General features: G+C 52.3%; 97 protein-coding genes, 1 tRNA gene and 2 pseudogenes (2 of these 100 running past the window's edge). 42 read left to right on the forward strand and 58 right to left on the reverse strand.

The window, feature by feature from the left end:
• The 16 genes from IE054_RS08975 to gmk form a co-directional block, all read right to left on the reverse strand.
• On the reverse strand, window positions 1-917 hold the 5' portion of the coding sequence (locus tag IE054_RS08975) for a diguanylate cyclase (RefSeq protein ID WP_189405506.1). The gene continues 61 nt to the left of window position 1, outside the view; 917 of the gene's 978 nt are visible here — the first part of the coding sequence; it begins with the start codon at window positions 915-917; the stop codon falls past the left edge of the window.
• A 47-nt stretch (window positions 918-964) separates the two neighbouring features.
• Window positions 965-3103, reverse strand: coding sequence for a two-component system response regulator (locus IE054_RS08980; RefSeq protein WP_189405509.1), 2139 nt, complete (start codon window positions 3101-3103; stop codon window positions 965-967).
• Between the two features lie 334 nt (window positions 3104-3437).
• Complete coding sequence (locus IE054_RS08985; protein WP_189405798.1) at window positions 3438-4619, reverse strand: BaiN/RdsA family NAD(P)/FAD-dependent oxidoreductase; 1182 nt, start codon at window positions 4617-4619, stop codon at window positions 3438-3440.
• Window positions 4620-4734: 115 nt separating this feature from the next.
• On the reverse strand, window positions 4735-5748 hold the full coding sequence (locus tag IE054_RS08990; RefSeq protein WP_189405510.1) for an ABC transporter ATP-binding protein: 1014 nt from the start codon (window positions 5746-5748) through the stop codon (window positions 4735-4737).
• Entirely contained in the window at window positions 5748-7268 is a 1521-nt protein-coding gene (locus IE054_RS08995) for an ABC transporter permease (protein WP_189405512.1), read from the reverse strand. The genes IE054_RS08990 and IE054_RS08995 overlap by 1 nt, the downstream gene beginning before the upstream one ends.
• Window positions 7265-8299, reverse strand: coding sequence for a substrate-binding domain-containing protein (locus IE054_RS09000; RefSeq protein ID WP_189405515.1), 1035 nt, complete (start codon window positions 8297-8299; stop codon window positions 7265-7267). Before IE054_RS09000 ends, IE054_RS08995 begins: the two co-directional genes overlap by 4 nt.
• Before the next feature lie 9 nt (window positions 8300-8308).
• Window positions 8309-9121 (reverse strand): hypothetical protein, encoded by an 813-nt coding sequence (locus IE054_RS09005; protein ID WP_189405516.1) that lies wholly within the window; start codon window positions 9119-9121, stop codon window positions 8309-8311.
• A gap of 376 nt (window positions 9122-9497) precedes the next feature.
• The gene (locus tag IE054_RS09010; RefSeq protein ID WP_189405518.1) at window positions 9498-9971 is read right to left on the reverse strand and encodes a peroxiredoxin; all 474 of its coding nucleotides are present in this window, start codon (window positions 9969-9971) and stop codon (window positions 9498-9500) included.
• 9 nt (window positions 9972-9980) lie between these two features.
• A complete protein-coding gene (locus tag IE054_RS09015; RefSeq protein ID WP_189405800.1) occupies window positions 9981-10733 on the reverse strand; it encodes a class I SAM-dependent methyltransferase in 753 nt (250 codons plus the stop codon).
• Window positions 10726-12795: an ATP-dependent DNA helicase RecG gene (gene recG, locus IE054_RS09020; RefSeq protein ID WP_189405520.1), complete on the reverse strand. Its 2070-nt coding sequence runs from the start codon at window positions 12793-12795 to the stop codon at window positions 10726-10728. The genes IE054_RS09015 and recG overlap by 8 nt, the downstream gene beginning before the upstream one ends.
• 115 nt (window positions 12796-12910) lie before the next feature.
• Window positions 12911-13552 carry a peroxiredoxin-like family protein gene (locus IE054_RS09025; protein WP_229805050.1) on the reverse strand — a complete coding sequence of 214 codons (642 nt, stop codon included), beginning with the start codon at window positions 13550-13552 and terminating at the stop codon, window positions 12911-12913.
• An 80-nt stretch (window positions 13553-13632) separates the two neighbouring features.
• Window positions 13633-14352, reverse strand: a complete 720-nt coding sequence (trmH, locus tag IE054_RS09030; RefSeq protein ID WP_189405524.1) for a tRNA (guanosine(18)-2'-O)-methyltransferase TrmH — start codon at window positions 14350-14352, stop codon at window positions 13633-13635.
• Between the two features lie 3 nt (window positions 14353-14355).
• A complete protein-coding gene (ridA, locus tag IE054_RS09035; protein ID WP_189405526.1) occupies window positions 14356-14742 on the reverse strand; it encodes a deaminase RidA in 387 nt (128 codons plus the stop codon).
• A gap of 23 nt (window positions 14743-14765) precedes the next feature.
• Window positions 14766-16874, reverse strand: coding sequence for a bifunctional GTP diphosphokinase/guanosine-3',5'-bis pyrophosphate 3'-pyrophosphohydrolase (gene spoT, locus IE054_RS09040; RefSeq protein ID WP_189405803.1), 2109 nt, complete (start codon window positions 16872-16874; stop codon window positions 14766-14768).
• Window positions 16875-16996: 122 nt separating this feature from the next.
• Window positions 16997-17269: a DNA-directed RNA polymerase subunit omega gene (gene rpoZ, locus IE054_RS09045; RefSeq protein ID WP_189405528.1), complete on the reverse strand. Its 273-nt coding sequence runs from the start codon at window positions 17267-17269 to the stop codon at window positions 16997-16999.
• A gap of 104 nt (window positions 17270-17373) precedes the next feature.
• Window positions 17374-18015, reverse strand: a complete 642-nt coding sequence (gene gmk / locus IE054_RS09050) for a guanylate kinase (RefSeq protein ID WP_189405531.1) — start codon at window positions 18013-18015, stop codon at window positions 17374-17376.
• A gap of 201 nt (window positions 18016-18216) precedes the next feature.
• Between gmk and IE054_RS09055 the strand changes: the two genes are divergently transcribed.
• The 7 genes from IE054_RS09055 to IE054_RS09085 all read left to right on the forward strand — a co-directional run bounded on the left by IE054_RS09055 (window position 18217) and on the right by IE054_RS09085 (window position 27442).
• Window positions 18217-18888, forward strand: coding sequence for an alpha/beta hydrolase (locus IE054_RS09055; RefSeq protein WP_189405532.1), 672 nt, complete (start codon window positions 18217-18219; stop codon window positions 18886-18888).
• A 13-nt stretch (window positions 18889-18901) separates the two neighbouring features.
• Window positions 18902-19840 carry a hydroxymethylbilane synthase gene (gene hemC / locus IE054_RS09060; protein WP_189405534.1) on the forward strand — a complete coding sequence of 313 codons (939 nt, stop codon included), beginning with the start codon at window positions 18902-18904 and terminating at the stop codon, window positions 19838-19840.
• Window positions 19841-19873: 33 nt separating this feature from the next.
• A complete protein-coding gene (locus IE054_RS09065; protein ID WP_189405537.1) occupies window positions 19874-20575 on the forward strand; it encodes a uroporphyrinogen-III synthase in 702 nt (233 codons plus the stop codon).
• 4 nt (window positions 20576-20579) lie between these two features.
• The gene (locus IE054_RS09070; protein WP_189405538.1) at window positions 20580-21773 is read left to right on the forward strand and encodes a uroporphyrinogen-III C-methyltransferase; all 1194 of its coding nucleotides are present in this window, start codon (window positions 20580-20582) and stop codon (window positions 21771-21773) included.
• Window positions 21770-22942, forward strand: coding sequence for a heme biosynthesis protein HemY (locus tag IE054_RS09075; protein WP_189405539.1), 1173 nt, complete (start codon window positions 21770-21772; stop codon window positions 22940-22942). Before IE054_RS09070 ends, IE054_RS09075 begins: the two co-directional genes overlap by 4 nt.
• 342 nt (window positions 22943-23284) lie before the next feature.
• A complete protein-coding gene (locus IE054_RS09080) occupies window positions 23285-24511 on the forward strand; it encodes a threonine/serine exporter family protein (protein WP_189405542.1) in 1227 nt (408 codons plus the stop codon).
• A gap of 249 nt (window positions 24512-24760) precedes the next feature.
• Window positions 24761-27442, forward strand: coding sequence for a M1 family metallopeptidase (locus tag IE054_RS09085; protein WP_189405543.1), 2682 nt, complete (start codon window positions 24761-24763; stop codon window positions 27440-27442).
• Window positions 27443-28139: 697 nt separating this feature from the next.
• On the opposite strand, the gene IE054_RS09090 is transcribed toward IE054_RS09085, so the two are convergent.
• Window positions 28140-29030 (reverse strand): YcjF family protein, encoded by an 891-nt coding sequence (locus IE054_RS09090; RefSeq protein ID WP_189405545.1) that lies wholly within the window; start codon window positions 29028-29030, stop codon window positions 28140-28142.
• 9 nt (window positions 29031-29039) lie between these two features.
• On the reverse strand, window positions 29040-30416 hold the full coding sequence (locus tag IE054_RS09095) for a YcjX family protein (protein WP_189405547.1): 1377 nt from the start codon (window positions 30414-30416) through the stop codon (window positions 29040-29042).
• 157 nt (window positions 30417-30573) lie between these two features.
• Between IE054_RS09095 and IE054_RS09100 the strand changes: the two genes are divergently transcribed.
• The gene (locus IE054_RS09100; protein WP_189405549.1) at window positions 30574-30927 is read left to right on the forward strand and encodes a carboxymuconolactone decarboxylase family protein; all 354 of its coding nucleotides are present in this window, start codon (window positions 30574-30576) and stop codon (window positions 30925-30927) included.
• 118 nt (window positions 30928-31045) lie between these two features.
• Here the strand turns inward: IE054_RS09100 and IE054_RS09105 are convergent, their stop codons facing one another.
• Together IE054_RS09105 and IE054_RS09110 are read right to left on the reverse strand one after the other, a co-directional pair.
• Complete coding sequence (locus IE054_RS09105; protein ID WP_189405550.1) at window positions 31046-31804, reverse strand: MBL fold metallo-hydrolase; 759 nt, start codon at window positions 31802-31804, stop codon at window positions 31046-31048.
• Between the two features lie 201 nt (window positions 31805-32005).
• Window positions 32006-32737 carry a substrate-binding periplasmic protein gene (locus tag IE054_RS09110; protein WP_189405552.1) on the reverse strand — a complete coding sequence of 244 codons (732 nt, stop codon included), beginning with the start codon at window positions 32735-32737 and terminating at the stop codon, window positions 32006-32008.
• Window positions 32738-32941: 204 nt separating this feature from the next.
• Between IE054_RS09110 and IE054_RS09115 the strand changes: the two genes are divergently transcribed.
• Window positions 32942-35047: a TonB-dependent receptor gene (locus IE054_RS09115; RefSeq protein WP_189405555.1), complete on the forward strand. Its 2106-nt coding sequence runs from the start codon at window positions 32942-32944 to the stop codon at window positions 35045-35047.
• 30 nt (window positions 35048-35077) lie between these two features.
• Here the strand turns inward: IE054_RS09115 and IE054_RS09120 are convergent, their stop codons facing one another.
• The 8 genes from IE054_RS09120 to IE054_RS09155 form a co-directional block, all read right to left on the reverse strand.
• Window positions 35078-35644: a manganese efflux pump MntP gene (locus IE054_RS09120; protein ID WP_189405557.1), complete on the reverse strand. Its 567-nt coding sequence runs from the start codon at window positions 35642-35644 to the stop codon at window positions 35078-35080.
• Between the two features lie 242 nt (window positions 35645-35886).
• Window positions 35887-38997, reverse strand: a complete 3111-nt coding sequence (locus IE054_RS09125; protein ID WP_189405559.1) for an efflux RND transporter permease subunit — start codon at window positions 38995-38997, stop codon at window positions 35887-35889.
• A complete protein-coding gene (locus IE054_RS09130) occupies window positions 38990-40534 on the reverse strand; it encodes an efflux RND transporter periplasmic adaptor subunit (protein ID WP_189405561.1) in 1545 nt (514 codons plus the stop codon). Before IE054_RS09130 ends, IE054_RS09125 begins: the two co-directional genes overlap by 8 nt.
• Window position 40535: 1 nt before the next feature.
• Window positions 40536-41831 carry a TolC family protein gene (locus IE054_RS09135; protein ID WP_189405563.1) on the reverse strand — a complete coding sequence of 432 codons (1296 nt, stop codon included), beginning with the start codon at window positions 41829-41831 and terminating at the stop codon, window positions 40536-40538.
• A 68-nt stretch (window positions 41832-41899) separates the two neighbouring features.
• Entirely contained in the window at window positions 41900-42259 is a 360-nt protein-coding gene (locus tag IE054_RS09140) for a hypothetical protein (RefSeq protein ID WP_189405565.1), read from the reverse strand.
• A gap of 147 nt (window positions 42260-42406) precedes the next feature.
• Window positions 42407-42856, reverse strand: a complete 450-nt coding sequence (azu, locus tag IE054_RS09145; protein WP_189405567.1) for an azurin — start codon at window positions 42854-42856, stop codon at window positions 42407-42409.
• Window positions 42857-42940: 84 nt separating this feature from the next.
• On the reverse strand, window positions 42941-43162 hold the full coding sequence (locus IE054_RS09150) for a hypothetical protein (protein WP_189405569.1): 222 nt from the start codon (window positions 43160-43162) through the stop codon (window positions 42941-42943).
• A gap of 14 nt (window positions 43163-43176) precedes the next feature.
• On the reverse strand, window positions 43177-43998 hold the full coding sequence (locus IE054_RS09155) for an SDR family oxidoreductase (RefSeq protein WP_189405571.1): 822 nt from the start codon (window positions 43996-43998) through the stop codon (window positions 43177-43179).
• Window positions 43999-44123: 125 nt separating this feature from the next.
• Here IE054_RS09155 and IE054_RS09160 point away from each other — a divergent pair, with 125 nt between their 5' ends.
• The gene (locus IE054_RS09160; RefSeq protein WP_189405573.1) at window positions 44124-44906 is read left to right on the forward strand and encodes an SDR family oxidoreductase; all 783 of its coding nucleotides are present in this window, start codon (window positions 44124-44126) and stop codon (window positions 44904-44906) included.
• Between the two features lie 177 nt (window positions 44907-45083).
• Here the strand turns inward: IE054_RS09160 and IE054_RS09165 are convergent, their stop codons facing one another.
• The 11 genes from IE054_RS09165 to IE054_RS09215 form a co-directional block, all read right to left on the reverse strand.
• Window positions 45084-45635 carry a YkvA family protein gene (locus IE054_RS09165; RefSeq protein WP_189405575.1) on the reverse strand — a complete coding sequence of 184 codons (552 nt, stop codon included), beginning with the start codon at window positions 45633-45635 and terminating at the stop codon, window positions 45084-45086.
• A 300-nt stretch (window positions 45636-45935) separates the two neighbouring features.
• Window positions 45936-48143 carry a GH92 family glycosyl hydrolase gene (locus tag IE054_RS09170; protein ID WP_229805051.1) on the reverse strand — a complete coding sequence of 736 codons (2208 nt, stop codon included), beginning with the start codon at window positions 48141-48143 and terminating at the stop codon, window positions 45936-45938.
• A 1-nt stretch (window position 48144) separates the two neighbouring features.
• Entirely contained in the window at window positions 48145-49935 is a 1791-nt protein-coding gene (locus IE054_RS09175; RefSeq protein ID WP_189405579.1) for a sodium:solute symporter family protein, read from the reverse strand.
• A 2-nt stretch (window positions 49936-49937) separates the two neighbouring features.
• Complete coding sequence (locus IE054_RS09180; RefSeq protein ID WP_189405581.1) at window positions 49938-52466, reverse strand: beta-mannosidase; 2529 nt, start codon at window positions 52464-52466, stop codon at window positions 49938-49940.
• A 21-nt stretch (window positions 52467-52487) separates the two neighbouring features.
• On the reverse strand, window positions 52488-53219 hold the full coding sequence (locus tag IE054_RS09185; protein WP_189405583.1) for a copper homeostasis protein CutC: 732 nt from the start codon (window positions 53217-53219) through the stop codon (window positions 52488-52490).
• Window positions 53219-54919: an endo-beta-N-acetylglucosaminidase gene (locus IE054_RS09190; RefSeq protein ID WP_189405585.1), complete on the reverse strand. Its 1701-nt coding sequence runs from the start codon at window positions 54917-54919 to the stop codon at window positions 53219-53221. Before IE054_RS09190 ends, IE054_RS09185 begins: the two co-directional genes overlap by 1 nt.
• Window positions 54919-55884, reverse strand: a complete 966-nt coding sequence (locus IE054_RS09195; protein WP_189405587.1) for a glycosylasparaginase — start codon at window positions 55882-55884, stop codon at window positions 54919-54921. The genes IE054_RS09190 and IE054_RS09195 overlap by 1 nt, the downstream gene beginning before the upstream one ends.
• A 1-nt stretch (window position 55885) precedes the next feature.
• Window positions 55886-56788, reverse strand: coding sequence for a glucosamine kinase nucleotide-binding domain-containing protein (locus IE054_RS09200; protein ID WP_189405588.1), 903 nt, complete (start codon window positions 56786-56788; stop codon window positions 55886-55888).
• A 69-nt stretch (window positions 56789-56857) separates the two neighbouring features.
• Window positions 56858-59653: a discoidin domain-containing protein gene (locus IE054_RS09205; protein WP_189405590.1), complete on the reverse strand. Its 2796-nt coding sequence runs from the start codon at window positions 59651-59653 to the stop codon at window positions 56858-56860.
• Between the two features lie 48 nt (window positions 59654-59701).
• Window positions 59702-62611: a TonB-dependent receptor gene (locus IE054_RS09210; protein ID WP_189405592.1), complete on the reverse strand. Its 2910-nt coding sequence runs from the start codon at window positions 62609-62611 to the stop codon at window positions 59702-59704.
• A gap of 310 nt (window positions 62612-62921) precedes the next feature.
• A complete protein-coding gene (locus IE054_RS09215) occupies window positions 62922-63932 on the reverse strand; it encodes a LacI family DNA-binding transcriptional regulator (RefSeq protein ID WP_189405595.1) in 1011 nt (336 codons plus the stop codon).
• Window positions 63933-64482: 550 nt separating this feature from the next.
• On the opposite strand from IE054_RS09215, the gene IE054_RS09220 reads away from it, so the two are divergent.
• The 9 genes and pseudogenes from IE054_RS09220 to IE054_RS17965 all read left to right on the forward strand — a co-directional run.
• Window positions 64483-66825 (forward strand): GH92 family glycosyl hydrolase, encoded by a 2343-nt coding sequence (locus IE054_RS09220; RefSeq protein WP_229805052.1) that lies wholly within the window; start codon window positions 64483-64485, stop codon window positions 66823-66825.
• Between the two features lie 45 nt (window positions 66826-66870).
• On the forward strand, window positions 66871-68118 hold the full coding sequence (locus tag IE054_RS09225) for a sugar MFS transporter (RefSeq protein WP_189405596.1): 1248 nt from the start codon (window positions 66871-66873) through the stop codon (window positions 68116-68118).
• Window positions 68115-69125 carry a carbohydrate kinase family protein gene (locus IE054_RS09230; RefSeq protein ID WP_189405598.1) on the forward strand — a complete coding sequence of 337 codons (1011 nt, stop codon included), beginning with the start codon at window positions 68115-68117 and terminating at the stop codon, window positions 69123-69125. The genes IE054_RS09225 and IE054_RS09230 overlap by 4 nt, the downstream gene beginning before the upstream one ends.
• The gene (locus IE054_RS09235) at window positions 69122-70303 is read left to right on the forward strand and encodes an AGE family epimerase/isomerase (RefSeq protein ID WP_189405600.1); all 1182 of its coding nucleotides are present in this window, start codon (window positions 69122-69124) and stop codon (window positions 70301-70303) included. Before IE054_RS09230 ends, IE054_RS09235 begins: the two co-directional genes overlap by 4 nt.
• Window positions 70242-72533 (forward strand): GH92 family glycosyl hydrolase, encoded by a 2292-nt coding sequence (locus tag IE054_RS09240; RefSeq protein WP_308428276.1) that lies wholly within the window; start codon window positions 70242-70244, stop codon window positions 72531-72533. Before IE054_RS09235 ends, IE054_RS09240 begins: the two co-directional genes overlap by 62 nt.
• Window positions 72530-74779 carry a GH92 family glycosyl hydrolase gene (locus tag IE054_RS09245; RefSeq protein ID WP_229805053.1) on the forward strand — a complete coding sequence of 750 codons (2250 nt, stop codon included), beginning with the start codon at window positions 72530-72532 and terminating at the stop codon, window positions 74777-74779. Before IE054_RS09240 ends, IE054_RS09245 begins: the two co-directional genes overlap by 4 nt.
• 153 nt (window positions 74780-74932) lie before the next feature.
• Window positions 74933-75739, forward strand: coding sequence for a ferredoxin--NADP reductase (locus IE054_RS09250; RefSeq protein WP_189405605.1), 807 nt, complete (start codon window positions 74933-74935; stop codon window positions 75737-75739).
• A 340-nt stretch (window positions 75740-76079) separates the two neighbouring features.
• Window positions 76080-76796, forward strand: a pseudogene (locus tag IE054_RS17960) (PAS domain-containing protein); the annotation flags it as partial.
• Between the two features lie 153 nt (window positions 76797-76949).
• A pseudogene (locus IE054_RS17965) lies at window positions 76950-77336 on the forward strand (methyl-accepting chemotaxis protein); the annotation flags it as partial.
• 113 nt (window positions 77337-77449) lie between these two features.
• Here IE054_RS17965 and IE054_RS09260 read toward each other — a convergent pair.
• On the reverse strand, window positions 77450-78196 hold the full coding sequence (locus IE054_RS09260) for a 4'-phosphopantetheinyl transferase family protein (RefSeq protein ID WP_189405610.1): 747 nt from the start codon (window positions 78194-78196) through the stop codon (window positions 77450-77452).
• A 159-nt stretch (window positions 78197-78355) separates the two neighbouring features.
• Here IE054_RS09260 and IE054_RS09265 point away from each other — a divergent pair, with 159 nt between their 5' ends.
• Genes IE054_RS09265 through IE054_RS09305 form a run of 9 tightly spaced genes read left to right on the forward strand, consistent with a single transcriptional unit; the run spans window position 78356 to window position 86364 of the window.
• A complete protein-coding gene (locus IE054_RS09265) occupies window positions 78356-79534 on the forward strand; it encodes a beta-ketoacyl-ACP synthase (RefSeq protein ID WP_189405612.1) in 1179 nt (392 codons plus the stop codon).
• A gap of 1 nt (window position 79535) precedes the next feature.
• A complete protein-coding gene (locus IE054_RS09270; RefSeq protein WP_189405614.1) occupies window positions 79536-80366 on the forward strand; it encodes a beta-ketoacyl synthase chain length factor in 831 nt (276 codons plus the stop codon).
• Window positions 80367-80374: 8 nt separating this feature from the next.
• Complete coding sequence (locus IE054_RS09275; protein WP_189405616.1) at window positions 80375-81946, forward strand: NAD(P)/FAD-dependent oxidoreductase; 1572 nt, start codon at window positions 80375-80377, stop codon at window positions 81944-81946.
• 2 nt (window positions 81947-81948) lie between these two features.
• Window positions 81949-82536, forward strand: coding sequence for a COG4648 family protein (locus IE054_RS09280; RefSeq protein WP_189405618.1), 588 nt, complete (start codon window positions 81949-81951; stop codon window positions 82534-82536).
• The gene (locus IE054_RS09285; RefSeq protein WP_189405620.1) at window positions 82529-82915 is read left to right on the forward strand and encodes an ApeI family dehydratase; all 387 of its coding nucleotides are present in this window, start codon (window positions 82529-82531) and stop codon (window positions 82913-82915) included. Before IE054_RS09280 ends, IE054_RS09285 begins: the two co-directional genes overlap by 8 nt.
• On the forward strand, window positions 82912-83658 hold the full coding sequence (locus IE054_RS09290) for a glycosyltransferase family 2 protein (protein WP_229805054.1): 747 nt from the start codon (window positions 82912-82914) through the stop codon (window positions 83656-83658). Before IE054_RS09285 ends, IE054_RS09290 begins: the two co-directional genes overlap by 4 nt.
• 2 nt (window positions 83659-83660) lie before the next feature.
• Window positions 83661-84668, forward strand: coding sequence for a lysophospholipid acyltransferase family protein (locus tag IE054_RS09295; protein WP_189405622.1), 1008 nt, complete (start codon window positions 83661-83663; stop codon window positions 84666-84668).
• Window positions 84661-85125 carry a hotdog family protein gene (locus tag IE054_RS09300; protein WP_189405624.1) on the forward strand — a complete coding sequence of 155 codons (465 nt, stop codon included), beginning with the start codon at window positions 84661-84663 and terminating at the stop codon, window positions 85123-85125. Before IE054_RS09295 ends, IE054_RS09300 begins: the two co-directional genes overlap by 8 nt.
• A 3-nt stretch (window positions 85126-85128) precedes the next feature.
• Entirely contained in the window at window positions 85129-86364 is a 1236-nt protein-coding gene (locus IE054_RS09305; RefSeq protein ID WP_189405626.1) for a beta-ketoacyl-ACP synthase, read from the forward strand.
• 47 nt (window positions 86365-86411) lie between these two features.
• Here IE054_RS09305 and IE054_RS09310 read toward each other — a convergent pair whose 3' ends face one another.
• From IE054_RS09310 to IE054_RS09345, 8 genes are all read right to left on the reverse strand, one after another.
• Window positions 86412-87224 (reverse strand): hypothetical protein, encoded by an 813-nt coding sequence (locus IE054_RS09310; RefSeq protein ID WP_189405628.1) that lies wholly within the window; start codon window positions 87222-87224, stop codon window positions 86412-86414.
• Window positions 87225-87348: 124 nt separating this feature from the next.
• Window positions 87349-88080, reverse strand: a complete 732-nt coding sequence (gene fabG / locus IE054_RS09315) for a 3-oxoacyl-ACP reductase FabG (protein WP_189405630.1) — start codon at window positions 88078-88080, stop codon at window positions 87349-87351.
• Between the two features lies 1 nt (window position 88081).
• Window positions 88082-90433, reverse strand: a complete 2352-nt coding sequence (locus IE054_RS09320; RefSeq protein ID WP_189405632.1) for an MMPL family transporter — start codon at window positions 90431-90433, stop codon at window positions 88082-88084.
• Between the two features lie 3 nt (window positions 90434-90436).
• Window positions 90437-91156 (reverse strand): outer membrane lipoprotein carrier protein LolA, encoded by a 720-nt coding sequence (locus tag IE054_RS09325; RefSeq protein WP_189405634.1) that lies wholly within the window; start codon window positions 91154-91156, stop codon window positions 90437-90439.
• Window positions 91146-91565, reverse strand: coding sequence for an acyl-CoA thioesterase (locus IE054_RS09330; RefSeq protein WP_189405636.1), 420 nt, complete (start codon window positions 91563-91565; stop codon window positions 91146-91148). The genes IE054_RS09325 and IE054_RS09330 overlap by 11 nt, the downstream gene beginning before the upstream one ends.
• Before the next feature lie 6 nt (window positions 91566-91571).
• A complete protein-coding gene (locus tag IE054_RS09335) occupies window positions 91572-91826 on the reverse strand; it encodes an acyl carrier protein (RefSeq protein WP_189405638.1) in 255 nt (84 codons plus the stop codon).
• Between the two features lie 50 nt (window positions 91827-91876).
• Window positions 91877-92644: a lysophospholipid acyltransferase family protein gene (locus IE054_RS09340; protein WP_189405640.1), complete on the reverse strand. Its 768-nt coding sequence runs from the start codon at window positions 92642-92644 to the stop codon at window positions 91877-91879.
• A gap of 48 nt (window positions 92645-92692) precedes the next feature.
• Window positions 92693-93631: a chorismate transformation FkbO/Hyg5 family protein gene (locus tag IE054_RS09345; protein ID WP_189405641.1), complete on the reverse strand. Its 939-nt coding sequence runs from the start codon at window positions 93629-93631 to the stop codon at window positions 92693-92695.
• A gap of 216 nt (window positions 93632-93847) precedes the next feature.
• Between IE054_RS09345 and IE054_RS09350 the strand changes: the two genes are divergently transcribed.
• The 8 genes from IE054_RS09350 (at window position 93848) to IE054_RS09385 (ending at window position 102049) form a co-directional block, all read left to right on the forward strand.
• A complete protein-coding gene (locus IE054_RS09350) occupies window positions 93848-94111 on the forward strand; it encodes a phosphopantetheine-binding protein (protein ID WP_189405643.1) in 264 nt (87 codons plus the stop codon).
• Window positions 94112-94123: 12 nt separating this feature from the next.
• Window positions 94124-95503, forward strand: coding sequence for an AMP-binding protein (locus IE054_RS09355; RefSeq protein WP_189405645.1), 1380 nt, complete (start codon window positions 94124-94126; stop codon window positions 95501-95503).
• A gap of 174 nt (window positions 95504-95677) precedes the next feature.
• Window positions 95678-96226, forward strand: coding sequence for a hypothetical protein (locus IE054_RS09360; protein ID WP_189405647.1), 549 nt, complete (start codon window positions 95678-95680; stop codon window positions 96224-96226).
• A 288-nt stretch (window positions 96227-96514) separates the two neighbouring features.
• Window positions 96515-96781 (forward strand): XRE family transcriptional regulator, encoded by a 267-nt coding sequence (locus IE054_RS09365; RefSeq protein WP_189405650.1) that lies wholly within the window; start codon window positions 96515-96517, stop codon window positions 96779-96781.
• A complete protein-coding gene (locus IE054_RS09370; RefSeq protein ID WP_189405652.1) occupies window positions 96781-98103 on the forward strand; it encodes a type II toxin-antitoxin system HipA family toxin in 1323 nt (440 codons plus the stop codon). Before IE054_RS09365 ends, IE054_RS09370 begins: the two co-directional genes overlap by 1 nt.
• Window positions 98104-98857: 754 nt before the next feature.
• Complete coding sequence (dcm, locus tag IE054_RS09375; protein ID WP_308428278.1) at window positions 98858-100261, forward strand: DNA (cytosine-5-)-methyltransferase; 1404 nt, start codon at window positions 98858-98860, stop codon at window positions 100259-100261.
• 7 nt (window positions 100262-100268) lie between these two features.
• Window positions 100269-100742: a very short patch repair endonuclease gene (locus IE054_RS17970; protein ID WP_189405655.1), complete on the forward strand. Its 474-nt coding sequence runs from the start codon at window positions 100269-100271 to the stop codon at window positions 100740-100742.
• A gap of 98 nt (window positions 100743-100840) precedes the next feature.
• A complete protein-coding gene (locus tag IE054_RS09385) occupies window positions 100841-102049 on the forward strand; it encodes a type II restriction endonuclease (protein WP_189405657.1) in 1209 nt (402 codons plus the stop codon).
• On the opposite strand, the gene IE054_RS09390 is transcribed toward IE054_RS09385, so the two are convergent.
• Window positions 102046-102702, reverse strand: coding sequence for a hypothetical protein (locus IE054_RS09390; RefSeq protein WP_189405659.1), 657 nt, complete (start codon window positions 102700-102702; stop codon window positions 102046-102048). The genes IE054_RS09385 and IE054_RS09390 overlap by 4 nt on opposite strands.
• Before the next feature lie 251 nt (window positions 102703-102953).
• Here IE054_RS09390 and IE054_RS09395 point away from each other — a divergent pair, with 251 nt between their 5' ends.
• Window positions 102954-103121, forward strand: a complete 168-nt coding sequence (locus IE054_RS09395) for a hypothetical protein (protein ID WP_229805055.1) — start codon at window positions 102954-102956, stop codon at window positions 103119-103121.
• Window positions 103122-103327: 206 nt separating this feature from the next.
• Complete coding sequence (locus IE054_RS17860) at window positions 103328-103534, forward strand: hypothetical protein (RefSeq protein WP_229805056.1); 207 nt, start codon at window positions 103328-103330, stop codon at window positions 103532-103534.
• A 91-nt stretch (window positions 103535-103625) separates the two neighbouring features.
• Here IE054_RS17860 and IE054_RS09405 read toward each other — a convergent pair whose 3' ends face one another.
• The 3 genes from IE054_RS09405 to IE054_RS09415 all read right to left on the reverse strand — a co-directional run bounded on the left by IE054_RS09405 (window position 103626) and on the right by IE054_RS09415 (window position 106228).
• The gene (locus tag IE054_RS09405; RefSeq protein WP_189405662.1) at window positions 103626-104450 is read right to left on the reverse strand and encodes a TIR domain-containing protein; all 825 of its coding nucleotides are present in this window, start codon (window positions 104448-104450) and stop codon (window positions 103626-103628) included.
• Window positions 104451-104544: 94 nt separating this feature from the next.
• On the reverse strand, window positions 104545-105867 hold the full coding sequence (locus IE054_RS09410) for a hypothetical protein (protein WP_189405664.1): 1323 nt from the start codon (window positions 105865-105867) through the stop codon (window positions 104545-104547).
• 284 nt (window positions 105868-106151) lie between these two features.
• Window positions 106152-106228: transfer RNA gene (locus IE054_RS09415), tRNA-Arg, on the reverse strand.
• A 280-nt stretch (window positions 106229-106508) separates the two neighbouring features.
• Here IE054_RS09415 and IE054_RS09420 point away from each other — a divergent pair.
• Window positions 106509-106916: a c-type cytochrome gene (locus tag IE054_RS09420; RefSeq protein ID WP_189405666.1), complete on the forward strand. Its 408-nt coding sequence runs from the start codon at window positions 106509-106511 to the stop codon at window positions 106914-106916.
• Between the two features lie 96 nt (window positions 106917-107012).
• Entirely contained in the window at window positions 107013-109613 is a 2601-nt protein-coding gene (locus tag IE054_RS09425) for a bifunctional diguanylate cyclase/phosphodiesterase (RefSeq protein ID WP_189405669.1), read from the forward strand.
• 5 nt (window positions 109614-109618) lie between these two features.
• Here IE054_RS09425 and rep read toward each other — a convergent pair whose 3' ends face one another.
• Window positions 109619-111634: a DNA helicase Rep gene (gene rep, locus IE054_RS09430; protein WP_189405672.1), complete on the reverse strand. Its 2016-nt coding sequence runs from the start codon at window positions 111632-111634 to the stop codon at window positions 109619-109621.
• Window positions 111635-111738: 104 nt separating this feature from the next.
• On the opposite strand from rep, the gene ubiK reads away from it, so the two are divergent.
• Complete coding sequence (gene ubiK / locus IE054_RS09435) at window positions 111739-111990, forward strand: ubiquinone biosynthesis accessory factor UbiK (RefSeq protein WP_189405684.1); 252 nt, start codon at window positions 111739-111741, stop codon at window positions 111988-111990.
• Here the strand turns inward: ubiK and ubiA are convergent, their stop codons facing one another.
• Both ubiA and IE054_RS09445 read right to left on the reverse strand, forming a co-directional pair.
• A complete protein-coding gene (gene ubiA, locus IE054_RS09440) occupies window positions 111991-112863 on the reverse strand; it encodes a 4-hydroxybenzoate octaprenyltransferase (protein ID WP_189405686.1) in 873 nt (290 codons plus the stop codon).
• Window positions 112864-112868: 5 nt separating this feature from the next.
• Window positions 112869-113405, reverse strand: coding sequence for a chorismate--pyruvate lyase family protein (locus IE054_RS09445; protein ID WP_189405688.1), 537 nt, complete (start codon window positions 113403-113405; stop codon window positions 112869-112871).
• 181 nt (window positions 113406-113586) lie between these two features.
• On the opposite strand from IE054_RS09445, the gene IE054_RS09450 reads away from it, so the two are divergent.
• Entirely contained in the window at window positions 113587-114003 is a 417-nt protein-coding gene (locus IE054_RS09450; RefSeq protein WP_189405690.1) for a flagellar basal body-associated protein FliL, read from the forward strand.
• On the opposite strand, the gene glpG is transcribed toward IE054_RS09450, so the two are convergent.
• The 3 genes in view from glpG to tdh are tightly spaced (each overlapping or abutting the next) and all read right to left on the reverse strand, a layout consistent with a single transcriptional unit that may run on beyond the window.
• The gene (gene glpG, locus IE054_RS09455; RefSeq protein WP_189405692.1) at window positions 114004-114867 is read right to left on the reverse strand and encodes a rhomboid family intramembrane serine protease GlpG; all 864 of its coding nucleotides are present in this window, start codon (window positions 114865-114867) and stop codon (window positions 114004-114006) included. It lies immediately after the preceding gene.
• Window positions 114864-115181, reverse strand: coding sequence for a thiosulfate sulfurtransferase GlpE (glpE, locus tag IE054_RS09460; protein ID WP_189405695.1), 318 nt, complete (start codon window positions 115179-115181; stop codon window positions 114864-114866). The genes glpG and glpE overlap by 4 nt, the downstream gene beginning before the upstream one ends.
• A protein-coding gene (gene tdh / locus IE054_RS09465; protein ID WP_189405696.1) for an L-threonine 3-dehydrogenase crosses the window boundary here: on the reverse strand, window positions 115181-115343 show its 3' end. 863 nt of this gene lie beyond the right edge of the window; the window shows 163 of its 1026 coding nt (coding positions 864-1026); the start codon falls outside the window, past its right edge; it ends in the stop codon at window positions 115181-115183. The genes glpE and tdh overlap by 1 nt, the downstream gene beginning before the upstream one ends.

The raw sequence follows: 115343 nt of genomic DNA on the forward strand, positions 1-115343 counted from the left end.
TCGTAAAGCCCTTCGTCGGCATTGCTTATGAGATCATCCAGGGCTGTGTTCTCATCTGCTGGCGCGGCATAGATACCTGCACTCACCGTTACAATTCCATGGGGACTTAAAGCATGTTCAATCTGAAGTTGTGATACGGCTTGTAATACTTTTTCGACGACCCGTTGCCCCCCAGACGCCCCGGTGTAGGGGAGAAACAGTACAAACTCCTCACCTCCAAAACGGATTGCGCTATCCGTTGGTCTGCGTAGCGCTTTTTGAATAGCTTGCGATACCCCGGAAATAACCTCATCACCGGCTACATGACCATAGGTGTCGTTATATTTCTTGAATAAGTCAATATCCAGCATCACCGCGCAGACGTTCCCTTTGTCTCTCACGACTTGCCTGAGCAAGCGCGGAAGCTCATTATTAAAGTAATATCGGTTGTAAATTCCCGTTAACTGGTCTTTGTAAATGAGTGACTGCAGTAACTCAATGCGCCGTTTGTTCAGAAGATGATTACTCACACGGTGTAATAATGTTGACAATACAACAGGCTTTAGCAGAAAGTCTGTTGCACCCGCTTCCCAGCATTGATTTTGCGTTTCTATCTCATCTGAACCTGTGACAAAAATTACCGGAATACTGCGGGTCCTGGCGCGTTTTTTCAGAGACGTACATACATCAACCCCATTCATACCAGGCATGTGCATGTCTAAAAGCACTAAATCGATATGCGTATCTTCACATATCGCCACGGCTTCCTGTCCGCTCGATGCCAGTATGCATTGATAATCAGTCGAGAGCATATTCTTCAAAATTGTCGCATTAATGAGCTCATCATCAACGATTAAGATAACTGACCCATGCTCAGAACCCTTCTCTAAAAACGACTCGATTTCTGCGCTCTTACCGACTATCCCATTCACTGCCATAGGAGTATCGTGCCTTCTCTTCAATTAATTATAGTGGGGCAAAATTACTACCCTGTCATAGAACAGACCGTATCACTCGCGTTAAGCGAGTTTCTAACTAAATAGTCATTAAAATCATCAACTGGTAATGGTTTACTGTACAAATACCCTTGTGCGTCTGCGCACCCCAGCTTTATTAACAATGCCTCGTGCTCACAGCTCTCAACCCCTTCACAGACAAGGTGTAAGTTCAGAGATTTTGCCAGCCCAATAATGGCTTTGACGATACAGGCCGCTTGCGGGTCGCATGTCACATCTTTAACGAACGATTTATCAATTTTTATTACATCCAGCTTAAAAGATCGTAAATAAGACAAACTGGAATACCCTGTCCCAAAATCATCCAGAGCCACTGAAATCCCAGAGCGTTTTAATGCTTCCAGTGTTAAATTGGCGCTGTTAAAGTCTTCAACAAGCGCCGACTCAGTAATTTCCAGTTCAAGATATTGAGAAGGCAGGTTGTATTTTTTCATCGTCGCGACGACGGTTTCACTGAAGCGGTGATCATTAAACTGTTGCGCAGCAACATTCACTGCGACTTTGCAGGCTGTGCCTTGGTCCAGCCATTGTCTGGCCTGAGCGCAACTCTTTTCGAGTACCAGCTTACCTAAGCTTGAAATTAAACCGATCTCTTCGGCAATAGGAATAAATTCGTCAGGCGGTATAAAACGTCCATCCTCACCGGTTAATCTTGCCAGCGCCTCTGCGCCCGTCAGCTTTCCAGTGACCATATTAATTTGGGGCTGGAAATAAACCTGCAGACGCCCCTCTTTTAAGGCTGCGTGTAAGGCACGTTCAATACTCACTCTTTTGGTCAGTTGCGCTGTAAGGTCTTGCGAGTAGTAGGCGTAGTTGTTTTTGCCATTCCCTTTAACGTTATACATGGCATTATCAGCATGGCGCATTAGTTGGTCTGCGTCTTTTGCATCATAGGGAAACAGGCTGATCCCAATACTTAACGAAATACGCACATATTGGTTGTTTATCAGAACCTGTTCTTCGGCCATGCTTAAAATGTGAGACGCAATTTTATTTAAATGGGTAAGGTGCTGTATATCTCTAAGCAAAATAACAAATTCATCGCCTCCAACCCTTGAAATAGTCACGCTTTCAGGCACAACTTCCTCGAGCTTTTGGGCGACATATTTTATGACAGCATCGCCACCATTGTGCCCCAGTGTGTCATTCATTAATTTAAAGTTGTCAATATCCACTAACAGGAAAGCCAGCTTATTATTATTTAACGACGCTTCTTTGATTAACATCGCCAGACGATCATTGAGCAATAGTCGATTTGGCAGGCCAGTCAGGTGGTCGTGATGAGCGAGGTGGGACATCTTTGTCGCCATTGCTATAGCTTCAGTAATATCCTGAAAGACAATCACACCACCAATAAGCTCTCCATTTTGGTCAACAACTGGCGATGCGGAGTCTTTGATTCTGAACTCACCACTTACTTTGTTCACTACTTTAGAACTATGCATTACTCCCGCAGCCCGGTTTTCACGTAGTGCGGTATACAGCGGGTTTATCGCTTTTTTATCACTACTGACATCACGTAAATCCATCACTTCATCAATTGCTAACCCTACGGCCGCATTAGACTTCCATCCCGTTATTCGTTCGGCAGCCGGGTTCATAAACGTCACCAGCATATGTTGATTAGTCGTGATGACGGCGTCACCAATAGAAGCAAGCGTCGCATGGAGATGCTTTTTCTCTGAGTAAAGCTGACGATTTACTTTTTCGAGCGCGCTGGTCTGATGAATGAGTTTAAGCTGATTTGAGATCCGTAACGCTACCGTCTGTGTCTGTAAAGGTTTAGGCAGAATGTCGCTGGCCCCTGCTGCAAGCGCCTTGCCTTCAATTTCAGAACTGTAATGTGAGGTGGTAAAAATGATTGAAATGTAAGACGTGGCAGGATTTGCTTTTAACAGCCTTGCGGCGTCGAGTCCATTCTCTTGTGACAATTCAATATCAAGAATGACAACCAACGGTTTTAATTCGATACATGTTGCCAGGACGTTCTCAGGGTTGTCTGGCGACATTATTGTATAAGTTGCGCTGAGTGCCGATGCGAATGTTGATAGTGAACTGCTGTCATCATTAAAAATAACGACCTGAGTAGATTTCTCTAACTGGCACATGACAACTCCTTTTAGCCAGGTTAGTAACAGAGCCTTAGCGCCTTACTAACAGAAAAATAGTCAATTAAGGTTAGGCAGCGCTTCTGACCTCTGCAAGTAGACTTAAGTATACTTTTGGGTTGTTTTACACGTCATCTGACAACAGGGCTGATCCACGGGAACGTCCTGTTCACCTGCAGCAAAGATAAAAAATGAGTTAAGTTTACTGTGAAGTGCAAGGGAAGGAATGTATTGTCATCTTATTGGCAAGCGGTATAGGGCTCATAGTTCTCCAACATGTTTTTCTGGACGTGCGCGCTGGAAATCGTGGCAACCTTTGTTATGCGAAAACACCTTACACCACTTGTCCGGCAGCCCAGCCACTGGACCAGGCCCACTGAAAATTGTAGCCCCCCAGCCAGCCTGTGACGTCCACCACTTCACCAATAAAATAGAGGCCGTCTACGTCTTTCGCCATCATGGTTTTCGATGACAGGTTATCCGTATCTACACCGCCCAGGGTGACTTCTGCAGTGCGGTATCCTTCTGTACCGTTCGGTTTTACCTGCCAGTCATTCAGTGCACTGGCAATGGCATCACACTCGCTATGGGAAAGCTGTTTGACCGGACAGTTTCGCCAACCGAGGTAGTTAATAAGGGTGAGTGCCATACGTTTTGGAAAGAGCTGTGCAAGGCAGGTTGCCAGCAGCGCATCCGGAGAGCGGTTACGGGCATTCTCTATAAACGCCTGTGCATCGTTCTCGGGCAGCAGGTTTATCTGCAGCGTCTCACCGGGTGTCCAGTAAGAGGAAATCTGTAGCATGGCCGGGCCACTTAAACCACGATGGGTGAAGAGCATGGCCTCTTTAAAGCTGGTATCCTGACAGCCCGCGCTTACATCGACTGACACACCGCTGAGTTCGCTAATGTGTTGTTTGTCAGCATCGTGCAGCGTAAAGGGCACCAGCGCTGCCCGGGTTGGCAATACATTCAGACCAAACTGCTCAGCCACTTTGTAGCCAAAGGGCGTAGCGCCGAGTTTCGGCATACTCAGACCGCCGGTGGCAATCACCAGTGATTCACATGCATAGTCGCCAGATGAGGTCGACAAATAATAGCCGTTATCGCTTTTTTCAACCGACACCACCTCACAACGGGTCGTAACGGAGACGCCTGCCTTGTCACATTCACTGAGCAGCAACCTGACAATATCTTTGGCGCTCTCATCACAGAACAGCTGACCTAAGGTTTTTTCGTGGTAGGCAATGCCGTAGTCGTTTACCAGCGAGATGAAATCCCACTGCGTATAGCGACTCAGTGCAGACTTACAGAAATGCAGGTTGGCGGAAAGAAAGTTTTCAGCGCTGGCGTACATGTTGGTGAAGTTACAGCGTCCGCCACCGGACATCAGGATTTTACGTCCGACTTTCTTAGCATGATCCAGCACTTCAACACGCCGCCCGCGCTTACCCGCTTCGGCTGCGCAGAACAGTCCGGCTGCACCGGCACCAATGACAATCACATCACGCTGCTGTATTCCCACCTTACCTACTCCACTGTCTGCCGGATTAGCCTGCTATTAACGGCCTTAAGGGCGTTACTGCAGGCGTGAATTATACGGCATTGGTCTGGCGCCTCAATGGATATGAACGTTATTCCCGGTTGAATGCCGCTAAGGGGTGTGTGGTGGTCAGCACCATTTCAACCCGGGTACCGGGTTGAAAGGCGGTTTCATGACTAACGCGGATCTTCAATTCGTGGCCATTATCCATGGCGACGGCGTACAACCGGCTGCCCCCTTCGTAGCGGGCCCATTCGATAATACCATTGGTGTTGCTGTTATTGGCGCTCAGTGACAAATCATCCGGCCGGATCAGTACATCCACATCACCCTGTGCACCATTAATCGGCGTGGCCGGAACATCGCCTATTTCGGTGGTGATCATGCCATCGCACAGGTTGCCCGGCATGAAGCTGGCTTCACCCAGAAAGCGCGCAACAAAACGGCTGGCAGGCTCCGCGAAGCAGGCCTCGGGCGTATCGATTTGTTCCAGCACACCATTTTTTAACACCCCGACCCGATCGCCCACCGACAGCGCTTCGTCCTGATCGTGGGTTACCCAGATCGCCGGTACGCCTGCGGTTTTCAGCGCACTGCGAATTTCCCAGCGCAGGCTGTCTTTTAATGCGGCGTCCAGATTAGACAAGGGTTCATCGAGGAGCACAAACGCCGGCTCATGCGCCAGTGTGCGGGCCAGTGCCACACGCTGCTTTTGCCCACCGGAAAGACGCGCGGGCTTGGTATCGCGGAATTTATCCATACCCAGCAGTGACAGCCAGTGATCGGCCAGCGAGGTATTTTTCAGGCGGAAGCTGACATTCTGTTCAACGGTTAAATGCGGGAACAGCGCAAAGTCCTGAAACACCATGCCCACATTGCGTTTTTCCGGTGCCAGCGGTTTGTCAGCAGTGGATGTCCATGCGCCCAGCTGAATGCTGCCCTCTGACACAGGAATAAGCCCAGCCAGAGCCTGCAGGATGGTCGTTTTGCCGCAGCCCGTCGGGCCCACCAGCATCAGTATTTCATCATCGCCGAGCGCCAGGTTAAGCTTATCGACGACGCGGGTTGCGCCATAATTGACGGATAAATCACTGACTTTCAGCATTAACGACGTTCATCCTCCGAGAGTGTAAATTCAGCGCGGCGCTCACCTGACAGCATCAGGATAAGGCCAAGACCGGATAACAGTACCAGCAACAGACCCGGCACTGCTGCCCGCCCAAAGTAGCCGGCTTCATAGACCCGCCACATATAGGTGGCCAGTGTTTCAAAGCCGGTTGGTCCCAGCATCAGGGTGGCCGGCAATTCTCGCATGGCTTCAAGAAATACCAGCGCAGCGCCCGCTACCATACCACGTAACGACAACGGCAGGGTAATACGCATAAACGCTTCCCGGGGGCTCGCCCCCAGTACCCGCGCGGCTTTCACCATACTGGCATCAAGGTTCTCCGCAGTAGTACGAATACTGCCCACCGCCAGCGGAATAAAGCGCAGCACGTACGCCACCACCAGTAAGGCCAGGGTCTGATACAAAAACGGCAGTTGCAGGCCCAGATACACCAGCGCCGTGCCCATGACTATGCCTGGCACGCCAAAGCCAAAATAGGTGATCCGCTCCATCAGTCGTCCGGCTTTGCCTGCAATTGCAGCATGTGCCACCGGTAACGCGCACACCACCGCTGCGATTGCGGCCAAAAAGGACGCATAGGCCGAATTCCAGGCATAACTGAATTCAAATCCGCCGGTACCCTCACGCACCAGCCACACCATAAATATCGCCATTGGCAATACAATGGCCATGGCCACAATCGGCAAAAAACTCATCAGCATGGTGAAGTACTGCCAGCGGGCAGGCCATAACGTGAGATGTCGACCCGGGCGCTCTGTGGCACCGCCTACCCGTGATTCAAGAAACAGAACCAGCGCTACAATCACCATTAGTTGCAGTGACAGCATAGCTGCCTGACTGAGGCCAAAGGCGTTGTATTCCACAAAAATAACCCGGGTAAAGGTATCCAGCCCCATGATTGCCGGTGTGCCGAAATCGGATAAGGCATACAAGGCGGCCAGCAGTGCGCCTGCGGCGATACTATTACTGGCGCGCGGCAACACTACCCGCCATAAACTTCGCCACAGCGACAGACCTAAAAGTCGTGATGCATTGACCAGGCTGGCATCCTGACTGAGTAAGGAAGCACGGGTGGTCATCATGACAAACGGGTAGGTATACAGTGACATAATCAGCGCCGTTCCCCACAAGCCGCTGACAGCAGGCGTAGGCACGCCGGTGAGGGACTCAATTTCACCGCCGCGACCAAATGAGAAATACATGGCAAAAGCGCCTATGTAGCTGGGGAGTGCCAGCGGCGCGGCCAGCAAAACCAGCCATAATTTTTTTAACGGGCCCTGCACGTAAGCGGTAAACAAGGCCAGCGGTACACCCATTATGACAGAGCCAACGATGGTCAGTACCACCAGTGCCAGGGTATTGCCCAGCACGCGCAGATTATGGGTATCAAATAGCTGGGCACTGTCTGATGCCAGCGACACAAGCACGCCAACCGGTAAAATAGCCAGTAGCGCAATTAACAGTGCCAGCGGATAGGGCTTTGGCCATTTGCTCACAATACGCCAATATCCCGCATCATATTCAGGGTCGGACGTAAGTCGGCCAGTTTGCGCAGGTCCAGATCCGGCGGTGTCACTGTGTCAAGATTAGGTAACCCCTGGGGCATGGCGACATTGTTCACCAGGGGAATTTCATAGGCTTCAGAGGCGAGGTACGACTGCACCTCTTCGGTCAGCAGGTAGCGAATAAAGTTCACCGGTAAATCGCCGTCTTCCAGCGCCATTATGCCTGAGGCATTGACCAGACAGCCTGCATCATTATTGGTAAACGCCAGATCCACGTTGGCATCCGGCTTACCGGCTTTTAACCGCAGTGTGTAGTAATGATTGGCAAAACCTATGTCGACCTCACCACGCTCGACACCCATCACGACACCCAGTTCACCGGCATATTTTTTGGCATTGCGTTCAACACCCCGTAACCAGTCCCGGGTCGCCTTCTCGCCTTCCAGAATACGCATCGCCGTTACAAAGGACTGGAAAGAGGCATAGGCAGGCGCCCAGCCAATCGCCAGATCGCTGTCAGCCAGCGCCATAATGCTGTCAGGAATTTGCGCCGGGCTTACACGTTCGGTGTTATACGGCAAAGTACGAATACGCCCGGTCACTGGCGAAAAGCGCGGATACTGAAAACCCGGTTTAAGCTGAGTGATAATATCCTCAGGCAGTGTTTTAGCGAGGCCCTGATCGGTTACCATGCCGACCGACCCCGTATCTACTGCCCAGAACAAATCTGCACGGCGTACCCCGGCTTTCGCTTCGGCGACAATGGTATTGGCCAGCGCCGCGGTACCGCCCCGTCGAATTTGCAGGTTCAGCCCCGGATTACGGTCTTTAATGGCATCCAGAACATTTTCATACAGGCCGCCTTCCCCGCGCCCGAGGTACAGGGTCAGGTCACCTTCCAGTTTCGGTAACTGCTTCACCGAGCGCGGATTGCCGGCGGCGAAACTCAGCGTGCTGCTTAATGGCAGGGCCCCTAGAAGCCCGGCTGCGGCAAGCCCGCGTAACAATGTTCTGCGTTGCATACTACTACCTTAAAAGACCGATTTGCGGTTTTCTTCTGCCTCGACCAGCAGGCCCCGCGCTTTATCCAGTTTCTTCTGCATCGTTTCGACGACATCACGCACCGAATCGACACCTGCGTCCTTATCGATGGCTTGTGGCAGCGTCACGTTGAAGTCTTTTTCCAGTGACTCCACCAGCGCCGCGTCCTGTTCAATCAGGGCACCTTCAATACCTTCAAAACGCTGCATATAGGTTTCATGTACCAGTGTAGTGGCGACCTCGTGCAGTTGCTCTGCGTACTTTGCCACCACGCGATGCAAACGCTGTTTAATATCATCAATCACATCGGGACCTGAGGTTGGCTCTGACTGTGTAGTCTGAATTTTTTCAACCAGTCCGCGCTGCTGGTACTGGGCGGCAAGTTTAACCGCGCCCAGCGCCTGCCACAAGGCCTGTTGTAATCTGGCTTCTTCAGAGCGGACTTTGGCGACATCTGCCCCCTCATCAATGGCCTGCTTTACACCATAAATACCTTGCCAGATTGAGGCATAAATCGGCACATACTGGGTTTCTATGGCAGAGTGAAAATTCACTTCCTCCCAAAACTCGATCAACTGGTGAGTATCGACTTTACCTTTACCCTTCTCTTCATAGGCATCAACAACACCACCAAACTTTTCCTGTAGCCAGTGCACCTCTTCATTGTATTCATCGATGTGATCACTTAAGTGGTTCACCTGATCGGTAATTTCACCATTGGCCAGCGCCACATGACTGAACAACGGTGCACTCAGCGCCGCCAAAAGCGCAACAATGCGCGCATGTTTACTAACTGTTGCCATAACCTGTCCTGTCTGTTTAGTTTGTCTGAAAATGATACTTATTATCATTCGAAGAGTAAAGTAAGCTCGTCCGAGTTATACCGCCTGTCAGCGATACGGAAATGAAACGGCTAAAGTTTAGGGGGAAGGGAATAAAGGACGTTTCTTAACAAGGGCGATGGCCATTGCGTGCGAAGCCTGCCTTGCAACTACGCACTTCAGGACTCGCTGAGTGATGACAGACTTGTTCGCATTTTGTTTAACCGGGCTGCAATCGCAGCCCCGGTGGTTTAGGCAAGGGCTTTTAGCTCAGGGCCGACGTCCATTGCCTGCGACCCTGCCCCGCACTTCACTTGTCAGGATCCGCTGAGTGACGACAGACTTGTTCGCACCTGGCCTAGAGGCTGTCCAGCATGCTTTGCGCATCGCTGACTTCAAAACGACCTGGATCTTCGATATTCAGTTTTTTAACCACCCCGTCTTCGACCAGCATGGAATAACGAACCGAACGGGTGCCACCAAAATTACTGGTAGACATATCCAGACCAATTTGCTTGGCAAAATAACCATTACCATCGGCCAGCATAATAATCTCGTCGGCATTGTTCGCTTTGCCCCAGGCATCCATAACAAACGCGTCATTAACGGACAGACAGATAATGCTGTCGATGCCTTTCGCCTTTAATTTATCCGCCAGCGCCACATAGCCGGGCAGGTGTGCCTGTGAACAGGTCGGGGTGAATGCACCGGGCACGGCGAACATGACGACGCGTTTATCATTGAACAGGTCGCCCGTTTTTGGATTTACAAGCTCACCATCTTTGATCATGCTGAAGTCCACTTCAGGCAAGGTGCTGCCAACTTGAATCATTCTGCTCTCCTAAGCGTTGTGACAAATATACACATCGAAGCGATGCTTTTTGCTGGTTATAGCCATGGACGGTTTATCTGCGCCTAAAGGTTCTGCAGAGTTAGGACGCTTTACTACAACCCGGTTTTTTGCAAGCTGCCGGGCAGGTGGTAACAGCGCATCTGCGTCTGGATCATCTCCCAGCAATTGCTGAAACAGGCGCATTTCCTTTTTTACCATGGCCGATTTTTTACGGTGTGGGAACATGGGGTCCAGATACACCGCATCGACATCAGATTGATCCCAGTATTGCATCACTTCGGCGCTATTGCCATGTAATAACGTTAAACGCGCCGCAAGCAACGGGTCACTATCCTTGAGCCTGCGCAGGCCATCCTCCAGCAGCGCCGCAACAACGCTGGAGCGCTCAATCAGGGTAACGTGACACCCTGCCGAAGCCAGCACAAAGGCGTCACGGCCGAGACCGGGTGTGGCATCAATCACCCGGTAATCATCGCTGCCCTTCATACCAATCGCTTTTACAACAGGCTCACCTCGTCCGCCCCCATGGGCCTTACGGTACTGGCTTTGAGGTGACAGAAAATTCACGCTGACAGCATGTTTCTGCTGACGATCGGCGCCGTCATACAGGCCCAGCGATCCGTCCTGCATGCGCAGATACAAGCCATCTGGCACGTCGCCTGCAACCGGAAATTGCCAGCGCCTTGCAATGTCGGCACTGATGGCATCAGAGGGTGCAGCTACAAATACAATATCATGCATGGCCATACTGCTCCTTGTTACCAATCCAGCGGTTTATAATGGCCTGAGAGTGTGACGGATACTGGCGCCACAGTGTTCCCGCAATATCCTGCACCAGCGGTATAAGTTGCGCATCGCGTACCAGGTCAGCAATTTTAAGTTCGGCCATGCCGGTCTGCCGGGTACCCATTACTTCACCGGGGCCCCGGATCTCCAGATCTCGCTGTGCGATAAAAAAACCGTCACTGGATTCGCGCAGTACACCCAGACGCTTCGTCGCCGTTTTCGATAACGGGCTCTGATACATCAGCACACACTGACTCTCTACGGCGCCGCGCCCGACCCGGCCACGTAACTGGTGAAGCTGTGCCAGTCCCAGTCGCTCAGGGTTTTCAATGATCATGATGCTGGCGTTAGGCACATCCACGCCCACTTCAATGACCGTGGTCGCAACCAGTAAATCGATGTCTCCCGCTTTGAACTGCGCCATCACGGCCTGCTTCTCGGCCGGCTTCAGGCGGCCATGCACCAGTCCGACGGTAAGCTCCGGCAGCGCAGTTTTCAGGGTAATGGCCGCGTCTTCCGCCGCCTGGCACTGCAGCACGTCAGACTCGTCAATGAGTGTACACACCCAGTAAGCCTGTCGCCCACCCTCGCTGCAGGCCTCACGGATACGCTCAATCACATCAGCGCGTCGGGTATCGGGCAGTACTACGGTGGTGACCGGGGTACGTCCCGGCGGCAGTTCATCAATCACAGAGGTGTCTAGGTCGGCGTAGGCTGTCATGGCCAGCGTGCGGGGAATCGGAGTAGCGGTCATGATCAGCTGATGGGGAAAACGTCCCTGCTGCTCGCCTTTTTCCCGCAGGGCCAGGCGCTGATGTACACCAAAACGATGCTGTTCATCCACAATCACCAGCGCCAGGTGCTGATAGGTCACCTGCTCCTGAAAAATCGCATGGGTTCCGATGAGCATCTGGATGTCACCGCTGGCAAGCCGCGCCAGCACCTCATCGCGGGCTTTGCCTTTCAGCTTGCCGGCCAGCCAGCCGACAGTAATCCCCAATGGTGCCAGCCACTCGTTGAAGTTCGCTGCATGTTGCTCTGCCAGTAATTCGGTGGGTGCCATCAGTGCGACCTGATATCCCGCCCCAATCGCAGACAACGCAGCCAGTGCGGCAACCAGGGTTTTACCTGAACCTACATCCCCCTGCACCAGGCGCATCATGGGGCGTGCATGCTCCATATCCTGCTGAATATCGGCTACCACCCGCGATTGCGCAGCGGTCGGGGTAAACGGCAGGCTGGCAATGAAGGTGTCTGTCAGGCGCTGATCGACAGGTATGGCGATGCCAGGCTGCGCATCCGACTGCTGACGTACCTTGAGCATACTTAAATGATGGGCCAGCAGCTCTTCCAAAATCAGTCGGTACTGGGCCGGGTGCTGCCCTTCCTCAAGCTGTGGCATTGACACATCCGGCGATGGCCGGTGTACCAGATGCAGCGCTTCGTGCAAACTGACCTGCCCTTCATATAAGCCATCCGGCAACAGGTCGCTCAGTCCGCCCTTATCAAGCAGGGTCAGTGCCTGCTCGCTTAAGTTGCGTAAGGTCAGCTGTTTAACGCCTTCGGTAGTGGGATACACCGGTGTAAGTGCGGGTGGCAGCGCGTCGGCTTCCTCTGTCAGAGAAAATTCCGGGTGCATCATTTCCGGGCCCCATTTCCCAGCCCTTACTTCGCCAAAGCAACGCACCTCGTTACCCGGAGAGAGCATCTTGCGCTGCAATGCACCAAAATGAAAAAAACGCAGCGTAATGGTACCGGTGCCGTCGCTTAACTTTACCAGCAGCATCCGTTTTTTGCCGTACTGAATATCGGCACTCATCACCTCACCCTGCACAGTGACATGCGTGAAAGGCCGTGCCTGTCCAATTGCAACCACGCGAGTACGATCCTCGTACCGCATCGGCAGATGAAACAACATATCCTGCACGGTGTGCAGATCGATTTTGGCTAACTTCTCGGCCACTTTAGCCCCTACCCCTTTCAATGCAGTGATAGGGAGGGTGGCAAGCGATTGCATTCTGCGCCGGCCTCGCATCTGATGATTGACTATCGGCGCAGTGTACTGGATTGATTTTACATTGGCGAGAACAGCTTACGACCAGTCTTACACGACTGGCCGCAACCGGCGCTGTTTACTGATTATCTTCGGCGATGGCGCGGGCAACAGCCAGGATCATATTGGCTGATGGTCTTGCTTTGTAATCAGGATTCACATAGCTGAACTGAATCTTTGCCCCGGTATCAAGAATAAACACGGCGGGTGCTGGCAGCACGGCTTTGCCGTTGTCATCAAGTGTCAGTGCAATACCATGCTGTTTATAGCGTTCCTGTGTTTGCGCATCTAAATAAAAGCCAATACCAAACTCACGCAGTGACGCCAGCGACGTGTCGGTGAACAACTGCGCCGCAAATTCCGTTTTCAGCGCCTGTTCATTCAGACTGTCGGTACTTTGCGGGCTGATTGCGAGGATCTGATAGCCAAGTTCGAGCAATTGTTCCTCGATATTTTTTAGCTCCGCTAACTGACGATTACAGTACGGACACCAGCCACCCCGATAAAACAACACTACTGCAGGTGCCTGCGAGGTAAGTGCGTGCAAACTGACAGGATCACCCTCAGGCGTAGTCAGTGTGCTGTTGGGGGCCTGCATACCGGCCAGCAGTGGCGTGACCTTTTCTGGCGATGAGGCCAGGGTGTCGCGCAATGCGGCCGTGGCGGCAGGTGCGGAGACGATTAGCGTTGCAAGAATGACAAAGATATATACGACTTTCACGGGCGCCCTCATTAATAAATATGGCTCTGTGACTTACCAGACCCGGAAGCATACAAAATAATTACAGCGAATGCCGGAATTTACCCGGCGATTTCATCAGCGTGCAGTGCCTGCAAAACCGCCGGTGACACCTGAAGCTGCTGCCACCAGGCCTTGCTGGCTACAATGTGCCCATGATCATCGATAGGCGGGTAAGCAATGCCTTTGCGTTTACACATTTTCTGCAGACGCGGATAGCCCGCTTCAAATAACAGTTGCTGGCACTCTTCATCCGGCAATGTTGCCTTATCGTACAGACCGGCAATCTGACGCTGACGTTGCGCTTCATACAGAATCAGTGCAGCAGCCACAGACACATTCAGCGATTGCACCATGCCCACCATGGGTATGACAATATCCTGATCAGCCAGTGCCACCGCCTCGTTGCTAACGCCATAGCGCTCCTGTCCAAACAGGATCGCCGTTGGCCGGGTATAGTCGACGTCACGAAAGTCGACAGCGGTTTGCGAAAGATTGGTAACCAGGATCTGCATATCCTGCGCTTTCAGTGCGGCGGCGGCCTCACCGATGGTATCGTGATTGGTAGTACGTACCCATTGCTGACTGCCCATAGCGGTACCGCCACGCAGTTTATGGCGCTCATCCCATACGGTGTGCACACGATGAATGCCAATGGCGTCGCAGGTACGAACGATAGCCGACACATTATGCGGTTTGTGAACATTTTCCAGACATACCGTGAGATCCAGCTGACGCTGTCTGAGTACCTCGCGAATACGCTGATGGCGCTCCGGCGACATGGTTTACTCTGGTAGCTCCATGATCCCGTCTACCTCGACCTGCGCCCCTTTCGGCAGCGCACTGATTTGTACTGCTGCACGGGACGGATAGGGCTTACCGAAATACTCAGTCATGATCTCATTGACGGTCGCAAAGTGTGACAAATCTGTCAGATAGATGGTCATTTTTACCAGATCGTTGGTCGACCCCCCGGCCGCTTCGCAAATGGCTTTGAGGTTATCGAACACCTGTGTGGTTTGCTCGGCAAAATCATCACTGACCATTTCCATGGTGTCCGGTTTCAGCGGGATCTGACCGGAAATATACACGGTGGTCCCGGCTTTTACCGCCTGGCTGTAAGTACCAATAGCCTGCGGTGCCCGATCGGTTTGAATAATGGACTTAGACATACCTGTTCCTGTTAATCGATTAATTAATGTTTGGACTGACTGTGACGAGATACTCGCTGGACTTCCGGCATTGTCCGGATCTTGCGCATGATTCTGGCAAGGTGAACCCGGTTGTGGGTTGTCAGTTCGAGATCGATAAAGTAGATGTTACTCTCTTTTTCTTCGGTTTGCAGACCAATGATGTTGGAGTCACAACCCGAAATCATATTGGTCAGTGTTGCCAGTGTGCCCTGGTGATTAACCAGTTCGATACGCAGCGACGATTTAAATTCGCCCTGTGTGGTATCGTCCCACTGCATAGGCAGCACCCGCTGCGGCTCTTCGCGGGACAGTTTACGGATATTCTTACAGCCGGTCTGGTGAATCGTCATGCCGCGTCCCGGACTCAGCACCGCGACGATTTCATCATCCGGGATAGGATGGCAGCAACGCGCATAATTCACCAGCAGGCCTTCGGTCCCGCGAATGGCAACATTGCCTTTTTTGTCTGGCAGCTCGCCCGACTCGCCCAGCAGCCGGCGGGCAACAATGGCGCTTAGCTCGTTCCCCAGACCAATATCGGTGAGCAGTTCGTTGAAGTCGGCGTGTTTGGTTTCGGCTACAACACGGTCAATATCCTGCTGTGGAATTTCGTCCAGTTTTACCGTCCCCAGGGCGTGACGCAGCAGGCGGTTGCCCATATTTACGGCTTCCTGGCTGTGCTGTTTACGCAAATACTGGCGGATACGGGTGCGCGCACGGGCACTGACCACAAAGTTCAGCCAGTTCGCGTTGGGCTTAGCTTTCGGTGACGTAATAATTTCCACGGTCTGGCCGTTTTCCAGCGGTTTACTTAAGCTGTAATTTCGTCGTTCAACCCTGACGCCGACACAGGTGTTACCAATATCGGAATGCACGGCGTAGGCAAAATCAACCGCCGTGGCACCGGTGGGCAGCTCGATAATGCGGCCATCAGGCGTAAACACGTAGATTTCGTCGGGGAACAGGTCGGTTTTGACCGATTCAATAAATTCAAAGGATGAACTGGCAGACTGCTGCAGCTCAAGCAGCGACTGCATCCACTTGCGTGCCCGTAGCTGAGCCGTGGTGCCGGTATCCCCGGGCTCTTTGTACAGCCAGTGCGCGGCTACCCCTTTATCTGCCATATGGTCCATTTCGTGGGTGCGGATCTGCACTTCCACTGGGATCCCATGCGGGCCAACTAAGGAGGTATGGAGTGACTGATAGCCATTGGTACGGGGGATGGCAATATAATCTTTAAAGCGGGTCTCAATGGGCTTGTACAGGCTATGCATGGCACCCAGTGCACGGTAGCAGTTGTCCACGGTATCCACCACAATGCGAAACGCGTAAATGTCCATCACTTCGTTGAACATCAGCTCTTTGTTGCGCATTTTACGGTAAATGGAGTAAAGGTGCTTTTCGCGGCCATGCACCGTGGATTCGATGGAATACGAGTCCAGCCGCGTCCCCAGCTCCAGACGGATATTGTCGATCAGTTCTTTTCGGTTGCCGCGCGCCTGCTTTACCGCAGATTTCAGCGCGCGATGGCGCATCGGGTACATGGCCAGAAAGCCTAAATCTTCCAGCTCATTTTTAATATCGTGAATACCCAAACGATGCGCAATAGGCGCATAAATTTCCAGCGTTTCCAGCGCAATGCGGCGGCGTTTATCAGGCCTGAGCGCGCCGAGAGTACGCATATTATGCGTGCGATCGGCCAGCTTGATCAGGATCACCCGAATATCCTGCACCATGGCCATCATCATTTTACGGAAGTTTTCTGCCTGTGCTTCCTGCTTGCTCGAAAACGCAATTTTGTCCAGCTTACTGACGCCCTCGACCAGCTCGGCCACGGTATTCCCGAAGCTCTCGGCTAAGTCCTGCTGACTAAAATGGGTGTCTTCAATCACATCGTGCAGCAGCGCTGCCATCAGGGTTTCGTGATCCAGATGCATGTCGGCCAGAATACCCGTCACCGCAACCGGATGGGTGATGTAGGGGTCGCCACTTGAACGCATTTGCCCGTCGTGCGCCTCATGCGCAAGCACAAACGCATCCTCCACCAGCTGAACCTGTTCAGCGGGCAGATAACTGGCAACTTTTTCTTTTAAGCCTTCAAAAAGATACACGTGATAGTGAGACTGCAAATAAGTGAGTATTCAAGGATACGAATATTTGTTTCGAGATCCAATCAAAAACGCCAGTACATTTGTACTGGCGCGCAATGCAAACAGCTTAGCAGCGTTTGGGCTTACTGATCGGACAGAATATTCGCAACAGAGGCGAACTCGGCGTTATCCTGCTGCTCCTGGTCGTGAATTTCATCATGCTCCAGTGTGGCAGCATCCACCAAACCACCTTCAATTTCACGCAGTGCCGTGACGGTAGGCTTGTCATTCTGTACATCAACCATGGGCTCTTTGCCTTCAGTGGCCAGTTGACGAGCACGTCGTGCAGCGATCAGGATCAGATCGAAGCGATTGCCGATCTTATCTACAGCGTCTTCTACGGTTACGCGAGCCATGTGTATCTCCGGAAAATTGAGCAACTAAATGATAAAAGGCCGCGTAGTATATACCACCGACGGCCACAGTCATAGTGTTTTGTGTAAATTTACAGCACCCGGGATCAGGCCGATCCCAGCAGTTCGTCCAACAGCGGCTGGTGTCGCAATTGTTGCTTCTGCAAACGCAACCGCCGCGCACAAACAATGGCTTCCAGTTCATGCAGGGCAATCGAAAAATCATCGTTTACCAGCACGTAATCAAATTCGCTGAAATGCGACATTTCCGCCACAGCCTGCTTCATGCGACTGGCAATCACCTCGTCGCTATCCTGTCCACGACGTGTCAGCCGTTCTTCCAGCACGGACAGGGAGGGCGGTAGAATGAAAATACCACAGGCATCGGGCAGCTGTTGTTTAACCTGCTGCGCACCCTGCCAGTCAATATCGAGAAACACATCAACACCGCGGTGCAGCGTCTGCTCAATGGTTACCCGTGAAGTGCCATAATAATTACCAAACACTTCAGCCCATTCAAAAAACACGCCCTGCTCTATCAGTGCTTCAAACTGGTCGCGGCTGACAAAGTGATAATGCTCTCCATCCACCTCACCGGGACGAGGCTTGCGGGTGGTATGTGATACCGACACTTCGACTCGCTGCGCGGATTTGTTTGCATGTTTCTCAAGCAACGCCTTTATCAGGCTGGATTTACCGGCGCCTGACGGTGCCGCAAGAATAAAAAGATTTCCAAGTAATGAAGCCATAACGCGTACCTGGTTGATGTGAAGCAGAACGCCCACCCATCTAGCGGGTTTGCCCTTACCACCTGACGGGAGACCTATTCGCATCTTCCCTAGTGTTCATTTAAGACAGCAATGGTAGCATAACAACTTAACTTGCCGTAAAACTTCGCGCTTTTTACTGCGAAGTTCTGTGAACGGATTGGAATAAGGAACCTGATAACGATGAGTGGAAACCTGCTGCCCTACGTGGAAGTTAACCCCAACACCACACCCGATGCCTGTGTCATCTGGTTACACGGACTTGGGGACTCAGGTAATGGCTTTGCGCCAATCGTCCCCGAACTGAAACTACCCGCTGATCATGCCATTCGTTTTATTTTCCCTCACGCCCCCGAGCGGCCAGTGACCATCAATGCCGGTATGCGCATGCGCGCCTGGTATGATATTAAATCACTGGATTTTAATAATCGCGCCGATGTCGAAGGGGTTACAGATTCGGCCGCCAGAGTGGAAGCCCTGATCGACGCCGAGCATAAAAAGGGCATTCCGTATGAGCGTATTGTACTGGCCGGTTTTTCGCAGGGCGGCGTGATTGCCCTGCATTTAAGTACCCGCTTCGAACACAAGCTGGCCGGCGTTCTGGCACTGTCCACTTACATGAGCGAGCCAGAGAAGCTGGCAGCTGAGGCCAGCGCGGTTAATAAGGACACCGCTATTATGATGGCGCACGGCGAGCAGGATGAGGTAGTGCCGATGTTTCTTGGCCATACTGCCTTTAAGACCCTTACCGAAAATGGCTTTAATGCGACCTGGTCGACCTACACCATGCAGCACAATGTCTGCCTGAATGAATTAAACGATATTTCAGCCTGGCTGAAATCAGTTCTGGCCTGAGCAAGAGAAGATCATGAGTTCAACATCACTACCTGATACGGTCCGCATTGCCACGCGCAAAAGTGCGCTGGCACTGTGGCAGGCCGAATATGTCAAAGCACAGCTTTTGCATCACCACCCACATATCACTGTGGAGCTGGTACCCATGAGCACGCAGGGCGATAAAATTCTGGACACGCCACTGGCCAAAATTGGCGGTAAAGGGCTGTTTATCAAAGAACTTGAGGTAGCCATGCTGGAAGGCCGCGCCGATATTGCCGTGCATTCCATGAAAGACGTCCCGGTGGCCTTTCCCGAGGAATTTGGTCTGCACGCCATTTGTGAACGAGAAAACCCGTTTGATGCGTTTGTTTCCAATACCTATGAGACGTTAGACGCGTTACCACAGGGTGCAGTGGTCGGCACCTCCAGTCTGCGCAGGCAGTGCCAGCTACGAAAACTGCGCCCGGATTTGGTCATCCGCGACCTGCGCGGCAATGTCAATACACGGCTAAGCAAACTGGATGCCGGAGACTATGATGCCATCATTTTAGCCAGTGCCGGACTCATCAGGCTGGGCTTTCAAACGCGCATCACCGAGGCACTGGACCCGTCGGTGTCGTTGCCTGCCGTGGGGCAGGGCGCGGTAGGTATCGAATGCTTAAACAGCGATACCGGCCTGATTGAACTGGTGTCCGCGCTGAACCATAAAGAAACGGCAATCCGGGTGAAGGCAGAACGTGCCATGAATACCCGGCTGGAGGGCGGCTGTCAGGTACCCATCGGCAGCTATGCCACGCTCGATGGCGATACGCTGACCCTGTCAGGTATGGTCGGTAAGCCAGATGGCTCAACGTTGCTGTTTGCCTCAACCACCGGACACGCAGACACCGCCGAAAAAATGGGTATTGATGTGGCAGACGCACTACTTGCACAGGGCGCGGGCGATATTTTGCGTGCACTGTACGACTAACCCATGTATTTGCTTACCCGCCCGCGGCCAAAATTGAACGCCAGTGTCCTGGCATTTCGCCAGGCGGGGCTTGATACTCTGGGCGTGGCTACCACGGATATTGAATCACTGCCTGAACAGGAGGCCGCGCTGAGCGAACACCTGATGCGGGGCACATTGCCTGACCTGCTGATCGTGACCAGCGTGTTTGCTGCGCGCGCCCTGAACCGGTGTATTGAGCATTGCCCAAATCGTCTTAGGGTCAGTGACCTGCCGGTTATTGCCGTGGGTATGGCTACCGCCGACTGCCTGACACCGGTTTTTAAACGCGTCACCATGCCACAGACACAAACGTCTGAGGGCATACTGGCGTTACCTGCGCTCGCCTGTGCAAATTGTCAGCATATCGTTATTATTAAAGGCGAGGGCGGCCGCGATGCGCTGCGGGCAACGCTCACAGCCAGAGATAAGCAGGTGAGTACGTTTTGTGTGTATCGCCGTACCATGCTGGAGAGGCCGGTTACCACGGCCGGGGCGCAAATAAGCGAGGTATCCGGCATTATTGCCACCAGCGAACAGCTGGCCACACAATTGCTGCAGCATTATCCGCCACACGAGCTTCGCTGCCTGCCCTGGCTGACCGTAAGTGAGCGGGTTGCCGACTCTCTGCGTACACAGGGGGTGAAGGATATCAGTGTGTGTGCTGGCGCAAGTGACAGCGCGTTGATAGAGTGGATAAAGAATAACTGGGAGTAACAACATGGCTGATAATAATAATACGGAGCACAACACGCAGGTGCGCGTGACCGATGAAACGGGTGATGAAGCTCCATCCACGTCAGCCGAACGTGAACCGCAACATAATGACGATACGCCCCCTGCGTCAGACAAAAGGAAAGGTAATGGCCTGTTATGGCTGTTCAGCGTTTTTATTTTGCTGCTAGTGCTCGCCGTTGCAGGTGCAGCTTACTGGTATGTGACCCAGCGCATGGACAACACCAGTGAACTCGCTGCAGCACAGCAAACCTATACCACCAAATTATCGGCCCTTAATCAGCAGAACAGTCAGCTACAACAGCGTCTGGCTGATCTGGAGCGTAGCCGTGAATCGCTCAACAGTGAAATGGCCGCGCTGGAATCCACGACCCGCGAACTGGGACAGCAAACCGAGGCCTTGCTGACCCGGCTGAAAAATCAGGAAGGGCGACGTCCTTCCGACTGGCTGATCGCCGAAGCCGATTACCTGGTCAAAATGGCCGGACGCAAGCTATGGCTGGAACAGGATGTCCGCACCGCATTAATGCTGCTGGAAAATGCCGACAAACGGCTGGAATCACTGGGCGACCCCTCGGTACTGCCGGTACGCTCAAAAATTGCGGCCGATATTCAGACCCTGCGCCAGCTTAACCCGGTTTCCAAAACCTCGGTGGCACTGGCACTGTCCGGCATGCTGGCACAGGTAGATAACTTGCCTTTACACGTATTCGAAAAGCCCGAATCAGACACCTCAGACAACCAGCTCTCGTCTTCGACCGCCGAATGGCGACAGAACCTTGTCAAAGTCTGGCACTCACTGGTCGATGACTTCTTTGAAGTGAAGTCGCTGTCTGAGCCTGTCGCCCCGGTGATGACACAGCAGCAGCGCTGGCTGGTCCGTGAACAGATGAAGCTGCAGCTGATGCAGGCTCAGTCTGCCGCATTAAACGGTGAGGGTAAGTTATATGAGCAATCATTAATGAACGCTGAGCGGCTACTACAGGAAAAATTTGCCCGGGATGACGCGCAGATACAGGGCTTTAGTGACGCGTTGATGAACCTGCAGAATACTGATGTCAGCCAGCCCATTCCTGCCGAATTGTCAGCGCAACAGGCGCTGGAAGCGCAACAGGCGCTGGAAGCGCTGCTGGAACGACGGGTTCAGGAAGCGTTTGGCCAGGGAGCGCGTGCATTATGAAATGGCTATTTTACTCGCTGGGGCTGCTGGCACTGCTGGTCGCAGCACTGATCGTTGCGCCCATGGTACTGGGCGATCGTGGCTATGTGCTCATCACGCTGGGTGACACCGCTATTGAAATGACCGTGGTCAGCCTGGTTATTTCGTTTGTGGTACTGGCGCTGGCCTGGTGGGTGCTCAAGCGACTCTTTTTCTGGATAATGAGCCTGTTCAAAGGTTCGCACCGCTGGTTTGGCGCGCTGGGCGAGCGTAAACGCCAGGTGGCATTTTTCCGAGGCATTCAGTGTCTGGCGGAAGGTGAAAACCATCAGTCGCTGCATTACCTGGGTAAAACCAGTAATGGTGACTTCGACGGCGTCAATTACCTGGCCGCCGCGCAGGCCGCACACGACAGTGGCGATATCGCCCATGCCCGGCGTATGCTGGAGCTGGCCGAAGACTACGACAACGCCCGTATTGCGGCGGTTTTGATGCAATCCCGCATTGACCTGAGTGAAGGTAAAACAGACAGCGCACTGGCGCGTATTGATACACTGGATGAAAAACAGCAGCACCATCCTAAAGTGATTGCGCTGAAAGCCAGGCTGATGGCCGAAAAGGGGCAGTGGCAGGCACTTGAAGATAAGTTAAGTGACTGGCGTAAGCACATCAGAAAAGACGATTATGTCAGCTGGTCCCGCCGCATTGCCAAAGGCAAATTTGCCGAGATCGCCAGCAAGCAAGGTGCTCATCAGTTAAAAGCCTACTGGGATTCGCTGCCGCGCAAGATACGCCACGATACTGCCTACCGCGCAGCCTATACAGAGCAGCTACTCGAACAGGGCATGCATAGTGAGGCGCAGGATCTGCTGCTGAAATGGCAAAAAAGTGGTCCGGACCCCGTGTTATTCCCATTGCTTAAGTCGCTTAACCTGGCCAACGCCACGCCCACCATTCAGGCGCTGGAAGGCTGGATAAAACGTGATGATGAAAACGTGGAACTGTACTCCGCGCTTGGCCATGTGGCACACAATGCCGGCGATGACGAGCTGGCCGAAAAAGTGCTGATGCGCGCCACAAAAATTGCGCCCCGCCAGGAAGACCTGTTACTGCTGGCACAAATCAGCGAGCGGCGACAGGACACCACACAGGCCCTGACGTTTATTAAGCAAGGCATGCACATTCAGTAACCCGAACAAGGCCCGCACATTGCGGGCTTTTGTTTATCCCTTACCTTTTTGGGTAGCCATGCATTAGCTTAATTATCTGTACCAGTGCAAAAAATATCAGTTGTTGATTGCCAAAGCTCACTCTACAATCCGCCGGATTTTTAATCAGAGGCTGGGGTTCTGGTGGGTAAGAGGGCGCGGCATGTGCAGGTGAAACCCTCCACAGCAGGGATGCTGTGGCGCCAGGGAAGGGTTTACCGCGTGTTGAGCCTGTACATGCCGCGCCCTTCACCCCCTGCTACGAAGCGCCGACTGCGAGGTTGCGATGTAGCACATTGTTGATGACTATTGCAGAGTAAAAACGTGGACAAGTCAGAGTTTATTCAGATTCGAAAATTTATTGTGAAGCTTGGCAAGATGCTGCACAAATACGGCACGCCAACGTTCCGGCTGGAAGCGTATTTGCTGGAAGTGGCGCAATACCTTGGCGTGCGGGCTTCGTTTATTGCCACGCCGACGTCGCTGACCGTGGTGATCTGGAGCGATAAACACGAAGATGAATACAATACGGCTGCGCGTCTGATGCCAGGTGAGCTGGATTTACACGCATTGTCACTGACCGATGAGCTGGCCAGTTCACTGCTTGAAGGTAAACTAACACTCGCAGAAGCAGACAAGCGGCTGGATGAAATAGACGTATTACCCAGCCCGTATAACAACTTTATTACCGGGCCTGCCTTTGGCCTGGCCACCGGTGCGTTTGCCATGATGATGGGCGCAAGCTGGTCCGAAATTCTGTGGTCTGCTGCGTTAGGCGTGCTGGCGTTTGTCTGGACGTTATGGGCACAGCGCTCCAAACGTGTCAGCCTGATGCTGGAACCCGCCACAGCTTTTATTGCCGGTATTCTGGCCAGTGCCATTGGCGGCTGCCTGGATCCGGGCATTAATATTCCGCTTATTGTGCTTTCATCGGTCATTGTGTTTGTGCCGGGTCTGGCGCTGACCATTGGGCTTGCCGAACTGTCCAATCGCAATATGGTATCGGGCACGGCGCGCACCATGGATGCGGTCATGCAGCTGTTCAAACTGTACTTTGGTGCCTTTCTGGGGATAACCGCGGGCTTTACGCTGTTCGGCGAAAATGTTTATAAGCCTGCTCAGTCGCTACCTTACTGGGCAACCTGGCTGGCAGTATTTTTGCTCACCATGTCACTGGTCGCCATGTTCCGAACCCGCTTAAAGCATATCCCCTGGGCTATTGCGGCGGCCTTTATTGCCTACGGCGCCACCACCTGGGGTGCTATGTATATGGATAACGGTCTGGGCGCCTTTGTCGGCGCATTTGCACTTGGGGTATTCGCTAACCTTTATACCCGTATCGCAAACCAGCCCTCCGCTATCGTTGCCATGCACGGCCTTATCGTGCTGGTCCCCGGTTCAAAGAGCTATATCGGCCTGAATTCCTTTATATCCGGGCAGGACTTTGTGCGCGCCGACAACATCGGCCAGGAGGTGTTCTTTATCTTTATGTCTCTGGTTGCCGGCCTGATCTTCGCCAACGTCGTAATGCCCACCAAAAAAGCGCTGTAGCCTGACGGACGTTTACGTTGGCCGCGAGTCTGGCGGCCGGTTTCGCCGCCGTTGCAGCAGGTGTGCGGCGTAAACCAGCTCCCCCTGCCGTTAAACACCTTTCAATTTGAAAATCAGAAATCGCAGGCTAGGCTTAGCTGTAGTTGTGTTCATCGGTACCTGATAAAAATAACGATATGTCAGTTCGGAAGAGAATAATTTAGCAACGACAAAAAGTAATAAGTGAAAAGTGAAAGGGAGATTTTGCTAATGAAGAAACGCTGTTTAACCCTCATCATGCTGCTGTGCGCAGCCTTCTTACCTGGCTGTGCACAGCACGAACGCCAGACGATGCCCATCGCGCAACAGCCAGCAACCGTTGCACCTGACGGACAGCTCAGCGACATCGCTATCCCCACGGCTTATCAGCTCGATTTTACAATAGATCCGAGCAAAGACAGGTTTTCAGGTTACACCCAGATCACTATCGATCTGAATAACATTAGCGAGTATGTATGGCTCCACGGTAAGGATCTCGACGTCTCGTCAAGTCACGCCATCACCGCAGCCGGCAAGAAGGTCGAGGCCACCTATCAGCAGGTATTGCCATCAGGTGTGGCCAGACTCGATTTTGCCGAACCTGTGCCCGCCGGTAAGGTAGAGCTGCATCTGAGTTATACCGCCGCGATAAGCGAGCAACCTAAGGCGTTATTTAAAGCCGTAAGAGGTGGTCATGCTTATACTGCAACCCAGTTTCAGACTATCTCCGCCCGTGAAGTTTTCCCTGGCTTTGATGAGCCCCGCTTTAAGCAACCTTTCACGCTTACCATCACCAGTCCCGACACGATGACAGCGATTGCGAATACCCCCGTTGTCAAACAGGTGCAGCAAGATAATAATATCGTGCATCATTTCGCTACGACTGCGCCCCTGCCGACCTATCTGGTGGCATTTGCGGTCGGCCCTTACGATTTAGCCAACGCTGACCGTTTACCTGCCAATACCATCAGAGAGAAGTCGCTGCCGCTGCGCGGCGTCGTCGCGCAGGGCCTGAAAGATAATATACGTTTTGGCCTGACTAATACCCAGCCCATCCTCGAGAGTCTTGAGCGCTATTTTGGCTCTGGCTATCCCTATCAAAAGCTGGATTTAATTGTGCCCCCGCTTAGTCTCGGCTACGCCATGGAGAATCCCGGTGCGGTGGTGTACGACGAATACCTGATGCTGATGGATAGCCAGGCGCCGCTGGAACAAAAGCGAAGCCATACCTTAGTCCATGCCCATGAGCTCGCTCATATGTGGTTTGGCAATCTGGTGACCCCGCAGTGGTGGGATGACCTTTGGCTGAACGAAAGTTTTGCTACATGGATGGCCTACAAAACAGCGAACCAGGTCTGGCCGGAGGGAGAGTTCGAGCGCTCGCTATTATCCGGCGCACTCAAGATTATGGAAAAGGACTCTCAGGATAATGCCCAAAAAATCAGAGAGCCGGTACAGGCTAACGATCAGATTGCTTACGCACTCAGTGCCATTGCTTACCACAAGGGGGCGGGTGTACTGAATATGCTTGAGAAGTTTGCCGGTGAGCAGTCGTTCAGGGACGGGGTGCAAACCCATATACGTCGCTACGCCCACCAGAATGCCGACGCGCATCAGTTTATGCAGTCTGTTTCTGATGGCAGTAATATACCTGAGCTTGTCCCTGTGTTTACGTCTTTTATCACGCAGCCGGGTGTACCCTTGCTGGACGTCAGCCTGTCGTGCAAGCCAAACCAGCCTGCGACCGTCACGCTCAACCAGTCGCGCTATGCACCGGTAGGCTCAGAAATTGATACCCGCCAACGCTGGACACTGCCGGTTTGTCTGGCCCATGATGACGAACAAACCTGCACCATTATTGATTCGCCGACCGCCACCGTTGCACTTGAGCAGCAAGGCTGTCCAGACTACGTACACCCAAATGCCAGCCAGGGCTACTACCGTTTTTCCATGGGCGAAGCGGACTGGCGGGCCTTACTAAGTCATGCGACCCAATTGCCGGCGGATCAGGCACTCATCGCTGTCGACAGTCTGACCGCCGCCTTTAAAGCCGGTACCGTTTCGGCCAGCACCTGGCTGCATGGTATGGAAGTTCTGGCAACACACAGCGCGTGGGATGTGACTGACCTGGTCGCTGAGCAGTTTGAAACCGTATCCTCGTCATTACTGGACGCCGAGACCATGTCAGCAGCATCCCAAAAAAGCCTTGCGCTGTTCAGGCCAGTCTACGCTCGCGTAAAGTCACAGGATACCGTGGCTGCCACGCTTTTAGGCAGCGACTTACAACATCACCTGCTCACCTTCAGTAAGGACCCTGCACTGCGCCAACCGCTTCAGGAACAGGCAAAATCGCTGATCGCATCAATTGATCAAAACAAAGAGCAAGACATTGATGTGTCTACACGTGCCACCGTGCTGCGTGTTGGCGTGAGCGATTTAGGAACCGCGTTTTTCAACAAATTGCTGACAGTCAGTCAAACCACCCAGGACCCGGCACTACGCGCTGATGCCATCATTGCGCTGGCGTCGACTGATGACCCAATGCTGAGCAAAACGTTGCTGGGGTTGGCGATTGACGGCACGTATAAAGGGTATGACGCGTTCGACATTATCGACAGACAGATATCCAATAAAGAAACCCGGGAGGCAACATACACCTGGTTAAAAGAGAATGTAGACGCCGTATTCAAGCTGTTTCCCAAAAGTGACAGAGGGCCAGCGTTTCCACATTTTGGCCGACACTTTTGCAGCACACAAAAGGCCGAAGACTGGCAACAGTTTGTAGAGTCCCACGCAGCGTCACTGTCTGGCTATGAGCGCTCACTGGCGAAGGCCGTTGAGAAAATAAAACAGTGCGCCGCCATGAAGCAAAAACTGGCCGCACCACTTTCCCAAGCGCTGACTGCACCATAAGCAAAGATGTCGTCACCCTTAGTCAAAGAGTTAAGCCTCTCCGCATATCCGTTGCGCCGCATTATGACGCAGCGGATATCTCACGACTGGGCGACGCACGGCAATCACCCAGCATAGAGGGAGGTATACCGCGGGCTAACACAGCGCGCCCTCTCAAGGCAGTCCGCGAGGTGAGGGGTGAAGTATGGGGAGTGCATGTGAAGCCCTCTGCAGCAGGGATGCTGCAGCGGAGCGTACAGGGACGTATTTAACGCGTGCTGAACAGGCACTCCCCATGCTTTGCCCCGATCCACGACACACGCCATTCTTTGCTCCGTTCCACGCCACACCCCAGGAGGCCCCGGCCTTCGCCGGGGTGACAGCTCTTCGGTGCCAGTTCAGTGAGCGCGTAGCAACGGCAATTACTCAGCATAGAGGGAGGTATACCGCGGGCTAACACAGCGCGCCCTCTCAAGGCAGTCCGCGAGGTGAGGGGTGAAGCATGGGGAGTGCATGTGAAGCCCTCTGCAGCAGGGATGCTGCAGCGGAGCGTACAGGGACGTATTTACCGCGTGCTGAACAGGCACTCCCCATGCTTTGCCCCGATCCACGACACACGCCATTCTTTGCTCCGATCCACGCCACACGGCAGGAAGCCCCGGCCTTCGCTGGGGTGACAACTCTTCGGTGTCAGCGCAGTGAGCGTGTAGTTAACGGCTTAGCGCAGCAGCTTTATCAGCGCTTTACCCAGTCGCACATTCAGGGCGCCTGCCGCGACCGCTTCGGCGGAGTTCTCCATAAGTTTGGCTGACAAGGTGCCACTGATTTGATTTACGACTTCATCGGTAGCCAGGTCGAACAGGCTTTGCGCAGCAATGTTCTGCACCAGCACATTCACCAGCCGCCAGTTACCGGCGGTACCGGGACGAAGTCCGTATACCTGAGCCATACGCCGAATGGTGCGCAGACTGATCCACATCACGGCCAGGGTCTGAATAAGCGCATTGGGGCTGATAAATGCCAGACTGCCCGCGGTCATGGATTCACGTTTCAGTACACTGCTGGCGCGCGCCTGAACCGGTTGCTGGACATGATGCTGGTACAAATCGACGCGCTCTTTAGCACTCTGATCATCGCGTTTCAGGGTCTGATAGTGCCGGTAACAGTGCTCGGCAAAACTGTGGCGGCCAAACTGACTGGCCTGACTGTCCAGCGCCCGGTCTACGTCGGCCACGGTTGGCAGCTCACGCAACGCACCCAAAGGCTGACGGCTGTCTATAAAACGGTTTACCCGGCGATACGCAATGAGCTCGCGAAGTATTACGATGCTGACTGACAGCACGAAGATGCCCAGCAGTGTGCCTAATACGCTGCTGGTAATGGGGTAGCGCTCAAAGTCTGCGAGCAGCCCGGAGACCGCATTGTAGACCAGCAGGGCCAGCAGGCTGGCGATGCCCGTTATCAGGGCCACTTTGCCCCACGACAGGCCGCCTGAAATGGGGCGCTCCTGCCAGTTTTCCTCGGCCATCCTGCTTGGCATTGCATGTTCCGGCTGGCTTTCTTCCAGCGTTTTCTGTGACACTTTTGAACGATAGGCTGACTCTGTCATTATGCCTCCTTAACCCAGTAAAAACTGGAGTAAACGGTCCATGCCGCGACTGTTGAGTATGCGCGGCAGAAAATCTTTCGGTACGTTAATATCAAGTACCGGGTAATGGGTATCAGATTCCATGTCTTTCAGTGTTTTGGGGAATGGCTCAAAGCTGGCCTCAACATAGTCGCCATGCTGGTTGCGGTAACGCACTGCGTTTCGGGCTTCGCCTTCGTCGGTGGCCTCAATGGCAGAGACCAGAAAATGCTCAAAATCCACCTCTTTATCACCAAATTTCGCCCGCGCTCCCTCGGTCAGTTGCGTCAGCAATGACAGCAGGGCATCGCGTTCACTGACCGGCACACTGTCAGCCTTACTGCCGACAAACGCCACCTTACTGATTTTTTCACGCCTGAGCAGCGTTCGGCTCAACCAGTTGCTCTCACCGTAAACAAAAGTTTCAGCCAGGTGACTTAACGTTTCTTTGAGCTGATACAAGTGCTCGCGGCTGTGGTTTAACCCCTCGAACACATCGATAAGAATAATTTGCTTGTCGGCTTCGCGGAACACCTTGTCTTTGAGTGGCGCAAGCCAGTCTTTTTTAAACGCCGAGAAGTTAGCAGTGAACGCTTTAAGCCAGGGGTGTGAGGGATCGCTGGTCACCGTGGACGGCAGCGGCGAAAAGCCCATAGAAGTAAGACTCAGGCTGTCGTTTTCCAGCAAGAAGCTGCCCGGCTGTAACATGGTAATACCTTCACGTTTGGCTTCGGCCAGATATGCGCGGTATTCAGAGACAACCTCGGCAATGCGCGCCTCCGTGGGCTCCTGTTCAAAGTCAAAGTCCTGAATAAATTCACGCCAGCGTGTTGAAAAACGGTGTTGCGGGCCGCCACTTTGCTGAGCCCAGGCCGAATCGGACCATTGGTTATAGGTCTTTTCAAGCAGTGGTAAGTCGGTAACCCATTCGCCGGGGTAATCAATAAATTCAAATACCACTTCCGAGTAGGGCATCAGCCAGCGTTTAAAGCGTCCCTGTTCAGTCAGCCTGACGATCAGGCGAAAGCCGTACGCAGTATCGGTGGCCTGTGGCCACTTGCCGGATTCCAAAGCGGCCAGGTGTTCGTCCACCGGAAACATCTCAAATCCCGGGAGCGGCTCCATGTACATACTGTCGACCAGGGAGGTCGGCAACCGGGTGAGCAGTGGCAGACACTCATAGCCTGCTTCCGTCCGGTACTTCAGCATGGTCATCAGACTGGTAAACAGCATTGACTTGCCACTGCGGCTAAGGCCTGTAATGGTAAACCGGTGAGTCTGTTTACCCAGCCAGCCGGCCAGCAGTTGACGTGACGCATCCGGCGCGCCTCGCATCGCGGCAACCCACTCTGACACCTTCTCGTCCATTACACCTCACTTGATTTGAAACAACATCTACCCATTATCATGGGGGTACTCTAGGTAATAAACCAATAGCATTTAATCCTTTGTTACATCTTATTCGTTACAGTCGTACAGCGATCCTGTTCACTTTTACACAACTTTCTTAATTTGGAGAGCTTCCATGAGTAAATCTTATCCCGACATTATTAATCGCATTTCTGAGAATATGAAACCACTGCGCACCGATATCTCCGAGACCATGAAAGGGTTTTCGGCTATGGCCAAAGCCGCCTCGGCCGACGGTGCTCTGGATAAAAAAACCAAGGAGTTGATAGCGCTGGCCATTGGTATTTCCACTCGCTGTGACGGCTGTATAGGCTTTCATGTTAAAGCGCTGGTGGAACTGGGTGCGACAAAAGAAGAAATTGAGGAAACCCTGGGCATGGCCGTTTACATGGGCGGAGGACCATCTTTGATGTACGCCGCCGATGCCATGCTGGCGTATGAGCAGTTCACCGACCAACAGGAAGACTAAACGCGTACGCTAGGGAAGAGTTTTCTTACCAAGGGCGGTTGCCATTGCCCGCGAAACCTGCCTTGCGACTACGCACTTCAGGACTCGCTGAGTGATGATAGACTTGTTCGCATCTTCCCTAGTGCTCAGTACTGCCAAACCCCAGCTTTTGTTTAACCCGGTTTTTGGTCGAGTGCCAGTGGTTTTTGGGCTTGTCAGGGGCCTGTGCCAGCACAGCCTCGAAGTCCACATCGTCACCATTTAATGGCGGTACGTGCGCACACAGCAGACGCGCAGGCTGCAGATCGGCAATGCGCTGCAATGAGCGGCGATACTGGTTGGGATGGCATACAGGGTAGGGCGGCACCAGGTCGCCCTTCACTTTAACGATAAGATCTGCCACGTAAACCTGCTCTGACGGTACATGCATGATCGAAAGATCATGGTCAGTATGGCCCGGCGTGTACACCACCTGCCAGTCTTCAAACAGCGGCAAAGTGGCGCCGTCTTTTACCACTTTATCGGGTCGCAGGTTTGGCGAATACCAGATATGGCGCTTTTTCTTGCCGATGCGACCGGCCACCCACCACGTCAGTAAGACATCGATCACATGCGCGGCGCGCCCGCCTGCGCCTGAATACCAGTTTCTCGCTTTGGGGTGCGTGACCAGCGTCGCACCGCTTATTTTTCGCAGCTTGTGCGCACCACCTGCATGATCAGGGTGCATATGGGTCACCACAATACAGCGCAATTCGGTGATATCCCGTCCCAGCCCGGCGATAAACTGACACACCTTATCCACATCTGCACGACTGCAGCCGTCCAGCAAAAGCAGGCCGTGCGCCTCTTCGACCAGATAGATATGTTGTATATAGCCTTGCAGGCGGTGAATTTTCATGCGTGATCAGTGTGTATTTTAATTACGTTACAATAGCAGGACGCCTCTGGTTAGACCAGCTAACGTATGCTGCAGGCGCCTTACTGTAGTGGCTTAGGGAACGAGAGTAAACACTGACGGCTGGCGAAGTCGACAGCCGTGGTTCAGGATTAGTCAGTGACAAGGCATGTCAACGTAACAAGTGGATGCTGAATGCGAGAGTTACCTTGCCGACATTGCAGCGGGCATCATCAGGTCATATTTTTTGTACAGGCTGGCCAGTTTTCCATTTTGACGTAATGTTTCCAGTGCGCGATCAAAATGGGTTTTGATGTATTTTCCTTTTGGCGTTTTAGTAAATGCCCAGTACAAATGAAAGGTACCCACATGTCGCTCACTCAGGCCCGCCGATGAAACCGTGTCTTCCTTACTGGCCAGCATCGACTCCAGCTCGACGTAATAATCAATTTTATTGTTTGTCAGTAAGCTAATAGCAAGCTCCGGCGAATCTACCGGCACGCCCGTCACCTTTTCTGGCACGATTTCATGAAAGATATCGTCTTCATAACCGCTACGGTATGCGCCTACCAGGTTCTTCAGCAACGCGCTTGAACGCATATCTAAAGGCGTATTGTTCCGGGTAAGTGCTAGGATGCGTTCACTCAAAACCGGGGTGGCCGAGAGGTAATAGTCGTCGGTTTCATGCAGTGCGCCGGTCATATCAATATGCTGATGCCTGAGGTTCCACGATACTCGCTTCCAGGCAAGATATTCAATTTCTACGTCGAACTCCTGCGATGGAAAGATCAGCGCAATCAGCTCCTGATAAAAGCCTGTGCCATCCGGCTCGGTGTAACCTTCCCAGACATCCGTACCCCATATTACCTGTACCCTGGCATTTAGCGGTAATGTCAGGGTTATCAGTAACAGACAACTTAAAACCCGGCGTATCAACCTAGCGTTTCCTTTTGCTTTTATTTCCGCTTGTCAGTATGGCGCGAAGTGTAAGCGCTGACAACGGTTGACGTCTGACCAGGGGGAATTTTCACGACATCTTAATTATTTGAATAAAGACTCCTTTAACATTCACTTAAAAAACTATAGTATACATGCAAATCAAAATTCTTCTCATTTGTATTAAAGAAAGTTAGGGACCCGATGTTTAAGAAAAGCACTCTCTCAGCCTCACTGCTTCTTGCACTCAGCACGCATGCAGCCGCTCAAAATCAGGTACCGGATTCTGCCGACCTTGAACGTATCACCGTACGCGGCGCTTTTTTTGGTCAGCAGGTTGCTGACTCTGTCAAAACGCCTACCCTGTTGATTGATGTGCCCCAGTCGGTTTCGGTCATCAGCGAAGAGCAGATCAGCGAACAGGCCATGTTCGACATGTCTGATGTCATGCAATACACGCCTGGTATCAGCATTGGCTTGGGTGAAGATCATCGTGACCAGATCACGATCCGCGGACAAAACACCACTGCAGACTTTTTTGTTGATGGGATCCGCGATGATGTTCAGTACTTCCGTCCACTCTACAACCTTGAGCGGGTGGAAGTCTTACGCGGTGCCAATGCGCTGTTGTTCGGACGCGGCGGTGGCGGCGGTGTGGTAAACCGTGTGACAAAAGTCGCACAAACCGACAACAGCTTTACGCAGATGCAGGCCGGGATTGATACGTTTTCAGCAGCGTCGGTCAGCGTGGACGCGAACCATGTGATTGATGATGATCAGGCGCTGCGCGTAAACGCGGTGCTGGATAACATCGATAATCACCGGGACTTTAAAGACGGCGAGCGTTATGCAGTCAATCCAACGTACACTTACCATGTGTCCGATGACACCATATTGCGCGCCTCGTACGAGTATGTGAATGATGACCGCCTGGTAGACCGTGGCGTTCCCTCGCTGGGCAGCAAACCTTTGCCAGACAATCAGGATACCTACTTTGGTGATCCTGACTTTAACAACACCACCCTTGAAGCCCATATTGCACGGCTTCGGGTCGAGCATCGTCTGAACGCAAACTGGACCAGCAACGCCACACTGCAATACGCGGACTATGACAAGCTTTATCAGAATCTGTATCCGGCGGCCTACACCGGCGGCAGCGAGCGTGTCACGCTGGATGGCTATCAGGACACCACCACACGCGAAAACACCATTGCCCAGGTAAACCTGGTCGGTCAGTTCGACACCGGCGCTTTCTCCCATACCATGCTGATGGGCGCCGAATATGGCAGCCAGGATACCGATAATGCCCGTCGCGATGTTAACTTTGCGGCAACCAATGATGACCAGCAGGAGATTGCGTTTACCAATCCATTGCAGGTGCCAGCATATTCTTTGACGGATCCATCTCGTAACCGTGCATCCGATGTCACCTTTACTTCAGCCTTTGTGCAGGACGAAATCGGTATTGGTGAGCACTGGATTGTGGTGGCCGGTCTGCGCTATGACAATTTTGATATCGACGTTAACGATCATATAGAAATGGCGAACGGCAGCGCCGATGGTAACGATGGCTTGCTGTCGAGCTCCGATACCGAAATTTCACCGCGCGTTGGTCTGATTTACAAACCCATCGAGGCGCTGTCGCTATACGCCAGCATGAGTAAGTCCTTTTTGCCACGTTCGGGCGATCAGTTCCTGACGCTGTCACTGTCCTCAGCCGCCCTGGATGCTGAAGAATTTGAGAACCGTGAACTGGGCGTAAAATGGAATATTCACGACGCGCTGAGTGTTAATGCTGCGGTGTTCGAAATTGAACGGGAAAACGGCAGCACTCAGGATCCTAACGATCCTGAGCGCAGTATTCTTACCGGTACCGAAACCAAAGGCCTTGAAGTACAACTGGTCGGGCAGCTCAGCGATACATGGGAAATTAACGCTGGCTACAGTCACCTGGACGGTGAAGAAATGGGCCGGTTTGTGGATGGCGCATCGGCCAACCGCGATCTGGCGCAGCTTCCTGAGCATATGTTGTCGGTATGGAACCAGGTCAGCGTGTCGCCAAACTGGCAGATCGGCCTGGGTATGATTTATCAGTCAGAGCAATACGCGACGTTAAATAATGAGGTAGAACTGCCGGACTTTATGCGTATTGATGCCGCGGTCTACTACCGTCACAGCGACAAGTTGCAGGTTCAGCTGAATATTGAAAATGTGCTGGATGAGGAGTATTTCCCATCCGCGCACAATGCCAATAACATTGCCACCGGCGCGCCGCTGAATGCGCGTCTGGGGGTCAGTTACCAGTTCTAACCTTGGCTGGCCCGCAATAACTGCGGGCCATTACCCCGCCTGTAAATGGCTGTAGAGGATCCAGCACCCCACGCTGATCAACACCAGTCCGCCGATAAATTCTGCCCGGTGCCCTAGTAGCGTCCCTATCGTTCGACTTAGCAGTGCACCTATTGTCACCATAGAGAAAGTAGCCAGGCCGATAAGCAGCGCTGCCAGCACAATATTCACATCCAGAAACGCCAGACTGACACCCACTGCCATTGCATCCAGGCTGGTACCAATGGCCACCAGCACCGTGGCGAAAAGTGGCTGAGTGGTGACTTGCGTTTCATCGCCGTCATCGTCTGCGTAGGATGCCACAATACTGTGCAGGCCAATGCCTACCAGTAACGCAAAGGCCACCCAGTGATCCCAGGCCTGAATAAAGCCGGACGCAGCGCGGCCAAGTCCCCAGCCAATCAGCGGGGTCAGCCCTTCGATGCAGCCAAATATGAGCCCCATTTTTAACGCTTTAGGTAAGCGTGGCGCGGTCAGCCCGGTGCCCCGCGTCAACGACGCCGCAAAGGCGTCAGTCGACATCGCAAATGCCAGCAGAATAAGTGCCGTTATTGTCATAATCGCCGTTGTCGTTTCAAAAAATGCAGAGTGTACGGATAACAGACCGATTAATACAGCCCGTCGTACTTTTCTGCATCAACCTGCGATAACATTTCCCCCTTTTTGCGCAACTATTTAGCCATATGTTGTAAGGCAAGGTTTAGCATCTGAAATTCGGCAAGTGTTAAAGCGAACACGCCTGAAAATAGCATCGGCCCCAGCAAAGTAGCGTATGCCCGGTCAGCCGGGCATACCGGATACTATTTCAGTCGCTGTTGCTGCCACAGGTAATACACCACCGGCAGCACAATCAGGGTCAGTAGCATGGCACTGACCATGCCACCGACCATGGGCGCAGCAATACGACTCATCACCTCCGCGCCTTTACCGGTGCTGAACAGCACCGGCAACAGCCCGGCGATGATCGACACAGCAGTCATCAGGATCGGGCGCACCCGCCGTGCCGCGCCGTCGACGATGGTGTCTTTTAGATTGCGCAGGTCCGGCGCGCCATCTGCCTGCGCCGCGGCATCGCGTACCGCATGTTGCAGATAGACCAGCATGATCACACCAATCTCGACGGCCACCCCGGCCAGCGCAATAAAGCCCACGCCCACGGCAACCGACAGATTCATGTTCATGGCATACAGTAACCACAGCCCGCCGGTAATGGCGAAGGGTAAGGTGCCTAAAATAATCAGCACATCGGACACCCTGCGAAAATTCAGGTAAAGCAGAATGACAATAATGGTCAAAGTCAGCGGCACCACTAGCGACAGCCGCTCGCTCGCACGCTGCATGTACTCATACTGCCCGGCCCAGGTCACCGAATAGCTTGGCGGCAGCTCAAGACCATCACGCACCGCTTGTCTGGCATTGTCTACGTACTCGCCGATATCGCTATCATTGATATCGACCAGTACCCAGCCATTGAGCCGGGCATTTTCGCTTTTGATCCCCGCAGGTCCGCCTGTCACACGGATACTGGCTACATCGCCTAAGGTGATCTGCGCGCCGTCAGGCGTGATAAGCGGTAACTTACGTAGTGCCTCCGGTGAATCGCGGTACTGTTGCGGGTAACGGACGTTCACCGGATAGCGCTCAAGCCCCTCGATAGTCTGGGTCACATTCATGCCGCCCACCGCCGAAGACACCACCGTGTGAATATCATCAATGGCCATGCCGTAGCGCGCGGCGCGGGCGCGATCTACATCAATATCCAGATAACGCCCGCCAGCCACTCGCTCCGCGTACACCGAGGCTGTGCCCGGTAGCTCGCCGAGAATGCGCTCGATATTGCTGCCCAGTTTATCAATCACCTTGAGATCGGGGCCGGCGATTTTGATGCCCACCGGCGTTTTAATGCCGGTGGCCAGCATATCGATGCGGGTTTTAATGGGCATTACCCAGGCGTTGGTCAGCCCGGGAAATGACACCACCTCGTCCAGTTCGGCTTTCAGCTTATCCACCGTCATACCCGGTCGCCATGCACTGCGCGGCTTAAGCTGGATGAAGGTTTCAATCATAGTCAGCGGCGCCGGATCGGTCGCGGTATCAGCCCGTCCGACTTTACCGAACACGGTTTTCACCTCCGGCAAAGTGCGGATAAGCTTGTCGGTTTGCTGTAACAATTCACGTGCCTTGCCAATGGACACGCCGGGGAAGGTGGTGGGCATATACATCAAATCCCCTTCATCCATGGGTGGCATAAACTCACTGCCAAGCTTTGAGTAGGGATAAATCCCCGCCACTGTCAGTAACAGCGCCGCCAGCAGCGTTGTTTTTGGATAGGACAGACAACACGACAACACGGGTCTGAAGGCGCCGACCAGTACCCGGTTAAGCGGATTCTGCTGTTCGCTGCGTATTTTGCCGCGCACCAGGTACCCCATCAGTACCGGCACCAGCGTAATGGCAAGGCCAGCCGACACGGCCATGGCATAGGTCTTGGTAAAGGCCAGCGGCGAGAATAACCGCCCTTCCTGCGCTTCCAGCGTAAACACCGGCAAAAACGACACCGTAATAATCAGTAGCGAGAAAAACAGCGCCGGTCCGACTTCTGCGGCGGCCTGCCCGACCACCTGCCAGCGGTTTTCCCGCGTAATGGGGGTGCGCTCCATGTGCTTATGCAGGTTTTCCACCATCACAATGGCGCCGTCCACCATGGCGCCAATAGCAATGGCAATGCCGCCCAGCGACATGATGTTGGCATTGATCCCCTGCATATACATGATCAGAAACGCACCCAGTATCCCTACCGGCAGGCTGATGATCGCCACCAGAGCGGAGCGCACATGAAACAGAAACACCATGCACACCAACGCCACAATGATGATTTCTTCGAGCAGCTTGTCACTTAAATTATCAATGGCATCCTGAATCAGCCCGGAACGGTCATAGACAGTGACCAGTTCGACTCCGTCCGGCAGCCCTGCTTTGAGTTCCTCCAGTTTGGCTTTGACCCGATCAATGGTGGCCTTGGCATTCTCGCCGTAACGCATCACCACAATGCCGCCGGTTACCTCGCCCTCGCCGTTTAATTCGGCCACACCGCGCCGGGGTGCCGGGCCAATCTGAACTCTTGCAATATCGCCAATGGTCACGGCGACGCCCTTGTCGGTGGTGCCAAGGCTTATCGCGCGAATATCGTCGATACCCTCAATGTAACCTGACGCGGTAACCATGTATTCGGCTTCGGCCATCTCGATCACCGACGCCCCGCTTTCGCGGTTATTGCGCTTGAGTGCCTGACTGACGTGTTGCAGCGGAATGTTGTAGGCGCGCAGTTTATCCGGATCAGCCTCAACCTGGTACTGGCGTACCATGCCGCCTACCGAGGCGACTTCTGACACCCCTTCCAGCGCTTTAAGTTCATACTGTAAAAACCAGTCCTGCAGACTGCGCAGCTCACTCAGATCATGCTGCCCGCTTTTATCGACCAGCGCATACATGTACACCCAGCCCACCCCGGTTGCATCCGGGCCCAGTTGTGGGCGGACACTGTCCGGTAAGCTGCCCGAGACCTGATTTAAGTACTCCAGTACCCGACTACGCGCCCAGTACATGTCGGTGTCATCATCGAAAATGACATACACATAGGAATCGCCAAAGTAGGAGAACCCACGAACGGTTTGTGCGCCGGGCACTGACAGCAGTGCGGTGGTCAGCGGGTAGGTCACCTGATCCTGCACTACCTGCGGAGCCTGACCGGGGTAACTGGTTTTCACAATCACCTGCACATCGGACAGATCCGGTATGGCATCCACCGGGGTTTGCTTCAGTGAATAGACTCCGGCGGCAATCAGCACCAGTGTCGCCATCACCACTAAGAAGCGCTGACGCAGCGACCAGGCAATAACAGCTTCAATCATGCTGATGCTCCACTGCTGCGTCATTCATGGTGTGCTGGTTAAGCTCGGTGATCACAAAGCCATCCCCAACCCGGAAGGTAAAGCGCAGGTGCTGGCCGGGTTCAAGTTCGGACAGATCGATGTCTTCGGCAACATCAAAGGTCATGGTGGCGGCAGGCCGCTGCCATTTTTCAATGGCGTCGCGATGGATGGTGAGAGTCCGGGACTGGCGGTCAATCGCTTTTAGCTCGCCATTCACCGTCGCCGTATTGGTAGTATCTGAATCTTCACTGCGTTTATCATGGGTCATTGTCATGTCGTGATCGCCATGCGCCATGCCCTCTGCGCCCGACATACCCTCTCTGTGCGTCTGCATACGCATAAAATCGCTGTCTTTACTGGACTCTGAATCCAGCAAGAATTGCGCGGATACCACAACTTCATCACCGGCCTGTAACCCCTCCGTCACGGCAAAGTGACGAGTATCACTCTTACCGAGCGTCACATTCACGCTTTTAAAGCGCCCGTTTCCTTTTGCCAGCACCACACGGTTGCTGTCGGGCAGGCGGATCACCGCCGACTTCGGCACTTTCAGTACCTGTTCATCGCTGCCCACATCGATGCGGACACTCGCATACATACCGGGTTTAAGGTGCCCTTCTGTGTTTTTAATACGCAGACGCACCTGTTGCGTGCGGGTCTGTGTATTTAGTGTCGGATACACGTAATCCAGTTGCCCCTGCCAGGTCCGCCCGGCCAGTGCCGGTACGGTCATACTTACTGACTGCCCCTCTTCGATACGCGGGATATCGGTTTCAAACACGTCGGTATCCACCCATACTTCGCTGATATCAGCAATACTCATGACATTCTGGTTGGGCTCGACATAAAAGCCATCGCGTACCGGCAGTGCGGCTACAATGCCCGATTGTGGCGCACGGAAGGTAACAGCCTGACGTACCTGCTTGTCCCTTAGCAGGGCATCGCGTGCATCATCCGGCATTCCCAGCGCTTCAAGCCGGGCACGGGCACCTGCAATTAACGTCTTGTCACCTCGGTTTGACGCCGCCAGCAGTTCTTTCTGGGCATTGACCAGTTCCGGCGCATACAAGGTATATAACGGCTGGCCGGCGTCTATGCGCTCACCCTCCACACTGACGAACAGTTTCTGGATCCAGCCGGATACTCTTGGATGCAGATGAACCAGCGTATCTTCGTTGTAATCCACATAACCCACGGCATCGACTACGGGACTAAGCGTGCCGCGACTCACCGGCGCGGTACGCACGCCCAGGTTCTGCTGTACTTGTGGTGAAATGGTAACGGTACCCGCGCTGCTTTTCGACGCACCGCCTTCCTCATACACCGGTACCAGATCCATGCCCATGGGCGATTTGCCCGGGCCGTCACGCCGATAATCAGGATCCATCGGCGCCACCCAGTAAAGGGGTTCATTTTTGTCTTCTGCGACGCTGCCAGCATCACCCGCTGGCGCCATCAGGTAGCCCGCAACACCACCGGCCATTAATGCAATAACAATCAAAATAACAAAGCGCATTTTACTTCTCCGACGTGGCTTGTGTAGTCAGGTACGCCAGTGTGGCGCGCGTCTGGGCGATGTCCGACGTGATACTCAGCAGCGCAATCTCAGCCTCGAGGTGTGCCCTGCGTGCATCCAGTACGGTCTCGACATCACCTTGCGCGGCGGTATACGCATCCAGTGTGGCCTCAGCATAATCACGGCTTTGCGGCAAAATCTCACTTTCATACATGGTCTTACGTTCATAAAGGCGACGCAGTACCGCGCGTTCACTGCGCACGCGTATCATCAGATCGCGAATACGTGCACGGCGCCGGGTCTCAATGGACTCTGATTCTGCGAATGCTGCCCTGACCGCGCTGTCGTTGGCCGCCTCGTTAAACAGCGGCAGATCCAGGGACACGCCAACCGAGAAAAAATCGGCGCGCGAGGCCCCGTCGTGGTTATCCGCACGATAGCCATAACTGCCGTTTAAGGCCCATTGTGGCGCATGCTGCTGTCTGGCCAGTGCCACGGACTTGTCAGCAACGGCATGATCCACCGCCAGTACCACCACTGACGGATGCTGCGTTAGTCGTGCAGACAGCCAGGCGTCAGGAAGCGGTGATTCGGTCAGTTCCACTGACAATGGAACAGCCGGTAGTGTGGGTGGCAGCGTCAGCGTCGCCGACGGCATTGCCGTCAAGGCTGCCAGTGATGCCAGTGCCTGCTCCTCGCGCTGCAAAACCGAAGCGCGCTGCTCCTTTAACTTCACCAGCGCCAGTCTGGCATCCAGTACATCCTGCTGACGCACGCTGCCCACCCCGGACTGGTAGGCCGACGCGGTGCTCTCACGCAGTTGTTCGAACAGGTCGATATTGGCATTGATTAGCACGCCATGCTGTCTGGCCTGGGCATAAGCGATGTAATGCCGGGTAACGGTCAGCGCCACACGGGCGATGCGCTGTTGGCGTTCGACCGGGTGACGATTTGCCATTAACCGCTGTTGCTGGCGATTAAGCGCAACAGACTCGCCGCGGGGCAAGGCCTGCGAAACACCAACACGCAGCTGCGTCATTGGCTCCTGTTGAAGTGAAAAACTGTCAACAGGCAGGTTGGCTATCGTTACAGAGAGCGACGGCGAGGGACGGGAGGCCACTGCGTTCTCACGCAGTGACTGTGCCTGTTGTGCCTGCTCACTGGCCAAAAACCAGGGATCACGTTCAATAGCAAGACTGATAGCCTGGTTAAGGGGTAATTCAGTACTGCCAGGCTGGGCGAACGCCGCCCCTGCGAAAAATATCAGGGCAGCAGTTGCCCCACGTAAACACGACATAATGGTGACTCCGGAACGCCAGAAATCTTACGCACTGCCAAAACAAGACAATGCAACGGATGAGTTATTCAGCAGGGCTTAGGCGTGCCGCGGAGGACGGTAATGGGGGAAATGAGGTAACCGTACCTGCGCAGGTACGGCATAAAAACGCGCAGGCACAGGTTTAAGCGAACAGCCAGTTCGCTGTCATCAGCAATAAAGGCGCTGCTGTGCAGAAGGTGGCTGTCGCACTGACAGTCATTTTCACAACACGGCGGCTGAACAGCCATATCGTTCTCATGACAGTCACTTTGCATGTCGGCCATCACGGCCTGGTTCATATGCTCGTGATGACACACGGTATCATTCCCGGCCGCAATCACCTGCAGTGACAGCGAGAATGTCAGAATTACCAGTAAAAATGTGCGCGCCAGTTGCATAGTAACCATATGATTAATGACCAGTATTAACCTGTTAATGATATCGCTTAACCACATGTTTGCAAGAAGCAGTGCGCTGATACACCTGGTGACAGGTGCCGGCAGGCAGAAAAAGAAGCGCCCGCAGCATGGCGGGCGCAATCGAAGGGGCTGGTGCTATTTCACCATTACCGTTCCTTTCATCACCGATGAGTGACCTGGGAACGAGCAGAAAAACATGTAGGACTCGTCGGCCGACAGGCCTGACACATCTAAGCTTACCGAGGTTTGCTTACCACCACCAATCACATCGGTGTAGGCAATCACACGGTCGTCATTAGGTTTAATGTAGTTGTTGTCCAGGCCGGCGCTCACACCGTCATTAACAACACCCTGCATATCTCCTTTGGTCGACATGACCCAGTTATGGCCCATCGCCGCTTTGGGCAGCTTACCGGTATGTTTCAGTGTGACCGTAAACTCATCACATGAGGACGGAATGGTCATCTCACTGGTGTTAAATTGCATTGCGTCGTTGGCTTCAATAGTGGTTTCACACTCATTGGCCATAGCGGTACCTGATGCGCCCATCAGTACGACACCGGCTAGCAGATGTTTCAGCTTCATAACGAACTCCTAAACATAAATAAACTAACTTTCGTCCCAGTTATTTAAGAAAAATTCACCGCTAAAGATCACCGCCGGCTGCTGCTATGTCGTATTTTTAATGTTCTGAATTCGTCTGGGCATGTTGTACAGCATCCAGTCGTCGCGTCCATGGATCCTGCGTAGCCAGTGACTGCCAGCGGTTACTGTGACCAGCACAGCCGGGCTGTTTTTACCGGCGCGTTGCGAGTCGGAGAAGGAATCACTGCATGCAGTAACCAACGAGCTGACCAGCAGCAACAGCGTAAACAGTGCATGGTTTTGCATAGGGAGCATCCGTGTTAACTGTTTTCATCATCATAGAAGTAAGCGGCACTCACACCACCGTCTATTAAAAAATCACTGCCACAGATGTAGGCGCCCGACTCTCCCATCATAAACTCTGCCACCGCTGCCACTTCCTCTGCGGTACCCAGGCGTCGCGCCGCAGAACTCGCAATCATTGTTCGATAGCCATCACCACCCTGACCCTCAAGCTCCCTGCGGGCAAGCGGTGACATCGTAATTCCCGGGCTTAAAGCATTGAGCCTGGCACCGCGGCGCGCCCACTTTACCGACTCAGCCCGTACACGCAGCGCACAGCCTCGCTTGGCTAACTGGTAGGCATACATGGCATCATCGATACCCTGCAACAGTGGCAGCGACAACAAGGCATCCGCCGGCGTCAGTGCCAGCTGTCTTTCCTGTTCAGCAGACAATGGCGCTAACCGGTGCCCGGCCTGAGAAGAAATTACCAGGCCATTGCCGCCTCGCGCCATCACAGCAGCAAAGCAGTCGAGCACCAGCGCAGTGCCCAGCAGATCCACACGAAATACCAAGTCGGCGCTTGCGTTGCTTGGCGATACGCCCGCCGCGCAAATCAGACGCTCGATATTTCCCATCGACGCCGCCTTCGCAGCCAGCTCTCCGACAGAATCACGTGAACGCACGTCCACTGTGGTGTCAGTCACCTGATAGCCGGTGTCTCTGAGCGCTTCAGCCTGCGCGGCAGCGTTGTCTGCACTGACATCTGCAAGCAGAATATGACGGCTGGCACTGACCCGTCTGGCGCATGCCACGCCTATCGCGCCTGCGCCCACCAGCACAGTGATCTTCTCTTTCATTTCACAGTCCCGTTATAAGTCTGGCCTGGCAACATCTATAAACATTTCACGACTCAACATTGCCATAAAAAAGCGTACTATACTGGTTTTTCTGCACTCGCAGCGACTGCAACAACGGGGACGTTATGCGATTAAAAAACAAAACCGCACTAATCACCGGCGCCGCACGCGGTATTGGTCTGGCCACGGCGCAACGATTCACTGAGGCTGGAGCGCAGGTGTTGCTTACCGACATTGATGATGAAGCCGGTCAGGCTGCTGCCGCTGCACTGGGAAGTAAGGCCCAGTATCGACACCTGGATGTGTCGTCAGAGTCGGAGTGGAGCGCGGTAACCGGCTCACTCAGCGAGCTGGACATACTGGTTAATAATGCTGGCATTACCGGCTTTGCACAATGCAGTGGTCCCTTCGACCCCGAACATCTGGATATGGACAGCTGGCACCGTGTACATGCAGTGAATCTGGATGGTGTTGCGCTTGGCTGTAAATACGCACTGCCGCTGCTCAAGCAAAGTCGGGCGGCCAGCATTGTGAACATCTCTTCACGCTCTGGTCTTGTGGGTATCCCGGGTGCGGCGGCCTATGCTTCCAGCAAAGCCGCAGTCCGTAATCACAGCAAGAGCGTAGCGCTGTACTGCGCGGAAAAAGGCTACCCGGTGCGTTGCAATTCGGTTCACCCCGGCGCCATTCTCACTCCAATGTGGGATGCAATGCTAGGTGAAGGTCAGGCGCGTGAACAGGCCATTGAGGCAGTTGCGGCCGATATCCCGCTGGGACACATGGGTAGCCCCGACGACGTCGCCTATGCGGCTTTATATCTGGCATCCGATGAGTCTGCCTATGTCACTGGCATTGAGCTGAATATTGATGGCGGGATCCTGGCAGGCAGTGCAGCCCGGCCGGACTAGCACCTGAATAACCCAAAAAGAGGCTTTCTCAGCGGTAACGGGCCTTCAGGATACGGCGTGTCTTTTTTTGCACCCTGCCCAGCCTACGTCACATGGTCAACCTGACGGTCGTCAGTTAATTCTTTCGTACTGCTAACAAAAAAGCGCCGTAAAGGCGCTTATTTCGGTGTGGTGCACTTACATAATGCGCCCGAAAACTCTTTTTCTCGACCCTGACTGACGCTTACGACGCAGATTAGAGCGGATCTGGCTACGCTTGCCCTCAAGCCAGCTTTCCCGATCAACTTTGGCGTCAGCGCCCCGGCGGCGCTCTTCGGTAGCCCGGTAGCTGCAGAACTCACCATAGGCGTTCAAGTCCAGCGATAATTCCTGAATGACCAGCTCAATCATAATGGCGTCATCCAGATACCCCAGACCCGGAATATGGTCCGGCACCATATCCTGAGGGTCCACAAAATACGCCAGTGACGTCAGAATATTCTTTTTCTCATCATCCGGAAGCTGCCATTCTTCATCCTGTACAGCGGCCATCAGCATTTCCAGCGAGGTCAGACGTTCAGAGACAAATGCAGGTACGTTTGCTTCTTCGATTTCCTTACACGCCTGGGCAGCCTTATCTAAAATTTCTTCGTCAGAATACTTACTGGCATTATCCGCCGCCGCTTTCATGGCGTCGCGAAAATGATCGAGATCCTCATCGGATAGCTCAAAGGTAATTGATATAGACATGATTTTTTCGTTGTAGTCCCTGGGAAGTTAAAAAGTAGCCAAGCTAACGATGGGTGTCAATCATTTGCGTGTAACGAGCTGTTACGCCAAAACCGGCATGGCGCCTTTTGCGGGACTGCGCCATAGCACGCACATGACACCTCTGCCTGGTGCTGGCTGTGAAAATTTGCTGAGATAACTGTATTGACCACACTGTTCACTGAATGATTTTTGCAGTACTGGCCAACGCTACCAAAAGCAACTATAACGACACCAGTATTGAAAAAACGCAGGGGAAAGAGTTGTCTTTCCCCTACCGCCTCACCGCTTGTTACTGCCCATTTCAAACACCAGGGTTCCGCCCTTCATAATCGCGTCATACGACACGGTTTTGTCCAGTTCACGACCATTCAAGGTCACGCGCTGCACGTAGCCCTGCGTGTCCGGTGTTGCTTTAACAGTAAGCGTTTTATTTTCACCCACGTTAATCGCAACTTCCTCAAACTGAGGCGTCCCCAGTACGAATTCGCCACCAACCGGATTGAGCGGATAAAAGCCTAGTGCGCTGAACACATACCAGGCCGACATCTGTCCCACATCGTCGTTACCCGCCAACCCATCCGGCTGCGCCCGGTACATGGTTTCGCGAATTGTTTTAATGCGATCTTCGCCCTGCCAGCGTTCATCCGTATACGCATACAGATAAGCGACATGATGCACTGGCTCATTGCCGTGCGCATACTGACCAATTAACCCGGAAATATCTGGTGACACATCCCCCTGCATCTCAGAGCTGGTAGTGAACAGGGTATTGAGTTTATCAGTAAATGTTGCTGTGTCGCCGAACAACGCAATCAGGCCTTCGACGTCATGAGGTACAAAGAACGTGTATTGCCAGGCATTGGCCTCGGTATAGTCTGTCTTGCGGTGCTCAACAAAGGTAGGATTAAAGGGACTCACCCAGTCACCGCTGGCCGTTTTGCCACGCATAAATCCGGTCCCGGAATCAAACAACCTTTTATAGCTTTGTGCACGCTGTTCAAACCGTTCGGCCACCTTCTGGTTTCCTATTTTCCCAGCCAGCTGCGCTATGGCCGCATCATCAAACGCGTACTCCAGGGTTTTAGATACTGCCTCTACTTCCAGATCAGACGGGACATAACCGTATTCACTAAACAGGTCTATACCAAACCGTGGCTGCTGCGCCGAGTCCAGTGACGCATTGAGCAATGCCTCGCCACTCACGTCGGTAAGGCCTTTCAGGTATGCATCCACAATGACCGGGACGGCGTGGTAACCAATCATGACATCCGTTTCGTTAGACATCAGATCCCAGGTTGGCAGCAGCCCGGTTTCTTCATGGAACCCCATCATCGAATCAACCATATCGTCGACCTGTTCTGGGTTAGTAACGGTGAGTAGCGGATGGAGGGCACGAAATGTATCCCACAGCGAAAATAAAGAGTAGCGCTGGTAATCCTTACCCGAATGCACTGCACCGTCAGCACCGAAAAAGTCACCATTACTGTCACTCACGTGTTGCGGCGCAATGAACGCGTGGTAAAGCGCTGTAAAAAATTTGGTCTTGGCTGTTTCGTTATTATCACTTACTGCGAACTTACCAAGCTGGGTCTGCCAGGCTTGTTGTGCCTGTTGCCGGACATCACTGAAGCTGTGCGATCCCACTTCATCGTCAAGATTTGCGCGGGCATTGGCAATACTGGTGTAGGACAGACCCACATTGACCTGTAAGGGGGTGTTGTCAATATCACCAAAGTTAAGCACCACTTTGCTGTCTTTCGCTGTTAGCGTATCGCCACTTACCGCGTCTTTACCTTTGTAAAGGGTATGCGCAAATGGCTGACTAAAACGCGCCGTAAAGTACATGGGCTGAAGTTTCGCCCACCCGGTCGACACCCGGTAACCACTTAGCGTATAAGCATCGTCGATGCGAAAAAACGTCATAACAGGTTCGTCGTAGTTTTGCGCGTAACCCAAATCGAACAGCAGCTTCGCATCGTCCTCACCGTTAAAGGTATAACGATGCACACCGGCTCGGGTGGTGGCAGTCAGCTCAGCACGCACCTGTTCTGCAGGAAGGTCAAGGCGGTAATACCCAGCACGGGCGTCTTCATCGTCGTGAGAATAGTGCGTCGAGATTCGGTTTTTATCATCCCGCTCGCGCGTGTCGTAGTCACCCCGGAATGGCATGACCAGAATATCCAGCATATCACCGACACCGGTACCGGAAAGGTGGGTATGACTGAACCCCAGCAGGGTATCATCTGAATAGTGGTAACCCGACGTCCAGTCCCAGCCTTTAGACGGATTATCAGGGCTGAGCTGGACCATGCCAAACGGGACAACAGCACCGGGGAAGGTGTGGCCGTGCCCGCCAGTGCCTATCATTGGGTCAACATAGCGCAGTACATCCTGCGTCTGCGCAGGTTCTGCAGTTGTTACGTTGTCGGATGCGCAGGCCGCAAGAGACAGGCACATAACAGCCGCGCAGGTAAGAGCTCTTTTCATATTATTCATCGTTCAGTTTGTTTAACCAGTTAACTTTCAAAAACCAGGAAGTCAGCACCATCACCACCGTAGCCAGCGCAAATTCCCGCCACTGCTGTATGACCAGATAAATCGGCATAATGACCAGGGACAGTTGCCAGATGATGCCCACGGCCACATTTGTCAGATCGCGATAGGGCGTGATGGCCAGCTGTGTATTCGGCTCCTCTTTGAGAAGCGCATCCCGCACCGGTCCCCATACCCCCCAGGGCCGGACCGTACGATAAAATTGTGTCAGGGTTTGCATGTCATCCTGCGGGGTCACCAGAGATGCCACTATGCAGGCGATCACACTGACCAGCAGCAACCAGGGAAAGGCATAAAGCGGATGTGTTTCAGGCGCAATGAGCGGTATTGCCAGCGAGACAACCAGCCCCGCAATCATCCCCCAGAAATAGCCATAGGAATTAAATCGCCACCAGTGCCATTTAAGCAGATTAGCCGCGGCATAACCGCCAAACAGCGCGCCGAAAATCCACTGCATAATGCTGTTAATAGACTCCAGAAATACCCCAACAGTAACACCGCACAAGACCAGTAATGCCGATACCAGATAGCTGACTTTGACATACGTCCGGTCAGATTCATCGGGGCGGAAATAGCGTTTATAGATGTCATTAACAAAGTAGACCGGCGCGGCGTTCACTGACGCAGCCAGCGTTGACATGAATGCAGCCAGTAACCCGGCAATCAGCAGGCCGGTCAGCCCGACCGGTACGAACTGATTAATTGCGTAAGGCAGAATTTGCTCAAAATCGAAGGCGCCCTGCGCCTGAATTTCCGGTCCCATATACACCAGGGCCAGAATTGTCAGACCGGCGACCATCATGTAGCGCGGAAAGAACATCACCAGCGAAACCATACCGCTCATTTTGGCGGCGTCTTTGGCGCTGCGAGTGGCCAGTATCCGCTGCATATCATAGCTTGGGACCGGGCCGGCCATACTGGTAAGTACACCTTTAAACAGCATCAGCATAATCATCAGGCCAAACAGTTCCATGCTGTCATTGGCAATTTTGTCGTTCACACTGTCGATAACCCCCTGCCAGTTAAGATCGAGGCGCCAGCTGAACATCACCTCATCCCAGCCTTCGGGCGTTGCTGCTGCAAGTTGCTGCGGGCTGACTTCTGACATTGCGATAATACCTACCGCCACGGCAGCCACCGTCATTAATACAAACTGCAGTATTTCGGTAAACACCACCGAGTACATGCCGCCTTTAATGACGTACAGCGTGGTCACGACAAATATAATAAGTGCATAGACATCAGGCGCGATGTCCCAGGGGAAAAAGATAGCCGCAAACTTGCCAATTCCCTTGAATGCATAAGCGATAAAGCCAACCGCACTGACCAGCGCGAAGGCAATCACTACGAACTGACACAGACGCGCACCGTCACCATTGCCGAACCGGGTTTGCAGCCATTGTGCGCCTGTCATCACGCCTGAACGACGCAACCATACCGATAAGTAAATCATCAGAAATATCTGATTGAAGATGGGCCAGACCCACGGTAGCCAGGCACTTTTCAGCCCGTAAACAAAACACATCGAAACCAGCCACATGGTACCGGCAATATCAAACATACCGGAGGCATTTGATACACCCAGCGCCCACCACGGAATGCGGTTACCCGCCAGAAAATAAGTGCCCATATTGCGACCGGCCAGGCGCGAGATATATAGCCCAAGGGCCAGCGTACCCAGCAAATAGATCACAATGACGCCAATATCCAGACTACTGAGATTCACAACTACGGCTCCAACTGACAGGCATTAACAGAGGTGCTCCTGAGTGAGGCAATAACCGGTGCCGGGTTGCGGCACTCCGCCTCTGTCAGGGCAAGACGCACGACCTTAGTCTGCGCGGGCCTGAGATCAAAGAAGTTGTCGTCAAAATTCAGATTCTCTGCGTTTACCTCAAGATAAACCTGACGCAACCAGACTGTTGAGTGCAGCGTAACAATGAGTTCGTTGTCAACGATGTCAGTCTGCATGTCTAACTGATGGGGTGCCAGCGGCTGTTCAACCGGGCTGGCAAAATAGTGGACCGTTTCATCGACAAGCTCGCCTTCACTGTCGAACATCTGTGCCACCAGCGCCAGTTCAGTCTTGTCGACGGTGCGCAGAGCTTCGCTGCAGTCAATATGCTGCCAGCACTGCAATGCGTTTGGCTCAAGCGTCAGCACCGCCTCGTCACCGTGAAGGGTATCGCCACTGAGTGTACACAGACGGTATGTGCAGGTGAGCACACAGCTGCGCAGCGTGTCATTGGTGACCGTTACACTGACCGTCTCCTCATCCTGCGATAAAATCAGGTGCAGGGGGGCAAAGCTTCGTCTGGCCTGATAATGCAGTGCTTTCCACTTACCATAGTAATCAATCCCCGCCCAGGACGCGGCAGGCCAGGTGTCGTTGAGCTGCCAGTAGAGGGTGCCCATACAAAATGGCCGGGCTTCACGGTGCGCGTCAAAGGCAAGCTTCAGCCCCAGCGCCTGCTGAACCTGGCTTAGGTAAACCAAATCAGCGAAAGACTGTGGCTGCGGATACGTACCCTGCATATACTGACTAATCAGACGGTTGCCGCGCGGATGTTTTTGGTGCACCGCCAGCACCTCAGAGTCCAGGTGCTGATCCTGCGGCAACGTAAAACGGTCAAAGCTGGCTGGCATTGGAAAGCTCTGAAACCCATATTCACTCATAAACCGCGGAACCCGTCGCTGGTACTCGCTGAAGGGCTCTTCCCCGTGCCATACCCCCCAGTAATGATGATTGCCTATGTGATCTTCATCATCTTCCCAGAATCCAATTGGCGAAGAGCGCAGGTAAAAGCGACCACTGTCGTGCTCTTCTACTTTACCGGGCAAAATGTCGTCAAACAGTGTCATGTAATCTGCTTTCAGCCGCTGATACAAGGCCTCACTGTAGTCAAACTTTTCCGGCCACTGCCAGTGTTTAATGGCCATATCCACTTCATTATTGCCACACCACAAGGCGATACAGGGGTGATTACGCAAACGACGGATCACCGCGTCAGCTTCATTCATCACATTGGTAAGAAATGCATCGTCGCCCGGGTACAAAGAGCAGGCAAACATAAAGTCCTGCCAGATGAGCATGCCATACTGATCGGCCAGGTCGTAGAAATGATCATCCTGATAGAGACCGCCGCCCCAGACCCGTAACATATTCATATTGGCACTGGCGGCCGAGTGGATAAGCGCCTCCTGCCGCGCCGGGGTAACACGGTGCACAAAGCTGTCAGCGGGAATATAATTCGCGCCTTTCATAAACACATCATGGCCGTTCACTTTAAGGTAGAACGCCTGGCCGAAACTGTCCGGTTCACTCACTACTTCTACGGTTCTCAGACCAGCAGACTGACTGCAGGTATCCAGCGTGTGCCCCTGCTGCGACAGGCTGACAGAGAAATGATACAGAAACGCTTCACCCAGCCCGTTTGGCCACCAGCGTCTGGGATTAGGGATATCGAGGAACAGAGCATGTGTCTGCTCCTCTGAAGTCAGTGTGACGGTCTCTGCCGGGATCTGTACGTCGGTCTGCGCACATTCAACGCTGACAGCTACGCTCTCGCCGACTTTTCCTGCGATAGCAATATCAAGTCTTAAGCGGGCACGCTCGTCTGATAAAGCGCACTGACGAACAGCAACGTCCTGTATCCTGATGTTGTGTACACCCTGCAGATATATATCGCGAAAAATCCCGCTGGTTACGAACCGTGGCCCCCAGTCCCAGCCAAAGTGACAAGGTGCTTTACGGTTGTACACACTGAGTTTGTCCTCAGACTTATCGTTTTCCGCTGGGTAGGCAAACCCGGCCTGTTCAAAGCGTGGCCGTGTCTGCGTGATCGGTGAATGGAAATAGATTTCCAGGGTATTTTCACCCTCCACAAGCCAGGGTTTGCAACTGATGCGCTGACCAATAAACATGTTTTCGCCCGTGCCTATACGGGTGCCATTGAGTAAAATGTCACAGTAGGTATCGAGACCGTCAGCAACCAGCTGAATGTCATCATACTCAGCCAGTTCAGGGTTGAGTGAAAAAGTACGCCGGTAGATCCAGTCTTCACGTTCAACCCACTGCACACGGCTTTCATTGTCCCGATAGAAAGGATCGTCAATAACACCGTTGGCTTCCAGGTCAGTGAAATTGCAGCCAGGCACCGTGGCCGGAAGCCAGGATGTCTGGCTTGCCTGCCTGAACTGCCAGGCGCCGTTGAGTGGCTGTGAAAGTCGGATTTCCGGGTTGTAATGTAATGCCATAAATAAGTATCGTCCGGCGCGTCAATCTGCGCGTTGAGAAAATGAATGAATGTACTGGCTTAAGGTGCGGACCTTGTCGGTGCATACCTGGCCATTTTTCAGCACCGCAGAGAAACTGTGGAATGATAACCGGGGGTAACAGTGGGCCAGTGCTGAAAAAACCGGTAGCGTATCGGCTGACACGCCACCACCTACAACCAGTTCAAGATGCTTGGGAAATGTGTCTGCCAGCTGCGTTAGTCGCTGTAAGCGCGCGTCTTCCGGGCCAGTGGAACCCCATGTCTGCCCTGCGGATAAGATCCTCGCAACGCCCAGTTCCGCCAGTTGCCGGGCTGCGATAGATGCATTGCTGACTGCGTCAAAGGCGCGGTGAAACGTCAGGCTCAGGCCATGATGATGCGCCCGTGCAGTGAGATGGTGTGTGCAATCTACGTCGATCGTCCCGTTCTCACCAAGGGCAGCCGCCACTACCCCGTCTGCACCACACTCTGCGGCAGTATCGATCTGCTTAAGCATTTGTGTACGCTGCTGTGCACTGACATGAAAGTGGTCAGCATGATTTCGGATCATCACCAGTAGCAAAACCTCCTTGCCCAGCACACGCCGCGCACATTTTATGCTGTCTGCAGTTGGTGTGAGCCCGTCTTTGTCCATGGCGCGGCACAGCTCTACACGGTGTGCTCCACCATGTTTTGCAGCCAAAAGGTTATGCGTCAGATGAGGGCTGTCCGCGGCGACACATATTTCCAGCATTAGCTGCCGATCTCCCACTCACCCAGCCGCAATGAGAGCTCGCTGACATCGCTGGCTTGCAGGCCGGCGTGCGTGAATGTCTGTCCGGGTTTAAGCATCACAGGCGCACTGTACTGCGACCAGGCTTCACTGACCGGCAAAACAATTTGCTGCTCAGTACCGTCATCACGAGCCAGGTACACCGTGACCGGCGCACTGGACTGGTAAGTAATCGTCACATTCGCGTCTGGCTGCAGCTGACCGCTAAGCGCAAACAGGGGGATCCGCGCCTGCTCTGCATCACCACTCACCAGCAGTGAACTGCCGCCATTAAACGCCTTGGTAAAGTCAAAGCGCACATCCAGCTGATGCTGCCCCTGTATGGCAAATTGCCACGTGGGTAGGGCGTCTTGTCTGCCCATGTCAGTCCATTCTCCGTCCACTTTACTTCCCGCCTCAAACCAGGCCTTGCCATGACCGGTATTGAAGCTTGTTTTCAGCGGCAGCCTGATTGCTGACTTAGCCGGATAGATGGCCCCTACCCCAACAAAGCCTTCTGTGTCGCGCGTGGCCAGATTTTTATTATCACCGGAAAATAACCGGTGCTGGGCTGCATAAAACGCATTTACATTGTCCGGATTGCTGATGAAATTGCCCATTGCGGCGGTGTGCGCATTGCCCGAAAAGTTGTAGTTAAAGTTAGGCGCAAACAGTGCCAGTGAGGTAACAGGCTGCTCATGTTGCTCCAGCGCCGTTAGCCAGCTGGTTTCGCTGAATGCGCGCTGTGCATTACGGTGCGGCCATAAGTCAGCCCCCATAAATACATCATAGGGTGAGCGGCCAAGGGCAACCGCCTTATCGCGACTCGCCAGCACCATCTCCCGGTCCCACCAGTAGTTGATGAACATGGCGTCACTGACGCGGCCATCTTCCTTTAGAAACATCGCATTGGTATCGTTCAGCATGTTCTGCCAACGCACTTCGCCACTTTCAACCATAGCGTCATACCAGTGGATCTCCATGCCCGCGGGAGCATGATGCGTCAGGTAACGCACAAACGCCTTCATTTTTGCCGCTAGCTGGCGCCCACGCTCCGCGTCCTGCGCGCCTTCGATGAGTTCGTTGTTGCTGTCTTTTACCGCTGTGAGGTCAGTTTCCTGGTTGATAAGCCAGCCATCGAAACCGTAATAGCGGGCGATCGCAATAAGCTGGTCAGCGATAATAAAATTCCCTTCCGCGTCCTGTTCCAGCAATTTTTCGGCAGTATCAGCACTGCCCCCCCATTTCGCGATGCCCAGAAACACCGAACCAATCACTTTTACGCCATTTTTATGGGCTATATCGACCCAGGGGCGCGCAGGGATTTGTATATTCAGATCAGCGGTACCGGCAAACCAGTTCAGCACATCAATTTGTGACCATTGCGTAAAATTGTAAAGATTGAACGCAGACTGCGGTTCTAGGTAGTTGGCAAAATTATTCATGCCATCTGGCGCGAACAAAACACGCGCGGGCGTCATCTTGCGGGCATTGGTGTCTGGTACTGGCGCAAAGCGTCGCGCAGCCAGCGGCTCAGCTGAACGGTTTTGTTCGCTGGCTAAAGCAGAGTCAGGTTGCCAGTCTCTTGCCTGCTCAATGGTAAGCGCAAACGGGGGCTTGTCTGGCGTAACCGCAGCCTGAACAGCGTAACTAAACAGCATTAATATAAAGACAACTCGCATCAGCGTTTCTCCTTAAGTAAGCTGGCAGCATCTAATACCTCGTCCTGGCTGGCATGCCTGACAGCAAAATTAAAGCCGGGCTGAATACAGTAGGCGCCATGGTCTCCGCGACGATTTAACGCCAGAAACCCCACCTGATAGGCTGCATAGTCACCCAGTCTGGTAGCAATTCGCTCTACAGCTTGCTGACAAGCCTGTTGTGGGCTTGCGCCATGACGCATGAGTTCAACCACCAGGTGGCAACCGACCGTTTTTATCATCAGTTCCCCCATTCCCGTGGCAGTCGCCGCGCCGACCTCGTTATCCACGTAGAGACCGGCGCCGATAAGCGGAGAGTCACCGACTCTTCCCGGAAGCTTATAAGCAGCACCACTGGTCGTACAGGCGCCGGACAAGTTGCCGTGGGAGTCCAGCGCCAGCATGCCAATGGTGTCGTGATTTTCTATATTAATATGCTGTACGTCGCGTTTTTTTCGCCATTGTTGCCAGTCGGCGTGCGCCTCTGGCGTCAGCAGGTTTTCCAGTGTGAAGCCGTGTTGCAGTGCAAATTCCTGGGCACCCTCACCAACCAGCATGACATGCGGCGATTTATCCATCACCAGCCGTGCAACCGAGATAGGGTGCCTGATCTGCTTAAGACACGCCACCGAGCCGCAATTCATGTTCTCATCCATGATGCAGGCATCCAGCGTCACCTCGCCGCTGGCATCCGGATAACCGCCATAGCCAACGGTGCGTACAGCCGGGTCGCCCTCGGGTATGCGCACACCCGTCTCAACCGCATCGATGGCGCGCCCCTTCTTTTTCAGTACTTGCCATGCAGCATGATTCGCCGGCTGACCATGTTTCCAGGTCGAGACAACAACTGGCTTTCTGACAGCTGAAGCGCTGACATTCTGGCTTAACAGCATCGCGCCGGTACCCACCGTGACGCCTTGCTTAAGAAACTGTCTGCGTGTACTCATCCTACATCTCCTGCGTGTTTTGACGTGCCGCAAACTGCTGTAGCGCAAAGGCGCACGCTCCATCTTCGGGCGTCGTCAGCGGAACACATAACCGGTCACGGACTGGCGCTGGCAGCCACTGGCTGAGCATTTCGCTGACACCCCCCACCAGCGTAACCGCTGGCGCGCCCATAGCCTGAAGGCGGGCAATGACGCGTGCCAGAAACTGCGATGCCTCGTGCATGATGGCAAGCGCCACCGCATCACCCTCCTGAGCCAGTTCACTGACCAGCGGCGCATACTGCCCAAACACGTGGGGCGGTGCATTCTGTAGTTGCTGCGCCAGTTCCACTGGCGACTGATGCTGCAGAATATGTCGGGTCAGATCCGTCTCTCTGCCTATGCCCTCTGCGCCTGACAACGCAGCTTCAATGGCTTTTAATCCCAGCCATGAGCCACTGCCCGTGGCATTAAACGGGAAGCCATACCCCCCCACTGTCTGAACGCCAGATGCAGTCTGTACCGCCGCGCTGAATCCCGTACCAAGGATAATCAGACCACCATGCTGGTTGCCAAACGCTCCCTGTAAGGCGACGTGCAGATCGGAGGTGAAGTAACAGTCATGAAACGGGTGCGTCCAGTTTTCCAGGGCATTCTGCATCGACGGCAGATGAAGACCAGCAATGCCCGCACCGACGACAAGACGTGCGTAATCGCGTTCTTCCAGCCCGGCGTGTTCCATGGCCATCTGGATGGCCTGCATGATCGCACTGGTAGATTTCGTCACCCCGTGTACCGGGTTGGCGCCTGTGCTTACTCCCCGTCCCAGGATTGTTCCCTGATTATCTTTGATCAGGGCGCGGCAGCGGGTTCCCCCGCCATCGATACCAGCTATGTACTGCACCTGTTGGCGTGTTTCTGACAAGGTATGACTCCGGGAATCGTATTAAAAAAGCGGGAGACTCTGAACGCAGCAGTCCCCCGCAAACACCACCTATTGCTGCGGACCGATAAGTTCGATTTCGGCAATCTCTACCGTATCGCTATCGGTTGCCTGAGACACCGCCAGTCTGTATGTGGTGTAAGCAAAGCCATTTGCCATATCATACAGAGTGCGCTGCGTGCCATTATCCCAGGTTTCACCTGACCAGCTTTCAACCGTGTGCCAGGTCTCGCCACCATCATTTGAGCCAAGCAGTACAAAATCTGCCGGGCTGTTCGCCGCTTCACCATTGGTGATTGCGATACTGTTGACAATCTGTGACGCGGGCAGGGTGATATCCAGCCAGGTTTCTTCACCGGCCGTGGCGGACCAGCGCGTTGCGGTATCGCCGTCAATGACTGCCGCAGGGGCATCACCACTGCTGGCACTGACACTGACGCCAGCCTGCATCGACAGGTCAACGGATGAATAAACAGGACCAATCAATTCAATTTCCGCGACCTGCATCAGGGTGTCGTCGCCCCGGTTTTTGGTCACATTAAAGCGATAGAATTTGTAGCCTAAGTCGTTGCTGAAACTAAACTGACGACGTTCAAAGCGCTCGTCAAAGTTCTCACCAATCCAGCCGGACAGGGTGACCCAGTTTTCACCATCGTCAGACGCTTGCAGATTGAAATTCTGCGGATCACGGCTTGGCGCGTCGTTGGCGCTGATCAGGGCCAGTTTATTGACCGTTACCGGCGCCGGAAATGCCACTTCAGCCCATGCTGGATCTTCAGCGGTAGGTGCACCCGCCCAATCGTTATGATCCAGCCATTTGGTTTGCGGATCACCGTCAAACGCCTTCTCACCTGATTCAGCGTCACTGATTGCGTAGCGTTCAGTCACTGTGCGGCCATCGGTCAGTGAGTGATTCACGTCCGCCGTCACCGGGCCAATCAGTTCAATCTCTGCCAGTTGCATCAGTGGCGCGTCACCTTTGTTTTTGGTGATATTCAGGCGATACAGGCTGTAACTGAGTGAGTTATCAACACTGAATGTATTGCGGGTAAAGCGGTCGTCAAAGTTCTCACCAACCCACTCGCCCAGTGCCACCCAGGTTTCACCACCGTCATTACTGCCCTGCAGATTAAAGTTTTGTGGATCGCGGGCCGGTGCATCATTGGCACTGGTGATGGCCAGGGTATCCACAGCAACAGCTTCCGGGAATGTTACCTCGACCCACGACGGTTCATCGTCTGTCGGTACACCGCCGTCGTCCAGCCATTTGGTTTCCGGGTTATTGTCAAAGGCCTTGTCTTCAGCTTCCGCGTCGCTAATGCTGCTGCGGGCACTTAATGACACCGTCCCTACTGGATCGGTATGATCGACTGACGGGTAGATGGGGCCGACCAGCGCAATTTCTGCCAGCTGCATAAGCTGGTCGTCGTTGCGGTTTTTGGTAATATTCAGCCGATAATGGCTGTACTCAAGCCCGTTACTGAAACGGAAGGCCTGACGTTCAAAGCGCTCATCAAAATTTACCCCCACAAACTCTGCAAGCGTTACCCAGGTTTCACCGTCATTTGACGCCAGCAGATTAAAGTTTTGTGGATCACGGCCTGGAGCGTCATTGGCGCTGGTGATGTAGAGAGTGTTAACTGCGTGCGCTTCGGCAAACTGAATTTCAATCCACGAGGGATCCTCAACCGTTGGCGCGCCCTCATAGTCATTGTGGTCAAGCCATTTGGTGGAAGGATCGCCATCAAAAGCTTTAAACTGGTTTTCATTGTCACTGATGCTGTTTCGGGCAGTGATGGTGGCGCTGGCAATATTGTCTGCAGTTGTAACCTCGCGTACCGGGCCACTGCTGGCTTCTGGTTCGCTAAATGCCAGCGTCGGATCAATAATATCTTCCGCTGTCAGTCCCAGCGCAGCCAAAACCGGCATCGCTGCAATGTCTTCCATGAGTGCTTCCCGGAGCGGCGGCAATAACGACTCATCGCCCTCGCGCGCGGCGGTAATGGCGGTCATTACCTCATCCATCTTACCCGTCATCGTTTCGGCTTCGTCCATGTCTGCAAATGCTGCATTCAGCAGAGAAAGCTTAATAACGTCGGTACTGGCCAGTACATCTTCACAACTTGCCTGCTGACCTTCCTCAGGCTCGGAACACTGCTCGTCGACAACAAAGTTGCTGTACGATTCCGCACTAATGAGTGGCTCATTGAAAACATTGAGTTTTACCGTGCTGCCCAGCGCTTTAACCACATCGGCGGAACTGTCTGCCAGCGCCAGCTCAAATAACTGACGCACAGAGACATTGCGCCCGCCGTCGATATCCGCTTCAACCAGCCGGGTGCCCATGGTCGTCAATGCGTTGGCCTGAAATGCTGCGTCGGCGGTACCGTCGGCCGCATTGGCATAAGGTACATCGACATAGCTCATGGTAGTAAAACTGGTGCCGGATAATGGTTCGCCACTCAACATCCCGCCGGTAGTGACACCGGCACAGTTAGCGGCATCACAGACCATCGCTGACTCACTGTCGGCAGTAGCCGTAATTTTCACCATGCCATCGAGTCCAAAGCCCTCGGCCCCGGTCACGGAAAAGTCTGCGACGCCGTTGGAATTGGTGCGTGCGCCCCCGTCATCAATCGTCAGTTCCGCACCATTCATTTGTTGCACTGAGATAGCCGCATTACTGACAGTGCCTTTGACTACACTGCCGCGGACATCTGCCGAGGTATACTCAACGGTTTTCGGTATATCCTGAGGATCCGGGCTGTCTGCACCGCCGCATCCATAAAGTCCGGTCAGGGCCACAGCGACCAGGGCTGACAGTGGTTTAATAGTAAATGTATTCATGATCGTTCCTTTGCAATAGCGTTATTCTGTCAAGTCGTGGTGTCAGCGTTAAAAGCGGTACGTCGCGCCTGCATAGAAGCGGCGGCCAGCGTAGCTGTTCTGCACGAACCGGGCGTTGGTATCATCGCCCAGGTGACGGTAAGCCTCGGATTGCGTCAGGTTGATAACAGAGGCAGAGAGCACCAGGTTTTCGGTCAGGTTGTAACTTGCGTTCACATCGACCTGGTCGTAGGGCTCTTCGTAATAGTTCATTTCCCAGTCAGAGTTATAGCCCTGCACGGTTCTGCCGCGGCGGTTATATGATGCGCGGATGCTGAAGTCCTCATCCTCGTAGAACACGGAGAAATTGACCTGATATTTCGAGCTGCCGATCAGCGGCGACTCCCCTACTTTTTCACCGTTTAACTCAACATCAGCCTGGTTTGTTTCGTTATGCGTGTAATTGGCATAGACGCCAAAGCCGTTCTCGAAGAAATGCTGAATAAACACTTCCATCCCTTCAGAGCTGGCGTCGGTGCCGTTGGCGACGGTATTGAAATCACGTACCAGAATACTGTCACCTCCGGCAGTGACGACTTTGTCCCCGGCGTTCTCCAGCGTGAATTCACGGGTTGGGCTGCTCTGGTTTAAGTCAATGATCAGCGGCACAACGAAGTTGTCGACGTCCTTTTTGAACATTGCGATACCCAGGCCTGATCCCTCGCCGTAGTAATACTCCAGAGACACGTCAAACTGTGTCGACAGCAGTGGTTTGAGCTGGTTGTTACCCCCTGATCCGGTCCAGCCTTCGCCGTCGATAATCTCGTCAAAGTTTGGTTCGCCGGCACGATCGGCAGAATATTCGCTGGACGTGTAGGTGAGCGTCTGGAACTGCCCCAGATCGTCATAGCCCGGGCGTGCCATTACTTTTGCAGCGGCACCGCGCAACACCCAGTCATCGTTGATATCCCAGACCAGGTTCAGGCTAGGCAATAGCTTATCGTAGGTATTCTCTTTTTCGATGTAGACAAAATCCTCTACCCGCTGCTGTTCAATGGGTAGTTGCGTACCTTCATCATCTGTCCAGTCCAGGCGGTAGGTTATTTTGTCAGACGAACCGGAAACCGTTTTGGTGCGCACCCAGCGCAATCCGATGTTTCCGCGAATCGCCTTGTAATCGTAATCAGCCTGAACGTAAGCAGCGGTAATTTCTTCCTGAACATCGTAGACGTAATTTTGCTCTTTACGGGTGTAGTGAACAAAGTTGTCATTCAGGTAGTCCTGGTATTTGTACCAGTCGACAGCCGGGAACAGGTTGGTATTGATTACATCCGACAGGTTGTCCAGCGACTCAGGACGGATCATATCAACAATGTCCGGAATACCGCCGTTTTTCGAATAGTCATCATCCAGATCGATGCTGCCTTCGGCTTCTCCCTGCGCAATATCGAAGTCGGGTGACAGGTAAAAGCTGTTGCGGGTATCACGGTGGATCTCGCCATCCCGGTACTTGGCCCCAACCCGCAATGTCGACACAATGCCGTAATCGACAAAATAATCCAGGTCGATGCTCGCGTAGGTCTCTTCCTGTGTGCCAGTCACAAAGCTTGAATCGGTCGCTCCAGCATCAGCCTCTCCACCAATACCATTTTGCAGATTACTGATAGCGCCTGGATCCATGTAAGTGGTCATCTGCTCATTCGACAGATCCCAGCCATAATATTTAGAGGCTGCGTTCAGGTAATAGGCCGCCCGGTATTTTTCTTCGGGACCACCTTCTGCTTCAGTGTGTCCCGCTTTGAATCTCAGCTCGAAATAGTCGCCTTCGTAGTTAGCGAAGAAATCAAACGTATCAGAGGTACTTTCCTCTACCTTATATTCACCGTTAATCCGTGGGATTGGTGAATCCTGGTAGGTGCCGCCGGCACCAGAGCTGTAATCGATACCAGTAACATACTCGGCGTCGGCATTAACCCGAATGTCGGTCCAGTAATTGTCATTGTTGTTCCATTCGGGGTACTCCAGCTGGTTGAGGATAGAGTCCTGTCCCAGCGTAAAGCGGAAATAGTTCATTCCCAGTTCAAGCCGCTCTGTTGGCCGCCACTGAGCTGTAAACTGGATCCCTTCGCGCTCGCGCTGCTCTTCCAGCACTTCCTGCACCATACTTTGCGGTGCATAGCCCTGAGCACCACCTTCGACGGTCTGCTGGTTTTGCATTTGCGTATAATAAAAGTTCTGGTTCAGGATATTGACCCGTGAACTTTGCGCACGGTTTGTGCGTTCCTGATTGGTGTAACCGACCAGAAAACCAATGTCTTCATCGTCGTTCTTCCACGAATAGATACCGCTGAACTGCGGCTCATACTTATCGGTAATATCGGCATTAGTGTACTCAAGATTGAGGATCCCTGAGTTCGCATCCATTTCGAAGGGTTTTCTTGAGTGCATCAGAACGGTACCACCGATCCCGCCTTCATCAAGACGGGCCTCGGAGGATTTGTAGACTTCTACCCGTGAGATCATGGTTGAAGGCAGCAGTGCGTACGAGAACGAGCGCGAGGGCTCACCGGGTGAGGATGCAATGAAGTTACCGTTGAGCTGAGTGAAGGTCAGATCAGAAGACAGACCACGAATGCTGACCGTTGCCCCTTCACCGCCTTCGCGCTGGATGACCACACCAGGTACACGCTGCAGGGAATCAGCGACGTTCTTATCCGGGAATTTACCTATATCTTCAGCCGTAATCGCATCGACTGTTGCGTTCGAGAGTCGTTTAATAGACAGGTTTTCTGCAGAAGATGCGCGAATACCACGCACCTCAATGACTTCTGTCTGTTCCTCGTCAGAAGCGTCTTCAGACTCTGTGTTGGTGTCCTGGGCGAATGCTGAGCCCATCCCTGCAAGCACAGAAAGACAAATAAGTGAACGTGTAAACCCTGTTTTGCCTGATATCGCGTGTGCTGAGTTCCTGATTGCCATCGGCTTCTCCAGTTTATGTAATCGTAGACAAATGTATATCTTATTTTTCTTTTATCGTTTTTTATCAGATTGTTACGCAATACCAACTTTAAAACTTCAACCTATTCGCGCAAATCTGAATGTAATCGATTTCAGAGATTGAAAAAGATACTAGCTCCCGATATTCACACTGTCAACACTGTGTTGTTAAAATGTTTATTTTTGTTAAAGAGAAATTGGCATATATTCTGTGATTAGCCCATAGCCCTGATAGCGTGGGCACTGGCAGGATATCGCGGCTTTCTTACGGCAGGCGCTTATTCGCTAATAATCAGGAATGCGAGGGCGCTGGGCCACTGCTTTCACGCTCGACCAGCTGGAAAGGCAGAATTTCCCGTGAGCGCTTTAAGGGTTCCTGTTTTATCATTTGTACCAATACATTAAATGCCCGGCGACCCATTTCATAGGCAGGCTGATCAATGGTGGTGAGGGGGGGATTCAGATAGGCTGAGACTCGCACATTATCAAAACCGGTAACCGATATATCATCAGGGATCCTAAGCCCCTGACGGTGTATTTCATGCATCGTTCCAAGAGCAATATCGTCATTAAAACAACAAATAGCGGTGGGGCGTGTAGCGTTATCCAGAAGCGCACGCACGCCTTCAATGCCGGTATCAATCTGGTAACTTTCCCCGACCAGCATGCTGTCATCAAAAGCCAGACCTTCTTCATCCATGACGCTTTTCATACCTGCAAACCGGTCCCGGAAAATCTGGCTGCTGCGCTGCCCTGCAATGAAACCAAAGTGTTCATGCCCATAGCTAATCAGGTGATTCATCACCGCTCGCCCGGCCGCGTAGTTATCCAGCTCAATATAGGGATAACGCTTTTCAGGAATACGCTCACAAACACTGACCATTGGGATGGTATCGGCCAGACTGGCATCATTTTCCGAAAACGGGAACGAGTGATCCAGTTGTATCAGGCCGTCAGCACGGTTGGATAACACCATACTGGCATATTCATTTTCCCGCATTCCTTTGCCCTGGGTATCGCCTAGCAGTACTGAATAGCCCTGTTCCTGCGCAGCCTGCTCAATACCTTCGATGATGCGCATAAAAAATGGGTTCACCAGGTTAGGCACCAGCACCACAATAGAATTTGAGCGGCCGGTTTTGACACTACTGGCCAGCCAGTTAGGACGATAGCCCGCACGCTGTACCGCCGCCATGACCTTTTCGCGGGTTTTCTCAGTGACCAGCGACGGGCTTTTTAGTGTTCGCGAGACAGTGGCCGTAGAAACACCGGCCAACTCACTGACTTTCTTGATATTTGTCATTAAATCGCTACATTCTTGTAAAACAGATTTAGGATACCTGACACAACGGCCAGATTAAGGAAGGTGCGAATAAGTCTATCATCTCTCAGCGAGTCCTGAAGTGCGTAGTCGCAAGGCAGGTTTCGCTGGCAATGGCGCCCCCCTTGTCAGGAAAGCTAACGCAGCGTATGCGTGCTTCAGAGCTGGCTCTTCGGGACTTACAGTCAAGCACCTACTCTGTGTTGTAACCCATCAGGCCTGCAAAAGGTCGCCTTGACCAGGTACCTGGTTGTAAGCCTGAGCGGCGCCGGACTTATTCGCACGTTCCTTAAACTTACCCCTATCATAGCGGTCATTTACAGAAAATGACAAGACTTTATGTAAACGAGTACAATTCAGCGGTATTCACCTTTAAATTCCACGAAAATCGTCATTATTCCGGTTTATCAACAGAACAGACCAATTGACACTAGACGTTAATGATGTAATCGATTACAGTGACGCTCACCGAATTGATAACGCCTTGTTTACAAGCTGACAACAAGCCTGAACCAACGTGAAGACTGTTAAAATGATGCGAAATCTACTGAAAACATTAACACTGGCGGGGATGACAACCACCCTGCTTGCCAGCTGTGCAGACACTCCCGATAGTCTGAAGAATAATGAAACCTATGACGCGCCTGTCAATCTGGTCGGCGACGATCTGGTTCAGTACGTGAACCCATTAATGGGCACGGACTCGACCTTTAGTCTGTCTAACGGCAACACCTATCCGGCGGTGGCCAACCCCTGGGGTATGCATTTCTGGACAGCCATGACAGCGCCGATTGGTGACGGCTGGACGTACAAATACGACGACGACAAAATTCGCGGCATTAAGCAAACCCACCAGCCCAGCCCCTGGCTGAACGATTATGGTGCATTCTCGCTGATGGCGGTAACCGGTGAGCGCAAAATTGATCAGGACAGCCGAGCGTCGTGGTTCTCGCACAAGGCCGAAACCGCCAGTCCCAATTATTATTCTGTTTACCTGGCAGACTATGACACCACGATAGAAGTCACGCCTACTGCGCGAGCCGCGCAGTTCCGGTTTACCTTCCCGGAGACCGACAACGCCTATGTACTGCTGGACGCATTTGATAAAGGGTCAAAGGTCGAAGTGTTACCCGAACAGGGCATTATCCGGGGCTACGCCCGTAACAATCATGGCGGGGTACCGGACAATTTTCATAACTATTTTGTTGTGAAATTCAGTCGCCCTTTCGAGTCTGCCTCAACCTGGCAGGATGGTTATACCCCAGTTGATGTGCTTAAAAGTGAAGGCGACCATGTCGGCGCTGTCGTCAGGTTTGCAACGCATAAAGGTGAGCAAATCACCGCGCAGGTCGCCTCGTCGTTTATCAGTCCCGAACAGGCCGAACGCAACCTGAGCCGCGAAGTGGGCAATGACTCCTTTGCACAAACCCGTAAAAAAAGTCATGCCGCCTGGCAAAAAGAGCTTAGCCGGATCCGTCTTGAAGACGACAACCTGGATAACGTCAGAACCTTTTATTCTGCACTGTACCGGGTACTGCTGTTTCCTCGCCGGTTCTACGAATACAACGAGCACGGTGACATCGTTCACTACAGCCCTTACAACGGTGAAGTGCTGCCTGGCTATATGTTCACAGACAATGGTTTCTGGGACACATTCCGCGCAGTGTTTCCCTATTTTGCGCTCATGTACCCGGAACTGGATCGTAAAATCATGCTTGGGCTGGCGAATACCTACAAGGAGTCGGGCTGGCTACCAGAATGGGCGAGCCCGGGCCATCGCAACGTCATGATCGGCTCCAATTCGGCGATCAATATTGCTGATGCATACATCAAAGGGGTCCGGGACATGGACATCGAGACCCTGTACGAAGCGGCAGTGAAGAACGCCGAAGTCAATGAGGGCCGCCCGATGACTTCCGTGGGCCGGGAAGGCGTAGATTACTATAATGCGCTGGGTTACGTGCCCTATGATGTCGACATTCACGAAAACGTTGCGCGCACCCTTGAATACGCGTTCGCCGACTTCAATCTGTATCAGCTGGCGAAACAGCTTGGAAAACATGAAGACGCCGAAACGTTCCGCAAGCGCAGCCTGAACTATCGCAATGTTTTTGATAAGCAAAGTGGCTGGATGCGTGGCCGCAACCAGGACGGAAGTTTCCAGTCCCCCTTCAATCCGCTTAAGTGGGGTGATGCCTTTACCGAAGGCAACGCGCTGCACTATACCTGGTCTGTTTTTCACGATATCGAAGGGCTAAAAACCCTGATGGGGGGCAACCAGGCCTTTATCGATAAGCTGGATAAGGTGTTTACCATGCCGCCTGAGTTTGATGACTCTTACTATGGTTTCACCATTCACGAAATCCGTGAAATGCAAATTGTTAACATGGGTAACTACGCGCATGGCAATCAGCCCATACAGCATATGATTTATCTGTATAACTATGCTAACCAGCCGTGGAAAGCACAGAAAAAAGTGCGCGATGTTATGGACAAGCTCTACATGGCAACTCCGGACGGCTATGCTGGCGACGAAGATAACGGACAGACCTCGGCCTGGTATGTCTTCAGTGCACTGGGCTTTTATCCGGTTACACCGGGGGTTGAGCAATACGTGATGGGCAGTCCGCTGTTTGATAAAGCAGTGTTAACACTGCCGAATCAGAAGACGCTGACCATTAACGCCCGCGGCAACACAGAAGCTACACCATACATTCAGCGCGCTACGTTTAATGGCCAGGAACTCGATAAGACCTGGCTGGACCACGATGCCCTGCAACAGGGCGGGGAACTCATCCTGGACATGTCGTCTACGCCAAACAAAGCACGTGCCACCGGCCCAGCCGCCTGGCCCTACTCGCTTTCACAACAGTAAGGTTCACGCGACGCCCTGTGGCGTCGCCTGTCTTGAGGTTATTTTATGGCTTTTTCACCTTCATCTACATCACACGCTCACAACGGTAAACCACACACAATGGCGTTTGCTGCAATGACAACGCTATTTTTTATCTGGGGCTTCATTACCGCCCTTAACGATATCCTGATACCGCACCTGAAGGCCGCATTTTCATTGTCCTATACGCAGGCAATGCTCGTGCAGTTTTGCTTCTTCGGTGCCTATTTTGTGATATCGCCTTTCGCTGGAAAGCTGATTGAAAAAATTGGTTACACCCGCGGTATTATTACCGGTTTGCTGACGATAGCTACCGGCTGTTGCCTGTTTTATCCAGCCGCAGAGGTGGAGGTGTACAGCCTTTTCCTGTTGGGCTTATTTGTACTGGCCAGTGGTGTCGCCATCCTGCAGGTTTCCGCTAACCCCTATGTTGCAATTCTGGGCCCCGAGAAAACCGCCGCCAGTCGCCTCAATCTCGCCCAGGGAATAAATTCACTGGGCCATACTCTGGCCCCGCTGTTTGGTGCTGCACTTATCTTCGGTGCCGCCAGTGACAGCATTGGTGCCGATGCAGTGCAGCTGCCGTACCTGATTCTTGCAGGCGCCATGATCATTACGGCCGTTGGCTTTGTATTTCTGAAGCTGCCCGTCATCAATCAGCAGAGTGATGATACTCAGGCGGCCACCGGCAGTATCTGGCAACAGAAACGCCTGTTATTCGGGGCACTCGCGATTTTTCTGTATGTCGGTGCCGAAGTCACGGTTGGTAGTTTTCTGGTGAATTACTTTGCCATGCCTGAAATTGGCAACCTGAGCGAAAGAGAAGCCAGCCAGCTGGTCTCATACTATTGGGGCGCAGCCATGGTTGGCCGCTTTGTGGGCGCGGCTATCACCCGTGTCATCGCGCCTGCCTATGTGCTGACAGCGAATGCCGTGCTTGCAGTCGTGTTGCTGTTTGTCACCATGTCCAGCACCGGTGAGATGGCGATGTGGTCAGTTCTGGCCGTTGGCTTTTTTAATTCCATTATGTTCCCGACGATTTTCTCACTGGCGATCCGAGGGCTGGGACCACTTACTGGTCGTGGCTCGGGTCTGTTGTGTCAGGCCATTGTTGGCGGCGCAATCGTACCGCTCATTCAGGGCGCGGTTGCCGATGCCACATCGGTGCAGATCAGTTTCATCGTGCCTGTCTTTGCCTATCTGTATATCGGAATCTACGCCATTATGCTGAAACGCTCAGAGGCACCCATGAAGGAGGCTCCGGTTAATTTATGAAACCTGTTATTTGTTTTGGTGAAGCACTGATTGATTTTCTTCATGTGAATACGCAGACTCAGGCACCTTTGTCGCTGCCTGAGTTTCGGCAATACCCTGGCGGTGCGCCGGCAAATGCCGCTGTGGCCGTGGCCCGGCTTGGGGGCGATGCGCGCTTTGCAGGTCAGGTCGGCGACGATCCCTTTGGTGCCTTTTTAGGCAACGCGCTGAATGCCTACGGGGTCAATACCGACACACTGCTTACCCACCCCAGTGCGAAAACGGCACTGGCGTTTGTGGTTCTGGATGAAACCGGTGACCGGCACTTTTCGTTTCATCGCCATGAAACCGCCGATTTGCTGATCGAAGCCTCACAAATATCGCCAGCCTGGCTGCCCGATAATGGCATCGTACACATGTGCAGTAACACGCTCACCGCCAAGCCAGCCTCGCAGTGCACCGAATCACTGGCTCGCCAGGCTGCCGAACGCGGTCTGCTGGTCAGTTTTGACGTCAACCTGCGTCACAACCTCTGGCCCGGACATCAGATAGACAGAGACCGGGTCAATGCGCTTGTTCATCAGGCCCATCTGGTGAAATTTTCTGCAGAAGAGCTGGCGTTTCTGGCAAACGGCGAAGAGTCGGCATACCTCGCAACCTGTCTTTCTGCAACGTGCGACCTCATTTTGGTAACCGACGGGCCGGCGCCGGTTCGCATTATCACTGCTCAGGGCGAAGTATCCCTTACACCACCAGACGTCAATGCTGTTGATACGACAGCAGGCGGCGACGCCTTCGTCGGCGGACTGCTGTTCGCCTTGTCGCACTTTTTGGATATCACCCCGGTGCTTAACTCGCAGGCACAGCTTGAGCAGGTAGTAACGTTCGCCGCACATTGTGGTGCCAGAGCCGTTACCCGTCAGGGCGCGTTTACCTCACTGCCATCGCTGCATGACATCACCAATGCGCTGACGGAGTCAGCACAATCGCTTTCCCTGTTACCGTTTGCTACTACGGAGGCATCATGACATTTTTAAATGCAGACTTTCTGACCGAACACTGCCGCCAAATCCTTGATTTTTATACACCCAGAGTTGTCGATAACCAAGGCGGCTATCACCAGAATTATTATGACGATGGCTCGCTATTTGATACCGACTTTAAACAGCTGGTGAGCAGTACCCGTATCATTGTTAACTACGCCAATGCGTTCCGTGTGTTTGGGGACGCGCAATACCGTGAAATCGCTGAGCACGGCCTGGCATTTCTTGAGTCAGTGCACTATCAGCCTGACACCCAGACCTACGCCTGGACACTGCGCGATAACAAACCAGAAGACATGACGCAGCAAGCCTATGGTTATGCGTTTGTGCTGCTTGCCTACGCTGCGCTGAAAAAAGCCGGTATCATCACAGAACACGACAAACTCAACCAGGTCTATTCGCTGCTTGAACAACGCTTCTGGCAAACAGAGTTTGGCTTATATGCCGATGAAATCGCCCCCGACGGCCAGCTGAGTGACTACCGCGGACAGAATGCCAATATGCACATTTGCGAGGCTATGCTCAGCGCCTATGAAGCGACCAGCGAGGCACATTTTCTTGATCGTGCAGCAACGATTGCGCACAACATTGTGCAGCGTCAGGCAGCCTTGAGTGACCAGTTAATCTGGGAGCATTACACGCCGGACTTTGCCATTGACTGGGACTATAACCGCGACGACCCGAAAAACCTCTATCGTCCCTGGGGATTTCAGCCCGGCCATCAGACTGAGTGGAGTAAGCTACTGTTGATTTTACACCGACACCAGAATGAGGACTGGCATGTCGAGCGCGCGGCTCAGCTGTTTGACCAGGCATTTGAAACGGCCTGGGACACCACGCACGGGGGGCTGGTGTACGGCTTTGACCCGGCTTACCAATGGTGCGATGACGACAAATATTTCTGGGTCCAGGCCGAAAGCTTTGCTGCGGCCGCCATGCTGTACCAGCAGACAGGACAGACCAAATACAAAACCCAGTACGAGATGTTGTGGGATTACTGCTGGGCGCACATGGTTGATCATCAGTATGGTGCCTGGTTCAGGCTGCTAAGACGTGATAACAGTGCGTATTCCAATGAGAAAAGTGCCGCAGGTGCCAAGTGTGATTATCACACCCTGGGGGCCTGCCTGGATGTTCTGGCAACGCTTTCTACCGAACAGTGAAGGAGACACCATGCTGATTGGTCGCCTGACAGGCAGGACCTGCCTGCTACTGATAATGGCTGTTGTGGGGCTCACAGGGTGCGCAGCACCGGCAGCGCCCGATGCTTCAGAGAAGTCCGCGATCGACTATGTCGATCCGTTTATTGGCACCGCGGGCAAAGGGAAAACCTTTCCTGGTGCCACGGTCCCGCACGGCATGGTGCAGCTCAGTCCGGATAACGGCCGGACCGGCTGGGACTGGATAGCAGGGTATTTCTACCCTGATACTGTGCTAGCCGGTTTTAGTCATAAACATTTGTCAGGGACCGGTGCCGGTGACCTGTACGACATCTCCTTTTTCCCGTTTACCGGTGAGCCAGTATACCGTCCGCTTGAGGGCGGACCGGATACGGGCACTCTGTCATCGACATTCAGTCACGAAAATGAAGCCGCCAGCCCTGGTTATTATCAGGTCTTCCTTGACGATTATGCTGTAAACGTTGAGCTCACCGCCGCGAAGCGCGTTGGGATTCAGCGTTATACGCCCGAGCACTCACGTACGTTACAGGTGCAGCTGGATTTAAGTTACAGTCGAAACTGGGACGACACCAAAGCGGTTTACCTTGAACAGGTTGATGCACAGACTGTTCGGGGATACCGGTTGTCAGAGGGCTGGGCACCGGATCAACGGGTTTACTTCTATACCCGTTTTTCACAGCCCATTTCGACCACGCACATCAATAAGCGTGCGGTCACGAACAATTTTAAGCATAAGGGCAAGCCGCTCACAGCACAGTTTTCATTTTCAGCCCGTGACGATAACGCCCCGTTAATTGTCTCTACCGCGATAAGTTCAGTCAGCATGCAGGGCGCAGAAAACAACTGGCACAGCACACGCCATGCCATGGATTTTGATCGTACCCATCAGCAGGCACGTCAGCGCTGGCAGACCGAGCTGGCACGGGTCGATATTGAGGCATCGCCTGACAACCTGACCCAGTTTTATACCGCAATGTACCATGCCTCACTGGCACCACGGCTTTTCAGTGATGCTGACGGCCGGTATAAAGGGCCAGACGGCGAGATTCATCAGTCTGAGACGCCACGTTATGACTTTTTCTCGCTATGGGACACCTTTCGCGCGCTGCACCCGTGGAAAACACTGATTGATACCCGCCGCAGTGCCGATATGATGGCCAGTCTGCTTGGGCACTATCGTGAAGCAGGACGACTGCCGGTATGGAATTTTGAAGGCAATGAAACAGATATGATGATGGGCTACCATGCAGTGCCGGTGCTTGTTGATGCCTACCTTAAAGGTATAGGCGATATTGATGGCGACTTCCTGCTGAGTGCGGCAATTCAGAGTGCCAATCAGGACGCCTTCGGTCTGTCCTCCTACCGGGAGCTCGGCTACGTGCCGTTTGAAGAACGCAAGTGGAATGTATCACTGACCCTTGAGTATGCCTTTGACGATTACGCCATCGGTAAGCTGGCGGCGGAACTGGACAAGCCGGCGCTGGCCAGGCACTTCTTTGACAGAGCTCAGAGTTATCATCAGCACTTTGATGAGACCACCGGTTTTATGCGGGCACGCAACCACACCGGCGCGTTTCGCGGCGACTTTGACCCGAATGCCTACCATCCCGAAGATTACTGTGAAGCCAACGCCTGGCAATACAGCTTTTTCGTACCCCATGATGTAGACGGGATGATTGAAATGATGGGTGGGCGCGCTGTCACGTCACGAAAGCTCGACGCCATGTTTGCCACCGATCAGAGTGTTGCCACGATGCCTGAATGGATTTCCGGCAACATCGGGCAGTATGTGCATGGGAATGAACCCAGCCACCATGTTCCTTATCTGTATCAGTTCACCGGCGAGCCACACAAAACCCAGCAGCGTGTTCGTGAGATTATGGCGTCGCTTTACACCACCAGGCCCGATGGACTGGCGGGCAATGAGGATGCCGGACAAATGTCAGCCTGGTACCTGTTCAGTGCACTTGGCTTTTATCCGGTTAATCCGGTCGGCGGTGACTACGTGCTTGGCAGTCCCGAGGTAGAAGCGGCCACTCTTCATCTGGAAAATGGCAGGGATTTTCATGTCAGGGTGCGCAACCAGAGCCCCCAAAACCACTACGTAAAACGTGTCACCCTGAATAACAAGCCCCTCCCGGGTTTTATTCTTACGCACCGCCAGATAATGGCGGGGGGAACACTGACATTTGAAATGGGAGAGACGCCGTGAAATTTCTTCGTCGATGCGCAACGGCCGTGATCACAGCGGCGGTTATGAGTCAGCCGGTACTGGCTAACCGCACACCTGCCGATTATGTTGACCCTTTCATTGGCACATCGAATTTTGGTGCCACGCACCCCGGTGCACAAGTGCCTCACGGACTGGCGTCGGTGTCACCGTTTAATGTGGCCTTCGGTTATCCGCAGCTGAATGAATTTGAAAAAGATGAAGCCTGGAATTCACGCGTCTACATTCATGAAAACCAGTTTTTCACCGGCTTTTCACACCTAAACTTAAGCGGTGTGGGTTGTCCCGAGGCAGGCGTGATTAATCTGATGCCAACCTCGGGCGATTTGTCACTGGCGCCGGAAGAGTACGGCAGCACTTTTTCAGATCAGCAGGCCAGTGCGGGTCTTTATAACGCGCATATTGATAAGTACGACATTGATGCCGAGGTTACCAGTACAGCCCGTGCGGGGATCTCACGCTTTCGCTTTTCACCGGGCCGCAACCATATTGTACTCAATCTGGGCCTTGCGCTAACTAACGAAACGGGCGCCAGCATCCGCCAGACCTCACCTACCGAGTTTGTTGGCAGCCGCACGCTGGGCACCTTTTGTTACAATCCGGAAGATGTCCGGCCTGTATACTTTGTTATGCAATTAAGCGACGCGCCCGACCAGGCAGGGGTTTGGAAACAGATGCCGGCATATAAAAATGTCGAGGCCGACTGGGTGGCCGTAAATGACGATGTGAAGACCTATCCCGACTACCCTTACCCGCTGCATGGCGACAATATTGGAGCCTGGGCAAGTTACAATGCGGACAGTGCGCATACCGTGTCGGTGAAAATTGGTATTTCTTTTGTGAGCATTGCCAATGCGCGCAAAAATCTGGAGCAGGAAATTCCTGCCTTTGACTTCAACAGCACGCGCCGTCAGGCAAAGCAGGCCTGGAATGATGTCTTGCAGCGCGTCCAGGTTGAGGGGCAGGCAGCAGACAAAACCCGTTTTTATACGGCGCTGTACCATACCCTCATACACCCCAGCATTTTTAGTGATATAAACGGCGACTATCCCATTACCGGGGGCGGCGCTACTGGCAATGCCAGCGTACCGCGCTATACCGTTTACTCCCTGTGGGACACCAGCCGCAATGTGCATCCGCTTTTAAGCTTACTCTACCCGCGTACGCAGTCGGCCATGATGCGATCTGCGATTGCCATGGGCCGCGAGTCAGGCTGGTTACCAAAGTGGGAACTGTATGGCATGGAGACCAATGTGATGGTTGGCGACCCCGGTACCGTCATGATGGCCGACAGTTATCTGCGTGGTATTCAGGATGTAGATATCGACGCCGCCTATAAGATGATGGTCCGGGCAGCCACGCAGGCTGACAACAATCTGCTGCGCCCCGATGCAGCAGACTACCTGTCGTTAGGCTATGTGCCGTACGATGACGAAGGACCCTATGATGGCAGCGTTTCTACCAGCCTTGAGTATTATCAGGCTGACTTTGCCCTGTCGAGGCTGGCCGCTAAACTGGATAAACCTGACGACGCTGCGCGCTTTGCGAATCAGGCACAGGAATTTACCCGGCTGTTTGACCCTGCTACCGGTATGCTTCGACCCAAAAATCGCAAGGGAGAATGGCTGTCGCCGTTCGATCCGGAGCTGGGTAAAAACTTCGAGCCTGCACCAGGCTACATCGAAGGTAATGCCTGGAATTATCGGTTCTATGTGCCACATGGCATGCAAACCCTGATTGAAAAGCTTGGTGGACCTGCCGCGTTTGAAGCGCAGCTGGATAAAACTTTCGCCACCGATAACTTTGATATGGCAAACGAGCCTGACATCACTTACCCGTACCTGTATTTGTATACCCCTGGCGGATTTAATAAAGCCAGTAACAAGGTTGCAGCGCTGCGGGATCATCACTTCACGACCGAACCTGGTGGTATTCCAGGCAATGACGATACAGGAACGATGTCAGCATGGCTGGCGTTCAGCATGATGGGCATTTACCCACTCAGTCCGGGCGAACCCAGTTATGCTATGGTCTCGCCAGCCTTTGACAGGATCACAATCAGTCTGGATGACACTTATTATCCTGGGGAGACTCTGACCATCCGCCGCGATACAGAAGCTTCACGCATTACCTTTAACGGTCGTCCCGTCACGGGGGCATTTATTGCACATCAGCAGCTCATTCAGGGCGGAACGCTGGTGATCCCGGCTGCAGACACTCAGGAATAAAGGGTGTCTGCAACCGTCGCCTTATGGTGGCAGTTCTTCGCCCCACAAGGCATTGATAACCATTATCATTATCATGTAGACTGTTCGGTGTAGCAGTCAATACCGTCTTTGCACCTGACGCCGAAAAGACAGCGTCAGCAAAACAGAGGAATTATGCGAAATCTAACCAGCGCAACAGTGACCGACGTACACCACTGGAATGACACCCTGTTCAGCTTTAAAACCACACGTTCGCCAACGTTCCGCTTCGAAAGCGGTCAGTTCGTGATGATTGGTCTGGAAGTTGAGGGCAGGCCGTTGCTGCGTGCCTATAGTGTGGCGAGCGCTAACTACGAAGATGAGCTGGAATTTTTCAGTATTAAAGTCCCTGATGGTGCACTGACCTCACGCCTGCAGCATATTGAGCCTGGCAACACGGTCATGCATTCGGTAAAGCCGGCGGGCACTCTGGTTCCCGGCCATTTACTGCCTGGCAAACGTTTGTATCTGTTATCCACTGGCACCGGCCTTGCGCCCTTTATGAGTATTGTCCGCGACCCGCTGATCTATGAGCAGTACGACACCATTGTGCTGGTGCATGGTACCCGCTGGGTATCAGAACTTGCCTACCAGGATGAAATTCTGCAGCAACTGCCCAATAACGAATTTTTTGGAGACGAGGTGCGCGCCAAACTACGCTATTACCCCACGGTCACCCGCGAGGAGTATCAGTTCAGCCTCAATAACGAGGGGCCTGCACGCCAGCATACCGGCCGCATTACCACCTTATTGTCCGAGCAAACCCTCACTGAGCGTCTGGGACTGCCGGCTATATCGCCTGAGCATGACCGCTTCATGCTATGTGGCAACGACGCCATGCTGGGTGAGTTAAGTGAGATGCTGACTCAGCTAGGGTTTAATAAAGCCACCTCGCGCTCGCAGGGGCATTTTGTGGTGGAGCAGGCGTTTCTGGAAAAATAGCTGCAGTTTTTCATGGTGTGACTGGTCACATCTTAACCAGCTTGCATGCGCCGTCATCAGGTCAAAAAAATATGCATGAGCGCAAGGCTTGTGCATCACGTCTTATCTTTCTATGCTGAATTTTAATTCTGCTCCGGGGAGCGGCATAGTCGTGTGAGGCGCAGCTTATCCTAAGAATGTCTTTTGAATTGCATTCCACCGTTTTTACGAGTAAATAATAACAAACAGCGTTGCGCCGGGCAGCCTGATCCTATAACCAAGCCATTCTTAGCTGACAGAGGCATATATGTTCAATAAACAATTAAAAGCAGAACTTGAGCAATGTCAGGCAGAAAACGCGATGTTTCGGCAGGTATTGAAGAGCCTGAATAGCGAAATGCTACATATCACGCTTACGCCCACTGGCAAAATTGAGCAGGCCAATGCTTTATGGCAGCAGGAGCTGCAATTAAGTCCGGACGATCTTACCGGACAGCACTTCACACAGCTGGTTCCTGATTACGCGCGCAGTACCAACCACTACCGGCAACTGTGCGAAGCCATCAAACACCAGCAACACTGGAGCGGTGCGGTGGAAATAGCAAACAACGGAACCCAGTACTGGGTACGGGTGATTTTACAGCCCGTGGTTGATAAGCAGGGACACTGCCTGTCATTCAGCATTTTTGGTAATAACCTGACCCGCACCATTGAGTTGTCCAGAGAAAACGAAAACACGATTGCCGCCCTCACCCGCTCTATGGCCGTCATAGAATTCACGCCAGACGGGATCATCCGTCATGCCAATTCCCTGTTTCTGAATACCGTTGGTTACAGCCTGGATGAAGTGGAAGGCAAGCATCACCGTATTTTCTGTACCGACGTAGAAAAAAACAGCCCGGAATATGCCGAATTCTGGCGGCAGCTAAATGAAGGAAAGTTCGTAGCATCCCGCTTCAAACGCATCAATAAAGCCGGCGAGACTGTCTGGCTTGAGGCATCTTACAACCCCATTTTTAATGCTCATAACCAGCTTTATAAAATCGTCAAGTTCGCCACTGATATTACCGCTGAGGTGAAACGTGAGCAGGTCGTCAATCAGGCTGCCGAACTTGCCGCTGAAACCTCTGCAGAAACTGAAGCGTTTGCGACTAAAGGCACTGACGAAATGAAGCAAACCGAAACCGCCATGCAGCGCCTCGCGCAGCAGATGCAATCGGCCTCAGAGCAAATAAATGCGCTGGAGGAACAGTCGAATGCTGTCAGTAGTATGGTCAACGCCATCAGCGGCATTGCCGACCAGACCAATCTGCTGGCGCTGAATGCGGCCATTGAGGCAGCGCGGGCCGGCGAACAGGGACGAGGTTTCGCAGTGGTGGCAGACGAAGTGCGTGAACTGGCTTCCCGAACCTCAAAGTCGACGGAGGAAATCATCCGGGTTTTCGACAAGACCGGTCAGCTTACCAGTGACTCTGTACGTTCCATTCAGCAAAGTCTGGAAACGGTGCAAACTGTGATGGCGCATATTGAAGAGACCAGCGTGGCTATGAGCAGCATTTACGAAGGCGCCGACAAAGTGCGCGAAGCCATCGCGCAGCTGTCGACACGACTTGAGTAGCCTCTGGTGCTCATCCTGATAGCAACACATTATTGACTTTCACCCGTAACTCGGCGGCATTTGAGAATGTGGCACGACGACATATTCTACCCGGGTAAGGTGGGTCGAATTCGTCAGTCGTTCGCAACGGTCAGACAGTGCTCGCCCTCAAAGGTGTGGATGGACAAAGGCAGGTCATCTGCTGCTGACTGCAGGGCTATCGCCAGGCTCACTCCTGTGCTTATTTCACGCTGCGCGAACAGCCAGTCTTCAGTGTTCCGCTCAGCGGCCTTGTGCCAGTGTACTTCGGGGCGTGCCGCGCTCTGGAAATCAAAATAAAAAGACGTAAGCGGCACTGACAGTCCCTGCCCTGTCGCTTTCACCAGCGCTTCCTTGAGCGTCCACAGACGATAAAAATGCTGCAGTTGCTGGGCTTCGGTGCCCCACATTCCCGGATGCCACTCACGTGGGTGAAACACACTGTCGGCGATTTGCTGCAGGTTGCGTCGCACTTTGTGCGTTTCAATATCCACCCCCACTGGCTGCGCCGCCACCGCAATTGCAATAGTGCTGCCGGAGTGCGACAGATTAAAGTGCACGCCTGAAGCGGCGTCTTTCAGCGCCGGTTTACCATGTTCATTGACACAGAATTCAGCCGCGGCATCTGCACAGTACCGGCGCAGTATGGCGCGCAACGCACCGCGTCCGATAACAAATTGCTGCCGGCGTTTGTTCGCCTTAAACGTGGCCACTCGCTGCGTTTCATCAGCCGTAAGCTGCGCATAGCAGGCGTCATACTTCCCCGACGCCATGATTGTCTGCTGATCGATCAGCCACAGGTGGCAGGCATTCGGCGCAAGAGGCGGTGGCATTGACGACATAGGGTTTTAAGCTCAGCGGCGTCTGATGATTCATGGACACCCACAGTGTCCCGCACAAACGGAAAAATTAAAAGCACGTCCGCGACACGCTATATTCTTGAATAGCCCCTGTACTTGGCATAGCATGGCGCTTTTGTTTTATGTGGTTTTTGCAACGTAATGAATATAGAAGTCATTGACTATGATTCATGCTCTGCAGCGGGAAACAATCTGGCCGAATTACGCCAGTCGCTCACGCGGTATAAGAGTGGATTAATCAGGAACTGTTTACCCGGATCTGACATCGACACCTGGATAGGCAAAGTGTCGGCGGCAGACGATATTAACGACCTGGGTGAATGGCAAAGCCGCAATAATGCGCTGGCGGCACTGGGGTATGAACAGGGAACGCTGCGCAACACAACCTCAGCGCTGATGGCGAAGTACGGCGCTGCGCGCATCGGGCTTATCATGGGCTCGAGCACATCCAGTATCGACCGCACTGAAACGGCCTATACCGATTTAGCCGAAGACGGCGGCCTGAAACCGGACTTCCGGCAATCCCGTGTTCACAACCCCCACGCACCCAGCCTGTTTATGGCGCATCTTACCGGCATTAAAGGACCATCGCTGACCATCAATACCGCCTGCTCATCGTCGGCAAAAGTGTTTGTTACTGCCGCGCGCTGGCTCGAATACGGGGTGGTTGATGCGGTACTCGTCGGTGGCGTCGATACCCTGTGTTTAAGTGTACTGCATGGATTTAATTCGCTACAGCTGCTTTCTCCCAATCCCTGTAAGCCCTTTGATCACTTCCGCGATGGGATAAATCTGGGCGAAGCCTCTGGCTTTGCGGTATTGCAGCGGGGCCAGGAAAGTACCAATGGTACCGGTATCAAGCTGACGGGTTACGGCGAAAGTTCGGATGCACACCATATGTCACACCCTCACCCTGATGGTCTGGGTGCGCGAAAGTCGATGACGCAGGCACTGACGCGCGGCGCACTTGAACCGGACGCCATTGACTATATTAACCTGCATGGCACTTCAAGCCGTGCCAATGATTTAATTGAAGGCAGCCTGATTGCCGATCTGTTCCCTAAAACCACACGCAGCTCTTCCACCAAGGCCTGGATGGGCCATACGTTAGGCGCAGCAGGGATCACAGAGGCCATCATCACCCTGGACACCCTGCAAACCGACCTGATCCCCGGTTCAATGAACTTAGATACGCTGGATGAAGCACTTGATTTCACCATTGATGCCGACAATCAGCACAAACGCTGCGAGCATGTCATGACCAATTCCTTTGGCTTTGGCGGCAACAACTGCACGCTGTTATTCAGCAGGGAGGCGTAACATGACGGACAGTGTAAAACAGAGCAAACCGTTGCAATGTAAGGTGGTTAGCACTGGTGCCTGGGGTGGCTATTTCGAGAGCTACACGGCACTGCAGCAATTATTCGCCGGTGGCGAGCTGCCAGAAAAGAAACAGAAAGGGCCAAAGCCTGCTATTATTCCGGCCAATGAGCGTCGCCGTGCCCCCTTACCAGTGCGTCTGGCGGTAGAAAGCTCCTGGCAGGCCGCGCAGAAGGCAGAGGTTACACCGGATGCGCTTACCTGTGTGTTTGTGTCTGGGTTTGGCGATACCGATTTAACCGACTACATGTGCAAAGTGCTGGCGTCCGACAACAAGGAGTTGTCGCCTACCAAATTTCACAACTCAGTGCACAATGCCGCGGCAGGCTACTGGACAATAAGCACAGATACTATGCGCGCTGCCAATTCGGTGGCGGGTTACCAGGAGTCGGTGTCACTCACCCTGTTCGAGGCCATGGTACAGTGCGAGTATGAGGACTCCCCCATGCTGGTGACCTTTTACGACGCCCCGGTCTCAGAGATCCTCAAACCACTGCTGCCCAATGACGAGGCCTTTGCCTTTTCACTGGTCCTCTATCCTGCATCATCCGATCTGCCAGGCACCCTGCTCACGGCAAACGTCAATAGCAATGATACCTGTGACTGGCCCGAGCTGGCATGCAGCAACGACTATATTCAGGGTTTGTATCGCACGAATCCCAGCGCCCGGGTATTATGTCTGGCAGAATCACTGGAACAGCCAACAGGTGCCTCGCGCGCACTGACCCTGCCATTAAGCGCAGGCTCAACCCTGTCACTGACATTCTCATAGGTACTGTTATGCACGATGTTCAAACCGACATTGTTATCGCCGGTGGCGGCCTGGCCGGCATGAGTCTGGCGTTGCAGCTTCACAATACGCTGCCCGATCTGGACATCGTGGTGATTGAAAAAAACCGCTTTCCGGTGCCGGATACCACGGCCAAGGTAGGTGAGTCGACCGTAGAAATCGGCTCGCATTACTTAACCCATGTTCTGGGGCTACAGGCACATTTTGAGCAGCACCATCTGCAAAAGCACGGGCTGCGCTGTTTTTTCGGCAACCACATTGGCGACTACAGCGACTATGACGAGCTGGGCGTCAGCGAACTGTTCGGCATCCCGACCTATCAAATAGAGCGCGGCGTGCTGGAGAATCACCTGCATCAGTTGCTGATTGAGCGTGGTATTCAGTTTATCGACGGTGCGGTGCCCGCTGATATCACACTGGGCAATAAAGATCACCGGGTGGTCTGTCGCAAAGACGGCGAAGACACCCGCTATGCCTGCCGCTGGGTGATCGATGCCGCAGGCCGTCAGGCGCTGCTTAAAAACAAGCTGCAGCTGCATGAAGACAACGGGCACGAAGGCAATGCCGTGTTCTTTCGGGTGGATAAGCGCATCCTTATTGACGACTGGACAGAAAATACAGCCTGGCAGCAGCGGGTGAACGAGAAGGGCACGCGCTGGCTTAGCACTAACCACCTGATGGGACCGGGGTACTGGATTTGGATCATTCCACTGGCGTCCGGCGCCACCAGCTTTGGTGTGGTTATGGATGATAAGGCGCTGGCCGAGAGCGGGATTGAGACTTATGAAGACACCCTGGCGTGGCTGCAGAAACAACATCCCACCTGCGCCGGTGAACTTGCCGATGCGCCCCTGCTCGACTTTAAAGTGATTAACGGTTACTCCTACGGCTGCAAGCAGGTGTTTTCGGATAATGGCTGGGCGTTGACCGGTGAAGCCGGGGTGTTTGCCGATCCGTTTTACTCGCCGGGCAGCGACTTTATTGCCCTGAGCAATACGTTTATTACGCAGCTGGTAAAAACCGACATGACCGGTGGCAATACCCAGCTTGAAAGTCTGCTGTTTGAAAAGTTCTACCGCTCGTTTTACGAGAACACGCTGTCGCTGTACAAACACCAGTACGGCGGCTTTGGCGATCGCGGCATGATGTCGGTAAAGCTGGTATGGGACTACACCTACTACTGGGGTGTACTGTCGCTGCTGTTTTTCACCCAGTCGATCACCGACATTGAGCTGATGCGCGACTTAAACCCGCTGCTGATGCGTGCCCGCAAGCTGAACACCCGTATGCAGACCGCCATGCAGACACGCGCGCAGAAGCGCCAGGTGATCCCGGCCAAAGGTGTGTTTCTTGATCAGTTCCTGGTGCCCTGTCTGGTGGAGCTTAACACTACGCTCAAAGCCACCGACATTGATGTTGAAGCTGCCTTAGCCCGCAATGTTGAGATCATGGAACAACTGGTGCCCTACCTGGAAGACATGCTGACGGATGAACCCGTCAGCCATGTTGACGATGAGGAAGCGGATGTACTTGGCCAGTACCGCCACCAGGTGCTTGCCTGACAATGCAGCGTCGCCCGCCTATGGCCAGTCCGGGCCTGTCGCTGTTGATTGTGGTGCTGGCGCTGGCCTACCCGTTTCTGGTTTATCAGTTCGTCGATAGTGTACGTCCGCTGTGGTTTGCTTGCGTGTTATTTCTCGCCTTTACGCTTCGTTTTATGCTGCTGGGTCAGGCACGACAACGCAGTGATACCCTGATGTTTGGGGTGGTAACTGCGTTCTGTCTGGGCGTCGCCATGCTAAACAGCCAGCAGCTACTGAAGTTTTATCCGGTGCTGATGAGCGTGGGAATGGGGCTTATCTTTTTAGTGTCACTGAGCAAAGAGCAATGCCTGATTGATAAATTCGCCCGTCTGGCCGGTAACACACCACCCCCCGAGGCACAGGGCTACCTGCGCACACTAACGCTGTTGTGGGGGCTGCTATTGATAGCAAATGGGGCAGTTTCTGCCTACACAGCATGTTATACTTCGTTGTCAGTCTGGACGCTCTATAATGGTTTCCTCTCGTATTTACTGATTGCGTGCTTTGCCTGCGGGGAGTGGGTTTACCGCGGCTATTATAAAAAGAAACATAACATCACAGATGACTAATACACCGACAGCACAATTCAAAGACCTGTTTAAAGACAGCGAGGGGCCCGTGTTTCTCTCTTCTGAGGTAACATCCACCACCGCCACACTGCACCTTCATGTACCGCATAACCTCAGCTGGTTTGAGGGGCACTTTCCCGATCAGCACGTACTGCCCGGCGTGGTGCAGGTAGACTGGGTGGGTAAGCTGGCGAAAGCCCTGTTCAGTGAGCTTGGCGCATTCAGACAACTCTCCAACATTAAATTCAAAAGCATGATCCTGCCTGACACCCACGTCAGTCTGGAACTGCAGCTCGACGCAGACAAAGGCAATGTGGCGTTTCACTACGTAAGCCAGAGCGCGTCGTTCTCAATGGGTACCATGAAGTTTTCGATATGATGAACTGCTGTCTCGTTATTCCTCACTACAAGCACCAGGTGTTGTTTGGTGAATTTTTACCCAGGCTTGCTGAGCTGGGTCTGACCTGCATTGTGGTAGACGATGGCAGCGGCGAGGAAAGCCTTGCGGCACTTAACGAGTTGCTTGCCGGCTATCCTGACTTTCATTTGGTTAAACACCAGACCAACCGCGGCAAAGGCGCGGCGGTGATCACCGGCTGCTACCATGCCAGTGCCATGGGCTTTACCCATATTCTGCAACTGGATGCGGACGGCCAGCACGATATCAACGATGCCAGAAAACTGATGCAACAGGCCGAGCAAAACCCGAATACCATTATCTGTGGCCAGCCCTATTTTGATGAAACTGCGCCGCTTATAAGAAAGTATGGCCGTCGCATTACCGACCTGTGGACGGCGCTGGAAACCCTGTCGTTTAAGATTAAAGACGGGCTGTGCGGTTTCAGGGTTTACCCTGTGCGCGAGTTTGAGCACATCATCGATAATTATTATCTGGGTAAGCGTATGGACTTTGACCCCGAAATTCTGGTCAAAGCCATCTGGGCCAATATCGATATGAAATTTGTGCTGACCAAGGTGATTTATCACGAAAACACGGTGTCGCATTTTCGCTATGTGCGCGACAACGTGATGATGGTGCAGTTGCATGTGCGACTACTGCTGGGCACCATTCCGCGCTTACCCTTCTTGCTTCACCACCGTATTAAGGCCCTGTTGAGTTAACAATGGCAAACGGCAACTCAAACTCTGAAGTAAGTACTCACTCAAATGAGGAGTCACACCACTGGGCAGATATCAAAGAAGCTGGCTCGCTGACCGGAATGCGCATCATGTATGTGTTGTACCGGGTGTTCGGGCGTTGGATCTTCTCTCTTATTATGTACCCGGTTGCCTTATATTTTGTACTGTTTCTGGGCGAGCAGCGCCGCGCCTCGCTTGCCTACCTTACCCGTCACTACCGGAAAAACCCCACGGCCTGGCGTCGTCGTCCCACCTATTTTCATGTGCTGCTGCATTTTAAAACCTTTGCCGAGGTGATTCTGGATAAACTGCTGGGCTGGATGATCGATATTGACGAAAGTGACTTTGTGCTGCGTGACCCTGAGTTCATCGAAGCGTTTGTGGCCGATGAACGCGGCCAGCTTATCGTTGGCTCCCATTTTGGCAATCTGGAGTTCTGCCGGGGCTTTATGCAGCGCTATAAAGTAAAAGTGATCAATGTGCTGCTATACGACAAGCATGCCGGTAACTTTGTCAGAATGATGCAAAAGCAAAACCCGGATTCGCGGCTTAACGTGTTTCAGGTCGACGAGTTTGATGTGGGGACTATTTTAACCTTAAAAGAAAAAATTGATGCCGGAGAGTGGGTGTTTATTGCTGGCGACCGGGTTCCCTTAACCGGCCTTGAGCGCTCGGTGACGGTTGATTTTTTTGATGCCCCCGCGCCACTGCCCATTGGCCCCTATATGCTGGCCAAAGCACTGGCCTGCCCGGTGAAGTATATGATTGCTTATCGCAGTTCGGCGCATAATAACAAGGTATTGCTGGATGTTACGCCGGTGTGTGACCGGCTGACCCTGTCCAGAAAACACAAAATGGACGATATCCGGAATTACGCACAACTGTTTGCCAGCAAACTGGAAGAACACTGTACGGCAGAGCCTTACCAGTGGTTTAATTTTTACGATTTCTGGCAAACCGATGAGACCGTTTCAGAGAAACCCAATGACTGACCGCTTCGACCCTCGTATCCTCGAGCTTATTCCACACCGCCCGCCCATGCTGCTGGTAAACCGTATTGTGTCGGTCAGTATAAAGGCATCGAGTGCGCTGGTATATATAGATGAAGACGCGCCATTTTTTGAGCCCGGCAAAGGTGTACCGGCCTGGGTTGGTCTGGAATACATGGGCCAGACCGCAGCACTGATTGCCGGCCACGGTCTGCAGCAGGGGCTGATTGAGCCGCATCTGGGCTTTTTACTGGGTACGCGCGCCTATAAAAGCACGTGTGATTATTTCGCGCCAGGCGCTACCCTGAAGGTAGCCTGTACGGAAAGTGTGGCAACCGATGACGGTCTGGCTAAATTTAGCTGTCAGATAACCCTCGCTGACAGCCATGCTGCCGAAGAGGAATGGCTTGCCACGGCCAGCCTGTCGGTATTTCGTCGCCCACTGGATAAAAAGGACTAAACTGTGAGCAACCAAAATCTCAGGCGCGTGGTGGTAACCGGTGCAGGCGCGGTGTCTGCGCTGGGTAACGACTGGGCTGCCATTAAACAAACTCTGCTGGGCGGGCTTTCCGGCGTGTGCTTTATGCCCGACTGGCAAAAGTATGAGGGCCTGGGCACCTACCTGGCTGCGCCGGTTCACAACTTTGAACTGCCGCCTCATTACACCAAAAAGAAAAGGCGCAGTATGGGCCGCGTGGCCCAGTTCGGTGTACTGGCTACTGAAAAGGCACTGACTGACGCCGGGCTGCTGAATGATCCTGTCATCAACTCGTCGGCAACCGGCGTGGCATTTGGCTCAGCCACCGGCAGCAGTGAGGCCGCGCTGGAGTTTGTTCCCATGCTGGAGAACCACTCCACCTCGCGCTTAAACAGCAGTACCTACCTGCGCATGATGGCCCATACCGCAGCGGTGAATATCAGTGTGTATTTTGGTACCCAGGGCCGCATGTATACCACCACCACAGCCTGCACCGCGGGCAGCCAGGGCATTGGCTTTGCGTATGAGGCCATTCGCTATGGCATGCAGGATGTGATGATAGCCGGCGGGGCCGAAGAGCTGTGCCCGTCACAGGCCGGGGTATTCGATACCCTGTTTGCTGCCAGCAAGAAAAACACCACCCCCGAGGCCACACCCCGCCCGTTTGACGCTGACCGCGACGGCCTGGTGCTAGGCGAAGGCGCCTGTACCCTGATTTTAGAATCTTACGAACATGCCAAAGCAAGGGGCGCCAACATTCTGGCCGAAGTGGCAGGCTATGCCACCAATACCGATGGCTCGCATCTGGTGAAACCTAACCAGGACACGGTAAAGCGGGTGATGACTGATGCGCTCAAAGATGCAGACATCAGCAAAGACCAGGTGGGCTATATTTCTGCTCACGGCACCGCAACCTCACAGGGCGATATTGCGGAAAGCCAGGCAACGTTTGAGGTAATGGGTGACAAGCCGGTCAGTTCACTGAAAAGCTATACCGGTCACACGCTGGGGGCCTGCGGCTCCTTTGAAGCCTGGGTAACCATTATGATGATGAATGAAGGCTGGTTTGCCCCTACCCTGAATCTGGATACGGTGGATGATCGCTGCGCGCCGCTGGATTATATTCAGCACGAATGCCGCGAATTGAACACCGATGTCTTTATGAGCAACAACCTGGCCTTTGGCGGAGTGAATACCTCACTCCTGTTTAAACGCGTTTAAGCGCCAGCGAATAAGCCATTGCGGCTTATTCGCCTTCATATGCTGGTTTAAAAGTCGTACGTGCCCAGCTTTGTCGTAACCATGCCCTGCTGGTATTGCTCACCCTGCGCATCGCCATGATTTTCAAGCGAATCTTCTGCATAGCCACGCAACTTGCGGTGCGCGCCATTTTCTTCCACCTCAGCCAGTACCGCTGCGTAGCGGCCTGACTCAGACTGCCCCAGTGCCTTTGACACCCATGACAGCGTATCGATTTGCCTGTCCGGTGCGTCGGCGTGTTCGCGCAGCAGAATTTCAGCCAGCATATCCAGTATTGCCTGATCCTGAATGTTCGTCTCATACACAGTAATTGCGGCCTGTTTAAGGCTGCGCAGATCACCGGCCATAATCAGTTCGGTTACCTGGGCATTGCGTGCGTCTTTAGGTACCGGAGCGTACAGGCTGGGCGCCATGGTATACATGCCGCGCTGGTACTGTTCCCCGCTTGCATCACCCAGATCATCCAGCGCACTGTCTGCATGTCGCTCAAGCTTATCGATGCCGGTACTGGTTACCACTTCTTTCAGCACAGCGTGATAACGGCCGTTTTCCGAAAAACCGAGGGAGCGCGCCAGCCAGGCCACGGCATCCACTTCAGAGGGACGCGCGTCGGGGTAGCTGCGCAGCAATATTTCCGCCACGATATCGAGTAACTCAGGGTTAAAAAGTTCTTCACTGGAGATAGCTTTAGCCACACGTTTTGCCTGGGCAAGATCGCCCGACAACAGCATTCCTTCCATTTTCTGTTCCTGCGGTGATAACGCCGCCAGTACATTGAATGAGAGCAGTGCGCCCAGTGTCAGAGATAAAAGTGCTTTCATGTTAATTTCCTTTTACTAAAAACAATGTCACCAGCAACCTCATGCGCCAGTGACCCGTTGTACAACCTTGCCTGTTACACCCCGCGTATACGCAGCTGCACCATGTCACGCAGCAGAAGCCGCTTCAGCACATACCGCCGTTTACGCTGATAACCTGACGGGTAATATATCCCGCGCCGTCTGACATTAAAAAGCCAATAGTGCTGGCCACATCCTCGGGCTGGCCAAATTTACCCAGCGGGATCATTTTCTTGGCCTCGTCTGCAACCACGCCGTCAATCATACCGGTTTCAATTACGCCCGGTGCCACGCAGTTCACCGTTATTTTACGTTTGCCCAGCTCAATTGCCAGTGCTTTTGTCGCGCCGATAATACCGGCTTTGGAGGCACTGTAGTTGGTTTGCCCACGGTTACCCACCAGCCCGGATACTGACGACAGGGTGACAATACGCCCGCCACGCCGCAGCCTAATCATGGGCATAATGGTCGGATGCAGGACATTATAGAAGCCGTCCAGATTAGTGTGCACAACACTTTCCCACTCATCACCGCTCATTGCCGGAAAGGCGTTATCTTTGGTGATACCAGCATTGCATACTACCCCGTAGTAGGCACCGTGGTTCTCAATGTCCGCCTCAATGGCGGCTTTAGTGCCTTCGCGGTCAGTAATATCAAACTGAATGGCGTGGGCCGTGCCGCCCGACGCGGTGATGGTGTCGACGATTTCCTCTGCCGCCGACTGACCACTGCGGTAATGCACGGCAATGTCGAAGCCCTGCTCTGCCAGTTTTAATGCGGCCGCTTTGCCAATACCGCCACTGGCACCGGTGACGAGAACGCGATTATTGTCAGACATCCTATTGTTTCCTGTCGCTGGTAAATGAAGGCGGCAACGCCAACAGACTCATTGCCGCGATAAAATTAATGCTGTTGCCAATTAAAATGGTGCTGCCAAAGGCCTGTACCACCGGCATTGAACTAAAGGCCAGTAACCCGAATGACAGCAGACTGGTGACGGCAGACAGTAATATTGCCTGCTGGGTGATAGCCGGTTTATGGCGCATTTCTCTGGCGAAAATGATGTAGTCCATGCCCAGACCCAGCACCAGAAACAGCGCCATCATATGAAATATAGTAATTGCCTGACCGATACCCGCTAAGATAGCGAGTGTCACGATACTGGCGGTGACGGGGATAAACAGCAGTGCCACCGCAGACAGGCTGCGGTAGTGCAATAAAAGCAGCAGCGCAATCAGGCCATAGGCCACCAGTAATAACTGTGCAGCGGTCACACGCTGCGCTTCCAGCGCCGACATGGCGCTGCCCAGCGTGTTGATGTAGCTGATCCCCGCGATGTTCTGCGCAGCGCTTTCAAGTGCGGCCAGATCACTGTTTTTGCGGATCAGGACAAAGCTGTAAATGGTGTTCTCATGCTCAATCCACAGCGGCGGCAGCGACGGCAGTGAGTTAAGCAGCGCAGCGTAATCAATGCGATGCCCGGCAGCTTCTTTGTAGGCCTGCTTCATCGTTGTTGCCTGCGACGCATCGACGCTAAGGCGCTGATAAAAGCGGTCCAGGACACCATTGTCACGATACAGCGCACGCTGCAGCGCGTAGTTTTGTTGTTGCGCCTGTGGCGACGGTAAGTAGTCGCGTACACTCATAACAGCTTCCTGTTGCCCGTCTAGCGCGGCATAAAACGCATCAAGCCGGCCGTACAGTTCATCCGCCGTAGTGCCTGACACAATAAAATACCGGCCCGGCTCGTACACCTGAGTCAGGTCTGCAACCTGTTGCTCCTGAGACTGCAGGGCAGGTGAAACATGAAAAAAGCGCCGCGGATCGTCGTTAGTCGGGATTTCTGACAAAATAAGGTACGCCGCCCCCAGCGTGCTTAGTAAGACACCAGCTCCCGCCATAACTGGCAGACGCCGTGGGATCGCACGGTACAGATTAGCAATGACACCCATCAGCAACGACTGGCGCGCAACAATAGGGCGCGCTGTTACCAGCGGGCCCAGCACTATTACGCTCACCCAGGCCATGAGTAACCCAGAGCAGGAGAACAGCGCCACTTTTTTCAGCAGCACCAGGTCAGACAGCGCCAGTGCGCCATAGCCCACCAGCGATGTGACAACGCTTAACGCAAGCGCTCGCAGCAGTGCGCCTGGGGCCTTATGCCGATCACCACCCTTCTCATCCGACAGGTAGTGATAAAAATAATGCAGCGAGTAGTCCACCACAATGCCAATCAGGCTGGCGCCAAACACAATAGTAAAAATATGAATGCCGCCAAATACCAGGGCACTGGTTACAATGCCAAAACCCACACCAATGGCAATCGAGCCAAGCGACAATAACAGCGGTAGCAGCGAACGGAACACCAGCAGCATCAGCACCAGCACACCAACGCCGGAGCCCACCGCAATAAGCTGAATATCGCCTTTGGCCGACTGCGCCGAGTCGACCGCAAAGAAAAACAGACCAGAACGCAAGAGCTCGACCGGGTAGTTGCGCCGTATGTCGCGGCTTGCCGCTTCAATGGCCTGATACAGGTGCTGCTGCGCCTCCATATCTTTGGGATAGTCACGGATCAACACCGAAAATGCCGTAAAATAGTGGCTGTCTCCCGACTCATCCACAATGACAGATTCCGCATCCAGGCTGGCGGCACCGGTGATCTCAAGCCGGGACAGCAAGTAGTCAGAAAACCAGCCTAACGGGTCCTGCTCAAACGGAATAAGGCGGATCCCATCTCCCAGCTGGTAAAGTTGTCGCTGCGCCTTTGCCGCCAGTGCATCAGGTGCTCCCTGCCTCAGCGCCTGACGCTGAGCACCGGTTAACAGGTGGAAGCGATACGGCGACAATGCGCTTAAATAATCACTGCTGACACTATCATTAGTGAGTACTGACAAACCGTTTATGGCATTGATGTCGATTTGCAACTCTCGCACTGCGGCATTAACCTGGCGCTGGTCAGCGCCCTTTACCAGCATCAGAAAGCGCTGGCTGATATCCTCACTCAGCCTTTGCGTGGCGTAGCGTGGCCCTTCAGCCAGGCTAGTGTCGGGGTTGAGATCCTGCAAACTGGTGTCGATACGCACCCTATCACTGACAAACAGGCAGTATGCCAGCGTACTTAGCACGGTGAGGGCAAACACCACTCTGGCTACCACGCCCGATCTGGTGATGGGTGCAGGTCTGCCCACAGCTTACCTTATCACCTGACCAGGCATACGCAGCGCCCGGCACCATTTACGCGTGCTCGGGTACAAGGCGCGGCACTGATCATAGGCGGCCTGCTTGTCGTTGATAGCATAGGGCGTAATCTGATTGATGGTCACGGCAGTGCGTTGCCCGGTGGTGTCGTCGATGTGAATATTCAGTGTCACAGCGTCGTTGTCATCGCGCTGTTTGCTGATAAGAATACGCTTAATGCCCTTTTGCATAAACGCGCTGTCGGGAAGCAGTTCGGTGCCGGACTCATTCTCGGCGCGTCTGACCGTAAACATCTGCGCAAAGTAATCGGTATCGCCTTTTAACACCCGCAGGAAAATGTTTGACATGGCGTACTTTGCCACGCCACTGAGTGGCTCGATATCACCGCGCTCGTTTACCCGGTAACTGTCACTGGCGTTAGCATATAGCAGCGCTTCCTGAAACGGTGCCTGTGTGTGCCAGATAAGTCCCAGCTCGCAGGAAAAGTAAAAGTCACCACGGGACTTCAGCGGCATGGGCAGGCCTTTTACGGCTTTCTGCTGAGAAAACTGCCCGGAAAAATGGCAGCTGTCAGGAAAAATGGCGGCAAGCAGTTGTGCTTCTGCCTCTTCACTGACTCCGGTCGGCGATGCGGGCTCTGAGTCAGTCTGCGCCAGCGCGGCGGGCACCAACAGATACCCAAGCAGAAGCAGGCAAACGGCGTTACGCATCATCAGCCAGCCAGGCGTCGACACAGTTAACTAAAAACGACGGTGACTCAAACTGGGTAACGTGGTCGGGAATACTTATCGCAAATTGCTTGGTCTGCGCTTTGGTGTAGACCTCGTTCGTCTCGCAATCGCGAATTTCATATTTGATTTTGAGGCTGTGCTGCCACTCGGCAAACCAGGCTTCGATGCGCACCTTTTGCTTAAACAGCATGGGCTTTACATACTTTACCTGTAAATCAACCACCGGGAAAAAGTACCCCTGCTTTTCCATCTCCAGGTATGGACAGCCGGCCTCTTCCAGCAACGCACAGCGCGCTATTTCAAAGTACTTCGCGTAATTGCCGTGCCACACAATGCGGTAGGCATCCACATCGAAAAACGGCACCTCATAGTGCGTTACCGACCGCTTCATGTACGCCTACTTCTTCGCTGATAAGGCAGTGAATACATCAATGACATCCTGAATCGTTCGGACTTCGCTGAACTGTTCCGGTGTAACGGTCACATCGGTGGATTTTTTCAAATCGATAAGCAGATCAACCGCATCGATACTGTCGATATCCAGGTCTTCGTAGAGTCTTGCTTGCGGAACGATATCCTCTTCGTCCAGTTCAAACAGATCCACCAGCACCACTTTTATCTGGGCGAGTATTTGTTGTTCTTGTTCGGTCATAGTGTTGTTTGCTGAATTTGTTGTTCGTTTGGGCGTTGATGCTGCGTTTCTTACGCCATCCAGTCTTTATAATAATGTTCTAAAAACCGTGTGAGTTCCCGGTACTGCAAGGTTTTTGGCTTTGTTGTGTCAATCAGTTCATTCAGGTGCAGCCGTTTACCTGAGGTTAAGGTATAACACAAGCCTTCATCGGGAATGGTATACCACTTATCCCCTTTTTTTAAAGCGCCGGGATTACACTTTATCAACACCGGCACAATGGGCGCGCCGCTTGCCACGGCCACATTCGACGCGCCACGCTTAAAACGAATGATATCACTGGTTTCGGTGCGGGTGCCTTCAGGAAAAATAATAAGGTTTTCACCTGCCGCCAGCTTTTCCACTGCCAGTGGAATAAGCTCGGCAGAATGATTGGGAATAAAACCGGCCTGGCGAACTACCGCACTGGTAAACATATTATGCCAGAGTTCCCCTTTAACAATGCAGCAAAAATTTTTTCTCACCGCAAACAGCAGCACCACATCAATCAATGTAGGGTGATTAGCAATAACCAGGTGCCCGCCACTGGCCTGCATCATACTGTTAAGTGCGAACTGATAGCGAATAAGCCCGAATGCCCGCAATGTCAGAATAAAGCCCCGGCAGCCGGCGTGAATACAATTGCGGATCCACGTCTGCCTGGTGGCGGCAGGAATACCTGGTATCACGCTGATTAACCGAAATACCAACCCGACAATAAGGGCCCCAAGCCCAAACAGGGTGTAGCTGATTGCCGCCCCCGTTATCTGCCACGCTTTTTTTAGCCCGCGCTTAACCATGGTCGCGCCCACCGCCGCAGCGACACCGCACCTGAGCAGTCTGCGCCACTAATGACAAAAACACTCAATTTCCACCAGCAAATCACTGCGACAGATATCGGCCAGCGTAAATACCGTCTCCACATCCGGGTAGCGCTGGTTCAGCCAGTCACGGGCTGGTGCCAGATGTTCCGGGTGCCGCAAATAGACTTTGAACGTGGCCAGCTGACGGTTTTGTGGGTTAGCGGTAGCCAGCAGGTGCTCAATATTGTCCAGTGTTACCCCTAGCTGGCGCTGAAGATGCCCCACTTCCACGGTTTTATGCCCGATAATGCTGGCGGTGCCCGATATGAACAAATATGGCGTATCCGCCAGCGTTAGCGCCGTAGCCCGGGTAAACGACGGGCTGCTGATCCCATACTGACGCGGGTAGTTAAAGGCGTTCACCTGCTTGTCATTTTTCAGGTGCTGCGGCACTTCGGCACTGGCAAACACGTATATGACTGCGCCGTCAGTATGATGACCTAATGCCGAAGCCGACGGAAATGATGAGGCGGCAATACCCAGTTGCTCGAAGGCCTGCAGTCGGCCGGTGCAGAAACGCTTATAAATTTCTTCATCACCGTCCCCAGTATTAATATTGGGCAGGTAGTTCCAGAAGCGGAACGGGTGTTCGAAGCCATGGCTTTTTAATACCGAGAAAATCGACAGGTACGCCTCAAATACCGACTCTTCCATCTGCTCGCATTGCGCTTTCGTCAGCCAGCGCGCAACGCAAATCATATCCTCAGTTTTAGACCAGTAATTGTCACCGGTCTGACCGCGTGCAACCTGCCCGTTGACTGTCCACACTTCATTAAGCTGATCAGGGCTTAAGTCTTCAATACCTGAGTGAATGACGCCGGAAACAGAGGGAGCACACTGTGCGGTAAGCGGCATCACGACGAGGGTATCATCCCGGGACAGGAGTTCGTCCGACGATGCGCGGGTAAATCTTTGGGTTAACATGTTACACCAAGTGGGTTACTTCTTGTCTTTTCGTTAAGGCAAAGCGATGAGAAAAATGCCGTTATTCCACCAATAACGTAACACGCTGAGACGTCACGTGTGCTTTGCCCGGTGACCGTTTTCCTTAAGCACAAATTAAATTGAGCTTTGGCGGCGCAGTATACTATACTGGCGCGCCAAAAAACAAAGCATACCTACGTGAGGGTTGGAGTAGTAATGACACAACAAACCGAAGCAGAACAGAAGATGGCCGCGCTGTTGGTTGACGCGCTGAACCTGGAAGATATCGAAGCCGACGAAATCACGCCTGAAGAGCCCCTGTTCGGCGATGGACTGGGCCTGGATTCTATCGATGCACTGGAAATTGCCGTGGCCATTTCTCAGGAATACGGCGTTAAACTGAAAGCCGAAGACGAATCTACCCGCGAAGCCTTTGCCACTCTGCGCAGCCTGACCGCCTACGTCGAAAGCCATAAGTAAACGCACAGCCTTATGGCACACCATCCGCTTGTTACGCGTGAGCCTGACGCGCCCTTCGCTTATCTTACCCGCTCGCTGACATCGGCGGGTCTGTCAGAAGGACAGCTGGACACCCGCACGTTTCTGATTCATGTGAATGCCGTTGCCAGTGCACTGGATAAAGGCCAGCACGCCATTAACCTGTGCGGGAACCGCTATTTGTTTTTGGTGAGCTTTTGCGCCGCCATTGTGCGCGGCCATACCAACTTGCTGCCCCCTAATAAAAACATACCTACCCAGCAGCAACTGGCCTGTGACTATGACAACTGCTACATCCTGCATGATGGCAGCACCGCGCTTGACGATACACTTAACCACATTGATGTGTCGGCCATTACACCCGACTGGCAGCAAACGTGCCCCAACGTGCCGCAGATTGCAGATGAGCATCTGGCCTGTATTAGCTTTACCTCAGGCTCGACCGGGCGCTCAAAACCCAACCTGAAATACTGGCGTACCCTGCACGTAAGCACTGGCATTAATTACCGTCATATGCTGCCGCCCATGGATGACACCGTGTATACGCTGGCCACCATGCCCGCCCAGCACATGTGGGGCCTGGAAACCTCGGCGCTGCTGCCGCTTTTCCATGACCTGTGTATGACCGATGCCCAGCCCCTGTTCCCGCAGGATATACTGGACACCTTAGCAGCGTTACCCAACCCTACGCTGCTGGTATCAACCCCGGTGCATCTGCGCGCGCTGACCGCTGAGCCACAGCACACCAAAGCCCTGTTCGCCGTGCTGTGCGCCACATCACCGCTGGGTAAAGAGCTGGCGCAGCACATCGAAACGCAGTTTGCCTGCCCGCTGCATGAAGTGTATGGCTGCAGCGAAGTAGGCTCGATGGCCGTGCGGCGTACCGCAAAAGAAGACCAGTGGCTGCGCTTCGACAACATCGACTTTACGCAGCAGGATGACAATACCGTAGCCAGCGCCGACCACCTACCTCAGAGCATTACCCTGCAGGATAAAATTGTCCTGCATGGGAAGCAGCACTTCAGCCTGGCCGGACGTACCAGCGACCTGATTAAAATTGCCGGTAAGCGTGGCTCGCTGTTTGAAATAAACCAGGTACTGCAACGCTTTGACGGCTTACAGGATGGCATTATCGTGATGCCGGAGTCTGATGCGGATACTAAAGGCACTACCCGCCTGTGTGCGATTGTGGCGTTAAAGGAAAACAGCGACAAAGCCGCTCTCACCGCGTTTTTACGCCAGCACTTAGACAGCGCCTTTGTGCCGCGCCCGGTGTATGTGGTGGACGCCCTGCCCCGGGAGAGTAATGGCAAGTTGTTGAAGGCGAAGGTGGGTGAATTGCTCAGCACGCTGAAAAAGCGCGATACTAATTGAGCCGGCGGTGCTTTAAAGCTCGTGTTATTGGCGAGCAATGTCTGTGAGTAATTAAGCAATTAGTGTATAGTTTTCAAGTATTTTGCAGAAATACAAAAATGGAGTGCCTTACGCAAAATAAAAGCCCAAATGCGTTTGTGCAAAAGAAGTCACTAGGGCAAGGAGATAATAAAAATGTCCCATCTAAAAACTGGTTTTGTGCTGTTAGTTGCATTGATGGCCACTGGTTGTGCTAACAAGGTCCATACTTACGCAACATCAACAGAAAATACAATTTCGTTGAGGGCGCTAGAGAAGGAAGGTTTACAGTCAAAACTCGGTTCATTCACCGACTCAGGTAAAAATGAATCAAAAGTTATGTGTCGGCTTTCATCCCCTGTCGGCACGCCTGAGGGAAGAACCTTTGCAACCTATATTCGCGATGCATTGCTCGCTGAAATGGTCGTCGCAGATATCTATGACGAGCAATCAGAGACCGTAGTTACTGCTAATCTCAACGATATCTACGGCAGCACAGTTTTAGGGAATGCTTATTGGGAATTTGACATCACATTGGAATCAAGCAATGGCGAACAGTTCCAAGTGGTATCACGTTACGATTATGAATCAAGCTACCTGGCAACTTCGGCATGTTCAGAGATGCAGCGGTCTTTTGTGCCTGCCGTACAGAAGTTAAATAGCGAGATATTCACTCACCCCGAGTTTCCGGCTTTGTTAAAATAGAGCTCAAAGAAAACTTTGGCTACAGGCACCCTGTCAAGTGTGCCTGTTAGCTTTATGCGCGTTAAAAATTAGCCCGCTTGACGTTTCGCAGTCAAGCACGTCCACCGCTTTGAGTTTCTCTCACCTAACTCATCCTCAGTTCATCAGATGCAAAATGACAAGTACAAGGCTGGTTTTCTTATACGCAAATCTGCATAAATTTGATTTATACATTTTTTCGTATAAAATCATTTTATGCAGAAATCAGTATATCCTAATTTTATACACAAATCCGTATAAGAGACTAGCATGAAGATTAATACACCTAAGGATCTTGGCGCCGTTATCAGGGACAGTAGAAAAGCCAAAGGATGGACTCAAGCTGATTTAGCAAAACACATTGGCGTATATCAACGGGATATTTCTAACTGTGAAACCAGGCCTGAAAAAATCTCGGTCGATATGCTAATCAAACTTTGTGCATCACTAGACTTAGAGCTGAAGGTCGACAACCTGTCCAAGCATGAAATATCCACACCGACTACGCCACTCGCGAAAAAATCACTGAGATTCTGATGGGACGAAAATCACATACCCGCACTCTCTATTGCTCTATGAACGGATTTCCTGTGGGTGAGTTGTATTTAAAAAATGGACGCATGAGCTTTAAGTACGACCCCGACTGGCTGGAAGTAGAGGGAGGCCGTGCTATTTCCCTAAGCCTGCCTATGCAACGCGCTGACATAACGGGAGAGGCGGTACATGCTTATTTTGATAATTTGCTGCCGGATACAAGCGCTATCAGAGAACATATGAAAGACCGCCTGGGAGCCGATAGTGCCAAACCCTTTGATTTGCTAGCCAAGGTTGGAAAAGATTGTGTGGGTGCGCTCACATTCACACAAGCGCCTGCAACAGGAGAAATGCCTCCGCTGTCGTTCACTCCATTGTCTGACGGAGACGTCGCACAAATTATCAGAGAAACGCGTCTTGAGAAAATGCTAGGTATGAACTCAGATGATGACTTCAGAATTTCTCTTGCTGGAGCCCAGGAAAAGACAGCGCTATCCTTTTGGGAAGGGAGATGGTGCCGACCACAGGGCTCAACGCCAACCACGCATATATTTAAGCCGCCTATTCTTCATCATGAAAGCTTGGGAATAGACTTATCTTCGAGTGTGGACAATGAATGGTTCTGCCAGACGTTTATGCAAAACTTAGGCTTGAATGTCGCCAATTGTGAAATCGCGCAGTTTGAGGACCAGAAGGTACTGGTGGTGGAACGCTTTGATCGCAGAATCGAGGAAGACACTATTGTCCGGCTACCCCAGGAGGATATGTGTCAGGCATTAGGGAAAGTGAGTGGCTCAAAGTATGAGGAACAAGGTGGGCCAGGTTCTCAGCAGGTTATGGAACTGCTGGCTGGCTCAAAAAACGCATATGACAATCGACTCGAATTTTTGCGTGTGCAGATTGTATTTTGGTTGCTTGCTGCGATTGATGGGCATGCAAAAAACGTTAGCATCGCACTGAATCAGGATGGATACCGTCTAACGCCCTTTTACGACGTATTAAGCGCTTATCCTTACTTCGGCAAAGGGAACATTCAGGCAAAAAAAATAAAAATGGCAATGAAAGTCCACAGTAAAAATACCCACTACAAATGGAATGAGATTTTGCCCAGGCACTGGCCAGAGCATGGCAAGCGGCAAGGAATAGGTACAGAGCAAACACTCGCCATACTGGCCTCTTTAGACGAAAAGGGAGAAAAAGCGCTGACTACCACTCTCAAGCAGGCGAATGCACATTTTGATATGGAGGTCGGGGAGATAATCGCCGAACGCACACTTGCTTGTCTGCGCAAAATAACGGCTTTTCTAGAAGGGCAGCAGAATTAGGCTTCCACCCTTTAAAAAATGACGCACCCGATAGGATTACTCGGCGCGTCCTGCGCCTCGCCCTGCGGGCCGCGCTAAAGCCTGCTCAAAACCGCCCAAGTGGACATCGCTGTTTGAAATAAACCAGGTTCTGCAGCGGTTTGAAGGCCTGCAAGATGGCATTATCATGATGCCCGAGTCTGACGCAGAAAAAAGGCACTACCCGACTGTGTACGATTGTGGCGTTAAAGGAAAACAGCGACAAAGCCGCCCTCACCGCGTTTTTTTACGCCAACACTTAGACAACGCCTTTTGTACCACGCCCGACGTATGTGGTGGACGCCCTGCCCCGGAAGAGTAATGGCAAGTTGTTGAAAGCGAAGATGGGTGAGTTGCTCAGCACACTAAAAAAGCGTGCAAGACTAACCAGCTAGCAGTATTGCCTCGAGTGCTGTTTCCGCAAAGCTTTGTCCACCGTGACATAAAATAGTGCTTTTCCGTATTTGTAGTGAACCGTTCCTTGCCGACCGGCTAACCTAACTGGTGTTTAGTTTTCAAAGCAGTGAGGGAGAGCAGTACGTTAGTCCCGAAATAGCCCGGGAGGTGTAATCCTGTTTTCTAACACACTAGTGATGGTGACATCCGTCTGGTTTCCCCAATTTGTCAGGTCAGAGAAATCTGGCCTTCGATACAGCTATATATTCTCCTGTTATAGCTAAACTTGACGAGTAAACATCACTGTATATAGATCCATGAATTATTGTCTCTGGGTCAAATGAGTGATAGAGTCTGCCTACCGAACGGAGATACACCACTTATGTCTACTCAAACAATCACCTTACTTGAACGCCTGCTCGAAATTTACGATCAAAAGCAAATAGCTGAAAAGCTTAAGTCCAGAACTTCCAGTGACTGGTGCAGGGAAACGATCAACAGAGTGCTAAAAGGAAAGAGTGACCGGGCTTTCACTGTAGAAGAAGTACATTTCCTTGAAGGTCTTTTTCCGCCGAAGCCGGAACATTACGATAATCCTAAGTTCGATTTTATTGACCTGTTCGCGGGTATCGGCGGGATCCGAAAAGGCTTTGAAGAAATTGGCGGCCGGTGTGTTTTTACCAGTGAATGGAATAAATTTGCGATGAGGACGTACAAGGCAAATCATTACAGCGGCCCTCATCATAAATTCAATAGTGATATTCGTGAAATCACCCTTAGCGATCGTGAGGATATTTCTGAAGCAGATGCGGATAAGCACATCAAAGTAAATATTCCGTCACACGATGTACTCCTTGCGGGCTTTCCTTGCCAGCCATTCAGTCTTGCCGGTGTATCAAAGAAGAACTCACTGGGTCGCTCCCACGGCTTCGAGTGTGAAGCACAGGGTACGTTATTTTTTGACGTCTGCCGAATTATCAGGGCCCATAACCCTAAAGCGTTCGTTCTTGAAAATGTGAAGAACCTGAAAAGTCACGATAAAGGTAAAACATTCAGAGTGATACTGGACGCACTGGATGAGCTTGGTTATGACGTCTGCGACATAAACGCTCAGGGAAAAGATCCAAAGGTAATAGACGGTGCAGATTTTCTTCCGCAGCACCGGGAGAGAATAGTTCTGGTGGGTTTCAGGAAGGAGCTGGGCTTTGCTGACCAGGTATCATTATCTGAAATAGAAAAGCCGGCAACTACCCCGGCCCTTGCCGACTTACTCGATACCCTGAGTGATGAACAGGAAAAAAAATACACATTGACGCCCAGATTGTGGGAGTACCTTTACGAGTACGCCAAAAAGCATCAGGCAAAAGGAAATGGGTTTGGGTTTGGTCTGGTCGACCCGAAGAATCAAAACGCGATTTGCAGAACGCTCTCCGCGAGATATCACAAAGATGGCTCTGAAATTCTCATAGATCGCGGCTGGAATATGAATCTGGCAGAATCGGACTTCTGGAATGAAGAAAACCAGAAAAACAGACCAAGGCGATTAACCCCTCATGAATGTGCAAGAATTATGGGCTTTGAGAATCCCGGTGAGCAAAAATTCATCATTCCAGTTTCAGATACCCAGGCGTACCGGCAGTTTGGAAATTCAGTCGTAGTTCCGGTGTTTAAAGCAGTTGCAGATCTGATGCTTCCTTACATACTGCGTGCGGTTGAGCTGGAAAACGAACAACAGGTAGCTTAATACTACGATGGCGGATGTTCACACCCCTGAAACCCGCAGAAAAAATATGCGGGCAATCAGGGGAAAGAATACTAAGCCTGAAGTAGTCTTCAGAAAGCTTCTGTTTAATGCGGGCTATCGCTACAGAATAGCCCCAGAACATCTGCCTTCAAAACCTGACCTGTATATGCCCAGATTCAGGGCCGTAATCCTGATTAACGGGTGCTTCTGGCATGGTCACAACTGTCACCTTTTCCACTGGCCTAAAACCCGTACTCAGTTCTGGAAAAGCAAGATAAAAGAATCAGTACTAAGGGACACAAGAAACATTGAAAGCCTTACGCGGCTTAGGCTGAGAGTACTCGTAGTATGGGAATGTGCCTTAAAAGGGAAGCATCGTCTACCGTCACCGGTTTTGTTGTCGCTTGCCGAGCGATGGCTGACTGAATATAGTCACAATGCAGAAATTAGCAGTTCAGGGCTAAGCTTCAGAGAATCTTAGTAAACCTGTGCTAGCCGGTTTCCAGGGTGTAAGATAACAGCTGATTTGATGCATAATAGGTTTTCTTGCAGTACAGAATTAAAGGGTGCGGTACAGATATGGATTTCACACAATGGATACACGATAAAAACTCTTCCAGTCACTGGTGGTTTGTAAAAAGACTGTCGGCTAATGACACTGGCCAGACAGACAGTCATCAGGTCGGGATCTATATACCTAAGCGACTTACAGACAACATCCTTAAACATATCTCGCGTACCGATATTAAGAATCCGGATTTACACCTGCCAGCGAAAATCGATTCCCATGGCATGCCTCAGCAGACTGTTCGTGTCATCTATTACAATTCAAAAAAACACGAAAACAAGCCAAAGGGTCGCGACGAACAACGAATTACGCAATGGAATACTGACCTCAGTGACAGTCCTTTGCAGGACGGAGCAAACACAGGTGCGATTGCGATTTTCTCTTTTGAGCTTGACCCGAACTCAGGTCAGGCAACCGGAATAAATGCCTGGATTTGTACAGGCCTTGAAGAAGAAAACCTGCTTGAATCCCTAATTGGAGAAGTGCTGCCCGGTGAACTCCTGGAAGAGCGCGCTGATAACCTTCTCTCCGGCTTTATACCTGCAAAACAAGTGGCGAAGACCAGGCTGATATTACCGGAACACTGGCGTACCGCTTTTCCCTCGGGAAAGGAGATTATCGACTATCTCGACGAAAACTTTCGATTCCAAACTACAGATCCGGATAAACTTCTGACTGATCGACGCAGGGAAGAGTACAAACTATTTCTTGAAGTTGAAAAGCTACATGTGCTTGATCAGGTCCAGGCGGGCTTTCAGTCTGTCGATGACTTTATTTCTTTAGCGAACTCTGTAAGCAACCGCAGAAAATCCAGATCCGGGAAATCACTGGAAATACACTTAGAGGATATATTCAGGAAATTTGGTCTTACAGAATTTGGAACACAGTGTAGAACCGAAGGCAATAAAAAGCCGGACTTTCTCTTTCCTTCCTGCGAGGCATACCGTGACAACGGCTTTAACCAGGACAAATTGCGAATGCTCGCTGTAAAAACAACCTGCAAGGACAGGTGGCGACAGATCCTGAACGAAGCCAACCGGATACCTTATAAGCACCTTTTTACTCTTCAGGAAGGGGTCTCGGAAAACCAGTTCCGTGAAATGCAGGATGAAAATGTAATTCTGGTTGTCCCTGAAAAATTAAAAGAAAAGTATCCAAAAGTTGTTCAGAGTAAAATTCTTTCGCTAAAGGACTTTATAAATCATACGAAGTCTGTTTAGTGAAATGGTCTAGAGCTCTTTCTTCGCTGGATACATCCTCTTATTTCAATAATTATATTGGCAATGATAGCTGTTGCAAACACTACAATCAGCTCGCCGGAACACTGGACAATATATGGCATTAATTCTAATTTTTCACCTGAACTGCGCATGCCAAAGCCTTCTTTAAAGGATAGCCAAAAACAAGCAGTACCCATCACAAGAATAGCAACAAAAAAATCAGAAAAGTTTAATTTCTTTTTGCTCTTAAGCTCTGCCCAGTACCCCGTCAAAAGTAGTGTTGTCGCGACACTATAAATTGCCACAAAAAACGATTTTAAATCCTGAAAGAAGAAGCCCACAATTATGGAGGATGATAGAATAATTGTCCCAAGTATGCTGTAGAACGTATGCTCCTTAATCTGTTCTTCTGTCATACTTAAGTTAGTTGACAAAAATTTTAGTGTTATTTTATCGTTAGCATTAGCGACCAAAAGGGTAACAAACTGTCCAAGAAAGGAAGCGAAAAAAATTATTAATATAACTACATATTCAAAATTGTGATTTAACTTTGCATATAAACTTATTACGACACTTACAATAAAAGAAAAGAAACCTAAGGTAAATATAGGTAGTGATGTGGCGATTTCGTACCTTTTTTGAACATCTTGCATAGCATATAAACTTAAAAATATAATATAAAGTGGTTAAAGGTATTATCACGAGTCCTTTATTTAAACATATTGAATAATAATTTACACCTTATTGCAGATTATATCTTCATTCTTAAGTTTTCGATGCATATAATCGTTCTTTTGCAGGATTAGTGATTTAAAAGAGTCATCCGGATCTAATATTGCGTGAGCTAATAGTGACGATTGGTCAACGTTTGTTGTTCTTATGGGCAGGGTGTTCTGTAAGCGCAATGAGCAGGCTATCAGACCGTTGTATCAGGAAAAAAATCAACGAGGACACCGACGAGGTGAAGCAAAGATACTTTGACGGTGTGGTCACTCTTGCTTCACAAGGCGTGCAGTATGCTGACAAAGAAGTCATTACCCGCGTTCACGAATGGCGTATTGGTAAGGCCTGAGATTTCCCGACGCTATCCATGCCGCGCAACGTGTAGAAGCCTGGGCAAGCTGTTGGGGTATCCGTCAGTTTCAACAAATCGGTGCCGGTTCGGTCACCGTTTGGCGTGAACTTCGGCGCTCAAAACAACTTAGCGGTCTATCCGAGTCATTTCACGCTATCTATGATGCTGCTGATACTGGCGATTGGTCAAGGTTCGTTATCCTAATGGGCGGCGCGTTCTGTAAACGCAATGAGCAGGTTATCAGACCGCTTTATATGGAAAAAATAAACGAGGACACCGGCGAAGTGAAGCAAAGTCACTTCGACGGTTTGGTCACAATGGCTTTAAAAGGTGTGCAGTATGCTGACAAAGAGGTCATTACCCGCATTCATGAGTGGCGCATTGAACATCAGTCAGAGAGAGCCGCATAGCGGCTCATCTGCTTTTACTTGGAGTTGTGTAAATAAGTGTACTAGAAGGCTCGTAATTTTACTGTGTAGCTGCCCAGAGCCAATATTCATGCTAGAAAGGAATATCATCATCAAAGTCGAATGAAACTTCTTTAGGTTTTAATGCATCCTCGTTCTCGAGAAGAGTATCTACACCAATCTCTGTAATTGTATATGTGTAATAGTCATTACCTTTGAAGTCATCAGTCTCTATCGATTTACTTATAAAACCCATCCTTTCTGACTTAATTAATGATATATGGATTAGTGAACTATCAAGGCCACGAAGGCAGTTGTTTATTTCGTGGAATTCGAGACCACTTGGTTTTTCTGTATGGCTCTTTAGACAGGCAGATAAAACACGAAAATCAAACTCTTTCAGCTGATAACTTGCTGGATTAGCGATTAACCTTTTGGTCTCTGATAAGCTTGCATGGTTAATTAAACCGAGCTGATTTACCTCTGATTTTATTAGTGAACAAGCACGATTTGTCGCAGACACAAAATCATTATCGGAACGGTTTGAATCGTAGTCCGCTGGTGTAACACCGAGAAGATCAGTTGGTAGGTGCATTTCTACGTCACGTGGCTTTAAAATAAAAGAACGGGACTTGCCGATTGCACCAACGAATAGCCCCATTTCAAAAATAACATTGTCCCGAACAACATGCTTTTTGCTATTTCTAATTGAGACAATATCGTCGGCGGCAAATATGAATAATGCAAAGTCTACAGCTGAAGATTTATCGACAAGATCATCGATAGTTGATGAAGAAAGCTTAAAAGTTCCATTTTTCCATATCGTCACCTCGAATTCATGGTCTAGGTTTACATTGACAGCTTCTGCTATCGGTAAACTTTCTGCAGACGAGGCAACGAAGATACGTGGCTTTCTCAAGATAACTTCCTTATTGCAAAGTATTAACGCTTTTTAATACGAAAAAAAATTAAAAGTAAACAAAAAAGCAATATTTCCCTAATGGATAAGCTTATTATCGCATAAGTCGCACGTAATCACTTTTCACTGAGTTTGGAACTGAGTCTGAGTCAATTAGTTGTAAACATAGTTTTAGGTTTCTACGGCAATTTCCATTGTTAGCTACGCGTCTTCCTACGGAAGAGTTTTTATCCGCTGCTGCCTTAATTAAAGTTGCTATTTCGCGAGGTGAGAAACTCTTAATCATCTCATCGTAATAAGGTACAGCTGCGTTAGAAACGCCATACCCGTTACCAATACGAGCACAAATCACAGTTTGAACAAAGCTATCCTGAATTGTTTCTGGAACAGCCCCCTGCTGCGTAACTTCCAGTAATCTTTCGGCAAAAGGCGGCTCATTATAAAAGTTATTCATTCCATTATGAACATTCCACAACCTTTCAATTGCTCTAGAATAGACAACATGTTGTTCGGATTCGTTTAGCAACCCGAGAAGCCCTAGCTTTTCAAAGAATTGCAAAGAGGCAGTATGTTTATCCTCCAATCCTTTCGCGACGTAGTCAGAGTGGTTATTGATCAGATCGGATTTTATTGATGCTGTGAAAGCGCTCATCAGATATCTACAAATATCGATTGCATTTAGACGAGCTGGCTCGGCAGTAGCAGGATCGCAGTATATGCCGTGAACCATGTTAACTAACATTTGTCGTTGTGCATCATGCGTTTCTGTTAATCTTTGTACCCAAATTTGGCATTGATTATCGTTAAACCTAGGGCCCTTGACCGCTGAAATAAAAGAGCTAATATCAACCCCTTTAGGTGAAGATGAGTCCGCCAAAGCGTATCGCACACAGCGGTTTAGGAATGTCGTGAATTCACGGTCATTGACCGTTCCCATCGTAGGGTGTGCTGCTGAAAAATTATTTCTAACTTCACGGCATTGGTCTAGAAAAAAGAAACCATCCTCATCGATAATATTTAACTTCAAGCATAACTCTAAAAGTTTGCTGTCTTGTAATTCTAATAAATGCTTTTCCTCAAAATCACTTTGAAGAATCTGAGCAACTACAGCTAAGCCGAAGTTTCTTATTTTTTGACGAAGTTGAAGAACCGCGGCATTCCAACTGTAGTTCATTGCGCCGTCAAACAAACCTGTACTAACAGCAACGCACATCCTTGCAATCAATTCGTCACGTAGGCTCTCTGGTATTTCTCTTAGCTCACGAGGTAAGTCCCTCCAAGCGTACTCAATCTCTTCTTGACTGGCTAAAACTTCTCGTGGAATCCCAAGGGCTGCTGTCAATTGTGTGATTGCAGGTAATACGGTATCTGGTAAAGCTGGAAGGCTAACGTCCTTTTTTACTATCATGTCACTCATGGTTTTCCCTTTCTCGACTTGTTACTTACATTTAACGATTATGTGGTGCGCACTTCACTAATCAGAATTTAGTTCTATCACAACAGCTCCCCACCTTCTACTCACCCAACCTTACGTCGAGGACTAAATTCAGCCAGAAAAGCTTACAGAGCTAGTTCTCTGTGAAACCGAATAAATAAAAACTTAAAAGTAAGACAGTCGATGAACATACTGCTACACATTTGCTACATATTTTAAAAAGGAGATTTTTCGAAGAAAGGAATCGGGCTACAGCCCTTTAATAATGGCGCACCCGATAGGATTCGAACCTATGACCTTTGCCTCCGGAGGGCAACGCTCTATCCAGCTGAGCTACGGGTGCATTGTGATATGTGGCAGCAAGAATTCGTGAAAAAATCGTAATTTTACTGCGTGTCCGGCGCGTTTGTGCGTGATGCATCAGGCCAGACCGGGCGTATGATACTGATGCAGGCGGTCTGCTTCAACTGATTTGTCGCCTTTGCGACTGACATTTGACCTGATTGATGGAATTTTATTCCCTTATTTTTATAGGTATTTAGTCTCAAACAGTTGTTCACACATCATTTACCGTTATAATCGGACGCGAGATAAAAGACTTGCAAGACTGCCTGGAGACAGATGTGAAATTGAAAACGTGGTTATGTGTCGTCGCGACTGCCCTGACTGTTCTTAGTGTTAACGCGCAAGAAGACAAAAACAAAGAGCTAATCGAGCGCATTAAGCCGGAAGGCCAGGTGCATGTAGCTGGCCAGAGCGCATCAGGTGATGCCGCTGGCGGTGGTGGCCCGCGTTCGGGCGAAGACATTTATAACTCTGCCTGTGTGGCCTGTCACGGTGCCGGTGTACTGGGCGCGCCTAAACTCCAGGTAGCGGCTGACTGGCAACCACGTCTGGACGAGCGTGGCCTGGATGGTATTTGGGAGAACGCCATCAACGGTATCAACGCCATGCCACCAATGGGTACCTGTGGTAACTGCTCTGAAGATGAAATTAAGAGCGCTATCGAGTATATGATTGAAGGTATTTAACTGCCACCTCACACATGGATGTAAGTGGTGTTTTTGAAGTAAATCGGTTAGCGTAGACAAATAATAATAAGTGTCTATGCACAAGTGGCTAATGGAATGTCATCGAATTTAACGCAGAATGAGTTGTCTGAAGCGGAACTGCGCGAGCTAATCCCACAGCTTCAGCAACTCACAGATAAGTACAAACGCGCTGAGCGCGTGCAGAAGGCGTTACTCGATATTTCCGAGCTGGCCAGCTCCGTTAGTCATTTAAATCGTCTGTATACCGCCATTCACGAGATTATCGGCGACTTCATGAACGCCGATAACTTCTTTGTCGCTTTTTACGAACGCGACGCCAATGTTATCGACTTTGCCTACTTTGTTGACGAGTTTGACGAGCAAACCGTTAAACAACTGCCCGCTGAACAGCTGATGGATGGCGTTACCGGCTATATCCTGAAAACCGGTAAGCATGTCTTTTTCGACCGCGAAGACGAACAACAGTTTTCTGAAGAAACCGGGGTACAGCTGTTCGGCGCACAGCCGGTGCAGCTACTGGGTGTGCCTCTTAAACGCGGCACCCAGGTTATTGGTGCCATGGTGGTGCAAACCTACGATGAGGCCGTCAGTTATACTCAGGAAGATCTGGAAGTATTGCTGTTTGTGTCCCAGCACATTGTTACCACGGTTGATCGTGTTAAAAACCGCGAACTGACCGAGCGCACCATCCGCGAGCGAACCCGTCAGTTACGACAGATTAACGATGATCTGCAGGAAGAAATTTTAGAACGTCAGAAAGTCGAGTCGCTGCAACAGGCCCTGTTCGAAATTTCTGAACTGGCGGCTAACCTTGAAGGGGATATGAACCTCTTCTATTCCAGTTTGCACGACATTCTGGCCCGCCTTATCAGCGCCCCTAACTGTTTTATTGCCATTGTTGATGAAGATCGCAATTATCTGGAGTTTCCCTATTTCAGTGACTCTAAGGCCGACTCTGCCGAACGCCGTCCACTGGGGCTTGGGCTCACCGAATTTGTGTTACGCACCGGCCAGGCCGAGCTGATTAACCCACCGCGGGTGCTGGAGCTGGCCGAACAGGGCGAGCTGGATGTGAGTGTGGCGCAAAGCATGTTAAACAGCGCCAACTCGTGGCTGGGCTCACCGCTGGTGGTGGATGGCGAAGTTTCCGGCGTGATTGCCGTGCAGACTTACGGCAAACATGCCAAATATAACGCCAAAGATTTAGAACTGCTGCGCTTTGTATCGCACCATATTGCCGTTGCCATGGAGCGTAAGCGCAGTACCGAAGCTATTCAGCGCTATAACACCGAGCTGGAAGAGCGGGTGCAGGAACGCACGGTTGAACTCGATCGCGCCAACCGCTTCCTTAAGCAGCAAATTGAGGAACGTAAAGAGATTGAGCTGAAACTCATTCACGACGCGCACCACGACTCGCTGACCGATTTACCCAACCGCACCATGTTCACCAGCCGTCTGGAGCTGGCTATTGCCAGCAAACAGCGTTATCAGGAAAACCTGTTTGCCGTGCTGTTTATCGATCTTGACCGCTTCAAGGTGATTAACGACACCCTTGGGCACCATGCTGGCGATGAATTCTTAGTTGAAGTGGCCCGTCGCATCTCGTTGTGTATTCGCGGTCATGACTTACTGGCCCGCCTGGGCGGCGATGAATTTGTGGTGTTGCTGGATAACTTTGACGATCTGGTGGATGTGCAGGAAGTGGCATCCCGCATTATTAAATCCATCTCTGAGCCTTTCGAGCTGGAAGGCAAGGAAATGTACAGCGGCGCCAGTATTGGTATAGCCCATATGGAGTCGTACTACCGCAGTGCCGAAGAAATTCTGCGCGATGCTGATGCGGCCATGTATCAGGCCAAAACCCTGGGCCGGGGCCGCATGGTGATGTTTGATAAAAGCATGCGCGAGCGCCTGATTGAAGAACTGGAGCTGGAAAACGAGTTTCGCCGTGCGCTGCGTGCAGGCGAGTTTGAGTTTTTCTTACAGCCAGTGATGAACCTTACCGACAATACGCCTCTGTATCATGAAATGTACGTGCGCTGGTCGCACCCGGTGTATGGTAAGGTGGCCCGTGAACAGTTTCGTCAGGTGGCCGAGCAAAGCGGCCTGACGCTGGATCTGGATCTGTTCCAGTTACGCAATGCCTGTGAACTGCTTCGTCAGGCCGGGAATAATGCTGACGCGCCTAAACAGGTCGCGGTGAATGTGTCGATTAACCACCTGTTACAGGCATCCATGGTGAATAAGATGATCGCCATGATTGAGGAGTACAACATCACTGCCAATGAGCTGGTGTTTGAGTTTGATGAAAACGACCTGAACCGCCGCTCGCAGTACATTCTGCCGGCCATTAAGAAGCTGAAACGCGCGGGGATCACGCTGGTACTGGATAATTTCGGCAGTGGCCTGGCGTCCTTAAGTTACCTGTTCGCCTATCCGTTCGACTTTATCAAAATTGATCATCGCTTTGTAAAATCGCTGCCACGCTCACAGCGTAACCTTAAACTGATCCAGTCGGTCATGCTGATTTCCGAACACCTGCGCTTTAAAGTAATAGCCGAAGGCATTGATCACAATTCACAGTTAAGTGCGCTGACTGAAATTGACTGCAAGTTTGGCCAGGGCAAGGTACTGGCGCGGGCCAGCACCCTGGATATAGCGTCGATGAAGGGCTAACGCCGCTATTTTTTACCCAGCATATCACGCAGGTTGGCAATGCTGGCCTGCCCTTTCTGCTGCCGGGCTTCAGCACTTTCTTTGGGCTTTTTGCTTTCCCACTGCACATCATCCGGCGGCAGCTCGAATAAGAAGCGGCTGGGCTCCGGCTGGATCACTTCACCAAACTGACGGCGCTCTTTGGCCAGTGAAAAGACCAGCTCGCGCTGGGCTCGGGTAATGCCCACATACGCCAGCCGCCGCTCTTCTTCTACGTTGTCTTCGTCCACACTGCTCTGATGCGGCAGCAGGCCTTCTTCCATGCCCACTAAAAACACAATGGGAAACTCCAGCCCTTTTGAAGCATGCAGGGTCATTAACTGCACCTGATCGGCGTCGCTGTCTTCCTCGCCGCGCTCCAGCATATCGCGCAATATCAGCCGGTTGACCACCTCGGTCAGGGTCATGGGCGGCTCCAGCTCGTTGCCTTCCAGCATATCACCTACCCAGCCAAATAAGGTACTCACATTAGCCATGCCCATCTCAGCCGCCTTGGGGCTGGGGCTTTGTTCATACAGCCATTCTTCGTACTGCATTGACTGGATCAGTTCGCGCACGGCGGCTTTGGTATCGCCGCGCGTGGCGTTATCGCTTAACGTGACCAGCCAGCGCCCGAAGCCAGATACCGCATTGTACGCACTGGTACTTAGCACCGAGCTAAGGCCATCGTGCATGGCCGCCTCAAACAGGCTGACGTTAAGCTCATTGGCAAAGTTACCCAGCTTTTGCAGCGTGGCGCGGCCAATGCCCCGGTGTGGCGTGTTTATTACCCGCAACAGGGCGTTGTCATCGTCCTGATTTACCAGCAGTCGCAGGTAAGCCATGATGTCTTTCACCTCGGTACGCCCGAAAAACGACATGCCGCCACTTATTTTGTAGGGAATACGGTTACTCATCAGCACCTTTTCAAACAGCCGGCTCTGATGATTGCCACGGTACAAAATGGCATAGTCACGAAACTGCGTGCGGTTCATAAATTTGTGCGCCAGCAATTCGGCCACCACCCGCTCGGCTTCGTGCTCCTCGTTTTTGGCCTCGATGACCTTCAGCGGCTCGCCATAGTGCAGCTCGGAAAACAGGGTTTTGTCGAACAGGTGCGGGTTATTCTGAATAAGAATATTGGCACAGTGCAGAATACGGCCGGAGGAGCGGTAGTTCTGCTGCAGCTTAATGACATTCAGGCGCGGGAAGTCCTGTTGCAACAGGTTCAGATTCTGCGGCTTGGCGCCGCGCCACGAGTAAATAGACTGATCATCATCACCCACCACGGTAAACCGGGCCCGCTCGCCCACCAGCAGCTTCACCAGCTCATACTGACTGGTATTGGTATCCTGGTACTCATCCACCAGCAGATAGCGAATTTTACTTTGCCAGCGCAGGCGGATCTCCTCGCTGGATTTCAGCAGCAGCGTGGGCAGTAAAATGAGATCGTCAAAATCCAGCGCATTGTAGGCGTTTAAATGATCCTGATATTGCCGGTACGCTTCGGCAAACTCACGCTCACCGGTACTGCTGGCCTGCTTTAACAGCGCATCGGGCAGAATAAGGTCGTTTTTCCAGTTGGAAATGCAGCTTTGCAGCAGTTTTAGCTGGTCTTTGTCACCGTCCAGCGTGTCGCGGGTAAGGTCGGTCAGCAGCGCCAGCGAGTCCTTGTCATCAAACAGCGAAAAGCCGGGTTTGTAACCTAAGGCTTTCACATCACGTTTAATGATTTGCAGGCCCAGGGTATGAAAGGTTGAGACCTTCAGGCCACGCGCCTCCGGTTTGCCCAGTGTCTGCGCCACCCGCTCTTTCATTTCCCGTGCGGCTTTGTTGGTAAAGGTTACCGCGGCAATATAGCGGGCCGGTAAGTCGCACTCTCTGACCAGGTACGCAATTTTATTGGTTATCACGCGGGTTTTACCACTGCCTGCCCCGGCCAGCACCAGGCAGGGGCCAGACACAAAGGTCACCGCATCTTGTTGCGCTTGGTTAAGTTTCATGTAACTCCAGAGTTATGCCGGGGACGACCGCGGTTTTGATTGCATGTGTGTCTGTTACCGATAGAATAGGGCCAACATGACGACGCGCATTATAAGGGAAAACCATGCTTGATCCGAAGAAACTCGAAGAAATCGCTAAACAACTCAGTGATGCGGTGCCTCCCGGTGTGCGCAATGCCGCCGAGGGCGCGGAAACCAAAATGAAGCAAATTCTGCAATCGCAGCTGGCCCGCCTGGACGTGGTCACCCGCGAAGAGTTCGACATTCAGAGCCAGGTGCTTATTCGCACCCGTGAAAAACTTGAAGCGATGGAAGAGCGCATCACCGCGCTGGAAGCCCAGCTCAACGACAACTAATTACGCCACCAGATAGTTCGCCAGCAGGCCCAGCGTCATTACAAGCCCGACATAGTGATTCTCAATAAAGGCTTTGAAGCATTCTTCACGCTGGCGCCGGCGAATTTGCTGATACTGGCGCACAAACAGCGCTGCACTGAACCCAATTGCCATGTAATACGGCCACACTGCGCCTGTCATTAGCCCTGCCATTATCAGCAACGCCAGCGTGATCAGCTGCAACATGACAATAATGACTTTGTCGAAACGGCCGAACAGAATTGCGGTCGACTTTATGCCCACCTTTACATCATCATTGCGGTCGACCATGGCATACATGGTGTCGTAGGCCACTGTCCAGGTTAAGTTGGCCAGAAACAACAGCCAGCCCCATTCGGGCACGGTTTCGGTAACCGCCATAAACGCCATGGGAATGGCCCAGCCGAACGCGGCGCCCAGTACCACCTGCGGCAGATGAGTATAGCGCTTCATAAAGGGGTAACAGGCGGCCAGCAGCAAGGCCACCACCGACAGTGCAATGGTCTGCCAGTTAAGCAGCAAGACCAGCGCAAAGGCCACCACAATTAACAGACCAAATAGCGTCAGCGCCTCTTTTTCGCTGACCTCGCCGGTTGCCAGCGGGCGTGCAGAGGTGCGTTCAACCGCGCCGTCTACATGGCGGTCAGCATAATCATTGATAACACAGCCAGCCGTGCGCATCACCACGACCCCGGCCACAAAAATCAGGGTAACGCCCATTCCGGGCAGCCCTTGTGACGCCATAATCAGCGCCCATAATGTGGGCCACAACAGCAGGTAAATGCCCACCGGCTTATCCAGCCGCATCAAACGGATATACGCATCCAGTTTATTCGCGTTAATGTGCGTTGCCATTCGCCCTATCCTTTCTCATACGCCGGCGCCGGCGGTAAAAAGACTTCTGCTACTATCATTCGGTAACCGTCGCGCGCAAAGCGTGAGCGACGCCCCCACAACGCCTTTCTGACTAAGTTATCACTGAACGCTGTCGATGGCAGTGTACATAGCTCGAATGCTGAGCGTGTGAAGCGTGCATCGTTAAACAGGCGCTTACCGAGCGGCTCACTGCCTAAATCGGCCAGTTCGCCATAAATCAGCGCATGCGGAATCACCGACCGCGCGAAGACCCACGGCACCCCATCGGCACACAGCAGCACTTCACGCACATCCACACTACCCTGATCGCTGCCCAGCCAATCCTGTTCGGCGCGGTGCATCTGTTGCTGCCCCTGCCCCAGTACAACAAGCTCGAACTGCCTGCACAGCGACTGCACCCGCTCGGTCAGTGAGCCGGTGTCCAGCAGCCAGTTCTTCAGATAAGGATCGGAAAATGCCACACTTTGCGGCGACTGCCAGTGTACATCCAGTCCGACGGGAAACGACCAATTACTTTGCAATGCAGCGGTCCTGTTTACGGTTTGTGGTTATAGTATCACTTCGCTAACCTCTGGTGCAGCCGCGCAGTTCACATTAGGTTACCTGTGCTTCTTAAACTTAAGCAGTAGTGTGTTATTGAATATATTTGATACACTTAGCGATATCTTTACATCCTGTAACCGACCTTCGGCAAAATCAGTTATGAAGCAATTTTTTACCCGCACGGCCGTACTGCTCTGCCTGCTTAGTGCTGCTGTGATCTCATTATCAGCACATTCACAGGATCGGCCGCGCTATGCGTACCTTGGCCTGGAGCCGGATATCGTGACCAATTATCTGGGTCCGACCTCGCGCAAGCTGGGCTATGTCCGTGTGACCGTTGAACTGATGGTCAATGATGTTGAACAACTGGAAATTGCTGAGCATCATATGCCGCTGCTGCGTGCCACCGCCATTGAGATCTTCGGCCAGCAACCTGAGGAAAAAATTAAGTCGCTGACCGGGCGCGAAGATATTCGCCGCGCTATTCTTAAAGCCATTCAGGATCTGATGAAAAACGAAACCGGTGCCGAAGTGGTCAAAGACGTGATCTTTACCAAGTACCTGTATCAGAGTTAGTCAGCGCTTACCTGCTCCAAGCGCAAGCAGTGCAGCCATGCCGCAGCCGGTGATTAAGCCAACGGTGTGCGCTGCATTGGCCATATTTACCCACAGCACATCGGCATACCCCAGCACCAGCCATACCAGCATGAAGCCCACAATTGAGTTACTTAACGACAACCCCCATTGTGGACGCAGCCAGCCCAGCCACCAGACAAAGCCCATCAGCGCATAGACCACGCCTGACAACCCGCCAAAGGGCAATAACATGCCACTAATGGGGTCGGTAAAAAACGACTGCGCAATATTGGAAAGAATGGCGGAGACACCAAACACCAGCAGCAGCATGCTTAAGCCCAGCGTGCGCTCTATTTGCGCGCCCAGCATGCCCCACCACAATAAATTAAACACAATATGTAAAATACTGAAGTGAATGAATGCCGGGCCAAGCACGCGCCACCACTGATTGTTTTCAAGCAGTACCGGCAGCGGCTGCATCATCACGTTTTGCGCGATGGGCGAAAACAGCCCGAACATAGACAGCAGGTAGGTCAGCACGCATACCGCAAACACTACAGCGGTGAAAGGCGCGTGGCGGGCGTTGGCAAGAATGTTCTGGCTCATGCGCGGGCCTTGACGGGCCAGTGTGACTTTCTCGCCCTGTTGCCAGGCGGCCTGCTGGTATTTAGGGTTCGCCGGGTCGCGTACAAACTGCTCGGCAATATCGCGGGCTTCCTCGCTCTGGCTGCCGTCGGCAAGCTCGACGAGAAAGCGCGCGTCCGGTTGTGGCGACACTGAGGCGTCGATGCCCTGGGTACGCAGATAATTGGCCAGCAACTGAGCCGGCCCCTGTTGCCGGAACGTGACTAACGGCGTGCTCACGAAGCGGTTTCCACTACCTGACCCTGGGAATGCCAGGCTTCAAAGCCGCCATCCATGCTGTACACATCCACAAAGCCCTGTTGTGCAATAATGTCAGCCGCCTGCTGACTGCTGATGCCGTGATAGCACACCACCACAACCGGCTGGGTTTTGGGGGTCTCGTTAATAAACGACGCAAAGTTGTCATTGCTTAAATGAATGGCCTCGGGCATACGCCCGTTAGCAAACGATTGCGGATCGCGTATATCAACAATCACCGGGGTGCTGTCCAGTTCAAGCACCCCGTCTACACTAATGTGAGAAAAATTCTGCATTACGTCCAGTCCAGAATAACTTTGCCGGATTCGCCCGAGCCCATGGTATCGAAACCTTTCTGAAACTCATCAATAGCAAACTGATGGGTGATCACAGGCGACAGATCCAGACCGCTTTGCAGCAGGCTGGCCATTTTGTACCAGGTTTCGAACATCTCACGG

The sequence above is a fragment of the Alteromonas halophila genome (assembly GCF_014651815.1).
GTDB lineage: Bacteria > Pseudomonadota > Gammaproteobacteria > Enterobacterales > Alteromonadaceae > Alteromonas > Alteromonas halophila.

Coding starts and splice junctions, on each gene's coding strand:
- IE054_RS08980 (WP_189405509.1), bottom strand. CDS start 3,103: ATGTGCCAGTTAGAGAAATCTACTCAGGTCGTTATTTTTAATGATGAC.
- IE054_RS08990 (WP_189405510.1), bottom strand. CDS start 5,748: ATGCTGAAAGTCAGTGATTTATCCGTCAATTATGGCGCAACCCGCGTC.
- IE054_RS09000 (WP_189405515.1), bottom strand. CDS start 8,299: ATGCAACGCAGAACATTGTTACGCGGGCTTGCCGCAGCCGGGCTTCTA.
- IE054_RS09005 (WP_189405516.1), bottom strand. CDS start 9,121: ATGGCAACAGTTAGTAAACATGCGCGCATTGTTGCGCTTTTGGCGGCG.
- IE054_RS09010 (WP_189405518.1), bottom strand. CDS start 9,971: ATGATTCAAGTTGGCAGCACCTTGCCTGAAGTGGACTTCAGCATGATC.
- IE054_RS09015 (WP_189405800.1), bottom strand. CDS start 10,733: ATGCATGATATTGTATTTGTAGCTGCACCCTCTGATGCCATCAGTGCC.
- recG (WP_189405520.1), bottom strand. CDS start 12,795: ATGCAATCGCTTGCCACCCTCCCTATCACTGCATTGAAAGGGGTAGGG.
- trmH (WP_189405524.1), bottom strand. CDS start 14,352: ATGTCGCCGGAGCGCCATCAGCGTATTCGCGAGGTACTCAGACAGCGT.
- ridA (WP_189405526.1), bottom strand. CDS start 14,742: ATGTCTAAGTCCATTATTCAAACCGATCGGGCACCGCAGGCTATTGGT.
- rpoZ (WP_189405528.1), bottom strand. CDS start 17,269: ATGGCTCGCGTAACCGTAGAAGACGCTGTAGATAAGATCGGCAATCGC.
- gmk (WP_189405531.1), bottom strand. CDS start 18,015: ATGGCTTCATTACTTGGAAATCTTTTTATTCTTGCGGCACCGTCAGGC.
- IE054_RS09055 (WP_189405532.1), top strand. CDS start 18,217: ATGAGTGGAAACCTGCTGCCCTACGTGGAAGTTAACCCCAACACCACA.
- hemC (WP_189405534.1), top strand. CDS start 18,902: ATGAGTTCAACATCACTACCTGATACGGTCCGCATTGCCACGCGCAAA.
- IE054_RS09070 (WP_189405538.1), top strand. CDS start 20,580: ATGGCTGATAATAATAATACGGAGCACAACACGCAGGTGCGCGTGACC.
- IE054_RS09075 (WP_189405539.1), top strand. CDS start 21,770: ATGAAATGGCTATTTTACTCGCTGGGGCTGCTGGCACTGCTGGTCGCA.
- IE054_RS09085 (WP_189405543.1), top strand. CDS start 24,761: ATGAAGAAACGCTGTTTAACCCTCATCATGCTGCTGTGCGCAGCCTTC.
- IE054_RS09090 (WP_189405545.1), bottom strand. CDS start 29,030: ATGACAGAGTCAGCCTATCGTTCAAAAGTGTCACAGAAAACGCTGGAA.
- IE054_RS09095 (WP_189405547.1), bottom strand. CDS start 30,416: ATGGACGAGAAGGTGTCAGAGTGGGTTGCCGCGATGCGAGGCGCGCCG.
- IE054_RS09100 (WP_189405549.1), top strand. CDS start 30,574: ATGAGTAAATCTTATCCCGACATTATTAATCGCATTTCTGAGAATATG.
- IE054_RS09105 (WP_189405550.1), bottom strand. CDS start 31,804: ATGAAAATTCACCGCCTGCAAGGCTATATACAACATATCTATCTGGTC.
- IE054_RS09115 (WP_189405555.1), top strand. CDS start 32,942: ATGTTTAAGAAAAGCACTCTCTCAGCCTCACTGCTTCTTGCACTCAGC.
- IE054_RS09120 (WP_189405557.1), bottom strand. CDS start 35,644: ATGACAATAACGGCACTTATTCTGCTGGCATTTGCGATGTCGACTGAC.
- IE054_RS09125 (WP_189405559.1), bottom strand. CDS start 38,997: ATGATTGAAGCTGTTATTGCCTGGTCGCTGCGTCAGCGCTTCTTAGTG.
- IE054_RS09130 (WP_189405561.1), bottom strand. CDS start 40,534: ATGCGCTTTGTTATTTTGATTGTTATTGCATTAATGGCCGGTGGTGTT.
- IE054_RS09135 (WP_189405563.1), bottom strand. CDS start 41,831: ATGTCGTGTTTACGTGGGGCAACTGCTGCCCTGATATTTTTCGCAGGG.
- IE054_RS09140 (WP_189405565.1), bottom strand. CDS start 42,259: ATGGTTACTATGCAACTGGCGCGCACATTTTTACTGGTAATTCTGACA.
- azu (WP_189405567.1), bottom strand. CDS start 42,856: ATGAAGCTGAAACATCTGCTAGCCGGTGTCGTACTGATGGGCGCATCA.
- IE054_RS09150 (WP_189405569.1), bottom strand. CDS start 43,162: ATGCAAAACCATGCACTGTTTACGCTGTTGCTGCTGGTCAGCTCGTTG.
- IE054_RS09155 (WP_189405571.1), bottom strand. CDS start 43,998: ATGAAAGAGAAGATCACTGTGCTGGTGGGCGCAGGCGCGATAGGCGTG.
- IE054_RS09160 (WP_189405573.1), top strand. CDS start 44,124: ATGCGATTAAAAAACAAAACCGCACTAATCACCGGCGCCGCACGCGGT.
- IE054_RS09165 (WP_189405575.1), bottom strand. CDS start 45,635: ATGTCTATATCAATTACCTTTGAGCTATCCGATGAGGATCTCGATCAT.
- IE054_RS09170 (WP_229805051.1), bottom strand. CDS start 48,143: ATGAAAAGAGCTCTTACCTGCGCGGCTGTTATGTGCCTGTCTCTTGCG.
- IE054_RS09180 (WP_189405581.1), bottom strand. CDS start 52,466: ATGGCATTACATTACAACCCGGAAATCCGACTTTCACAGCCACTCAAC.
- IE054_RS09185 (WP_189405583.1), bottom strand. CDS start 53,219: ATGCTGGAAATATGTGTCGCCGCGGACAGCCCTCATCTGACGCATAAC.
- IE054_RS09190 (WP_189405585.1), bottom strand. CDS start 54,919: ATGCGAGTTGTCTTTATATTAATGCTGTTTAGTTACGCTGTTCAGGCT.
- IE054_RS09195 (WP_189405587.1), bottom strand. CDS start 55,884: ATGAGTACACGCAGACAGTTTCTTAAGCAAGGCGTCACGGTGGGTACC.
- IE054_RS09205 (WP_189405590.1), bottom strand. CDS start 59,653: ATGAATACATTTACTATTAAACCACTGTCAGCCCTGGTCGCTGTGGCC.
- IE054_RS09210 (WP_189405592.1), bottom strand. CDS start 62,611: ATGGCAATCAGGAACTCAGCACACGCGATATCAGGCAAAACAGGGTTT.
- IE054_RS09215 (WP_189405595.1), bottom strand. CDS start 63,932: ATGACAAATATCAAGAAAGTCAGTGAGTTGGCCGGTGTTTCTACGGCC.
- IE054_RS09220 (WP_229805052.1), top strand. CDS start 64,483: ATGATGCGAAATCTACTGAAAACATTAACACTGGCGGGGATGACAACC.
- IE054_RS09225 (WP_189405596.1), top strand. CDS start 66,871: ATGGCTTTTTCACCTTCATCTACATCACACGCTCACAACGGTAAACCA.
- IE054_RS09230 (WP_189405598.1), top strand. CDS start 68,115: ATGAAACCTGTTATTTGTTTTGGTGAAGCACTGATTGATTTTCTTCAT.
- IE054_RS09235 (WP_189405600.1), top strand. CDS start 69,122: ATGACATTTTTAAATGCAGACTTTCTGACCGAACACTGCCGCCAAATC.
- IE054_RS09250 (WP_189405605.1), top strand. CDS start 74,933: ATGCGAAATCTAACCAGCGCAACAGTGACCGACGTACACCACTGGAAT.
- IE054_RS09260 (WP_189405610.1), bottom strand. CDS start 78,196: ATGTCGTCAATGCCACCGCCTCTTGCGCCGAATGCCTGCCACCTGTGG.
- IE054_RS09265 (WP_189405612.1), top strand. CDS start 78,356: ATGAATATAGAAGTCATTGACTATGATTCATGCTCTGCAGCGGGAAAC.
- IE054_RS09270 (WP_189405614.1), top strand. CDS start 79,536: ATGACGGACAGTGTAAAACAGAGCAAACCGTTGCAATGTAAGGTGGTT.
- IE054_RS09275 (WP_189405616.1), top strand. CDS start 80,375: ATGCACGATGTTCAAACCGACATTGTTATCGCCGGTGGCGGCCTGGCC.
- IE054_RS09280 (WP_189405618.1), top strand. CDS start 81,949: ATGCAGCGTCGCCCGCCTATGGCCAGTCCGGGCCTGTCGCTGTTGATT.
- IE054_RS09285 (WP_189405620.1), top strand. CDS start 82,529: ATGACTAATACACCGACAGCACAATTCAAAGACCTGTTTAAAGACAGC.
- IE054_RS09290 (WP_229805054.1), top strand. CDS start 82,912: ATGATGAACTGCTGTCTCGTTATTCCTCACTACAAGCACCAGGTGTTG.
- IE054_RS09295 (WP_189405622.1), top strand. CDS start 83,661: ATGGCAAACGGCAACTCAAACTCTGAAGTAAGTACTCACTCAAATGAG.
- IE054_RS09300 (WP_189405624.1), top strand. CDS start 84,661: ATGACTGACCGCTTCGACCCTCGTATCCTCGAGCTTATTCCACACCGC.
- IE054_RS09310 (WP_189405628.1), bottom strand. CDS start 87,224: ATGAAAGCACTTTTATCTCTGACACTGGGCGCACTGCTCTCATTCAAT.
- fabG (WP_189405630.1), bottom strand. CDS start 88,080: ATGTCTGACAATAATCGCGTTCTCGTCACCGGTGCCAGTGGCGGTATT.
- IE054_RS09325 (WP_189405634.1), bottom strand. CDS start 91,156: ATGATGCGTAACGCCGTTTGCCTGCTTCTGCTTGGGTATCTGTTGGTG.
- IE054_RS09330 (WP_189405636.1), bottom strand. CDS start 91,565: ATGAAGCGGTCGGTAACGCACTATGAGGTGCCGTTTTTCGATGTGGAT.
- IE054_RS09335 (WP_189405638.1), bottom strand. CDS start 91,826: ATGACCGAACAAGAACAACAAATACTCGCCCAGATAAAAGTGGTGCTG.
- IE054_RS09340 (WP_189405640.1), bottom strand. CDS start 92,644: ATGGTTAAGCGCGGGCTAAAAAAAGCGTGGCAGATAACGGGGGCGGCA.
- IE054_RS09345 (WP_189405641.1), bottom strand. CDS start 93,631: ATGTTAACCCAAAGATTTACCCGCGCATCGTCGGACGAACTCCTGTCC.
- IE054_RS09350 (WP_189405643.1), top strand. CDS start 93,848: ATGACACAACAAACCGAAGCAGAACAGAAGATGGCCGCGCTGTTGGTT.
- IE054_RS09355 (WP_189405645.1), top strand. CDS start 94,124: ATGGCACACCATCCGCTTGTTACGCGTGAGCCTGACGCGCCCTTCGCT.
- IE054_RS09360 (WP_189405647.1), top strand. CDS start 95,678: ATGTCCCATCTAAAAACTGGTTTTGTGCTGTTAGTTGCATTGATGGCC.
- IE054_RS09365 (WP_189405650.1), top strand. CDS start 96,515: ATGAAGATTAATACACCTAAGGATCTTGGCGCCGTTATCAGGGACAGT.
- IE054_RS09370 (WP_189405652.1), top strand. CDS start 96,781: ATGGGACGAAAATCACATACCCGCACTCTCTATTGCTCTATGAACGGA.
- dcm (WP_308428278.1), top strand. CDS start 98,858: ATGAGTGATAGAGTCTGCCTACCGAACGGAGATACACCACTTATGTCT.
- IE054_RS17970 (WP_189405655.1), top strand. CDS start 100,269: ATGGCGGATGTTCACACCCCTGAAACCCGCAGAAAAAATATGCGGGCA.
- IE054_RS09385 (WP_189405657.1), top strand. CDS start 100,841: ATGGATTTCACACAATGGATACACGATAAAAACTCTTCCAGTCACTGG.
- IE054_RS09390 (WP_189405659.1), bottom strand. CDS start 102,702: ATGCAAGATGTTCAAAAAAGGTACGAAATCGCCACATCACTACCTATA.
- IE054_RS09395 (WP_229805055.1), top strand. CDS start 102,954: ATGAGCAGGCTATCAGACCGTTGTATCAGGAAAAAAATCAACGAGGAC.
- IE054_RS17860 (WP_229805056.1), top strand. CDS start 103,328: ATGGGCGGCGCGTTCTGTAAACGCAATGAGCAGGTTATCAGACCGCTT.
- IE054_RS09410 (WP_189405664.1), bottom strand. CDS start 105,867: ATGAGTGACATGATAGTAAAAAAGGACGTTAGCCTTCCAGCTTTACCA.
- IE054_RS09425 (WP_189405669.1), top strand. CDS start 107,013: ATGTCATCGAATTTAACGCAGAATGAGTTGTCTGAAGCGGAACTGCGC.
- rep (WP_189405672.1), bottom strand. CDS start 111,634: ATGAAACTTAACCAAGCGCAACAAGATGCGGTGACCTTTGTGTCTGGC.
- ubiK (WP_189405684.1), top strand. CDS start 111,739: ATGCTTGATCCGAAGAAACTCGAAGAAATCGCTAAACAACTCAGTGAT.
- ubiA (WP_189405686.1), bottom strand. CDS start 112,863: ATGGCAACGCACATTAACGCGAATAAACTGGATGCGTATATCCGTTTG.
- IE054_RS09450 (WP_189405690.1), top strand. CDS start 113,587: ATGAAGCAATTTTTTACCCGCACGGCCGTACTGCTCTGCCTGCTTAGT.
- glpE (WP_189405695.1), bottom strand. CDS start 115,181: ATGCAGAATTTTTCTCACATTAGTGTAGACGGGGTGCTTGAACTGGAC.